Origin of the sequence: Mucilaginibacter sp. (assembly GCF_036568825.1) — a bacterium.
GTDB lineage: Bacteria > Bacteroidota > Bacteroidia > Sphingobacteriales > Sphingobacteriaceae > Mucilaginibacter.
Map to the genome: position 1 here is coordinate 1 of NZ_DATCRU010000088.1, position 100,044 is coordinate 100,044.

At 43.4% G+C, this 100,044-nt stretch carries 59 protein-coding genes, 1 tRNA gene and 2 pseudogenes; 15 read left to right on the forward strand and 47 right to left on the reverse strand.

The window, feature by feature from the left end; genetic code table 11:
- The 20 genes from VIM89_RS19235 to VIM89_RS19330 form a co-directional block, all read right to left on the reverse strand.
- The coding region (locus VIM89_RS19235) for a glycoside hydrolase family 2 TIM barrel-domain containing protein (RefSeq protein ID WP_488157809.1) at positions 1-2,672 on the reverse strand (2,672 nt) is incomplete at its 3' end.
- Positions 2,672-4,861, reverse strand: coding sequence for an alpha-L-rhamnosidase-related protein (locus VIM89_RS19240; protein ID WP_488157810.1), 2,190 nt, complete (start codon positions 4,859-4,861; stop codon positions 2,672-2,674). The genes VIM89_RS19235 and VIM89_RS19240, both read right to left, overlap by 1 nt.
- Before the next feature lie 4 nt (positions 4,862-4,865).
- Entirely contained in the window at positions 4,866-6,467 is a 1,602-nt protein-coding gene (locus VIM89_RS19245) for a sodium:solute symporter family transporter (protein ID WP_488157811.1), read from the reverse strand.
- Entirely contained in the window at positions 6,464-7,549 is a 1,086-nt protein-coding gene (locus tag VIM89_RS19250) for a Gfo/Idh/MocA family protein (protein WP_488157812.1), read from the reverse strand. Before VIM89_RS19250 ends, VIM89_RS19245 begins: the two co-directional genes overlap by 4 nt.
- Positions 7,550-7,562: 13 nt before the next feature.
- Positions 7,563-8,282: an L-rhamnose mutarotase gene (locus VIM89_RS19255; RefSeq protein ID WP_488157813.1), complete on the reverse strand. Its 720-nt coding sequence runs from the start codon at positions 8,280-8,282 to the stop codon at positions 7,563-7,565.
- A 4-nt stretch (positions 8,283-8,286) separates the two neighbouring features.
- Entirely contained in the window at positions 8,287-10,221 is a 1,935-nt protein-coding gene (locus VIM89_RS19260) for a right-handed parallel beta-helix repeat-containing protein (RefSeq protein ID WP_488157814.1), read from the reverse strand.
- Positions 10,222-10,227: 6 nt separating this feature from the next.
- Positions 10,228-11,115 (reverse strand): sugar phosphate isomerase/epimerase family protein, encoded by an 888-nt coding sequence (locus VIM89_RS19265; RefSeq protein ID WP_488157815.1) that lies wholly within the window; start codon positions 11,113-11,115, stop codon positions 10,228-10,230.
- A 2-nt stretch (positions 11,116-11,117) separates the two neighbouring features.
- The gene (locus VIM89_RS19270) at positions 11,118-12,539 is read right to left on the reverse strand and encodes a DUF4974 domain-containing protein (protein WP_488157816.1); all 1,422 of its coding nucleotides are present in this window, start codon (positions 12,537-12,539) and stop codon (positions 11,118-11,120) included.
- Entirely contained in the window at positions 12,526-13,665 is a 1,140-nt protein-coding gene (locus VIM89_RS19275; RefSeq protein WP_488157817.1) for a sialidase family protein, read from the reverse strand. Before VIM89_RS19275 ends, VIM89_RS19270 begins: the two co-directional genes overlap by 14 nt.
- An 11-nt stretch (positions 13,666-13,676) precedes the next feature.
- Positions 13,677-16,436, reverse strand: a complete 2,760-nt coding sequence (locus tag VIM89_RS19280) for a glycoside hydrolase family 78 protein (protein WP_488157818.1) — start codon at positions 16,434-16,436, stop codon at positions 13,677-13,679.
- A 3-nt stretch (positions 16,437-16,439) separates the two neighbouring features.
- Complete coding sequence (locus VIM89_RS19285) at positions 16,440-19,244, reverse strand: glycoside hydrolase family 2 protein (protein WP_488157819.1); 2,805 nt, start codon at positions 19,242-19,244, stop codon at positions 16,440-16,442.
- Positions 19,241-20,707: a sialate O-acetylesterase gene (locus VIM89_RS19290; RefSeq protein ID WP_488157820.1), complete on the reverse strand. Its 1,467-nt coding sequence runs from the start codon at positions 20,705-20,707 to the stop codon at positions 19,241-19,243. Before VIM89_RS19290 ends, VIM89_RS19285 begins: the two co-directional genes overlap by 4 nt.
- Positions 20,708-20,710: 3 nt before the next feature.
- Positions 20,711-22,576: a sialidase family protein gene (locus VIM89_RS19295; RefSeq protein ID WP_488157821.1), complete on the reverse strand. Its 1,866-nt coding sequence runs from the start codon at positions 22,574-22,576 to the stop codon at positions 20,711-20,713.
- A complete protein-coding gene (locus VIM89_RS19300; protein WP_488157822.1) occupies positions 22,551-23,495 on the reverse strand; it encodes a glycoside hydrolase family 43 protein in 945 nt (314 codons plus the stop codon). Before VIM89_RS19300 ends, VIM89_RS19295 begins: the two co-directional genes overlap by 26 nt.
- Before the next feature lie 18 nt (positions 23,496-23,513).
- Entirely contained in the window at positions 23,514-24,905 is a 1,392-nt protein-coding gene (locus VIM89_RS19305; protein ID WP_488157823.1) for a glycoside hydrolase family 140 protein, read from the reverse strand.
- A 2-nt stretch (positions 24,906-24,907) separates the two neighbouring features.
- Positions 24,908-28,012, reverse strand: coding sequence for a DUF6298 domain-containing protein (locus tag VIM89_RS19310; protein ID WP_488157824.1), 3,105 nt, complete (start codon positions 28,010-28,012; stop codon positions 24,908-24,910).
- Positions 28,013-28,085: 73 nt separating this feature from the next.
- Positions 28,086-29,738: a polysaccharide lyase gene (locus VIM89_RS19315; protein WP_488157825.1), complete on the reverse strand. Its 1,653-nt coding sequence runs from the start codon at positions 29,736-29,738 to the stop codon at positions 28,086-28,088.
- A gap of 453 nt (positions 29,739-30,191) precedes the next feature.
- On the reverse strand, positions 30,192-32,015 hold the full coding sequence (locus VIM89_RS19320; RefSeq protein WP_488157826.1) for a RagB/SusD family nutrient uptake outer membrane protein: 1,824 nt from the start codon (positions 32,013-32,015) through the stop codon (positions 30,192-30,194).
- Positions 32,016-32,023: 8 nt separating this feature from the next.
- On the reverse strand, positions 32,024-35,176 hold the full coding sequence (locus VIM89_RS19325) for a SusC/RagA family TonB-linked outer membrane protein (RefSeq protein WP_488157827.1): 3,153 nt from the start codon (positions 35,174-35,176) through the stop codon (positions 32,024-32,026).
- Between the two features lie 82 nt (positions 35,177-35,258).
- On the reverse strand, positions 35,259-35,930 hold the full coding sequence (locus tag VIM89_RS19330) for a DUF3826 domain-containing protein (RefSeq protein WP_488157828.1): 672 nt from the start codon (positions 35,928-35,930) through the stop codon (positions 35,259-35,261).
- Positions 35,931-36,344: 414 nt separating this feature from the next.
- Here VIM89_RS19330 and VIM89_RS19335 point away from each other — a divergent pair, with 414 nt between their 5' ends.
- Complete coding sequence (locus VIM89_RS19335) at positions 36,345-37,250, forward strand: AraC family transcriptional regulator (RefSeq protein ID WP_488157829.1); 906 nt, start codon at positions 36,345-36,347, stop codon at positions 37,248-37,250.
- Here the strand turns inward: VIM89_RS19335 and VIM89_RS19340 are convergent.
- The 10 genes from VIM89_RS19340 to VIM89_RS19385 all read right to left on the reverse strand — a co-directional run bounded on the left by VIM89_RS19340 (position 37,247) and on the right by VIM89_RS19385 (position 58,288).
- Positions 37,247-38,179, reverse strand: coding sequence for a dihydrodipicolinate synthase family protein (locus tag VIM89_RS19340; protein WP_488157830.1), 933 nt, complete (start codon positions 38,177-38,179; stop codon positions 37,247-37,249). The two genes, VIM89_RS19335 and VIM89_RS19340, sit on opposite strands and share 4 nt — an antisense overlap.
- 15 nt (positions 38,180-38,194) lie before the next feature.
- The gene (locus VIM89_RS19345) at positions 38,195-39,784 is read right to left on the reverse strand and encodes a sodium:solute symporter family protein (RefSeq protein ID WP_488157831.1); all 1,590 of its coding nucleotides are present in this window, start codon (positions 39,782-39,784) and stop codon (positions 38,195-38,197) included.
- Positions 39,785-39,952: 168 nt separating this feature from the next.
- Positions 39,953-42,364 (reverse strand): glycoside hydrolase family 2 TIM barrel-domain containing protein, encoded by a 2,412-nt coding sequence (locus VIM89_RS19350; RefSeq protein ID WP_488157832.1) that lies wholly within the window; start codon positions 42,362-42,364, stop codon positions 39,953-39,955.
- A gap of 17 nt (positions 42,365-42,381) precedes the next feature.
- Complete coding sequence (locus VIM89_RS19355) at positions 42,382-43,506, reverse strand: glycosylase (protein ID WP_488157833.1); 1,125 nt, start codon at positions 43,504-43,506, stop codon at positions 42,382-42,384.
- 9 nt (positions 43,507-43,515) lie between these two features.
- Complete coding sequence (locus VIM89_RS19360) at positions 43,516-46,284, reverse strand: family 78 glycoside hydrolase catalytic domain (RefSeq protein ID WP_488157834.1); 2,769 nt, start codon at positions 46,282-46,284, stop codon at positions 43,516-43,518.
- A 23-nt stretch (positions 46,285-46,307) separates the two neighbouring features.
- Positions 46,308-49,898, reverse strand: coding sequence for a malectin domain-containing carbohydrate-binding protein (locus VIM89_RS19365; protein WP_488157835.1), 3,591 nt, complete (start codon positions 49,896-49,898; stop codon positions 46,308-46,310).
- Between the two features lie 2 nt (positions 49,899-49,900).
- On the reverse strand, positions 49,901-52,735 hold the full coding sequence (locus tag VIM89_RS19370; RefSeq protein ID WP_488157836.1) for a glycoside hydrolase family 95 protein: 2,835 nt from the start codon (positions 52,733-52,735) through the stop codon (positions 49,901-49,903).
- Between the two features lie 6 nt (positions 52,736-52,741).
- A complete protein-coding gene (locus VIM89_RS19375; RefSeq protein ID WP_488157837.1) occupies positions 52,742-55,498 on the reverse strand; it encodes an alpha-d-galacturonidase in 2,757 nt (918 codons plus the stop codon).
- A gap of 205 nt (positions 55,499-55,703) precedes the next feature.
- Complete coding sequence (locus VIM89_RS19380) at positions 55,704-57,203, reverse strand: MGH1-like glycoside hydrolase domain-containing protein (RefSeq protein ID WP_488157838.1); 1,500 nt, start codon at positions 57,201-57,203, stop codon at positions 55,704-55,706.
- Between the two features lie 68 nt (positions 57,204-57,271).
- A complete protein-coding gene (locus VIM89_RS19385; RefSeq protein ID WP_488157839.1) occupies positions 57,272-58,288 on the reverse strand; it encodes a zinc-binding alcohol dehydrogenase family protein in 1,017 nt (338 codons plus the stop codon).
- A 242-nt stretch (positions 58,289-58,530) separates the two neighbouring features.
- On the opposite strand from VIM89_RS19385, the gene VIM89_RS19390 reads away from it, so the two are divergent.
- A complete protein-coding gene (locus tag VIM89_RS19390) occupies positions 58,531-60,183 on the forward strand; it encodes a pectate lyase family protein (RefSeq protein WP_488157840.1) in 1,653 nt (550 codons plus the stop codon).
- Positions 60,184-60,277: 94 nt separating this feature from the next.
- Here the strand turns inward: VIM89_RS19390 and fbp (VIM89_RS19395) are convergent, their stop codons facing one another.
- Positions 60,278-61,327 (reverse strand): class 1 fructose-bisphosphatase, encoded by a 1,050-nt coding sequence (gene fbp / locus VIM89_RS19395; protein WP_488157841.1) that lies wholly within the window; start codon positions 61,325-61,327, stop codon positions 60,278-60,280.
- A 471-nt stretch (positions 61,328-61,798) separates the two neighbouring features.
- On the opposite strand from fbp (VIM89_RS19395), the gene VIM89_RS19400 reads away from it, so the two are divergent.
- Genes VIM89_RS19400 through VIM89_RS19420 form a run of 5 tightly spaced genes read left to right on the forward strand, consistent with a single transcriptional unit; the run spans position 61,799 to position 67,685 of the window.
- Positions 61,799-62,959, forward strand: coding sequence for an iron-containing alcohol dehydrogenase (locus VIM89_RS19400; RefSeq protein ID WP_488157842.1), 1,161 nt, complete (start codon positions 61,799-61,801; stop codon positions 62,957-62,959).
- A 5-nt stretch (positions 62,960-62,964) separates the two neighbouring features.
- Positions 62,965-63,903, forward strand: a complete 939-nt coding sequence (locus tag VIM89_RS19405) for a dihydrodipicolinate synthase family protein (protein WP_488157843.1) — start codon at positions 62,965-62,967, stop codon at positions 63,901-63,903.
- Positions 63,896-64,939 (forward strand): 4-hydroxythreonine-4-phosphate dehydrogenase PdxA, encoded by a 1,044-nt coding sequence (gene pdxA, locus VIM89_RS19410; RefSeq protein ID WP_488157844.1) that lies wholly within the window; start codon positions 63,896-63,898, stop codon positions 64,937-64,939. The genes VIM89_RS19405 and pdxA overlap by 8 nt, the downstream gene beginning before the upstream one ends.
- Positions 64,939-66,093, forward strand: coding sequence for a four-carbon acid sugar kinase family protein (locus VIM89_RS19415; protein WP_488157845.1), 1,155 nt, complete (start codon positions 64,939-64,941; stop codon positions 66,091-66,093). The genes pdxA and VIM89_RS19415 overlap by 1 nt, the downstream gene beginning before the upstream one ends.
- 23 nt (positions 66,094-66,116) lie before the next feature.
- Positions 66,117-67,685: a sodium:solute symporter family protein gene (locus VIM89_RS19420; RefSeq protein WP_488157846.1), complete on the forward strand. Its 1,569-nt coding sequence runs from the start codon at positions 66,117-66,119 to the stop codon at positions 67,683-67,685.
- A gap of 18 nt (positions 67,686-67,703) precedes the next feature.
- On the opposite strand, the gene VIM89_RS19425 is transcribed toward VIM89_RS19420, so the two are convergent.
- Positions 67,704-68,399 (reverse strand): DUF3826 domain-containing protein, encoded by a 696-nt coding sequence (locus VIM89_RS19425; RefSeq protein ID WP_488157847.1) that lies wholly within the window; start codon positions 68,397-68,399, stop codon positions 67,704-67,706.
- Positions 68,400-68,575: 176 nt separating this feature from the next.
- Between VIM89_RS19425 and VIM89_RS19430 the strand changes: the two genes are divergently transcribed.
- Positions 68,576-70,033: a sialate O-acetylesterase gene (locus VIM89_RS19430; protein WP_488157848.1), complete on the forward strand. Its 1,458-nt coding sequence runs from the start codon at positions 68,576-68,578 to the stop codon at positions 70,031-70,033.
- Positions 70,034-70,164: 131 nt separating this feature from the next.
- Here the strand turns inward: VIM89_RS19430 and VIM89_RS19435 are convergent.
- Positions 70,165-70,238, reverse strand: a tRNA-His gene (locus tag VIM89_RS19435).
- 107 nt (positions 70,239-70,345) lie between these two features.
- On the opposite strand from VIM89_RS19435, the gene VIM89_RS19440 reads away from it, so the two are divergent.
- Positions 70,346-72,436 (forward strand): heavy metal translocating P-type ATPase, encoded by a 2,091-nt coding sequence (locus VIM89_RS19440; protein ID WP_488157849.1) that lies wholly within the window; start codon positions 70,346-70,348, stop codon positions 72,434-72,436.
- Positions 72,437-72,543: 107 nt separating this feature from the next.
- A complete protein-coding gene (rnhA, locus tag VIM89_RS19445) occupies positions 72,544-73,014 on the forward strand; it encodes a ribonuclease HI (RefSeq protein WP_488157850.1) in 471 nt (156 codons plus the stop codon).
- 70 nt (positions 73,015-73,084) lie between these two features.
- On the opposite strand, the gene fbp (VIM89_RS19450) is transcribed toward rnhA, so the two are convergent.
- From fbp (VIM89_RS19450) to VIM89_RS19500, 11 genes and pseudogenes are all read right to left on the reverse strand, one after another.
- On the reverse strand, positions 73,085-74,134 hold the full coding sequence (gene fbp, locus VIM89_RS19450; RefSeq protein WP_488157851.1) for a class 1 fructose-bisphosphatase: 1,050 nt from the start codon (positions 74,132-74,134) through the stop codon (positions 73,085-73,087).
- Positions 74,135-74,157: 23 nt separating this feature from the next.
- Entirely contained in the window at positions 74,158-74,649 is a 492-nt protein-coding gene (locus VIM89_RS19455; RefSeq protein ID WP_488157852.1) for a metallophosphoesterase family protein, read from the reverse strand.
- 291 nt (positions 74,650-74,940) lie between these two features.
- Complete coding sequence (locus VIM89_RS19460; protein WP_488157853.1) at positions 74,941-75,600, reverse strand: tRNA1(Val) (adenine(37)-N6)-methyltransferase; 660 nt, start codon at positions 75,598-75,600, stop codon at positions 74,941-74,943.
- A 91-nt stretch (positions 75,601-75,691) separates the two neighbouring features.
- A complete protein-coding gene (locus tag VIM89_RS19465; protein ID WP_488157854.1) occupies positions 75,692-77,137 on the reverse strand; it encodes an alpha-L-fucosidase in 1,446 nt (481 codons plus the stop codon).
- 61 nt (positions 77,138-77,198) lie between these two features.
- Positions 77,199-77,588, reverse strand: coding sequence for an SMU1112c/YaeR family gloxylase I-like metalloprotein (gloA2, locus tag VIM89_RS19470; RefSeq protein ID WP_488157855.1), 390 nt, complete (start codon positions 77,586-77,588; stop codon positions 77,199-77,201).
- A complete protein-coding gene (gene purL, locus VIM89_RS19475; protein ID WP_488157856.1) occupies positions 77,589-79,811 on the reverse strand; it encodes a phosphoribosylformylglycinamidine synthase subunit PurL in 2,223 nt (740 codons plus the stop codon). It lies immediately after the preceding gene.
- Between the two features lie 135 nt (positions 79,812-79,946).
- Positions 79,947-80,441: an energy transducer TonB gene (locus VIM89_RS19480; protein ID WP_488157867.1), complete on the reverse strand. Its 495-nt coding sequence runs from the start codon at positions 80,439-80,441 to the stop codon at positions 79,947-79,949.
- Between the two features lie 162 nt (positions 80,442-80,603).
- Positions 80,604-80,765, reverse strand: a pseudogene (locus tag VIM89_RS19485) (energy transducer TonB); the annotation flags it as partial.
- A gap of 173 nt (positions 80,766-80,938) precedes the next feature.
- Positions 80,939-81,514 (reverse strand): DUF4468 domain-containing protein, encoded by a 576-nt coding sequence (locus VIM89_RS19490; RefSeq protein WP_488157857.1) that lies wholly within the window; start codon positions 81,512-81,514, stop codon positions 80,939-80,941.
- A gap of 67 nt (positions 81,515-81,581) precedes the next feature.
- Positions 81,582-82,649: a porin gene (locus VIM89_RS19495; protein WP_488157858.1), complete on the reverse strand. Its 1,068-nt coding sequence runs from the start codon at positions 82,647-82,649 to the stop codon at positions 81,582-81,584.
- A 221-nt stretch (positions 82,650-82,870) separates the two neighbouring features.
- Positions 82,871-84,499 carry an ammonium transporter gene (locus VIM89_RS19500; RefSeq protein ID WP_488157859.1) on the reverse strand — a complete coding sequence of 543 codons (1,629 nt, stop codon included), beginning with the start codon at positions 84,497-84,499 and terminating at the stop codon, positions 82,871-82,873.
- Positions 84,500-85,053: 554 nt separating this feature from the next.
- Here VIM89_RS19500 and VIM89_RS19505 point away from each other — a divergent pair.
- The 3 genes from VIM89_RS19505 to VIM89_RS19515 all read left to right on the forward strand — a co-directional run bounded on the left by VIM89_RS19505 (position 85,054) and on the right by VIM89_RS19515 (position 90,500).
- The gene (locus tag VIM89_RS19505; protein ID WP_488157860.1) at positions 85,054-87,228 is read left to right on the forward strand and encodes a glutamine synthetase III family protein; all 2,175 of its coding nucleotides are present in this window, start codon (positions 85,054-85,056) and stop codon (positions 87,226-87,228) included.
- Positions 87,229-87,324: 96 nt separating this feature from the next.
- Positions 87,325-89,178, forward strand: coding sequence for a chloride channel protein (locus VIM89_RS19510; RefSeq protein ID WP_488157861.1), 1,854 nt, complete (start codon positions 87,325-87,327; stop codon positions 89,176-89,178).
- Positions 89,179-89,321: 143 nt separating this feature from the next.
- Complete coding sequence (locus tag VIM89_RS19515; RefSeq protein ID WP_488157862.1) at positions 89,322-90,500, forward strand: AIR synthase related protein; 1,179 nt, start codon at positions 89,322-89,324, stop codon at positions 90,498-90,500.
- Positions 90,501-90,569: 69 nt separating this feature from the next.
- Here VIM89_RS19515 and VIM89_RS19520 read toward each other — a convergent pair whose 3' ends face one another.
- From VIM89_RS19520 to VIM89_RS19530, 3 genes are all read right to left on the reverse strand, one after another.
- Positions 90,570-91,700 carry a hypothetical protein gene (locus tag VIM89_RS19520; protein WP_488157863.1) on the reverse strand — a complete coding sequence of 377 codons (1,131 nt, stop codon included), beginning with the start codon at positions 91,698-91,700 and terminating at the stop codon, positions 90,570-90,572.
- A gap of 22 nt (positions 91,701-91,722) precedes the next feature.
- A complete protein-coding gene (locus VIM89_RS19525; RefSeq protein WP_488157864.1) occupies positions 91,723-94,410 on the reverse strand; it encodes a TonB-dependent receptor in 2,688 nt (895 codons plus the stop codon).
- 234 nt (positions 94,411-94,644) lie between these two features.
- Entirely contained in the window at positions 94,645-97,971 is a 3,327-nt protein-coding gene (locus VIM89_RS19530) for a TonB-dependent receptor (RefSeq protein ID WP_488157865.1), read from the reverse strand.
- A 344-nt stretch (positions 97,972-98,315) separates the two neighbouring features.
- Here VIM89_RS19530 and lpdA point away from each other — a divergent pair, with 344 nt between their 5' ends.
- Both lpdA and VIM89_RS19540 read left to right on the forward strand, forming a co-directional pair.
- Positions 98,316-99,704 (forward strand): dihydrolipoyl dehydrogenase, encoded by a 1,389-nt coding sequence (lpdA, locus tag VIM89_RS19535; RefSeq protein ID WP_488157866.1) that lies wholly within the window; start codon positions 98,316-98,318, stop codon positions 99,702-99,704.
- A gap of 94 nt (positions 99,705-99,798) precedes the next feature.
- Positions 99,799-100,044 (forward strand): annotated as a pseudogene (locus VIM89_RS19540) (MBL fold metallo-hydrolase); the annotation flags it as partial.

The window sequence follows — 100,044 nt, forward strand, 5'->3', positions numbered from 1 at the left end:
CTTGTTACTTTGACCAGGGCTTTGTTCAATGCTTTCGCGGTGATGGTTTTGAATTTCACCGTATCCTTATACCAGGGCTTAAGCACTTTATTTGCCTTCCAACCACGACGATCGTTGTCTGTTAGTGGCCGGGTAAAATGCGGCAGCAGCGGTGCAAATATTTGTTGCTGATTGTTGATGATATAGGAATTTAAAGCGCCATTGATTTTGCTTATGGCGATTTTAAAGTTTTTCCCACTCATGACGTATGCGATCGGAATTTCAGTCAGGGTAACCGATGCAGAATTTTTAGCTTCATTTTTAACACCCGGAATATGACCGAATGAAAACTGATCGCTTGCTATCTCATACCCTTTGGCTGCCCAGGGTTCATTTTCAGGAAGACAAAAATGAATATTGGCCAGGTATTCATGCCCGACTTTCATTACCGGCAAATAAGGCGCCAACGAAAACAATGTATCCCTGAAAGCCGGCACATTAATAGATGGCAGTGTTTTTTCTGAGATGATCTTTCCGTCTTCCAGTATTTCAAGTTTTACTGTATAATAACCAAGTGATCTAACTGAATTCCAATTTTTTATACTAATTATTTTTTTCACAGTATCGACCAACGTACAAACAGCTGGCTGAAAAACATGCTTGCATTCATATATCTCAGGCTTAGGCCTCCCATCAGCGCTCACCAGTCCTTTAATAGTAAAATCATCATAATACTTTTCTCCGAAATCACCGCCATAGGCATAGAATGGAACGCCTTTGGCATCTTTCTTCAGCAGGCCCTGATCCTTAAATTCCCAAATACAGCCGCCTATCACCCGTTTGGTATTACGCCATATATCCCAAAACTCCTTGAGGTTGCCGGTTGAATTTCCCATCGAATGCGAATACTCACAAAAAAATATCGGACGATGATCACCATTCTGCTGGGTGGCAAGCAACCCGGCTGTATACAAACCGGGATACATACGGCTTACGATATCCACATAAGGCTCATCGATCGGATTTTGTAACCGGTGCGAGTGATCGTTCTTTTTGGGATAGCGCGGATCATCAGGCGGAATATAGCCCTCTCCCTGCGGCGAGTCCTGTGCCGGTTCGTAATGCACCGGCCGGGTTATATCAAATTCGTGCGTCCAGCCTGCCATTGCTGCATGGTTGGGCCCATGACCTGCTTCATTACCCAGGCTCCAGATGATAATACTCGGATGATTTTTGTCGCGCATCACCATCCTCGTCATCCTGTCCATATAATCGCCGGTCCACGCCGGGTCATTACTCAATTTTGAACCGAGGCCGTGTGTTTCCAGGTTGGCCTCGTCAATTACCATAATGCCATATTGGTCGCACAGATCATACAGATAAGGATCCATCGGGTAATGACTGGTGCGTATACAGTTGAAATTAAACCGCTTAATAGTTTGTATATCCTTTAAAATATCTTCTCTTGATAATGCCTTGCCCTTTATTGGATCATGATCAGGCCGGTTTACACCATACAGGTAAGTTATTTTCCCATTGATCAATAACTTACTATTGGTTTTGGAAAATTCGATACTTCTAAAGCCAACTTTACAGTTTTTTACCTCAAGTGTATGCCCGGCAGAATCTATTAATGAAAGTGCGAGCGTATACAAATTAGGTTCTTCAGTGCTCCACTTAGCAGGGTTTTTAACCCTTGCCTCCATCAATCCAAATTTAACATTGCCGAGTCGCGGGTAAACTTCATTCAAGATGCTTTCCACATCTTTTTCCAGCGGCTTTTCAAAAACAGGCTTACCATTTTTGTCGAACAATTGCGCTTCCAGTTTACAACCATTTGCCCGCCTGCCGGTTAAGTTTTCCAGCCTCGGCCTCAACTCAAATGTGGCGTCTTTATAATCTTTGTCCAGTTTGGTTTGATAAAAGAAATCGGCAATATGCAGCGGAGGTTCAGCCAGCAGCATTACCTCGCGATGGATACCGCTCAAACGCCATTGGTCCTGGTCTTCCAGGAAATAACCGGATGTCCAGCGGACTACCTGCACCGATAACACATTTTCTCCGGGTTGCAGATATGGTGTTATATTGAATTCAGAGGGCAAAAAACTGTCTTCTCCATACCCCAAAAACTTGCCATTAAGCCAAACCTTAAACCCCGAACTGACGCCGCCAAAATGCAGCACAATGTTCATATTCTTCCAGTTTTGAGGAATGGTGAATGTGCACTGATAGTTACCTACGCTGTTATCGGTAACGGGCATATGCGGCGGGTCGACCGGTCTAAAGGGATAAACCGCGCTTTTATAGATGGGCTTGCCATATCCCTGCATTTCCATATTGGATGGAACAGTGATCTTCTTCCAACCCTGCACCCGGTTCAGGTAAAATCTTTTGGGTGTGTCCGCCGGAGTCGGGGAATAAAGAAAATCCCATGAGCCATTTAACGACATCATACGGCCGGATTTTTCGCGGTCGCCGGTCAAAGCATCCTGCAGATTGCTGAACGAATATGCAGTTGCATGCGCAGGAAGCCGGTTAATGCCATCTATAGCAGGATCTTCCCATGGATCGAACTTATAAACCGATGGCAAATGAGGCAGCGGAGCAGGCGTTTCATCAACCAACTGTGCATGAACCAGCAATGGACATACAACAGACAATCCCAATAGCAAATAATAACTTAAACCCTTCATCAGATGGCGTTGTAATTAATGATGTAATCCTTTCCTTTTTCCAATTGCAGCTCGTAAACGCCATCTCCTTTGCTGGTGATTTGTCCTAACTTACACTCAGGAACAGTTTTGCTTTTGAACCGCAATACACCTTGCCCCTCATCGCTGCTCACCTTTATCTGCTTTGTACTGCAATAAACATTGATCTTACCATGGGGGGTGGGCACAGCACCCTGCATCCATCGTAGTGAACCAAGGTTGGGCTCAACGATATAGTCATGATATCCCGGCGATAGCGGTTTCACGCCTAAATAGTATTTGCCCAAAAGATAGATCGGACTGGCACCCCATGCGTGGCACAGGCTTTTGCCATAAGGGCGACCGTACATGGAGTAGTTGTCAGCTCCCTTTTTGGTGGGATTATACTCCTCCCAAAAGGTGGTTGCCCCCAGTTTGAGCATGCCGCCCCAGTAATCCTTTATCTCTTTCAATACATAATCCTGCTCGCCCATAGCGCACAATGCTTCCAGTTCATAAAAGCGCATGTAGGGCGTATTGATATCCGGCACGTTGTTATTGAGCAATACATATTTTTTTGCGTCCTGCTTTTGAGCCTGATTGAAATAATTAAAAAATAAGGCGAACATGTTGGCATAGCGCGTCACATTATCCGTTGGTTTTCCATCAATGCGGCTGTGTACCAGAGCATGCTTCTGGTCATTCCAGTAATATTTAAATATCTTTTCTTTTATATCGGCAGCAAGACCGGCATACTTAGTAGCTCCGGCATTGTCGCCTGCGATCTTCGCGCACTCGGCAACTGTTTCTAGACTGCGGCAAAATAAAACCTGCTCGAAACTTACTTCACCCTGCTTACTTAAACCATCGGCCCAGTCAATAAAAACCCAATCACCGGGCAGACCTTGTACAAGTCCGTCATTATCGCGCCTTGCCAGGCAGAAATCCATCATGGTTTTCATCCCCTGGTAATTTTGTTCGACAAATGCTTTATCGCCTGTGTACAGGTAATAGTCATTGATGCCCAAAAACCAATAAAATGTATAATCGAGTATCGTATTGATGTGACTTGTGATCGGATCTTTCCCCCTTAACGCCTGCAATGTGTGGGTTACCTCGGGCGAATCAAAGAATAAGTAATAGTTCATGAGGTAGCTTTGATAAGCATCGCCCGACCAAACCCAGCGGTCGCGCTTTATACCGTCAATAAAGAATTCGCGGGTGTTCAGGTGCAATGTGTAAGCAGCTACATCCCATATCTTATTAATCTCCGGATCGGAACAAGTAAAACTACCCAATTGCTTAACCGGCGAATACTCATACAGCATGGAAACATCATTTATGCCGATGTTATCGCTATAATAAACAGTCACATAGCGAAATGCCCTTGAACCTTTAAAAGTATAATCGCCACTGTTCTGATCTATAATAACTTTATCTGCAAGTTCACACCTGCCTGTATCCGCTGCTTCATAGGGCGACTCTCCATAATAGACATGAACTGAGCCTTTGACTTTTATGCCATTCAATTTCAAATAGCCAAAGGTTTCCTTACCAAAATCAACAAATAGAGAGTGTGGTTTCCGCTCTATTTTAACTGCTTTTTCGGGTTGAACAGGCAAATGATAGGTTGATGGAAGCATAGTCGGATCGGTAAAATTCCAGCTATCCGCGTGCATATATTTAGTGGCCGACACATCGGACGTTTTACCCGTAGCGTCGATCCATTCTTTGTCTTCAAAAGTCACCAGCCATGAGGTATCAGAAACCAGGTGAGCGCTTTTCAGGTAGATTGCCGGTACTCCAGTCTGATTGTAAACTTTAAGATTGATTCGATGTTTTCCTGCGGGGATATGAATGATCTTAGGATAACCACTAACCGTTTTTCCATCAAGGCTAACATTGTATTGCCCTTCAACATACAAGCGGGCATCCTCTGCATTAGGAAGTACGAAATCTTTATGAAACTCCATTAACGGATAAGGACTATACAATTTCCAGAAAGGCGGCAGAAATGTTCCGCGTTCGGTACGCCTTGTCTGCATTTTATTGCTTAGCCAAACTGAATAGTCTCCCGGGTACCAAATCCAGGAGGCTTGTTGTGCTTTGACGTTCTCGCAAAACAGCATCAGGTACAGAAATCCTGTAATTAATACAATCCTCTTAAGCTCAACGACATTATTTTTTTTCATAAGATCAGTGTCCGTTAAATATGATATAAAGGCAGATCATGACTATAACAAGCGCCGCCCATGTGATTTTTACCCGCCTGGTTGTTGGCGACACATTGGCTTTAACCATTTTGTCGCGCAGGTAGATGATCGGGTTGCGGTCAGCGAGGGAAATGATGACGGCTGCTAACAGCAGGAAAATAAAAATGTAAAACGACAGCATCAGGTAATGCGGCCAGAAATGATATTTATCAGGCGTGAATACCCACAGATACAAAACGCCGACTCCAAGTGAGAAAGCCGATCCGGCAGATAAAACCAGGTTGACTGCAGTCCGGGTAGTTCTTGGCCAAAATACAGTTAACAGAAAAACTACTGCTAGCGGTGGCGCAATAAAGCCTAAAACCGATTGAAATATATCGAACAAATTGAGTCCTTTAATATTGTCAATTGCCAATGCCACAATGATGGCGAAAACACAACCAGCAACCACCGATATCCGTCCAACCTTTATAATTTGCTGATTGGATGCATTAGGGTTGATCTTCTTCGAGTACACATCCATTGTGAACACGGTACTCAGTGAGTTGAGGGATGAACCAATTGTGCCAACAAGAACCGCAATCAGTACTACAATCACCAACCCGTTTAATCCCGGCGGGAAGAGATGGGTAACCATGGTCATGTATGCCTCGGCGGGATCTTTAAGTCCCGGAAACAGGATAAAACACAATATCCCTGTAAGGATGAATAACGGCAATGATAATATCTTCAGCCATCCTATAAAGTTTACGCCTAATTGGCCTTGCTCCAGATTCTTTGCGCCCAGTACTGATTGCACCATGGCCTGGTCAGTACAAAAGAAAGCGACTGCTGAAACAGGATAACCCAGCAGTATGGCATACCATGGGTATTTTTTATCGCTTGCCGGATGGATCAGGTTCCAGAAATTATGCGGCACTTTATTGTATACCGCGGATAATCCGCCGGCTTTTACCACTCCTATGATGGTGAGCATGAGCGAGACCGCTATCAGCAATATCATCTGGAAAAAATTCACTTTGGCGATAGCTTTCAATCCGCCTGCAAAAGTGAACAGCCCGGCAAATGACACAAGGGCAATAACCGACTGCCACATCGGGATTCCCAATATCTGCCTTACCAGGAAACCACCTGCAAACAGCCCTAACGACAACCAGGAAATAAGTATTTTAATAAGCGCATACCATGCCAGTATATTCCGGGTCGATTCGCCATAGCGGTTGCCCATAAATTCAGGTGTGGTGCTCACTTTAGCTGCGAGATATTTCGGAGCGAAAACAACCGCCAGCAGTAACAGGAAAACAAAAGCATACCAATCGAAATTGACAGCGACGATGCCGGTGGTATAACCAATACTGGCAAATGCCAGCAGCATTGACGGCCCTACATTGGTTCCCCACATATTAAACCCGATGCTCGCCCAACCCAGGGATTTATTTGCCAGGAATAGCGTTTCGTCCTTCTTTTCTTTTTTGGAAAAACTGGCCCTGTACCCGATAATAATGAGTATTACGACATAGATGAAAACGATGGCATAATCAAGCGCTGTTAGATTCGCCCCGAGGTGTCCCATTGCCAATATCATACGCTTAACAATCCGGTTGATAGTCTATACTCTTTCATAACATCAGCTATTTTTACCGGTGCGCCGCTTTGCAATGACCTGTCCATGGCTTGTAGCAGCACAATGGTGCCAATACCTTCTTTTATATCGGGATAAGCAGTTTCACCGCTTGCGAGGCAGTCGGCAAAATATTCGAGATAGTTTTGGTATTCGCCTGCGTGGTGACTTTGCCCCTCAAACCTGTAGTAATATTTTAATGCTTTGTCGCCCCAATAAATGATCTTTTCTTCTCCTGTTTTATCGGTCACGGCATAACGCAACTCGTGATAATCAGCCTGTGATGCGCCTTCGGTGCATCTTAATATCACACTCATACCGCTGTCGCGTTGGGTTGGCTGGGTATAACCGGTATAAGCGCCGCTTACGCGTGCAATCCGGCCATCGGTCGCCTTAAAAATGAAATGCATAGTATCAGCATTTTTAAGCCCGGCTTTCTTCCCATTGCTGCTGATCATGCCATAACCCATCACCTCTTCAATCTCTGGTAAATACCATCGTATAAAATCAACCGGGTGACTTAACCCGCCATACAGCCATTTGAAAGCATCTTCCAGCGCCCATGGCTTTTCCAGGAACCACCGGTGATCGGCATGATAATGGCTTTCAACGGTGATCAGATCACCAATTAGTCCCTGTTCAAAATCTTTCCGCTGTCTTTTTGCCGGCTCGAAAAAACGGGAACTTTGGCCGATAAATACTTTTTTGCCTGTTTTTTCAGCTAAGTCGAGTAACTCCTGAGCTTTTGATAAGTCATCAATAAAAGGCTTGGTGCATACCACGTGCTTCTGATGCAAAAGCGCCTGTTTCACATGTTCGGCGTGCAGATGATCGGGCGTATAAATGGCAATCACATCAATTTCAGGGTCGTCAAGCATTTCCTGGTAATTGGTGGTGTAGCTGTGAAAATTGAATTCTTCTCCCCGTTGTTTACACAATTCGACATTTCTGTCGCACACCATTTTTAATTCATATTTTGGACTATGCAGTGCAGCTGACATGGTGCTGCGACCTTCTCCTAATCCTAGTACTCCTAATTTTAGCATAATCTGTTTGGCATTATAAATTATTCACCGGCTTCAAAAACACCCATGCCTCTCCCGGCCTGGTGCCCGGTATGCCCACCTGGTATTTTTTCATCAGGGCGTTCCACTGCACCATTTGAGGGTTATTTTCTGTCGTCTTTGGATTTAATTTGTCGAGGCTCTCCCCTTTTGGAATACTGATGACCAGCATCAGTTGCCGCCCGTTCCTAAACCCAAGCAATTGCTGGAAATTGGCATGGCAAAAGCCTTTGGCCACTTGAGGCCATTTCTTAAACTGGGTTGCATGATATTGCAGGTATTCCTGCTGCATTCGGGGATTGTCGACCAGGTTGGCAGTTAGCAGGATATTATCCCACTCTTTAGCAACACTGGCTTTGCCACAATACCGTCTGCGATTAAAATCATAATAAGGGTGCTGATAAATTTTTAAAGCGTATTTGGGGTATAACTTTGCAAGCCGCCCTTCCAACCTGACCGGATCATTCATAAAGGCGTAGATAACCAGGTGATTTTTCCATTGATACAGAGCAGATGAAGGAATATGTGACGCCTTTAATACCGGTATCAATAAGCGTGCATCAGGTTGTGAACCTATCGGCCCTGTAATTTCTATTATTGATGGCGTGCGATCTTGTGCCCGGATATCCGAGGGGTTGAAAAAAGAAATAACAAATACACAAAGCAAAATGTGCAATACTTGTCTCAATTGATATGTTTTGATAATCGTCTGCATGCTTCTAAGGGGCTAAGTGGTTGATCGCCTCGTTGCCGGAGTTGACGATTATACCGTTCAGCAAATGTTTATAGGGTTGCTGTAAACCAGCGGATTGCTTTATGCTTTCTGCCACCTGCGGACCGTTATTCTCCCAAACATTACCAGGACCATTGGCATTTTTAAGGAATTTTTCTGCCGGGCACCAATTGTCTTTTACTGTAAAAAAAGATGAGCCTTCGTCCGTGTAGATATAAAACCAATGCTTCGGGTCGTGAGCATATGATACTTTGTAGATATTGTCAACATAATTGCTATCGATGACCGAGCGCGGCTGAGCCGACAAGGTATAAATGCCCGACACATCATACATGTGTTTTGCATAATGATGTACCTTATTGGCGCGAATGATATTATCACTCATTGCATTGGCTGCCTTTGTCCATCCCCAGCCAACGCTTATACCCGTATAGGAAACATCGCACACCTCATTATGCTCTATGTTGATCCCTTTCACATAGCCCGCACCTATACCTACACATCCCCAGTCTTCATTGGTGACATCGTCAACAAGGTTATCGATAATGTGCTCGTTAGTGCAAACCTCACGGAAATCGGAAGGATTATACGGTAGATGGGCCTCAAAACTCTCGTCGGAAAAAACACCGATTAGTATCCCCGTACCACCAATGTCTTTAAACAAATTACCTTTTATTTCATCATCATGGGTACTCCGCATAAAATCAAGTGCGGTTGAAGCCAGGTGAGTAAAGGTGCAGTCAGAAAAATTGATGTGGTTAGCATAGCTGACCTCTACAGCTGCCGGTGGACGGCCTACCCAGGCCTGGTTTTCGAGACCGCTTTTTTCGGGTGTGCCTTTAATCTTCAACTTGTAAGCGTCGAGCAAGAACATCCCTGCCTGTAATGGTACATGCCCTTTAAGCGATGGGCGGAGCCATGTCGTATTTTCAAACTTTATTCCTTTAAAATAAATGTAGCTCACCGGCCTGTCGGCGGAGCTCTTTACTTCCATTAATTTTTCCAGCGATGGCGCAATAACGTTAGCATTGTACATATCCTCACCTTTGCGGGGCAGATAATAAACTTTTCCGGCTTTAACATCTTCGTACCACTCACCCGGCTTATCTAGGAATGCCAGCGAATTAACAAGGTAAAATGCCGAATTGCCATTCATTTTATGATCCTTATCGATCACAGGCGCAGGCCAGGGGTGGTCAAACTCAATGCGGCTCTCAGGCTGATAAAAAGTAAGCCCGGCTTTATTCCCATTAATCCTTATCGATTTTATCCGAAGATTGGCTATGGCCCACATCTGGTGGATAACCATTTCCATTTGATCGGGATTTTTTGGCAAACCGCCTACAGGAATGGGTATCCATATTTCCTGCTTTTGCTTATCCACTGATAAAATGCGGCTCATGTCATCATCGCGATCAACATCCCTTGCCCGAATAGCTTTTTGTCCGTTTACCCAAAGCTGCCTGAAGAGCAAAGTGCTTCCGTCTATCTGCGGCGCCGACGCTTCCCAGACTTTGCCTTGTGCACCGGATGGCAAACCAGGAATATGATCTAAAACCTTACGCCAGTTATGAATGTAAATCCCACCGCTGATTACCGGGCTTGCTCCAGGGGCATTCTCTATCACTGTTGGCGATGTCGGCGTACCCGAATCTTCCGGACGGACAAACAGGGGTTCATCGAGTATATATTCGCCGTCTTTGACCAGGATATAAACTCCTCTTTCAATAGAAGTATCCTTAAGCCTGCGCAGTTCCCGCGCCTGGCGCAGCGCGGCTGCAATTGTAAGCTTAGGAGCTTCTTTTGTACCCGGATTTGCATCATCACCATTTGTTGCCACCCATATTTGAGCAGCATTGACTTGCAGACCGAAACCGGCCAGCAAACAAATACAAATCGATACGATACAAAAAGGCTTCAAACCAGGTTATTGAAAAATTGATTTAACGTAGGTGGTATTAGCTGTAAAGTTCTTTTTGACATTGTGCGGGTCATTAGCATCGCGCGAGCGTTCGATCACCAGCCATCCGCTCCAGCCCATTTTGTCCAGCGTGTGTTTTATTTTTTTAAGGTCGATCTTGGTATCGTTCTGCAACCATACGCCGTCCTCATCTGTACAATGGATCTGCACGATCTCGTTTTTGCCCAATATCTCCAGCTCTTTGCTGATATCTCTGCCATTCTTTACGGCATTGGCAAAGTTGAAATAGCTTTTGACAGCCGGTGAACCAATGTCTTTCAATAATTTCAATTCCTCTTTCGCATCAAGCGAGGTTTCGAGTCCTATAACAACACCCGCTTCTTCGGCTATCTTACCCACGGCTTTTAATCGCTCTAAAATAGCAGGTCTTAATTCGGGATTTTTAACAAGATCGCCCTGAACACCAAGCGGCAAAAAAACCACCTTAAGGTTCATCTGTTTTGCAGTATTGATGCAATCCTGTACCGCTTTAACAGCTGTGGGCCTTTGTGCAAAAGACTGGGCAAAAAAACCGGTCATGCCCAACGAGCAGATATCCAGGTTCATTTCCTTGCCTGTTGCCAGGAATTGGTTCCGTACCGAATCTATAGCCAGTTTATTATCAAATGTCTCGCGGTTACCTAATCCTCCCATATCCACCTCTACTCCATCGGCACCTAAATCTTTGGCCAGCTTAAAGGCGCCCAGTTTTTGGCGTTTCAGTATCATCAGGTCGACCACCGCAACTTTGTAACGGTGTCCTTTTGATTGAGCGGTAACTTTTTCCGGCGATAATCCGACTGTTATGATTATGCCTGCAAGGGCAGTTAAGAAATTAAGAGATAGTTTTTTCATAGTTATTTTTCAATTGGTTTTTTCTCGCGCGGGGTTGACGCAAAGACTTTTAATAAATTATTGTACCCCATGATGGCATCCTTGGGCAAGTATTGACCGTGATCACCGAAAACATACATCATAGGCTCTTTTTCAATTGTCACTTCCGATTCATCGATCTTCCCGCTCTTATCTTCGATCTTGCTCATATCCAGGTGGAAGTTTTTTGCTACAAACGCATAAAGCGCTTTGCGTTTTGAGAGGCCGTAGTCGTGACCCTCATTGGGAAGATGTACATTTTCAACCAGGTTGGTTTTACCATAATAGCCGTATATTTTTTCCAAGTATGGGAAGTCATGTTCGGGCATGTGTGCCGTCCAGTCTTTGCCATCCGAGATCAGCAATTGGGGATGAGGGGCAGCCATGGCAGCTAGCTCCACATTGTCGGTCCCTCCGGCGCAAAAGAAAATAGGCATGCCGCTTTCGCATGGACAGCCGCCAAAAAAGTAAGACGATACCGATACAACAGGTGCACTCAGTTTAATGCGGGAATCCAGCGCGGCCATTAACACAGTATGACTTCCGCCACCCGATCCCCCGCTAATGCCAACGCGTGCAGGATCGGTTTCTTTGAGGCTCAGCACATAATCCAAAATGCGGATTCCACCCAATGTTTGCACCACCTGTGCAATGCTGGTGCGATGATCCTCCGACTTAAATTGCAACAGCGATTCGCCCCAGGCAAAAAGGTCATAGCTATAAGCTATACAGCCCATGCGCGCAAGTGTGGCGCATCGAATCTGGCAATCGGCCCGGTAGCGTTGCTGTGCCCAATGTCCGTCGGGACTCAGCATAACGGGTATCTTCCCTTTTATATGTAAAGGCTTATAGAGCGATCCGTTGATGTACAACCCGGGCAAAATTTCAATAGCGATGTTTTGAACCGAGTATCCGTAGTAGATCCTTTCAGGTGTTATAATAGGTTTACTATTCGGTTTTGCTGGCAACGGGTATAAATCCAACGCTTTGTATAAGGCGGTGCGAAGCGAATCTTTTCTCTTTTCCCAGCTTGGTACATCGTGATAAAGCTTAGCTATACTATCCAGCCTGGCCCATCCGTCCTGCTCCGACCAAACATTGTATTCATATTCCTTGAGTTTGTAAGTGTTGGGGCCGGTTTTGTTTACCTTCATGTCCAGCGGGGTAAGCACATTTTCAAGCGTCTCATCCACTGTGTTCCTGAAACGCCAGTCGGCATAAGTCACCGTCTTACCTTTCACCTGGTCATCGGTAAATTTGATCTTTACATGAAACCTTATTTCAATCTCCTCAAGGGTTTCTTTCAATGTTTTCCTGAACTGATGATCCGTATCCTGCTGGGCCCAAATGAGCATGGGCAACAATAACATCAGTCCCGCCAGGATGTATGCCTTATAGTTTCTCATTGTCTTCGTTATTAGCCACCGGTGCTGTGTAACCGTGCACAATAGGCCATTGACCATCTTTTATTTCCTTTAACTCCAGCTTCTTAGGGTCGATCACCACGTGTTTTATCCGCTTTCTGCGCCAGGTATAAACAATGTGCACCAAGCCATCAGAAGTTTGTATTACCGACGGATAAGAGTATTGGCTAATAGGTGAATCCTCGAGAATAGCAGCTGCATACCATGTTTTTCCATCTTTTGAAATCGCTACATTCAATGGTGTGCGTGCCCCTTTTATCTTGCCGTCCGGAGGCAATACATGGTTATAAACCAGCAATTGACGACCGTCTTTCAAAGTCACGCCATCAATGCCCGAATTGTTATTAGGCAGAGTCGTCTTTTCCAGCGGCGACCATGTTTTTCCATTATCCGATGACCAGGTTTGCAGTATCGCCCGGTTCTGGCTGCGGCATAAGGCCTCCAGTTTTCCGTCTTTATAGGACAATATGGTAGGCTGCAAGGCTTTAAAAGTTTTGCTGTCGTCAATAGAATTCGTCTTTTGCCAGGTTTTTCCTTTATCGGCAGATAATTCAAAATGTACTTTTGCCCCGCCATCTTCTGTTCCGGATGGAGATAAAATATCGCCGTTAGATAATGTAATTGGCTTGTTTTTAACCGGGCCAAGAATTTCATCGGGCAAGGCTTGTTGTGCCGACCAGGTGACACCCTCATCCTTTGATGATCTCACATACCCCTTCCATTTAGCCGGACTAGGACCGATTTTGTAAAACAACAGCAGATCGCCATTAGGCACCTGGTAAAGTACGGGGTTCCAGCAAGCATAGCGCAGCGAATCATTTTGAATGCCATTGGCTACATTGATGCCTTCGGTCCATTTGCCATTAACATAGCGGCTTACCCAAATACATACATCGGGATTACGTTCTTTAGTCCCTCCAAACCAAGCGGCTACAAGTCCGTGTTTGGTTTCTGCAATGGTAGCGGCATGGCATTCGGGGTAAGGCGCCTTTTCAAAAATGAACTCATCTGTTATGATACCATGTTGCCACAGTTTCAATTGTGCCCGGCCGCTCAGCGCAAATCCAAGGATCAAAATCGTGGCAATACAAAAACTCTTCTTATACATACTTATATCGTTTAATATTTTATCCTGAAATCATAATCACCTGAGCCGATCACTACTTTCGTTTTGTCTTTATCCAGCCCGGCATATTTGATCCCTTTTTCAGTGCCTAGTGCCATATCTCCTTCATGGACATTTTTCAGCGTTTTTGTCGGCAAATAAACTGTCGCCGTTGTATTTGGCGGAACGGTCACCAGCCACTCAAATTGACCTTGTCCTTTTTTCCAGCTACTTTTAATTAGTCCATAAGACGTTTGATAGGAGGCTTTCACGCTGTCTAAACCATTTATAATTGCTGGTTTCATAATGATAGTTTTAAACCCCGGGTCACCGGCTTTGATTCCGGCAAGGTCCTGGTAAAACCATGCGATCAAATCGCCCAAAAGCATCACGTGATTGCGGGAATTCATTTGAGGATTGGCCGTATCGCCATTCCAAAGCTCCCAGATCGTGGTAGCACCCTGTTTTACCATATAACCCCAGCTTGGGTAATCGCTGTTACCTGCTATGCGAAAAGCAATATCCGGGCGGCCATAGTCCGTCAAGCCCCGCATCAGCCATTGTGTTCCGATAACGCCGGTACTGATATGGCCATTTTCAGCCACAAGGATTTTGTTCACAATATTGCTGAACACCTGCTTCTCAGACATCGGCGGCACCATCTTAAAATATAAAGGCAGCAGGTTGGCGGTGACTGTATTGTTATCGTATTGGCCGGTGATTTTATTCAGAAACTTTTGGTTGAAAGCATATTTTGTCGCTTTTGCTAAGTCCGAAAAATTCTGTTGATCGGCGGTCTTATTTAATATTCCTGCAAATCGCTGCATTAAATACAGCATGCGATAGTAATATGCTGTCGCGATGAGCGTGCCATCGGTAATCCGGGAAGGGTCTTTAGCATGGATCAATTCCGGTGACTCAGGTGGTACGCACCAGTCGCCGTACTTATCTTTGGTCATTAAGCCGCTCTTCAGGTATTTCTGGCGCATGTAGCTCAGCCATTTCTTCATCGAAGCGTAGTGTTTTTCAATAGGCGCTTTATCTCCGAATTGTTCATAGAGCATATTGGCTACCAGGATGTAAGTACCCGGCCAGGTCATGTTATCGCTATAATAATGCCAATATGCAGGCGCTACATCGGGGATTGAGCCATCAGGCAATTGAGCCTCCTGGATATCATCGAGCCATTTGGCGTACAGGTTTTCGTTATTAAAAGCGAAGCTCTCTCCCAGCGAGCCAGTTGCACGATCTCCCAGCCAGGGCATACGTTCATTACGCTGGGGGCAGTCAATCGGCATGCCTTTGTAATTGCTTAAGATACCCCACCAGGCGTTTTGATATATCCGATTGATCAGCGTGTCCGAAGTTTCAAATTGCCCGGTTGTCGCCATATCATCTGATACCACCTGGCCAACAAAATCATTTATGTTTGGTGTACCCGGATAGCCTGTTATTTCTACATACCTGAACCCATGAAATACAAATACAGGATGCCAGACTTCTTCTCCTTCACCTTTTAAAGTGTAACTATCTGTGGCCTTTGCATCGCGCAGATTAGCAACATACAATTCCTGGTTCTTTTGCAAAGTTTCGGCATAGCGAAGTGTGACCTTATCTCCGCGGTTACCCTTAACCCGCATCTGAACCCAGCCGGCCATATTCTGGCCCATATCCATTATCGAAAGGCCTGGCTTAAGCGGAACGATGCTTATTGGGCTAATGGTTTTGACAATTCTGATCGGCTCCATCATACTGGCCTCTAGCCTGCCGCCAGGTGCAGCTACCAGTTGAGGGTTTGTCCATTTACTGTCGTCATAACCGACTGCATTCCACCCGGTAAGTTCCTTAGTGGCGTCATATTCTTCCCCATCGTACTCGTTATTGGTTCTGATGGGGCCGTTGGCTGTGAATTTCCAGCTACCATCGCTCGTGATAACTTTCTTTGTCCCGTCGTTGTAGGTAATCTCCAGTTGCAGCAACATCTTCGGGAAACCGAATTCCTTTATTTTCTGTGGCTTATACTTGGGACGCATTGTAAAGAAGCGACCGTTGCCTAATACGGAGCCTATCACATTGTCTCCCTGACTGATGTTATTGGTAACATCATAAGTATTGTATTTTACCGCCTGGGTATAGTCTGTCGGCGTTTCAGCAAGCACTTCATCACCAATTGCTTTGCCGTTAATATAAAGTTCATAATGCCCCAGGCCGACGACATAGACGACAGCTTTTTTTATCGGCTTATCGCTTTTAAACTCCTTACGGAAATACCGTGCCGACAATCTTGAAAATTTGGAAACACTGTCCCACGGAAAACCACCATCATAGCCGATCCATTTTGCCTTCCAATCTGAAGAGTTTAGCAATCCCACACTCCAAAATGCAGACTGGCTCCATTGGCTTTGCCCTTTATTAGTCCAAACACAAACCTTCCAGAAACAGGCAGTACGACCAACAAGTGGTTTACCAGCATAGGCAACCATTATCGACTGGCCCGAAGTAATCTTATGAGAATCCCAAAGGTCGCCCTCGCCCCTGTTGAGTTTTTCGGGGGATGAAGCTACAATTACCCTGTAAGCGGTTTGGACGATGTTGCGACCGCTACCAACAATTTGCCAGCTTAAATGTGGATGCAAAGCGTCTATTCCCTGCGGATTCTCCAGCATTTCGCAACGCAGATGTTGCAGGCCTATTTGGGTGGACGCAAAACCTCTATAGCCGCAAGTAAGAATGCATGCTAAAATCGCGGCGATATGGAATGCACACTTTTTCATCAATTATTTGCCCGAAAAGTCGAAATACAAGTTGAGCGCCAGTGCGTCTTGTATGTTCTTATCATAGTTGAAATACTGGTTCTTTGCACCGCTTGCCCCCAATTTCTCAGGCTTTTGCGATTTGGTACCAATTGGTGCTATACCGTGCATAAATGATATATCGCCTGTAGGAAAGGTTGGTGCAACGTTGTAAGTTTTCTTAGGATATGTTGGCGTAAACAAGCGCATAAACACATCCTGGCTGTTGCAAACGATTGTGATGGGTTGTTCTTTGGTTTGCAGTTTCATCCAATACAAATTGGAGTAAAAGCCTTTAAACTCGGGATAGTTCAACTTAGTGCTGTCTTCGCCTGTGATGGTATTGTTGTAGGCTTTGTCCCAAACATTTAATGTCACGCCTTTTAAGCGGTTTTTCCAAACACGATAAGGACCGTCGCCCATATAAGTTACTCCTTTAACTTCTTTTTCGGGATAAGAAAAACTAACACCCAGCAGATCGGCCTCCTCGCCTACCGGCCAGTATCTAACCTCCAGTTGCACCCATCCGGAAGGGTAAATCGTCCATTTTAATTCCTGCTCGGTGGTCTTCTTGCCAAACTCAGCCGCTACGACTAATTTCTCGCCTTCATAATGATTGGTCAGCTTTTGAAAGCCTGACTGATTCTGCCCCTCAGCCAGTACTGGTCCATTGCTAAGCGGAATAGTACCTTTGGCATTCTTTACCTTTTGCAGGATACCTGAGTTACGGTTAAACTCCAATTCAATATCCTTTACTGTCACTTTGTAAAGCGAATCCGTTTCTTTAATAGCCGGTTTACTGTCACCATCAAGCGCAACAATGCGTTTGGTTATCGCCTCGTGGCTGCTTATCGGCCAACTCCAGGTATATAGTTCATGTTTATGCGGATCAAATGCAGTAACATACAGCACATCGTAGGTTTTCCAGCTAGCGGGTAAGTTTAATTGCAGGTAACCATATTGACCAGGTTGCACATCCGGTGAAGCAATTGTGCCTGTAACTGATGTTGATGATGACTTTTGATAAGGGTTATTCAGCTTTGCAAGACGATAACTGAAAGTACATTGCTTCAGGTTGGTAAAAGCAAAACGGTTTTCGAGGCGTAATTTTCCGTTAAATGCCTGTGTTATTTCCTTTGGTTCCAGGTGAACAGGGCACCAGATTTCCTTAATGGTATAATAACTACCCTCCTTCTCGTGATAAGGGCCAACGATACCGTCAGGGCCATGGTCGCCGTCCGAATCAAGCAAACCATTTTTGTCTGTGCGCACTACCGCTTCATCGGCAAAAACCCAGATAAAACCGCCTGCCGATATTGGTGTATGCCACATTTGTTCCCAAAAATCATCCAGTCCGGCACCGGCGCCACCATCATACAGCCCATGCAAAAACTCAGTCGGAAATGCTACATCGTGGCCATGTATATCCGTATTGGTTCCGTAATCGTAATTGATATAATGCTGGGTATTGGTACCGCGGAAAATGGCCCAGGGATGGATAAGTGGTCGTTTTTGAATATCCAGTTCATCAAACCAATGGTCGAGGTCGAAATTAAATCCGCCTTCGTTTCCATTATCCCATATGACTATCGAAGGATGATTGACGTCCTTCGCAATCATTTCTTTAACCAGTTTGGAACCTACTTGTGTGTCGTAAATGTGGTGCCAGCCGGTCAATTCATCCAGCACAAATAAGCCCAGTGAGTCGCAGGCATCCAGGAAATGATCATCAGGCGGATAATGCGACATTCGTACTGCATTCATGTTCATATCCTTGATCATTTTCGCATCCGCAGTACTTAGATTTTTATTGAGCGCCCTGCCTGTTGTCGGCCAGAATGAATGATGATTTACTCCCCTGAATTTGATCTTTACATTATTTACGTAGATGCCGTCGTGCTCCCGCAGCTCAATAGTGCGGAAACCAAAGCGTTGCTTCACAGTATGCACGGTTTTTCCGCCAACACTCAATGTAAATACAACATTATAAAGGTTCGGAAACTCCGGCGACCATAGTTTTGGACCATTAAAACGTGTTTTGATCAATACAGACGAGTCGCCGGGTCTAACTTGGGCTGTGAACGGTTCACCGACTTTTTTACCGTCGATGCTATAAAATTGTCCTTTTATTGCAGCTGTATTTTTTATTCGGGACAGGTTTAGCTTCGCCTTGAAGCTGCCATCCGCCTTCGCATCGACTGCGATATGATTGATATGGCTTTGGGGAAATGCTTCCAAAAAAACTGGTCTGAAAATTCCGCCGAATACCCAGAAATCGCCTTTGCGCTCAGCATCGTTGACAGTTGAATTTGCTGAGTATTTCGATACGGTTACTTCAAGCAGGTTGGGCTTGTCAAAGTTCAATAACCTGGTTATATCGTATTTGAATCGATAGAATGATCCCTGGTGAATTGGCCCCGTCTGTGTGCCATTGATCATTACTTTGGTGTCCGTCATGGAGCCATCAAAGACGATATTGATATCTTTTCCCTTCCACGATGCGGGTATGCTGAACTGGTATTTGTAAAGCCCCTGTTCACGGCCTTTTAAGCTATCCTTGTCCAGGCCATAGTTGTATTTTCCAAAGCCCTGTAATTCCCAGTTCGATGGCACCGGTATGGTGGTCCATTTACCCGAGTTCTGACCTGCTGTGCAAAAAAATTGCCAATTGACAGTATGATCGCTGCCCGTACCGGAAAGGTATTGTATCTGTGTTTGCTGGGCGCATACAGTTATGGCAGGAATCAATAGCAAAGCACTTAACCAGATTTTAAGCCGGGTATTTTTCATTTCAGATCAGTATTTGTATAGGAAAATTTCAAAGGATTGTCAGTGCGGAAAGGCACAGCAGGTAAGCCGCCTTTATTATAAAAATTGGGTTGCGCCGCTTCATTCCATGCAAAGCGAACTGTAGTTGGCGATGCCACTTCAGGTGAAGAAACGATAACCTTGTCACCTTTGATAACAGCATCAGCATTGTAAAATTTACCGTCAGATCCTGCAATAGTGAAATTGTTTAGCGATTTGCCATCATGACTTACCAGCCCGCCGTCCGCAGAATCGAAGGATAAAATGATCTTATTGCGTTTTATCTTCATTGCCTTATATTCAGGACCCGAAAAAACGATATTATGTTCGCCATAAGTTTTAGCAAGAGCCAATAATTCAAGCCGTTGGCCCACTACCCATTTAAAAGGAGGATGAATATTGTTGAGATCATCATTCAGATCAGTTGTGACGATCATACCGGTATGCGGTATTTTAAGGGCGATGGTTTGTGCCTCCCTGAATTCCGGTTCCCGCTCTTCGGTATAAGGCATAATGCCTTTGGCTTTTGAATAATAGTACGGCGCTATCTGAACATAGTAAAAAGGCATTTTATCATTACGCCATAGTTGACGCCAGCAATTTATAAGCGCCTCCATTTTATAGGTATAGGAGATTGATTCTCCCAGGAAGCAGTTCGATTCGCCCTGGTACCATAGGAAACCACGAATGGCAAAAGGCGCCAGCGGCTCGATCATTTTATGATAGAACTTGCCCGGGTCACCATCAATTTTTATATTATTGGCTTTGAAATAGTTTATCGAATTAAAGGCTTCCAAAGACGCCCAGGGTTCTATACGGCTACCGCTTACTGCGGATGAAATAATGCCGACCGGTACCTTTAAATCATGGCTCAGGTTTTTGCCGAAAAAGTACCCGGCAGCCGAAAAATCACGAAGTGCAGTACCTTCAGCTATATTCCATCCTGAATGGGTGGAATCGGGTTTCCCTAAATTCTTTTGCGTGGCCAGGAATATCCTTATTTCAGGGTTATGTGCCCTTCCCAGTTCATCAACAGGCGAATTAACTGTGCTTGTATCCGGTTTAGCCACCTTGCTGTTCTTGCGCATCTCATACTGCATGTTTGATTGCCCGGAACAAAGCCACACCTCACCTACCAATATATTATCCAGCTTAATCGTATTGGTTCCTGATATGGTTAATGTCTGTGGATGAGCAGAAGCCGGCATAGGGTCCAGCACTATTTTCCATTGCCCTGACTGGTCAGTCAGCACAGTTTTAGTTTGATTCGCAAAGGTGACAACAACCTTCTCCCCGATCGCCGCGGTTCCCCAAACAGGTACAGGTACATCGCGTTGCAATACCATATTATTGCCTAATATTTTGGGTAAAATAACTTCTGCTTTACTATTTAAACTATAAAGCAATAACATAACCAACAAATAGAATATACCGCTTGCGTTCATTGGTTAGTAATTGCTTGTTTTGAATGACTTAATAAAGAATACGGCCGGCTTTGCTGGATTACCCGTATGATCTACATCATAACTCTGATCGGTTGGTGTATCCGCATTGGGGAACCGCCTGACACCACCTGTGCGAAAGACTATCCGCCTTACACTCGATACCGGCGCAAAAAACAAATTGGGCGATAAATCTTTCCCATTTACATTGACAGTATAGAAACGGGTATCGGTATTCAGTTTGAGTATGATATGATAAGGTGCGTTAGCATCATAATGCTTTAACAGATCTTTATTACGATAGCCAGCTTTGGCAAAGAAAGTGCCCGTTGAATCAAGTGTTAGCCTGATCGCTGCGTGGCCTTTTGCGTCCTGGAATTCTATGTCAAGCATGCCGGTGTTATTTTGACCGGGCACTATTGTAAAATCTGCTACCAGCTTTTTTGATTCAGGGACTACCCGTTCGGCATAGGCATAATCAAACCTGTCACGGTCATTCAGTGCAAGTGCCTTAGTGCCGTCTGGCATTTTTTCAATGCCTACCTTTGCCCATTCCGGACTATATATATTCCACTTGTCCAGCTCTTTACCCTTAGGCATATCGTTAAAAACTTCATCTGCCTGTTCCGAAACATGATTGGTGACAGGTACAGGGATCGATGTCGCCCAAATATCTTCTTTGTTCATGCTATAGGTAACCCATAGCTTGCCATCGGGTGGTGTTCCGTTACCTTCAATGATCCCGCGTGTATATTGCGGACCATATGATTTATAAGCTCCACCATACCGCATGGTTGATATCTGGCCATTCACCAATAACAAGTTGGTATAATCTAATCCATCCTGGCTAACAGAAACAGCCAGCGGCCAGCGGAATTCAGACGGGTTATAAACTGTTGCATACTTCCCATCGGATGTGCGTTGCCCCCAAATCTTAGCATTGCTGGTTACAAAATGTGGCGCGCGTGTGGCGTTTGCGGGCCAGGTTTTACCATTGTCATTACTAATAGCTGTTAATGCATATTTCCATAATCCGACTACGCGTCCATCCGGCAAATGATAAAAATTGAAAGCCTTATAATCCTTGTGCAATGGTATCAGCGGATCTTTGCGATCTGTTTCTTCCACCCATTGCATCATCATCAATGGGTTAGCCATCAATTCGTCACAGGCTTCTACAAATCCCTTATCCTTACTGGTTTTATAAAAAGGATATGAGGTGTTCTGTTCATTCCATTTTGGGTTGTAATGGATAAAATATATCGGGCCATATTTGCCATCAGGGTATACTTCGCGCACTACACGTCCTATGCCCTTACCATCATTCGGATCATCATGGCCATCCAGGCAAATACCATAAAAACCAAGTACAAGCAGTCGTTTAGATTTGGTTACATAGAAACCCATGCGCTGGTGCATTACCGAATACAGGTTCTTAGCTACGCCGGGGTGCCCTTCTTTGGTCGTGCCGTCCGGAATTTTATACTGCGGAAAAACAACTGCTGGTTTTGACCATACCTGGCCATCTTTTGAGGTGATCAGCAATGTCTGTCCCGGTGGCACGCTCTCTCCTACTTTATCACTCAGGTATTCTACATAAAAAGTATTGTTCCAATAACACAGCATAGGCTGGTGGTTATAGGTAAAGCCAAAGCCATCAGCCAGTTCAGGATGCTGGCGGTTTGCCCTGAATATCTGCATACTATGTACACCTACGGCCGGGGTTAGCTCACCATCATGGTAATCTACATTAGCCAGTGTCTTACCCGTATAATGCACAGTATCCTGCGCCTGCACCACGTAAGCTGATAATGTAAAAAGCAGTATATAAACCAACTTCTTCATGTTATTCCATATCTTTTTTAGATCCATTGTCCTTCAAAAGCAGGTTCAATTGCTTCCTGGTTACTTTAAAAATAGTACCATGTTTGTGGCCTTTCGGCACGCTGATACTGTCGGATATATCTGTAAAGGTCTTAAAATCAGTGGTGCGCATAGCGCCATATCTTTTCAAACGATAGGAATCGTAGTAGATCAGCCAATCTTTGCCTGTTTTGGTCATCGTAGGTCCTTCGCTGTACATTTCTGTAAACCGTTTTGAGAAATTGGTATAAGGCCCCAACGGATTATTACTGAAAGCAACCAATATATTGCGATTAGGCCTGGTATTGTCTTTCATCACCAGCACATAATCATTTTTGGCCCGCTTTACAATTTCGGCATCGATCACGCTGAAACCAGGATCAAGAAACAACTTCGTCGGTGCAAAACTCTTGAAATCCTTTGTAGTGGTGTAATATAGGCGATGGTTGTTATTCTCATCTTCCTCACCTTTGGCAAAACGGTGCGGCACAGTTGATGCGAAAACAATTATAAACCTATCGGCTTCATCATCATAAAACAATTCAGGTGCCCAGGCATTAATGGCTGTCGGTTCAGATCCCATTACATCGATATGCTTCTCCGGCGACCAATGGATCAAGTCCGATGAACTGGCATAACCTATCCCTTTATCATTTTTCCAGCCTGTTGTCCATACTAAATGATAAATGCCATCCGGGCCTTGCGCTATCGATGGGTCGCGCATAATCTTTGCGTCACCAACTTCAGGCTTCAAAAAAATGTGGTTCAGATCAGTCCAGTGATAGGCGTCATAGCTGTATAGCAAGCGCAATCCACCGTCTGCCGGCTCATGAAAAGAAGTAAACAAATATACGCTTTTCCGGGCATTGCAGGCGAACAAAAGCAGGCCCGCAAAACCTAAAAACACGTATTTAAAATATCTTCTCATTTTTACCAATAGTCTGTTTTATATCGCATCGAGTACCAGCACCCAGTCATTGCCATTCTTCTTTTGACCGGGTGGATCGAACTTCATCAGTTTTGATTTCTTAAATGTCCCGATGGCTGTTACCCGTCCATTACGCGGATTAAACCAAGAGGCTTTTATTTGATTTCCTTCAAGCTTCCCGGGATCAATCTGTATTGTCCTGCCATTGTAGGTATAGATAAATGCATAGTTCTTACCCCTTGTAGCGATCAGCCTGTCATATTTTTCACCTTGACCGGCAGCAATAAGCGATTGATCGGGCACGCGGTCAAAATAGGGCCTTGATAACATCAGCTTTTTCAAATATTGCATTTGCCGGGCGCCCGGATCATTGATCGATTGAAACCAATAACCATTTGAGCCATAAGCCCCATGCTTATCATCTGATTGATGCATTTGCATTACATCGTTGTTCCCATAAGTATAGCCACAAGCGCCTGCAAATACCGACCAGTAACCATACCGACGTACATCGGCATCTGTCCACCTTGGCAGTGTGGTATCATGTAATCCATGCGGTATTTTTTCGTAGGACGGCTCGGCATCGAGCGTAGGTTTTATAGGAGTTTTAGCATAATCAGCCTGTACATAGCGCCAGTTATCTTCGCCATAATGCAAATCGTTTTTTGAAGTATCCTGGCTATAAGTGCGGTGTCCCGACTGGAAACAATTAAAGCTCAGCCACGATTGATCATGAAACCATTTTGATGATTGGGTGCGACCGCGCGGGTGATACGTAATCAAGTGCTCCGGATCGAGTGTATGTAAGGTATTACCTATGGTGTTCCATACCCTTGTAGAATCAGAACCGGCAATATCACCGCCATTCATCCATATGATGTTCGATTTATTCCTATACCGTTTTGCCAAGAATTCGGCATAGATTTTCGCATTTTCTGCACTGATATGAGATCCTTTTACAACAGAACCCCATACAGGAACAAGGGCGACATAGATTCCTTTTTCAGCAGCTTTATCGATTACCCAATCAATATTATCCCAGTAGTCATATTCGCCATTTTTGTCAAAATCACTGCCTGCAGTAACTTTGGGTATGGTGATATTTCTATTTGTTAAAGCTGAATCCCCATAAGCATTTACATCCCCGGTCCCATGCAGCACCATTACTTGTATAACGTTAAAACCCTGCTCACTGCGTATATTAAGGTATTTTTGGACCTGGTCTCTTTTCATTTTGGTAAAAAGCAGCCAGCCCGTATCGCCTAACCAGAAGAAAGGTTTTCCGTCGGCCGTGAAATACCTGTTATTTGCTGATATCTGCAAAACAGGCAAAGCCTTAGCCTCATCGCTTTTATAATTTGAGAAAAGCAAGCAGGTAACTATACATACAGGTATTAACCATTTAAGCATAATTATATCCGGGTTAACCACAGAATAGATGTTCCGCTCTGCGGGCTTTTGATTTCGATATTATTTCCACCTTTTATCGTACCCTCATCAGGTAAAACCTTACCATTCTGCGGGTCGATCCACTGTACTTTATAATTTGCGTTAGCGGCCAAATTAAGGTGGATTGCATTGCTTGAATTGTTATAAACAACAAAACCTTTCGTGTCATTGCCTAATGCCCACTGACCTTCCGGTGTGCCAGGTAATTCAACAGGATGCATAGTTGCAGCCGATGTAAGAAACGCTTTGTCGGTTGTCGCAGGCAGTACAGGTAATGAACCTCCGGCAATAAATACTGCCCATCCAAAATGCTCGGAGCCATCTGCTGAGTAAAGCACTCCTTTGTCGGGGTATTTCTGGCGATACTCATGCACCGCGCGATAAACCTGCTCAAATGATGAAGCTTTGGGTTTAAAAATGCGCTCTTCCTGGCGTGGGGCAAGGCTTTGGCCGCCAAGCGGCGCGTAGACTTTTCCATTTGCCTGGTAGTACCAGTACCTGATATCGATCACATTGATAACCGAGGCTTTGGAAGGATCGGCAAGAATAGCATCCTGTACATCTTTGGTTGCACTCAGTCCGATTATCTCTTTCTTTTTATGTGTTGCCTCCCATTGTTTAACGGTCTCAACCCAAAACTGCATGAAATGCAGCGGACCTGTAAACTCGGCGCTTGTTAGTTGTATTACGCCAGTGTTATTGGCGAAATTGTCGAGACATTTATTGATATATGCTATATGAAGCTTACGCCTTTGCGGATTGGTCACGTCATAGAATTGTTCAGCCATAAACTGGCGTTTATCTCCGGCATAGTTCACCGGCTCAGGGAAACCTGTGCCGTTGATGTTATTGGCAGTACGCCATGGAAAATCTACGTAATGTGCACCTGCTTCAATAATGTTATGCTGAAAATAATTTTGATGTACTAATACAAGCCCTTTTTCATCTGCCAGATCGGCAAATTGTTTTAAGCGGCTCCAATACCACGGATTGTACTTAGTCAGATCATATTTGCTTAAGCCATCATAAGCTAAACCTTGTCCGCTGCGCGCAAAAGGCAATTCATAAAACGGTGGCCAAACGTCACCATCCATTCGGCGTATACGTTCGTGGTCATCACGCCTGCGGTCATACCATAATCCGTAGTTATGCTCCAATGCAATAATGTTGTCCTTCTTCATCCAGTCGGCCACCTCGTTCAGGTCGTCTGTTAAACCTGTTCCGGTACGTCCCGGTACCCAACGGGTAATGTCTGGTTTCGCGGTTTTTTCCAGGTACTCCGGTTTCACGGTACCGTTCCACCACGGAGCCTCAAAATGACGGCCCTCAAGCAAAGTACTTCCACGCACCAAAACACCGTTCAGCACTTTCATTGCCGGGGCTTTCTCTGGCTGCGCCGGTTGTTTATAGCCAATCTGATCAATCGTTTTTGCGTTAGGTGCACCGGTGCTGATCGGGTTTCTTTTTGGCGCCTGATCTATCCAATCACCTATCGTCGTGGCGGGTCTCTTTGCTGCGGCCATCAATGCCGCTGCCTCTGCAACTGTTGGACTGCTTGACGGCTCTGTCTCAATTTTTAATATCGCTGCTTGTTTGTCAACATTTTTATTTAAGCGATCAGTTAATTGGGTGTAATAAAAACTTCGGGGACTAATGTTTTCATTTGATTCTGCCCAATAACCATCGCCGCCAAATTGAGCCCAAGACCCAAACGACCAGTTTTCGGCCATCGGCGGTTTATAGCAATCGATATGGGCCGCAGTACAGTTCCATAATAAACTATTTGCTGCGCCCCATCCTGCACCCTGTCCGTCCTGCTCGCGGTTTTTCAGGCTTAACGGTTGTCCGTCAATTCTCACTACATCAAACAATACACCTGAAGCCCAGCTGTCCATTGCTCCACTAGAGTTGTGTGAACCTATCGACATACATTGTACAAATGCATTAGGACCCGGTGCACAAAATCCGGTAGAAAAATCATGAAAACCTTCTTCAGAATACAGGCGCTGGAAAAGCGTTTGGCCGCCCATAGTCCAAAACGTATAACGACGCTGACCGCCTATTTCCGAAATTGGCGCCAGCGACTTACAATCTTCAACTGTAATACGGTTACCTGTTGCCAGCACAAATACTGCTGAGCCCGCAAAATGCTCAAATACTACCTGGCGAACCCAGGAGTCTGATACATTCGCCATCGTGATGGCCATCCACCGATGTGCTTCATCTTTCGGATTTTTCACATCATAAGCCGAATGCAGCCTGAGGTTTTCAACTCCCGTTTGTTCTATGCGGCCCGGCCATTCATATTTGGCTATTTTGCCGCCTCCATATGCACTGTCAAGTGCTGTAGTAAGCGGGGCATCTATGGTTACTTCGTTGCCATTTACTGACTTTATGGTTCTATCCCAAAAAATGTCACGTTCACCGGGTTTCCAGCCTAATGCGCTCAAACCACCGCCAAATGTTTTGGTGCCTAATAGGTTGATCCACTGCTCGGTGCTTGGCCTTTGAATGATGATCTTATCACCGGCCTTTAAATTCTCTGCCGAAGCAACATGAAAGGTAAATGCATTAACCGGCACATAGGCGTCGGTTATCTTAATTTCTTTTGATTCTTTCCGGTCGTTTTTTCCGGCTACGTCTATAAATGTACTTCTATCCTGCCCCGCTGCCACCAATATGGTACCGTTGGCTCCCATACCACTGCCGCGTAATATAACGCCTGAAGCATTAATATGAAGACTGCCCCTGACAACATAAGTGCCTTTATTCAATAATACTGCGCCACGAATACCGTCTTTATCAGCAGGAAGAGATGCCACGTAATCCAATGCAGACTGAATGCGTAAGGTGGCATCGCCAGCTTTCAGAGGAACAATAACCCGCACAGGTGCATCAGGAATGGTTTTTTCCGATGCCATGTAGCCGCAATAAGAAAAATCAGGTACCCGGTCGCCATTGTTTTCGGCATGGTAAACCAATTTGCCGTCTTTCTCAGCAGCAACAGGAGCCGGAGGTTCTGACTTCTTTTTGGTTTTTTGGCAAATTGCGGGAGTATGAACAAGCATACCCCCAACAATTAACGCGACAATTAAACCAACTCTTTTAATATTATTAAATCTGATCACAGTTCGACTCTGATTAATTCAACTCGCCATTTGTCATGCGGTGCTCGCCTTTTAAAGCAACCGTATTCAGGTATACTTCAATGTTGGTATATCCTTTGCCATCTTTAGCAAGCTTGCTTGCATCGTCAGCATTATGGGGATTTAAACCGTGAGCAACTTCCCATGAATCCGGCATACCATCGTTATCACTGTCTTTATATGGCGTCCCTTTATATTCAGGATATCCGCCTACCTGCCATGGCGCTGTAATGATACCTAACTTGTAGGAGTCTTTAGGTAATTTACGCACTTTGAACTGAAAATCGGTGTCGGTTTTTACTTCTTTATAGGCAATTTTACCGGTACGTACCTGTTCCACAATGCGTTTATCAACTGCGTCGCGAACCGGTAAGGTGGCACCCACGTTGGCCGTTACAAAATTAAAGGCTTGTTGTGCTGTCATGATGGTGACAGGAGCCATCGGGAATGGCGTAGCAGAATACATGTAAGGTTTGTATTGACCGGCATCAGGCAACTCTTCAACCTGTATACCACCAGCCCAATTATCAGCTGTAATTTTTGGATAACCTTCCATAATGTTACCAACTGCATATACGCGACCGAATACTTTTTCTTTGAGCTTGCTGCGGCCCGATTCAGGTTTTACGATACGGTGCCCAACAGGCTCGTCTTTTGGCGTTACCGGTCCTGGTTTGAAATAGTTGTTGATGATGTTATAGTTAGTGGTATAATCTCCTCCATCCATTGAGCGGTGATGCCAATTGAATACTATGTTATTGACAAAATTGTAAACCCCGTTCCATCCCACTGAAGGGTTACGCCCGGTATTATCTGCCCAGAGGTTGCGTATAAGTGTGCTGTTCTCGCCACCGGTTGTACTTCCGAAAGCATGGTTCCAGTAGTCTAATGACTCGGCATACATACAGTTTTGAATGGTGATATTAACTGTTCCCAGTTTTTCTTCTTTTGAACCGTCTCCCGGATCAAACATGTGGCGATACATCGAGAAGTTTTCGTCCAATCCCCAGCTGGTTGAAGTGTGGTCTACTATGATGTTACCAACAGGGTTGCCACCCAATGCATCGTCGCGACGGCCTACGTTGGTCTCTCCTCTTCTGAACCGCATATAGCGGATGATCACATCGTGCGTATTAACCCAAAATGATTCACCTGCAACGCAAATTCCATCACCGGGAGCGGTCTGACCTTCAATAGTTATGTAAGGTGCACGTACGATGATAGGTGTTTTCAAATGTATAATACCTGCCACGTTGAACACGATAATGCGGGCTCCGCCTTTTTCGCATGCATCGCGTAAAGTTCCGGGACCGCTATCGGCTAAACTGGTTACAACATAAACCTTTCCGCCACGGCCGCCAAAAGTATATTTACCGCCGCCCTCAGCACCAGGGAACGCCGGTATTTTTGCCTGCGGCAAATCTGTCGGGCGCGATGCCCATGGCACATATACTTTTCCTTTGCGCATATCGGCCTGAACAATCGGCCAGGCCACCTGCCATGCAGAATCAGAATGGCTATAAGCTGCCTTCATTATAGAATCGGATTCGGCTTTAACTTTTTCGGGAACATGTGGATATTGTGCAAAAGCCTGCTTTACAGAGAAAACAGAAATACATAACATCAGAAGATAGATTGTCTTTTTCATTTTGCTTCATTTTTCATTCGTAATAAACCGCCTGTCGGAGACCATTTTCATTGTGTAAAAACTGTTTTTATACACTTAGCGCGTCTATTACAACGTTTCAGAACTTTAGGTTATAAATATTTGGTTGTGCAATTATAAAATCAAATATGCGCGGCAAACGATCATGTTTCATATAATATGTTCGCATGTTTTTATAGGATTTTATCTTAGCTCTATTCAAGAGGCTTTGCAGGAGGAAATGTCACAGCTATATTACAAAAAAGCTCAAAATAGCCTTTAATCGAGGCCTAAACGTTACGTTACTAGTGAATAATTCTCAATTTTAATCAACCTTTTCGGGTTAATATCATACAAAATTTACAATACCCGATTGAGATGTTAATGCCCAATAAAAATCCTGGTAACAAAAAAGGGAAACCGAAGCTTCCCTTTTACGAGTTAAATTATCAGATATTATTTTAAAGGGTCGAAAGGACCACCCCAGGTATTATTCTGTTGAAGGTTTGAATTATTCTGTAAGGCAGCCGTCGGTATACCAAAGAAATAGTCTCCGGACTGTATAGCCAGGTTATAAGAATCCATCGTTTTAACATTTACAGTGAAATTCTTGCTATACACGCTATCTAATGAAGTGACCGCGTCAGCATCCCGTGTTGCTATAAGGTAATCTGAACTGGTTCCTGTATTATTCAGAGCAATGGTAACGCCTGTACGTTTTATTCCGTTTAGCGTGCTTTCAAGAAGCTTCCTTCTTCTTAGGTCCCAATAGCGCTTGCCTTCAAAAGCCAGTTCTATCTTTCTCTCATTCATGATTGCTGTGATCATTTGGTCGTGGTTCATTCCAGCCTGTAAACCATATAATCCATCTGAACCGGCTTCAATACCTGCCCTCTTTCTGATAGCTATGAGGTTAGTATAAGCTTCCTGGGCAGTTCCGAGATTTCCGATCTCAGCGGCGCATTCGGCCTGATTGAGGAGGACTTCAGCATAACGTATTTCTATCCAGTCAGTTGAAATGTAAGGTGTGTTATCCAAAGAGACGTTCGGATCGATGGCCTTGCGCAGATAAAAACCTGTTCCGGTTGGTGATGACGGCTCGGTAGATTTATTTTTTGTGCCTCCAGCGTTTGTGCTATAAAAATAGGTCCACAAACGATAGCTGGTATTACCCAGCAGCGGCCAGTTACAACCATTATAAGCAATAGTCTTATTAAAACGAGGATCGCGGTTATCGAAAAAGAACTGATCTGAGTACGTGTACTTGGTCGAAGTGCCCGGAGCGAGACCATCAAGCATAGGATAAGATTTCACAATATCCCATGTTGGCTGATTCGAGCCACCTTTTGTTCCCAAATAGGCAGGCCGTGTTGCATTATCGTAAGTATTGGGGTCCGAACCCTGGTCGTCAGTTTGGTTATTGTATTCCGTTACCATTACTGCTTCCGTATTGGCTATGCCTTTTACAAACCATAAGCCATCATATGAAGGATAAAGCCCATAACCTGCTCCGCTAAGTATCTGAACAGCTTTGGTGTTTGCTGCATAAGCCGCCTGCCAGCGTGTCTGATCATTAGTCGGGTTAAATTGCGGGCTTGCATAAGTTAACAAAACCCTTCCCAGGAATGCAGCAGCAGCTCCGGATGTAATGCGTCCGTAATCAGAGCCAGTCCAGGTAGATGGTAAGAATTTTATGCATGAATCCAGGTCGCTTTCTATTTGTTTAAAGCATTCGGTGGTAGTATTTCTTGGTAACAAGTCTCCTGTTTTTGCTGCAGCGCCTATTGCGGGCAGCGGTGTAGTTACCATAGGTACACCTCCATACAAACGCACAAGATCAAAATAACGGAATGCCCGCCAGAATAAAGCCTGGGCGATATACCTGTTTTTTGTTGACTGCGGCAAGGTGCTGGCAGTCAAGCCTGCTATAGTTTGGTTGATCGTTCTTATTTTTCCGTAGTTATTGCTGGTACTTACCGAAGTACCGATATCGCCGACAGTTTCTATCGTTACATTTCCCTTCACAAAAGCATTGTCCGAATAAAACTCATCGCACATGCCTCCGCCACTGCCTATAGCTCCGGCTGTGCTGCCAAACCATGATGGCTGATTGGCTGTGTACAAATAATTTATATTTCTTATTGCGAGGGTCGAATCGTTAAACACCTCGGATGGAGTTGTATATTGAAGGTCTTCTTTTAAAAGGACCTTCTTACAGCTTGTAGCAATAACTCCTATTGCTACAACCATTAATGACAGATTAAATATTTTTTTCATCATTTTGAGATTTAGAAGCCAAAGTTTAAACCGAATGAAATGGTACGCAGGTTTGGATAGCTGGCGTACGGTGACGATGGATCACGATAATGATCCGGATATGGATTAAACAGCGTCAGCAAGTTAGTTCCAACCACATATGCCCTAATGCTTGCTATGCCTAATGCTTGCGAATATTTTGCAGGCAGAGTATAGCTTAAGTTAGCACTGGTAATGTTCCACTGAAAGGAGTTTACAAACCAAAAATCGGAAGTAACCTGATAATCAGCTGTATAATACGGAGCAGGATAAGCTGCACCGGTATTGGTTGGCGTCCAGTGATCAGCCCAATAAACAGGCCTGTTTTCGGTAGCCGTGGCTGCTGAATTACCATCCAGGCTGGCTATGCCTCCCCACGACATACTTGTTATAACATTAAGACTTAGTGATTTATAGGAACCACCAAAATTAAATCCAAGTTGATAGTGATTCGAGGCTTTGTGACCTAAAAACTGTAAGTCCTTCGAGTCAATTACGCCATCGCCGTTAACGTCCTGGAAATTAATCATACCAGGCTTAACCGGAAGACCCATGATAGTGACATTATTAGGTCCGCCTGCTGCAGCTTCCCTTGCTGCAATGATCGCATCCGCATCAGCCTGCGTTCTGATAATGCCCTGCGATTTATAGCCAAGCACACCCTGATCGCCTGATCTGCCTGTCAGGTCCTGGAAAGTTCCAACCAGACCGGATGCTACATCATATTTGATGTATTTATTATCGCTCCATGAAAAGAATGGGCTAATGTTATAGGAGAAGTCTTTCCCAATTCTGTCTTTCCATGATAAGGAAACTTCATAGCCAAAGGTGTTGATTATACCGTAATTTTCTGTAGATGGTGCAGCTCCAACCACAACAGGAACTGATGAAGTCAAACTGGCCAGCATGTCATAATGGTGATCCCAGAAATAATCAGCGGTAAGCGATAATCGGTTTCTCAGGAATTCCATATCGATACCATAGTCAGTCTTTGTAACGTGATCCCAGGTATAATAAGGGTTAGGAATACTGATATTTGGCAAAAGGCCGATGCTTCTGTCAGCATTGTTGCCGCCAAATACAGCGCCGCCGTTATTACCTGTACCAATTTTATAGTTAGCCGCATACTGGAAAGCTTGTGTATTGTAGCCTCCCAGTGAACCAATTGAAGCACGTAGTTTAAAGAAGTCTATAAAATGGATATTGTTCTTAAAGAAATTCTCGTGCGAAACAACCCAGCCCAAAGATGCGGACGGGAAATATCCCCACTGATTATTAGGCGGGAAGTAAGTATTCGCATCAGCCCTGAAAGCAACTTCGGCCAGGTATTTATCTGCATAGCTGTAGTTTAAGCGGGCAGCATAAGCTTCTTTTCCGCCCTCGCTGATCATTGTAGCCTGGTTTGACGATTGCGTACCTGTAGTAAAGTTCTGATTGTCTTTACCATTCAGTATTACACCATCGGCCTCAGCCGCAACGCCTTCATTGTAATTTTCTATTTGCTCATACAGCGCCACAAAATTGATCTCGTGCTTGCCGAATGTGCGGTCGTAGTTTAAGGTAACATCCCACTGATAGTTGTCGGCATAGCCCGGAGTCAACCTTACTCGGTCGCCGTTCTTGATTGTAGGTGTTCCTACTATGGTTCCGCCCGGAATATGATCATTGTCTCCTAAACCTGAATATTGATAGTAGATAAAGCTGGTACCATATTGTTTATTGAAACTATTGTTGATATTTCTGTTATAAGTTGATCCTATAGACAGCCCCCTGACACCCGGAATCTGGTAGGTAAGAGCTGCCGTAGCATTCATGATGTAGTTGTTAGAACTGGTATAGTTGTCTGAATTCTGTACGGCAAAAAAGTTGATGTTGTCTTTAGCTGTTTTTGCACTCAGGTATACAGGGTGACCGTCAACAAAATACGACTGCCAGGGTGGTGCCTGAGTTAATGATAAGAAGTCGTTATCAAGGCTTTCTGTTGTACCAGATAATTTATACCAGTAGCTTTTACTTTTTGAGACATCTTCGCTTAATGAAAGACTCAATTTCAAACCTTTGGCAATTTTAGCATCCATACTGCCTCTGAAACCGAGGTGATTTGTATTAACACCTGAAAAGTTTGAATTTTGATTTACATAGGTCGCTCCGGCAAAATAGGTAACCTTTTCAGTACCGCCGCTAACGTTTATTGCTTCGCGCTCTATTGTGGCTGTTTTAAATGCCTGGTTAACGAAATTGTTATTGTGCGTGCTAAAATATGCTAGTTCGTCTGGTGTATAGTAATTCAAGTCCTTTTTGGTAAGATCGCCGCCTATATATCCATCAGGAGTTATGCTGAAATTATTGGCCCCCTGTTCATAATCATTTAACCAGGTAGCTAATTGCACACCAGACATCATTGTAGGCAATTTAACCGCATCGGCAAGACCTAAAGAACTGCTAAAACTCACTTTAGGCGCGCCATTTTTACCTCTTTTTGTGGTAACGATGATAACGCCATTAGCGCCTTCGATACCATAAATGGCAGCCTCCGCATCTTTCAGTATTGAAATGCTTGCAATTTCGCTTTGATCAAGCAGGTTGAAATCTGAAAGCGTTCTTTTTACTCCGTCAATAATATACAATGGATCTGTACTGGCACCATTTTTTGCCAAGTAAATAGGGTTTCGAATGGTGATGGCTGCATTTTGACCTGGTCTGGCTGTTCCGCCGGCTACTGATACTGCAGCGTTTGTGCCTTTCAATGCAGCCGCAAGGTTAGTAGTTGGTATATCCTGTATCTCTTTTAGGTCTACCGTTGCAACGGCGCCCGTCAAATGCGCTTTTTTCTGCGTACCGTAACCTACAACGATCACTTCACTAAGACTATTTGCTGTAGGTATCAGGTGAAAGTCTGCATTCTTTTCTCCCACCCTTAGCGTTTTTTCCTGGTATACATAACCAAGAAATTTTACACCCACTACCACATTTTGCAGATTGGTTACCTTAATGGAATACCTGCCAAGTGAGTCGGTCATAGTGCCGTTCGTGCTCCCCTTCACCTGGACAGTTGCCCCCGGAATCGTTTGATTCTTGTCGTCGGTGACCGTTCCGCTTATCGTCCTGTTTTGAGCATGAACTATACTGCTGAGTAGCAGTAACATTGAAAATAAGAGGCAAATTTTTCTCATGTAATTAATATTAATATAGGTTGTAAATTGGCATGTTTATTTTGAGAGATCCGGTTTATCCCTTCTGTTGTTTGTTTTCCTTTATGCGCTTTTGCCATTCCTCACCGGCTTTCTTCATATCATATCCCTGTGCAGATAAATAGTTGTTTATTTTACCCTTGTATTTACCAAACCATTCATGCTTCTTTCCAGCCGATCCGGCATCGATCGCATGTTCGCGGGCTTCGGTAAGCAGATCCATTATTTTCTGCTTTTGTACATCGGTTAAAGCTGGTAGTTCATCAAGGTAAGCAGCATAAGTTAAGGGTAATATTTTATAAGTCATGGCATCTTTAACCTCGACAACCTGTGCCGGGGTAAGTTCCTTTGACAGCTTGCTCAAATACACTAAGTGTAATTGGTTCAACTCTTTATCCGTGCTGCTATCAAGTTTGGCTACATCGCTTTTAACTATTGCTTTATCCGCTGCAGTGTTTCCTTTCACTTCCTTGACCTTTGCATCATGCGTGTCATGAATATTACTAAGATTACGATATTGATCAATTATAATATTACATACACGTTTATATTTGGCCGAGTCGGTAATTCCAAGCACGTCCACTATTTTCTCGGACCGTTTGGTAATTACCTGCACGTAATCTGATTTTTCGACGCTTTTACTATCCTGGGCATTAACAAGTGTCAGGCTTAGCAGGAATACAACACTTGTCAGAAGACATCTTTTCATAATTTTTGCAGATAGAACTTTCATAATAATATTTTAAATAATACCTGCAATTTTTGCTTATTATTTTGATAAATAATCAGGCAAAAACCACCGGTTTAAAATTTTGCCGACGAGCTTTAACAACGTCTGCAATAAAATTTATAATTATTAGTTTGGTTTATATTGTTAGATATAACAGCAACACTTTGTGAAGTGTGCATAAACAAATATCAGGTATAGGTTCCTTGCATTATTACCCGTATTTATCAACTTACTGTACGATCTTATCATAACATTATATATTGATTATAAGATTTTGTTTATATTGCATTCTGTAAGCAAAAACAGGTAAATCTTACTGATTTACAGATACCAATTATTGATTTGCTATTGTATAATACTACCAGGGATAAACTTTAAATGATTTAGTAAAAGATGAAGCCGCATTTTCTCAAGGTTCCGGTAAAACCGCAAACTTCGTTTAGTATTCGTCATGATATCTTACCAACATTCAGAGGTATCTGGCACTATCATCCCGAACTGGAGCTGCACTATGTTATAAAGGGCGAGGGCGTACGTTTTATCGGGGATAACATCAGCAACTTCTCTGCAGGAGAGATTTTACTGCTGGGCGAGAAGCTGCCGCATTGCTGGCGATGTAAAGAGGAATATTTCCAACCGGATTCGGGTTTAAACGTTGAAGTAATCGTCATCCATTTTTTACCCGACTGCCTTGGGAAATACCTGCTGAGCCTGCCGGAGGCTTACATGCTCACAAAGCTTTTTGAAACGGCTAAAAATGGCATTATTGTTCAAGGCAAAGCCAAAGAAGAATTAAAGCAGCTGATGTACCGTGCGGTTCATGCCAATAACCTGGACAGGATCATCGTTTTACTCTCCATATTAAAAGTATTGGCCGAAAACGAAGACTATGAACCTATCACCTTATCCCACAACGAGTTCCATCAATCTACAGAGTCTGATACGGTAAGGCTCAACAAAGTTTGCTCCTATACCCTAGCAAACTATAAAAAGGCAATCACCCTGGAAGAAATAGCATCGATCAGCAATTTAAGCGTTACTTCTTTCTGCAGGTATTTTAAGCTGATGACAAAAAAAACCTATTCTGATTTTTTAACCGAGATCAGGATAAGTCATGCCTGCCGCTTTTTAATTGAGGATAAATTACCTGCCGAAGTGATTTGTTTTGAATGCGGGTTCAACAATATCTCCAATTTCTACAGGCATTTCAAAAAGGTGACCGGTATGACGCCGCTTGAATATAAAAGAAGATACTTGAAAGGGCAAACAGTTAATATGGACTTCAAAGTCTCTGCTTAACAGACTTTTAATTCGATCCGGTTGGCAAGGCTGTTGTAATTATTATACAGATCATCAATAGCCCTGCGAATAGATGGCGTAAACACACCCACATTTCTCCGGGTAAAAATAGAAATGTCCATACCGCGTTTAGATAACATATATTTAGCTATAATTGGATATACGTGATGCATCACATCCATATGATCAGTAAAAAATTGCTGCACCATAGTCACCTCTGATTTAAGCGCTTCATCCGCAAAGTTATTGCAAAGCCATACCACGAGCTCCGGAAAAAAATTCCCCTGGATACAAGAAAGACCGGCAACTCCGGCTTTCAATGATTCAACAGCATGCCCCATATAAGCGTCGTATAAACCAAACCGCGGATTGATTTTACCTGCAGCTACCTTTTGCTTAACCTGGTCGATATCCAGGCAAGTATCTTTCTGGTAAACAATTCGTCCCGTGGCTACGAAGTCTGAAAGCTGAGGGGGTGTTAATAATCGTTTGTAGGGCTCAGGGCATTCATAGAAACCGAGAGGAATATCGTCTGTAAGACTTAACAGCTCATAAACACGCTGATTAAAAACCTCATCCTGTTCCTCTTTTTCAGCAAGCAAACCGGTTATCACAATCACAGCATTGGCTCCTGTATCATGCACCTGTTTTATAAATTCAGCCTGTTTGCTAAGCGGACCGCCAAAGGTGCCAGTTGCAACAACCGGCACTACACCTTCGGCTACATCAATCACATGTTTTATACTTTTTAATCTTTCATCAGGCTCCAGTTCATACATCTCGCTCGAAAGGCAATTAGCAAACAATCCCGCTGCACCAGCTTCCAAATAGAATTCCGTTAGCTTGGTTAATGCGTCATAATCAATCGCTCCATTGTTCTTAAACGGTGTCAGCATTACCGGGATAAAGCCTTTCTGAGATGTTATCATTGTATTTATAAGTAATTAAGATTTTTCAGTTAGTAAGTCCTTTTTATAGCCCCGCGTTGCTTTGAACCGGGTAAGTAGTATGCCGGTTAAAAAAATAGATAATGTACCCACAACAATAGTCATGTTTACATCTAACCCATTTCGCAAATACTGGTATTGATCTGGTATAAGAGATGGCAGCGTCATCCACAAAACCACAGCAACACCAATAAAAGTAGCTGCCATAGCTGCTGCGTTGCCTGTTTGCTTGCTTATAATTCCCAGCAAAAACAACCCGAGCATTCCCGAAGCAAATATGCCCGACAGCATCCACCATATATCCAGCACACTTTTGATACCAATCATGGCTACCCCGGCTAACATCCCGCCCAGGCCAAAAACTACTGTCGCCAGGTGAAGTATCCTGAGCTTTTGCGTTTCATTTATCGATGGCTTGAAATATCTTTTATAAATGTCCAGCGAGAACACGGTAGCCGAGGCGTTCATCCCGGAGCTAATGGTACTCATAGCCGCTGACAATACTGCTGAGACTATTAGTCCGATCAATCCAACCGGAATTTTAGTAACCATGAAGTAAGGCATTATTTTATCGCCATAGTCGCCGGGTTTTAATGCACCTGCAATTTGCGCTACGGTAGCTGATGAAGCGCCTGCCCCTGCCCTTTCGACTGCTACCTGGTGCTTAATAGCGTCTATCAGTCCAGGATGGGCCTGGTAATAGGCAAACAGCGAAGATCCTATAATGCAAAATATTAATGACGCCGGTAAATACATAGCCACGCATATCCAGACAGACCTTTTTGCTTGTGCAGGTGAAGCCGCAGTATGATAACGCTGCACATAATTCTGATCGACACCAAAATTGTTTAGATTGATAAAGAAGCCATATAATAGTATCACCCAAAACGTTGGTTGCGTGAAATCAGGATGGAAGCTTCCGAGGCTGAATTTTTGATGATCGGTGCCGATCTGCATGATTTGTTTTACACCGCCGGGCATATTTACTACCACCAGGTACAGAATCAGTAAAGCGCCAAATGTTTTTATGACTGCCTGAGCAACTTCGGTCCAGATAACGGCTTCGATACCACCCAATACGGTATAGACAATGATGCAGGCGCCGGTAACCATCATAATGGTTTTCATATCAAAACCGGTGAGCGCCTGCAGGGTGAGCGCGATACCAAAAAAAATGGATCCCATGCGGGCAAGCTGCGTCAGCAAAAAGCAAATCACTGCATAAGTTCGTGCCCACGGCCCAAAACGATTTTCGAAATGTGTGTAAGCCGAAATTTCACCGCTATTGCGATAAAATGGTATAAAATACTTAACCGCTACCCAAGCCGCCAAAGGCATCGACAAACTAAAAACAAATACATTCCAGTTTGACCCAAATGTTTTCCCCGGTACCCCGAGAAAAGTATTACTGCTTAGAAAAGTGGCATAAATTGACATACCCACCGCCCAACCCGGAATCCTCCCTGAAGCACGTGTAAACCGGTCGGCACTCTTATTTTTACGGGAAAAATAAAAGCCCGCCAGTAGCATGGCCGCAAGGTAACATAGTATTATTACCAGGTCAATAATTTGCAACTGATTGCTCATTATCCAATTTCTTCAGCGAATAATATTATAAATATGGGTTTATATGGACTGTGCCAAATACAAATCTATTTGCATTGCACCTTCTATTAATCTGAAATCTTGCCTTTGTATTATGAGATATTAGCTTATGCTTAAAAATCGTTCTATCAAATATCGTTACTAAAACTGTTACATGATTGTCTTCAGTTCCAGGTTTGCAGGTTCCAATCCGGGAGATTTTGCAGTAACAGAAATCGCCCCCGTCTTGCTACCTGATTGAATAATTGCCAAACACAAACCATGGAACGCTTTGCGATGATTGGCCTTAAAAGGCTCTATACTGATCTGCGAACCATTATCAACTCCGGCAATTCGAGCAGACCCCGTTACACTAAAACTAACCTGGTTATCAGCATCGGGAACGATAAAGCCGTTCTTATCCACAATTTTCACGGTTATAAACGACAGGTCTTTTCTATCTGCTTTTATCGAGTTCCTATCAGCTGATAAGATAATTTTTGCCGCAGGTCCGGCGGTATGCTCTTCTTCTGTAAGGACCACTTTTCCTGCTTTGCGTGAGACAATCTTTAGTACTCCCGGCTCAAATTTCACTTGCCATGATACATGCAGATCATCGCCTTGCTTAGTTCTTATGCCCAACGATTTGCCGTTCAAAAACAATTCAACTTCGTCGGCCTGGCTGTAATATGTCCAAACATCAACCATTTGTCCCGGTTTCCAGTTCCAATGCGGCAGCAGATGCAGAACAGGTTTATTGGTCCATTCGCTTTGATACATGTAATAAACATCTTTCGGGAATCCAGCAAGGTCGATTATACCAAAATATGAGCTCCTTGCCGGCCAGGGATAAGGTGTCGGCTCACCTAAATAATCGAACCCTGTCCAGACAAATAAGCCCGACAGGAAATCGTACTTTTTGATGATCTTCCAGGTTTCTTCATGTGTCGAACCCCAATATGCCGCAACATTATCATAGGCAGTAACAGCAAAATCGGCATTGCCATCTTTAAATGGAATTTTTGAGCTTTTGGGCCAATAGCGTGTGGAATCGGTCGGCTGGTCATAAAAACCCCTTGTTTCCAGCGCAGACATGGTTTCCGTAGCGACAAATTTTTGTCCGGGATAATTTTTCAGAAAATCCGGATACAAATCCTGGTGATAATTTAAACCGACAACATCCAGTGCTCCGGACTTGTAGATGAAATTTTTATGCGGATCCGGTTCGCTTAAGGCTGAAGTAACGGGTCGGGTGTTATCAATAGCTTTCACAATGCCCACCAACTCCCGGGCAATGCTTGTCCCGGTACTGTCAAACTGCTCTCTGATCTCGTTCCCAATGCTCCACATAAAAACGCAGGGATGGTTACGGTCGCGCAGTACCTGGTCGGTGAGATCGCGTTTATACCATCCGGTCCAGTCTTCATGATAATCATGGGCATTTTTTTTCTTACGCCACATATCAAAGGCCTCATCCATTACCAGGAAACCCATTTGATCGCAAAGGTCCAGGAATTCCGGTGCTGGCGGATTGTGGGCCGTGCGAATAGCATTGCATCCCATATCCTTCAGCAATTTCAACTGCCGGGCAATAGCGCTACTATTAACGGCTGATCCCAGTGCGCCTAAATTTTCATGCATGCAAACGCCCTTTATTTTCATTTGGACACCATTCAGTGAAAAACCGTTTTTTGAATCGAAGCTAAATGAGCGGAGACCGGTATTCACGGTATAGTTATCCAACACCTTGCCCTTGTGCAGCAACTGAAGTGCTATTTTGTACAGGTAAGGATGCGATGGCGACCAAAGAGCCGGGGATTTAATAACAAGGTTTTGTTCGGCAAAAGTTATCGCTGTATCCACAGCATTTTTTACTGGTGATAAACATGAAGCAACTTCCTTCCCTTCTTCATCCAAAATAATCGTTTCCAGCTTAAGATCTCTTACACCTTGTACTATGCTTGCGCTTATATGAACCGTTGCCGCGCTGGTTGTTATTTGTGGCGTAACAACAAAGGTTCCCCACCGGCAAAAATGAGTTTTGTTTACGGTTCTAAACCACACATTACGGTTGATACCCGATCCTGTATACCACCTCGAGTTGGGTTGACCTGAATTATCAACCTTAACAGCAATCACATTATTCTGAGCGCCGAATTTTAGATAAGGTGTAAGATTGTGGCTGAAAGAAATATAACCATTGGACCTTTTGCCCAGGTAATGACCATTTATCCAAACCTCGCTGTTACGATAGACCCCATCAAAATCAATAAAGACATTCTTATTTTTTGATGAATTTGGTACGATAAACGTTTTTCGATACCATCCAATACCTGCCGGCAGACCACCTTCTGCCTGTTTAGTTGGGTTCTTTTCATCAAAGCTTCCTTCAATGCTCCAGTCATGCGGCAAGTTAAGCCTGCGCCATTTACTGTCGTCAAATTTAGCATTTTTGGCCTGTTCGTTGTCACCTAACATAAACCGCCAGTTATCATCGAAGGAAATAACTTTGCGCGGCTTTTGGGCCGAAGCTATTGTGCAACCAAAAACTATAGTCAGTATAAAAATGCTTAGTGCTCTCATCCTCGTTTATCGCTGGCTTATTTTTTAACTTTCACAGGAGGAGCAACAAAATTGAGCGAGCTTTTTCCCATATCCTTCGATGTGGCAACAGCTATGCCCCGTTGCTGTGCTTTATTCACCGCGCAATAAAAGTGGTACACAACTCCTTTGTATTTGATCACGCAAGATTTATGCGCGAATTCATTATCATATGGCTCTGATGACTGGATCAGTTTTTCGCCGGTCCAATCAGTCCAGTGCACCAGGTCGTACGAGCAGGCGAAACGGTTAAATACGCCACCGGGGGCGGTTTTCCAAAATGCTCCGAAGTAGAACATCACATAAACATTACCGATCTTTTGAATATCGGGATCGCCTGTTATACCCGGACCATGATTGAGTACAGGGTCTTTTCCGTATCGCTTCCAGTGCAGCATATCGTCAGAAACCGCCAACCCGATCCGTTCAGCACCGCGCTTTTTATTGACGCTATCGCCATTGGCATTGTAATACATCAGGAACGGGTGACCTATGAGTTTCGATTTATCCCAAATAATGGTTTCCTTGTATTGCACATGGTTATCCCACCAGCTCACATCCGGATCATCAGGCGTCAGCACAGGATGGTCGAGCCTCAGCCATTCATGAGGAACAGATGGGTCTTCATCAGTATAACTGATTCCAATTCCCATTCGTCCTTTCTCATAACCTCGCTCATGCCCGCCGAAATACGACATCCAGTATTTCCCGTCATACTTCTGCAGTTTGTAGCTGCCGCCCCATTTCATATCTTCCAGCGCGGCATAGCCTGCTTTTTGATTACAATCCCAGTTGGTTGTATCCGAAAATGACATAATGCGCCCCTGTGTTTTCCAATGCAGCAGATCGACGCTTTTTGCAAGCCAGGTTTCATACCCGCGGCCATTAAAAATAATATAGGTCATGAACCAATCATCGCCCTTGCGAAATACTGTCGGGCAATCAGCTTTTTTGGAATTATCATCCGGCGCTATCACCAAACCATATTTATAAGGAGTTTTTACTTGTTCATAAATAGATTGCATTACTTGATCAGGCACTTTATCCGGCCTGGATTGCGCATAACCTGAGCTTATATCCAACAAGCCAAACAACATTGTAATAAAAATATATTTTAACTTCATTTTAAGTTTCTATCGTTTAATCACTACAAAATGGTAAGTACCTGAGCCCGCTTTGACTAATGCCCGGCCATTTTTATAGGCTATAAATTTTATGTCCTTATTGGTATTAAGCAGCTTTCGGCCTTCGCGGATATTATCACCCTTCCTCGCAGGCAAATAGATTGCTGCACTCGTATTTGCCGGGATCTGAACCGTTAACTCAAACTTTGAATCTGATTTTTTCCAATCGGTAGAAATGACGCCATAAGGAGAGTGATAACTGGTCTTCGCATAAGTGATGTCGCCGACAGGCTCGGGCTTTATCACTATTTTATTTGATGCAATGGCTCCGGCGGCAGCATCTATACCACCTAACCCGCTGTAAAACCATTCCATCAAATGGCCAAGCATCAGGTGATCATTCGAGACGGCCGATCGTGCCTGCCAGGATTCAGTTAATGCGGTTGCGCCTTTGGCCAATTGATAACCGTAACCAGGCACATCCGACCGGCTGTTCATATCGAATACAACATCTGATCGGCCTGCGTTTTCAAGCACTTGTAATAGATATCGATAGCCGATGTCACCTGCTGTAAGACTGTTGCCTCTGTCCCGAATATCCTTTATAATATTCGCGATAACTGCTTTTTTATATTGCGGCTCAACCAGTTGCATGTACACCGCCATAGCGTTCGCTGTTTGACTGCCGCTTCCATATTGTTTTGTTTCGATATTAAAAAACGTTTTGTTAAAGGCTTTGCGAACTTGCTTTGCCAGACTTTCATAAGCAGCAGCGTCGTCATTTTTGCCCAGTAACTTGGCTATATGAGCTGCTATCCGGAGATCGTAATAGTAGATCGCAGTTGCAGTTATTCCTTTTGGCGTGTTTTGAGAAAGGCCGGGTGCCTTGGGTCCAATATCGTACCAATCTCCCAAACCTTCATTAAGTATATGACGATCTGCTTTCGACCCGAGATAGGCCAAATAGCGCTTTATCATATTGTAGCTTCCCGCAAGTTCCTGTTTATCACCATACCATTGGTAAACATACCAGGGCATGATCACGGCGCTGCTCCCCCATTCCGGCGAATCCCTGAATGGTTCGCCAAATTTTACGTATTCAGGCGCTATTTCAGGAATAAGGCCTTCCGTGGTTTGCGCAAGTTTCATATCGTTGATGCTCTTGCGGCACAAGTTGGCGATATCATAATTGTAGCGGATCGAATTACCCATCAGGTGAACCTCTTCCAGCCAACCCAGTTTCTCCCGGTGTGGACAATCGGTAAACAAGCTCATCATATTGCTTTGTATGGCCCAGTCGATCAGGTTAAAGGTTTTATTGAACAGTTGATTGGAACAGCTAAATGTTCCGACGCGTTCCGCAGCATTGCGGATATGAAGGCCAATAATCTCCAGCAGCCCAGGTAATTTCTGTGGATTGTCCTCTGTTTCAGGCACAGCGCCTTCCACCTGCAGGTATCTGAAACCATAATAGGTAAACTGCGGATGCCAGGTTTCAACACCGTTGCCCTTTAAAACATAGTCAAAATACATAGGTCCGCCCGAACCTTTTTGGCTAACGGTACTATCCTCATTCAGCAATTCAGCGGGGATGATTCTCACGGTGTCGCCCTTCTTTCCTTGTACTTTAATGAATGGGATCCCTGATGCATTCTGACCCAGATCATAAACAAATTTGTCCGGCCCAAGTCTGATGCGTTTTATAGGTGAAAAGTGTTCGAATATTTTTATTGGCTCAGCCATTTGAGCATTCAATTCAGCGGGACCGCCAACGACTACTGCATTTCGCCATTTCGCATCATTAAAAGTTGGAGTATCCCATCCGGTTTGTTCAAGGTTGGCATTATAATCTTCACCTCCGTAAATACTGCTGAAAGTAATAGGTCCGGCAGCAGTTTTCCAGGTTTCGTCGCTTACAGCACTTTCAGAAGTTCCGTCCTGGTATTCAAGTACCAGTCGGCATATCATTTTAGGATAACCATATCCGCCAGTCAGCTTCCGGTATCGTTTGTCTCTCGGAATAAAATAAAGGCCATTGCCCAGCATCACCCCAAGTGTATTATCACCTTGCTGAAGCTTGTCCGTCAGATCAAACGGCACATATAAGGCTTGTTTATCATACTGCGTCCATCCCGGGTTAAGAAAATCATCACTGACTTTTGTTCCATTTAAGCTCAAATCAAAATGGCCAAGTCCCGAAATATAAATGGTTGCACTTCTTATAGGTTTGTTTATCGTGAAGGTCTTACGCAGCAGCGGCAGTGTGTCATTAGTATAACCCCGTTTTTTTGGCCCGCGACCATGAATAAAGGGCACAATGCGATCACTGTCAGGCATCCGATTATAAGCGATCCATTTTGCATCTTTCCAGTCAAGCGGGTTTAATAAGCCCATTTGCCATTTCGCTATTTCACTCCAATCTGAAACATGACCATGATTATCCCAAACTTTTACCTTCCAATAATAGACTTTTGATGATTGCAGAGGACGTCCTTTATAAGATACCTGGATAGAGGCGGAAGATATCACTTTTTTAGAATCCCATACATTGCCCGTCCCGTTATTTAGCGCTTCAGGACTATCAGCAACCAGTATACGGTAAGCTGTCTGTATTACATTCCGTTCGCCAGACCGCATCTCCCAACTCAGTCTTAGTTGTACCGACTCAATGCCGATCGGATTCGTTTTATACTCACAGCGGAGGTTGCTCAGCTTCAGATTTTGGGCCAGTACCTGTATCGGGAGTATCAAAAGAATCAAATAAAACAGCTTTGTCATTGATCGTTAATTATTATCTGATATCATTGCATTTCGAGCCCGGATATTGCCAGGCCATCAGCATCAACCGCCGTAAGTATTACCTTGTAATTTCCGGCATTAATACTGGTACCTGTCGTTGTTGTTACCGTTCCGGTTTTATTCTTCTTAACCGGTTTAAAGTTCAGTTCCTCCGTTTTCATTACAGTTCCATCAGCAGTCTGCAATTGCATTTTTACCGAAATGGTTTTCTCTTCAGCATTATAATATTTGAACCGTAATGTGTATTTATCAGCGACGCCAGGTGAGATGATAAAGCTGATCTCAGCTCCCGGTTTTACAAAGCGGATAACCTTTTTACTTCCTATTGTATCACGAATAGCTCCGGCATTTGTCGTTGCATTATCCACCGGATAGTTTACGCTTTTCTTTAAATCAACCGCGGGCGCAAGTGTTGTAACAGGCAACACTGCGACAGTATATTTTTGATTATTGCGGCAAGCTCCAAGGGTAACGGTTGAACCGCCAGTAAACCTTTTTTTAAAGATCGCGAAGCCGGTGCCCCCGCTCTCATCAGTCTGTAGTGATAGACCTGTAGGTTGATATTCTTTTAGCCAATCAGGCCGATCTTCGACCTTTGCATTAATGGCTATGTAAACATCACTCGTCTCTCTTACCGCAAAAGTTGGTGGCGAAGAATGCTGATTGATATGCTCCGGCGTTTTTATCCAACCGGCCCCATACAGAACAGGCGGCAATTGGCTGAAACTTATATTAGCGTCGGTGTATGCAGAATCGCCGATGTCCATCCATGATTGCAGCGACCATTGCTTCACAGCTGTGCTATTAATCCTAAAATTTTTGATCACCTCACCTGAAGAAGCCGCTGATTTAGCATGTTGATTAAGTGTACTTATTGCAACTGCTGAAATAATGGCCTCTCCGGCCAAAGTGTGAGGAAACGAAATCTGCAACTGCCCGCCGGAAACATGGACATTTATAACTTTTTTCAACGCACGATCATAACCTGCTTCTTTCCATATATCCAGGTTTTTAATCTCTGTCTTACCATTAACTGCTACATCAAACACCCGCCAGCCGGTACAGTCCATCCCTCCACCTGCACCATACCAGGGCTCAGTGAAATAAAGCTCTACACGATAATCACCATCAGGCACCGGAAATTCATATTTGAGTTTGTTCATTCCAAATCTGAAGGTTTGGAACAGCTTACTGTCGTCCGTCGATTGTATGGGATCGAAAGTCCGTTGCTGGTTGCCAAAAAAAGCGGGCATGCCGGGGTAATCATCAGTCCATGAAAGTGATCCCCAGGTTGCTTTACTGTTTTTATGCGCATCGGCCATCCATAAATTTCCACGCTTGTCGAGATAATCCGGCCCACCACAATTAACCCTATACAGGTATTTATAACCAGGAGCCGGTTTCAATATCTGAGAATCGCCGGTGAAAAGCTGATTTATATGGGGCGCTGCAGGCAGATGATTTAGCACGATATAATCATGTGCGACGGCTTTACCATGCAGATAACCTACTGCATACAAAACATTATACTTGATATTCACCCCATCCCATTGAAAATGGGTACCAATTCCGGTTCTTTTCTTTTTACCTAATGAAATCCGGTTTACATCATTGAATAACTCAACTTCATCGCAATTTGAGTAGACGGTAATACTGTCTTTAATACCCGGTTTAAGCCAACGGTTTGGCCAGGTATGTGATACGATATAAACCATAGGCTCTTTATCGGCAGGCGCATAGTTCGATCTGAACATGTAGAAAGCATCTACCGGCTGGCCCCAAATGGTAAACAGTCCCTTATAGTTTACAGGTCCGACACGGTCCAATTCTCGAAAGCCTTCGCCCCCTTGTACCCTGCCGGGGTTTTCATGCGAGTAAAGAAGCCAATGAAATTGCCCGGCAACTTTATCTTTTACAGATTCAGCCAGGCGCACTTTTGTTTCCATCAACTGAGCCATGCGATCCTCGCTCAAGGTGCCGTTTTGTATAAAAGATCCTTCAGAGTGAAGATCGAGGCTGCGCCATGCACCGTACTCGCCTACCAGTATCTGCTTTTGCAGTTCATCGGCATAATTCATCGGATTACCACCATAGGTGCCCGACCAGTTTTGCGGCACGTCCCAATCCGTTCCGCTGCCGCCATTGCAGGTTGTTATTTTTCGCTGCGAAGAAGCCGTTGGATCCATCTCGCGGATGATAGCCGAACATTCACGGGCAAAGTCAGGAGGCAAGCGGCTTTCGTTTTGCAGGCCCCATAAAATTACGGCGGGGTTATTCCGGCGTTCTTTTATCCAATCACGCAGTAAGGCCTTAAAATTGTCCCTAAATTCGGGTGAATCGTACCAAATATGCGCCGAATATTGCGGCCACCACAATATCCCAAGCTTTTCCCAGTATTTCTGATACTCCAGGTTATGCGGTTGATGGGCATCGCGAAAAGCGTTAAAGCCGGCAGCTTTCACTTGCATTACCCTGGCCCTTATTTCCTGCGGGCTAAATGCCTGGCTGTTACCCATCAGGTGCTCATATTCGGCAATACCATTGATGAAAAACGATTTCCCGTTTACATAAAAACGATTATCACCATTATTTCTTCCTATAGGCCAGCTTATCCAACGTATACCGTAGGGCGTAGATGTCTGACCTGCCACCTTCCCATCAATAATAACCTGTGATACAATAGTATACAAATAAGGATGATCTGGCGACCACAGGTGAACCTGATTAGCTTTAATTACCTGTTTAATTACAGACGTTTCACCCGCCTTAAGTTTTGATGCCGACTTTGTTTCGCTGATTGTTTGTCCTTTGGCATCAATGAGTTTATTCAAAACAATTGTATTCCGTGAACTTGCAGCATAATTCTTTATCGTAGTTTCGAGGTTAAGCGTGGCCGATTTTTCCGTAACAGTCGTGTCGTTCCATACATGCAGGCCAAAAGGTTCTATCCTTACATCATTAGTTACAATAAGGTGTACCGGTCTGAAAATGCCCATGGGCTGTGATCCTTCAGAGAAACCAGGATCATCCGAGTCAGCGCCGCATACCCATGGCAAATCTTTAATAAACGCCGGGTGATCTGCACGAACGCAAAGCAAGTTAATGCCATTAGATTTTATGGCTTGGGTAACATCTATTGTAAAGGTAGTACGCCCACCTGCATGGTGACCAACAAGGATACCATTTAGCCATACAGTAGCATACGATCCAACTCCTTCGAACCACAAAAAATATCGTTTACCTGAGGGTTGGTTAGTTAACATAAATGTTTTCCGGTACCAGGCGTAACCATGAAGGTTGCCATGTTTCAGCCGCCGGTAACCTCCGTAATTATCCCAGTTATGAGGCACATCAACCCTTTCCCAATTTCGATCACGAAATCCTTGTTTCTCGAAACCATCGTGTGCATTAATACTGGCAGTATCTGCGATGGTTCGCCAATTGGCATTGAGTAATATTTCATTACGGATGCTTTGCTGGGCAATAGCTGACTGGTCAATAAAAAAGACCATAAGCGCGACAAAAAGCATCCATCCATTCCGGTAGAAAAGCTGATACGGATATTTCTGATTGATGCGATACGACTTCTTCACTATTAGATCTTTTTTAGCATATCGTCAAACTGATAGCTCTCACCTTTTTTGGTATTTACAGTTACGGTCTTATCGTGATACCTCAACTTACAAACACCTCCTGCTTTTGACAGCACTTTTACTTGTTTCAATTCTCCTTTGTCCCAGCTGTAATCCAGTTCAAAACCGCCGCGGGCGCAAATGCCTTTAACCTCGCCCTGGGGCAAGGCAGATGGCAATGCTGGCAGTAGCTCAATGGCATCTCCCTGGCTTTGCAGGAGCATCTCGGCAAGGCCGGCAGCGCCGCCGAAGTTTCCATCGATCTGGAACGGCGGATGGGCATCAAATAAATTGTGATAGATACCGCCTTTTTCTTTTCCGGAACTTACGTCGGCAGGTGAAAGCAGCATATCGAATAACTTCATAGCATGATCGCCATCTTTCAGGCGCGCCCAAAGGTTAACCTTCCATGCTATGCTCCAACCGGTGCCCTCATCCCCCCTATAAATCAGCGATTGTCTTGCGGCTTTCATTAGATCAGGTGTATTCCAGGTAATATCGGTACCCGGATAAACACCCCACATGTGCGAAACATGCCGATGAGTATCCGCCGTATCGTCCTTATCCTGCATCCACTCCTGCAACTGTCCGTAACGGCCTATTTTATCGGGTGCTATCCGGCTGTATTGATCCTGAAGTGTATCCCTGAATTTTGAGTCGATACCTAAAATCTTCGAAGCTGCTATGCAGTTTTTATAGAGATCTCGAATAATCTGGTGATCCATTGTTGGACCGGCAACCAGTCCGCCATGCTCGGGCGAATTTGATGGTGTACTGATCAGATAGCCTGTTTCAGGATCTTTTACCAGGAAATGGACAAAGAACTCTGCCGCTCCCCGCATTTCCGGGTAAGCACTTTTTCGAAGAAAATTCTGATCTTTTGTAAACAAGTAATGCTCCCAAAGCTGATGACAGAGCCAGGCTCCACCACTAACCCAAATACCATGCGTGGAGGAATTAACGGCGGCCGTTCCGCGCCACAGATCAGTATTATGATGTAAAACCCAACCCGGAGCATTATAATAAGTTTTGGCGGTTATACTTCCGGTTTGAGATAACTCATGGATCATATCAAAAAGCGGTTCACTGCATGCCGGCAGGTTCAATTCTTCCGATGGCCAGTAATTCATCTCCAGGTTGATATTGGTAGTAAACTTGCTGCCCCATGGCGGTTCCGGGAGGTTGTTCCACAAGCCCTGTAAGTTTGCGGGCTCCTTACTTCCGGGGCGGGATGATGAAATAAGCAGATATCTGCCATATTGCACATACAGTGCTATTAGCGAAGGGTCTGCAGCGTTGCCGAATTTTAATATACGCCCGTCAGTTGGCAGAGTATCGTTTGCCGTCGATCCTAAGTTGATAGAAAACCGGTTAAAATAATGCTGGTAATCTTTGATATGACTTGCCCTTATCTGCTGATAACTTTTTTTAGCCAGCTTGCTCTTTACAAGTTGGCAAATGGCCTCAGGATTACCGGAAACATCTTTATAGCTTTTAAAGTTTGTTGCGGCCATCAAATAAAGCGTTGCCTCGTTAGCACCGGTAATTTTTATTTCTTTGGATGAAACATCAACTTTTCCGCCATTAGTTTTTACATATAAATAGCTGACCCCATGCAGCACGCCATCGTGTACCTTCAAATAAAGTGCTAGTGTGTGATCGTCAATTTTCTTTGTGGAAAAGTATTTATGCAGTGTATTCAACAATGCATTACAAGTGATTTTGTTCGATTGATCTGCTGTCAAATGTATAGCAATCACCTTATCAGGCGCATCAGCAATGTATTCACGGGTATAATTTACGCCACCTGCATTATAGTAAACATGTGCTGTGGCATTGCTGATGTCAAGATCGCGCTTGTAGGATGATACTTTTTGTTGATGAAATTGTAAATACAAATCGCCAAAAGGCTGGTAATCGGCATTATATCGTGGATACGCAGGCGGATTACCATCCTGCATCCAATATTTCCATTCGGGATTCAATACAATGGTCTTTGAAGGCTCCGCTTCCGGATATACTTCCTGTTTTTCTTTGATGGTGGTTAATCCGCCTTTATCATAAAAGTTGAGCACCTGAATAGCAATGGTGTTCACACCGGCATGCAACACACCTTCGGGAATCACATATTTCCGGCTTTTGGTATAATTTGCAGAGCCGATGAGCTTACCGTTTACATAGGTAAAATCCATATCGCGCACGCGGCCGATATTCAGTACCATTTTCTTACCGGCCATATCGGGCGACAGGTAAAAACTATTTCGTAGCCAAACAGCACCGTCCAGCCCTTCAAAGCCAGGAATTGTTTCCCACCCGTTTGCCAGCGGTTGCTTGATAGTTTTCCATTTCGCATCATCAAAACCGGCGGCGGCAGGCTTTACATTACTTCGGATTTTTCTTACCCAGGCAGCGGAGTCAGCGGCATAGGTTGCTTCGTGGCTTTTCAAACCCATAAAATGGATCTGCGATATGGATTCGGCTTCAGCCTGTTTACCTTCAGCAAGCAATTTACGTATGACCGGAAGATACTGATATGCTCCTTTACGATCATATGCTCGGGGGCCACCCGTCCATAAAGTTTGCTCATTAAACTGTATGTGATCGCGATCAGGATCGCCATAGATCATTGCACCCAAAGTGCCGTTACCGATCGGCAGCGCATCCGTCCATTTTACCGCTGGTTGTTTATACCAGAGTTTCAATCCGTTTGATTGTGCATGAACCGATAACATCGTTGCCGATGCTATCAACATTACCAGGAGCTGTCTAATCCAAAGTGATCTTTTCTGTTTTGTCATCCTTTATCAGTTAAACAACCATCTCATATCCCTGATATTTCCTTCGTTGCTCAAACCCGCATCATAAACAGGCACATTGGCATCTCCATTCACCAAACCTAATATCAGGCAAACACCCCTACCTAAAATAAGCTTATTTGTGCCGGCACCGAATGTATAAGTGTGCACATTTACAGGCGGCATCCCTGCAATTTGGATAGCGTTTGCAATCTTGATATCCGCCTGCCCATAATCGTTCGCGCTTGCATCGGTTTCTAATTGAGGCTCTTTTAGATATTGTTTTTCTTTACTTTCAAAAAAGCCAACCAGCACCTTCACGGGTTTTGCATTAGTGAAGCTAATGGTTGTACCATTGGCCAACTGTTCGCTTTTGGTCAATTTGACGCCCTGTAAACCAGCAAGTTCCGGAGCTATATTTTTAATAACCGCCGTAGTATCTTTAAATACAGTATTGCCTGGTGATAACTTGTAAGTGTTATCCGATGAGCTTAAAGTCACCACTGCATCAGTCAAATGAATCGCTTTTTTCTTCCCGGCATTTGGCTGTGGCGACTTCAGTGAATCTAAATTCTTCTTAAAATTATCTAACTCCTGCTGATAAAAAGGCAGTAATTCGGCCCAGGTTTTGTTTTTGCCGCCTTTGCCACTGAGGGGTATCTTACGGGCGCCTGTTTGCATGCTATTGGCATACAGGTAGGTTGATTTGGTCAGGTTCACCAATTGCTTGTAATGATCGAGGCTAATTTGCATTTCGGGCAGCGCCTTTTCCAGATCGCCGATATCGTTGGAATATTTATAACGAAGTACAGAAAGAGCGGCTTTTGCCTTATGCGCATAAGATTCGGCCAGAGCATCATAGCAATAAATATCATTTTTGAGACGATCAAATTCTGCTTTGTTAGACTTAATATTTCCTGAAGCCTGCTCAATTGCCTCTACAGCCTTATGCCCCTCCTCCATTATATCATCTATAACCTTTACCGGCGTCTCCCCTTTGTGAGGTTCATGCTTCCATTCTTTCAAAGCATATTCACTCAGCATTTCACCTTCAGGGCCTTCAGAATTATATAGCAAAGAAAATAAGCCGTATTTCTCCGGATCAACCAGCTCACTCATCGTCATCCCCAAAGTCATCGTTTGCCGGTTACCGTCGGTTATCCCAAACCGCCTCAAAATCTTTGGCGCTATTTCGCCCGATTGTTCATAAGCCTCTAAAATTTCCTTTCCATGTACCTCGTCGCAACCAAATCTTTCAGCCAGTAAACGCGACCAATATTTTACTTCTTCGGTCCTATCCCGGCGACAGTTCCAAGCGTAGCGTGACCATTCTTTATACCAAATCCAATCCCTTTCCATTTCCAGTAATCGAGGCGAATTATTATCTGCTGTGTATGGCCAATCCCAGTACGATGCCTGGGGATAAATATGCAGGCCTTTTGATCCATATATATCGTGCATAGCCTGCACACATTTTTGTATAAAATCATCCGCCCCATATCTGAACGGCTCCAGGTTGGCCAGGATGTGCACATTTTCTATTTGTACCGTCCCTATCCGGCTGAGGGTTTTATGCAGTTCGGCCCATGGCCCATGAGGCTCATAAGTAGTTAGCGCTTCCCCGTTGTATTTGGCCATTGTATAAAGGTTTTTATATAATGGCAAGGCATATTTCATATCTTCCGGTGCGTCGGTATCATGCGCCCGAAGTACAATCGGTGGCTCGTCTGTACGGCTCAACTCCTTCAAACCATCTTTAACACCCGGGATAATTGTTTTTGTAAACCAATCAATATCATCCTGTCCTACGCCTTCCATGGCCTCACCAAGTGTAATCAGCAGTCCCACATTGGGATATTTTTTTACGAATTCAGCAATCGATTTACGAGTATAATCAGCAATGACCGGGACGATATGCCGGTTACGATCCTGTGTCTTCAGGTGATTATGCTCAGCGAAGGGCTTTGATACGATGATATTATAGAAGCCCTGGATGACCCAAATACCACGACGATCCGCTTCACGCGTGAGAAAATCGTACATTTCTTCGTTCTTTTTAAAGGTGGCGTCATCCACCTCGAGGGCGTAGGGATAATCCTTTACTTTGACCAGCGAGGCAAAAGGGTGACCATTCCACAGGTACAGCGAATTCATCCGGTTTTCTGCCAGCGAATCCAGGTAACGGAGCCACAATGCCTTGTCATAAAACCACGGAAAGTTTTCAGGGGTATAGGGATATTCATAAGTGCCCCTGCCTGGAAGAAGCACTGGCTTTTGTAGTCCAACGCATGCACCACGCAATGTCATTTCCGGCTGATCAGTTATGGCGATCTTTTGAGGCAAGGCATGACCAGCCTTTAATTCATCAGCCAATTCCAGGCACCCGTAAAGTGCGCCCGAATTATCTGCACCTGTGATTAAAATATTGTGATTAGTAGTTGAATTGATAGCAAATCCCTCTTTACCTGGTACTTTTGATAACCTGATATGCCACACAGACATAGCCCGACTGATGAGCGGATCCTTTATTAATCCGACAACTATATTATTGCCAGGTTCCTTTATTTTATCCTGCTTTAAGATCCTTATTGTATAGCCATTGGCCTTTAATTGACCGGATAATTTTTGAGCGCCATACTGAACACGAACATTGGCTGAACTTGAAATAATTAGGTTAATATTTTTGCCAGACGCGGCAGTTGCGGCATTACAAACCAAACAAAACAAGGAAAGGGCACAAAACGCAAAGATGAATCTGATTTGCATGCGGTTAACCAGGATAAAAATTTATAAAAGATGTGCTCAATGTATCATCCCTCAACAATCGCCTAATTGGTATTTTACAGCACTTAGGTTCAAAACGATTGTTTGATAATACTTTAGCCAAATCTATTTATAACAGGTTAACCGATCCTGTTCATTTTTTTCCTACTATTATACGATATTATCATTCTCAACTTTGTTACAAAAGCTATGAGTGCATGGGCATCGAGACAAATTTGAGGTTACGGCCATGGTAAATTTGTTTGCCGTCCTGGTAAATAAAGAACCCGCTTCCGCGATGATATTTTGTCCCGGTTTTGTCCCAAATGATGGTGATAGTATGTTCATGATAAATTACTTTATCTAAACAAAACCAGTTCCATTGATTTTCTGGGATAAGCGGGTTAACTTCCAATACATCGTCAGGTCGTGGCTTTAATCCCACCAAATCGTTTATAACCAGATCGCAAAAACCCGAATGATTATAGTACTTGCTCCGTGGGTTATCCTCTTTTAACCATTCGCCGTTCTTTTCGTCCTGGTATTCACCGATATAAGGCACGCCCCGCTTGATATGCGATAGGGCATATTTGTGAAGCTCATCGTAAAAAGCCTTGCTTGACATGCCATCACGGTTTTTATAGTTAGTGAGCAAGTTTGCAAGGCCCTTCAATGTTTGAGTAGTAGCATAAGGCCAAACTGCGCCATCCCACTCACACCCATGCCCTGTTCCATGTGTACGGAAAAGCGGGTTTCGTCTTTCGGCAGTGGTAATGCCCCAGGGCGCGTTAAAACCTTTAGCATCCGTTAACTGCTCCCATTGGGCGGCGTATTCGGCTTTATCATCCGGCAGATTAAAATACCAGGGAATAAACCCAAGTTCTTCGCGCACATCAGCCAGTTTGCCATTTGGCTTCCTAACCTCGAAAAATTTCGCACTGTCATTCCAAAGACTGTCCTGAACAAGCTTCTTCAGCAGTATCGCCTTTTGCTTGTACTTAGTTTCAAGTGTATCATCGTCAAGTGTTGCTGCCATTTTGGCCAGCGCATCAGCGTTACCGTACATATAGCTGTTTATGGTGGGCCGCATATTTTGCACCTTCCTGCCCCCACTGATGGACTCTTCCATGGCATCCCGAACATCATACTGCCAGAACATTTTATTTTTTAACTGCCGCTCATGCTCCCAGTCGCCGTAATCTTTGTCCAATGCCGGCAGGGCATGTTTGATGAACGATTTATCAGGATCAACGAGGTAGAAATTATATACTGCGTTGTCTATCCAACTGCTGAAAGCATGGAAATGCGGCTTGGCTTGTTTCGGGTCGTCGAACAGCCAGAAGTTGATATAATCGCGAACATATTCAGGATTGTGCAACCATCGTCCTTCATAAATTTGATGCCCAACCGCGCTGCTCACTGTATTGTATTTGCCGGCCCATTTTACATTGGTGATAAATTCGGTAAACACATAGCCGTCCGGTGTTTGCACCAAATGTTTACGAAAGGTCCACCAACGGTAATAGTATATCTTTTCAATGGCCGAATCCGGGCATTCAAATAATGGCACATTTGCCGACAGCCAGGTAAAGGCCCTGGCATTCGGCACATAATTCTTAATCGTTTCAGTGTCAAGCGAATTGAAATTATTTACGTAGCTCTTGAGTTTATCTGTAGTAAGAAAAGGCTTTTTTTGTGCGTAACACAAGCTGCTTATTGTTAAAGCGATTATTAAAATTAAAATCTTCCTGCGACCCATCATTATTTATAAAATCATTAATCCACCTCAACCATTGCCTTGATAACGCCATTTGCAGGATCGAGCCATTGGCTAAACTCATCCTTAAGCTGATCGAATCCAGTACGATGCGTGATGTAGTTTTCAGCCTGTACTTTGCCGGTCTTCATGCAATCGATCACAAATTCAAAATCATCACGGGTAGCATTACGGCTGCTCATCAGGGTCGATTCACGTTTGTGGAATTCAGGATGACTAAAACTAAAAGCCTCCTTCTGCAGGCCGATCAGCACATATCGCCCGCCGTGTGCCAGGTAGTTGATGCCGCTATTTATAGCGTTCAAATTACCGGTCGCATCAATTACGACGCTTGCCATATCACCACCTGTGATTGATCTGATTGCTTCAACCGGATTTTCATTAGCCGGATTTACAGTATATGGAATATCCAAAGTCTCCCGGCAAAATTGCAGGCGTGTTTCACTTATATCCAGTGCTATTACTTTACCACCTGCTATTCGTGCAAATTCCATAGTCCCCAGACCAATTGGACCGGCACCCATTATCAAAACATATTCGCCCGGTTTTACTCCTGCCCTGCGAACACCGTGCAAGCCGATAGCTAAGGGCTCGATGAGGGCCAGATCATCATAACTCAATCCTTCCCCATGTACCAATGAATAAGATGGTACACGCAGGTATTCAACCATACCCCCATCAACGTGTACGCCACAAACTTTAATGTTTGCACAACAGTTGGGCTTGCCGCTGCGACAAGCGATGCACTCGCCACAATTAAAATACGGGATAAAAGTTACCCGCTCGCCAACCTCAAACCCAGGAGCATTATCGAATGAAACCAGCTCGCCTGATAATTCATGTCCCAATATGCGGGGATAAGTGAAGTAAGGCTGAGTGCCTTTAAATGCGTGCAAATCCGTTCCGCAAATTCCAATGCGTTTAATTTTAATAATCGCGGTATCTTTTAGCAATTCAGGCTTGTCGCTGAATTGATATTCAAAGCTACCGGGCGTGGTACATACCAGTGTGTTCATGAACAATATTTTTTGATCTGGCGTAAATCAGTTATGGTAAATTTATAGGTAATTATCTTTATATAACAAGCGAATGATCTATATAAGCTAAAATCGTATATCAGGTAGCAAAAATCATATAAAGAACCGTTTTAAGCACAGTGCATATTTGGAAATTGTTAACCTGCTTCTAATGCCAGCAATTTGCCAACGCACATACTGGCTTTTATATAACGCCTTTTATACTAATTTATAAACCTGAAATGAAAAAATATCTAAGCGTTCTCGCTCTCAGTATAGCAATTGCTGCGGGCACATCTGAAACTGCTCATGCGCAATACCCGCGTGTACCTCCGGCCATGCAGGCAAAAACAGATTCGGCGATGGCTGTTGAACAACATCGTTCTGATATGGCCTGGGAAAAAGCACAAATAGCTATAAAGAAAGATGAAAAAAATGGTAAGCCCTATATCCCATGGGCATCCAAACCTTCTGACTTACCACAGGCAAAGATTCCGGCATTTCCGGGTGCTGAAGGCGGAGGCATGTACTCTTTCGGTGGTCGCGGAGGAAGAGTGATCGAGGTAACCAGCCTTGCCGACAGCGGTCCCGGAACATTGCGTGATGCCTGCGAACAAGGCGGCGCGCGTATTGTGGTTTTTAACGTTGCCGGCATCATTCATCTGACAAAGCCTATTGATATCCGGGCACCCTATATTACCATTGAAGGGCAAAGTGCGCCGGGCGACGGTATCTGCGTAGCAGGAGAATCCGTTTGGGTGGATACTCATGACGTTGTGGTAAGATTTATGCGGTTCCGCAGAGGTGCGACTGACGTTACACGGAGAGATGATGCTTTTGGCGGCAATCCGATTGGCAACATCATGATCGATCACGTTTCAGGAAGCTGGGGATTGGATGAAGTGATGTCTATGTACCGCCATGTTTATAACCGTGGTACCAAGCCCGAAAAATTGCCAACTGTAAATATCACCATGCAAAACTGCATGTTTGCGGAGGGCTTGGATACTTACAACCACGCTTTTGGCAGCACCATCGGTGGCTTAAACAGCACCTTTATGCGCAACCTGTGGGCAAATAATATCAGCCGCAATCCTTCGGTAGGTATGTTCGGTGATTTTGGTTTTGCCAATAACGTGGTATTTAACTGGTGGGATCGCAGCGCAGATGGCGGCGACAATAACTCGCTATTCAATTTCATCAATAACTATTTCAAACCGGGGCCGATCACTTCTATTAACAAGCCTGTTGGTCACCGCATATTGAAGCCTGAATCGGGCAGATCACCGGAAAGCAAAGGCCTTTTCGGAAGGGTTTATGCCAATGGCAACATTATGGAAGGCAATGAAGCAGTCACCAAAAACAATTGGGATGGCGGCATCCAGATCGGCGACATGCCTGACGCTGGTAGATATACCGATAGCATACGCTCAGATAAGCCGTTCCCAATGTCACATGTTACTATAATTCCAACCAAAGAGGCCTATGATTATGTTTTGGATAATGTAGGAGCCTTCCTTCCAAAAAGAGATGCTGTGGATACCCGTGTTATTAAAGAAGTGCGCACCGGAGTAATTTCCTATGTAGAGGGTACCGACAACAGCAACGGCAAACAATGGGTTAAACACCGCTTGCCAGATGACTCATACAAAAAAGGAATTATTACTGATGTGGCACAAGTTGGCGGTTACCCTGAATATAAAGGAACACCTTACAAAGATTCAGACCATGACGGTATGCCTGACGAATACGAAACAAAACATGGTTTAAATCCGCATGATGCGTCTGATGCTTCCTTGGCGCCGAAAAATGGTGGCGGATATACCAATATCGAGATTTATCTGAACAGCCTGGTGCCGTTGAAAACTGTTGTCCCTTTGAATTATAAGAATTAACAAAACCCCAAACCCTATCAAATTAAGCCCCGAGGTCATGAAACCCTGGGGCTTTTCAATTAAAACTAAATAAAACTAAAGTATGGAAGATTTTTTATTGTATGCTGACAACGCCTTCAAAAGTTCTTTTCAAAACCTGGGGTGAGAAAGAAGCCATAAACTCTTCGGCCACCCTCACCATATTCTCGGAGCCAATAAAGATGGGCGAACGTTGATGAAGCTCTTTTACGTCCAGCTCCAGTATACGGCTGTATCCGTTTGATGCTAAGCCACCTGCCTGTTCAATAATAAAAGCCATAGGATTGCACTCGTATACCAGGCGTAGCTTGCCTTTTATAGAACTTGCAGTGCACGGATAAATAAATATACCGCCTTTGATCAGGTTGCGGTGCAGATCGGCAACCATCGACCCGGTATAGCGGGATGTATAAGGACGATTGGTACTTTTATCTTCCACCTGGCAATATTTGATGTATTTTTTTACCCCGTCGGGGAAGTGTGTATAATTTCCTTCATTAATAGAATAGATGGTACCGTTCTGCGGAATGGTCAAATCTGGATGAGACAGGCAGAACTCGCCTATCGATGGGTCTAAGGTGAATCCGTTTACCCCTTTGCCCGTAGTGTAAACCAGCATGGTGGACGAGCCATAGATAATATAACCGGCCGCAACCTGTTCTGTTCCTTTTTGCAGGATATCTTCCATAGTTGCTTTGCCATCTTCTGATTTACGGCGGTAAATAGAAAACACCGTACCTACTGCAACATTAACGTCGATATTAGACGATCCATCCAATGGATCAATGGCGACTATGTACTTCGCATCTTTTGAAACTTCGGAATCAATATAAATATACTCGTCATTTTCTTCAGACACCACGATGCAGCATTCGCCACCGTTTTTCAAGGCTGCTATAAATTGTTCGTTGGCATAAATGTCCAGCTTCTTCTGACATTCGCCCTGCACGTTGGTCGAGCCTGCTTCTCCCAGAATGTCGGCTAAGCCAGCTTTATTGATCTCGCGGTTAACAATTTTGGCGGCGATGGCCAGGTCGCGCAGCAACCTTGATAGCTCTCCTTTTGCGTATGGAAAATCACTTTGTCTTTCAATTATAAATTGTCCTAAAGTCTTTACAGCCGACATACATTTGTTCTGTTAATGTAGCTTCTAATCCTTCCATTGGTTAAAATCCTGATCGCTCGCTACGGTTATACTATAATATCTTAACTTGAAACAAAAGTATCGGCAGCTTGCTGTAAGACCAAGCTTTCTGGCTTTAAAATTTACTTAATCGTTGTCGTTAATATTTTGTAAGCCTGTATTATATGCCCAAATAACGCACAGGAATAATCCTTTTAGCATTATTTGAATTTCTATAGTGTCGGGCATACTATTATTCTAAAAATAACATACCATTTAGTATCATTCACCAGCAATGATAACATCCTACAATGACTTGCTTATATCATACAAGATCGATGTCGGAACACCCGATACATTTGTTATCGAAAAAATATCTGAATTTTTTATGTAGGGCCATACCCAAGTAATCCTTTGGGGCCTTAAATACCAATTATATTCAGAATTGTGTTGTACGCCTCAATTGGAATAATTATGACAAATGACTTTTCACGCCCTCTATCCATGCATTTTCCCGGCAAGCTGGTATTTGGCAATGGCTGCCTTGCGGGCTTACCTGAAGAGATTGTTAACACGGGTTGCAAAAAAGCATTTATCATAACTATAGAGCCACTGCTTACCAGTTTGCAAACATTTTTCGGTCAGTTAACCGCTTCCGGTATTGGTTATTCAATAAACACCAGCATTACGCAGGAGCCTTGCTACAACGATCTCGAAAAGCTATTGACAGAAGCGGAGACCGCGGATGCAGATATTATTATAGGCATTGGCGGAGGAAGCGTGCTGGATGTGGCCAAATTGGTCGCTGCACTGGCAGGTAATCGTCAGCCATTGACTTCCATAGTGGGAATTGGTTTGCTCAAAGGCCGGTCGAAAAAGTTGGTTTGCATATCTGCCACATCAGGAACCGGCAGTGAAGTGTCGCCAAACGCGATATTAATTGACAATGAGGATAATCAGAAAAAAGGATTTATCAGTCCTTACCTGGTACCGGATATCGTTTATGTTGATCCGCTGCTCACTATCAGCGTCCCTGCTGCTATTACAGCGGCAACCGGCCTGGATGCCCTGACACATTGCCTGGAGGCCTACACCAATAAATTTGCCCAGCCATTTATCGATATGTATGCTTTTGAGGGTATGCGGCTTATTGCTGACAACCTGGTTGAGGCTGTGCAAAATGGCAATAATGCAGAGGCACGCAGTAAAGTAGCCCTGGGCAGCTTGTTGGGAGGCTTTTGCCTCGGGCCGGTTAATACAGCAGGTGTTCATGCATTATCCTATCCGCTAGGCAGTATGTTCCACCTGGCTCATGGTTTATCAAATGCGTTGTTGCTGCCTTATGTGATGGAATTCAACATGGAAGCAGCACCGGCAAGATACGCCGATGTAGCCGTTGCGCTTGGCTGTAAAAGAGAAAGCAATGATATAGACACCGCAAAAAAAGGCATCGGAAAAATAAAGCAATTGATTGAAGCATGCGGCATACCTGCACGATTAGGCGATCTTTCAATCCCTATTGAAGCTTTGCCCTGGATGGCAAAAGATGCCTTGAAAATTCAACGCCTGCTCAAAAATAATCCAAGAGAAATTAACGAAGAGGACGCGATATACATCTACAACGAAGCATACTAAACCTAATGAACAATAAAAAAAAATATAGCGGCGTCATTGTCCCGGCCGTAACGCCGCTTACCCAAAACCTAAAACTGGACCATAAGGCGCTCGCGAAAATGTTCAACTATTTTCATGAACATCACGCAATGCCATTTATCAATGGTACTACCGGCGAATCGTCTTCTCTTTCATTCGACCTAAAAAAAGAATACCTGGTTGCAGCCGGCAAATTAAAATCACCGGGCGACTTGCTGTATGCAGGTATATCGGATAATTGTTTTGAAGAGTCGGTAACGCTGGCAAAAATAGCATTTGACAATGGTGCCGATGCGGTTGTGGCCATGCTGCCCTCCTACTATATACTTTCTGAAAGTCAGATGTTAAAGTATTTCGAACAGCTTGTCGAAGCAATAACGGGCCCGATGATCATTTACAACATTCCGCTAACCACAAGGATGTCTATTCCGCTTGATATTATAGATAAATTAAGCAGGCACGAAAACATTATTGGCACCAAGGATTCAGAGCGGAGTGATGAAAGGCTAAAAGAATCGCTCAGTTTATGGTCGGCCCGTGAGGACTTTTGTCACTTTTTAGGTTGGGCGCCAAAATCGGCAGAGGCGTTGATCAACGGAAGTGATGGCCTGGTGCCAAGTACGGGCAATTTTTGTCCGGGTATATATAATGAAATGTTTAACGCTGTAAAAGCATCCGACCACGAGCGTGCTCTTAAGCTTCAAAAAACTTCGGACGCATTTGGCGATATTTACCAAAGGGGCAAATCCCTGGGCGAATCGCTTTGGGCCCTTAAAGTGCTCATGAATGATGCTGATCTCTGCGCCGAATATGTAGCTCCGCCATTGTACCCGATGGCCGATGGAGAAAAAGAAAAACTTCTAAAAAATTATCACCATACGCTCGAAAAAAACAACTTACCCATAAATGTCAATACAAATGTCTGATAATCCGGTTATAGGAATTACCATGGGCGACCCCGCAAGCATAGGCCCCGAAATTGCGGTTAAAGCGTTGTTGAACCCCGAAGTTTACGAGGTTTGCAATCCCATACTGGTGGGTGATGCCGGAGTATTTAACGATATCATAAAACGGCTCAAGCTCGATGCGACAGTAAACATTATAAAAACCGTATCTGAAGCAAATTTTGAATTCGGCAAGATTGACGTGCTCGATCTTCGTAATGTAAAGCTGAATAAGCTGGCGTTTGGCCAGATTTCAGCTATGGCCGGCGAAGCATCTTTTGCAGCGGTGAAAAAAGTGATAGACCTGGCGATGACCGGCGAGGTTGATGCCACCGTTACCGGACCAATTAATAAGAAATCGATCAACGAGGCCGGGCATCATTTTGCCGGGCATACCGAAATTTACGCTCATTACACCAACACACCGAAATATGCCATGCTGCTGGTGGAGGACAACCTGAAAGTGATCCACGTTTCTACTCACGTGTCGTTGCGCAAAGCCTGCGACCTGGTGAAAAAAGAACGAATACTGGAAGTGATAGAGCTCTTACATAATGGTCTGAATAGCCTGGGAGAAACGAACCTTAAAATAGGTGTTGCCGGGTTGAATCCTCATGCCGGCGATAGCGGTTTGTTCGGCACTGAGGATGACCAGGAAATATTGCCTGCGGTTGAAGAAGCAAAACGGCTTGGCTATAATGTAGAAGGCCCTGTTCCGCCCGACACCTTATTCGCCAAAGCGGCCACAAGTGCTTACGGTGGCGTTGTGGCCATGTATCACGACCAGGGGCACATTCCTTTCAAGCTTGCGGGTTTTAAATGGGATCCCGAAAAGAAGCAAATGGAAAGTGTTAAAGGCGTGAATATCACCCTCGGTCTGCCTATTATACGTACATCGGTTGATCACGGAACGGCATTCGAAATTGCGGGTAAAGGCATTGCCAGTCCTGACGCTATGCTGCTTGCAATTGAGTCGGCAGTGCAGTTAAGCCGGTACAGGAAACAAATAATTGTGTGATGATAGCGGTAATAGCTGACGATCTGACTGGCGCTGCCGAAATTGGCGGACTTGGATTGCGCTATGACCTGAATATTGAGATCATTTGCGATAATGACCTTAAATCTGACGCCGATTTATTGATCATATCCACTGATACGCGTTCCATGCCTGAGAAAGAGGCCCTCGTGGCAACGCAACTATTAACGGCAAAACTTGCTGAAATTAAGCCGGGCCTGGTGTTCAAAAAAGTTGATTCGGTGCTTCGCGGCCATGTGCTAGGGGAACTGGCTATTCACCTGAAACAGCTACACCTTAAAAAAGCCTTGCTTATACCGGCCAATCCGGCTTTGGGGCGGATCATAAAAAATGGCCGGTATTTTATTAACGAACAACCGATCCATCTGACCAGCTTCGCCTGCGATCCCGAATTTTCTATTACCAGTCCGGACATACATGACATGCTGAAGGCTGATCAAGACGTTGTTCACATCCAAAAAAATGATGACGAATTACCGGAAAGTGGAATTGTTGTGGGCGAATGCGAAACAGAAGAAGAAATAACCAAATGGATAAAACGAGCCGATAGCGAAACGCTTCTTGCAGGCGGTGCCAGTCTTTTTAAATCATTACTTGAATCATTTAATTTACGCCGACAATCAGCACAAATTAGCGGGCCCGAATTAACATACCCGGCATTATTTGTTTGCGGAAGCACGTTCAGCAAAAGCCAGGCAGCTATCGCCAAAATAAAAGACGACGGCGGACCGGTAAGCTATATGTCTTCTGAAATTCTAACTTCACTGCAACCATCGGAAAAAGCTTTTGACTCCTGGGCGAACGAAATCGTAACTTTATTGAATGAAAACGGGAAGGCGGTCATCGCTATTCATCATTCTATTTCGGCAAATGATACAATAACTGCTACAAGCCTTCGTAATAAAAAAGCGATGGTTGTAAAAAAAGTACTCGAGAAGATTGCGGTTAAAGAATTACTGATAGAAGGCGGTTCCACGGCCGCGGCTATTATAAGACGTTTGAATCTGGGCCGGCTCGTTCCCCTAAATCAGCTTGCCCCGGGCGTGATAAAATTAAAGGCGAATGGCAAGGAAAATTTATTTTTGACCCTTAAACCGGGTAGCTATGATTGGCCGACCGGTACCTGGAATTTCTGAACCGGAAAAATAATTTTGATAACATGAGCAATCACCTGCAGGTTCTGGACTATATTATTATTGCGATCTTTTTATTCTTTTCAATCTATTTCGGTTTTAGGTACTCCAAAAAGCAAAATTCGACCCAAAGCTATTTCGCAGCCAACGGCAGAATACCTTCCTGGGCAATTGGTTTTTCTATACTTTCTACGCTCATCAGCAGCATTACTTTTTTGGCTTATCCGGGCGAGGGCTATTCATCCAACTGGATACTGCTGGTGCAGGGCCTCATGGTCCCTATCGTTCTGCTGGCAATGATATGGTTTATCGTTCCGCTGTATCGCAAAGTAATAGGATTAAGCACCTATGAATATTTCGAAAAGCGGTTCGGCTCATTTGTGCGGTACTATAGTTCTTTGGGGTTTGTTTTTGCCCATTTTTCAAAAATGGGAACTGTATTTTTCCTGTTAGCACTGGCCTTATCGAACATGACCGGTGTGAATACTATAGCTATTATTTCAGTCATCGGCGTAGTGATCATTATCCTGGCATTGTTCGGTGGTATTGAGGCGGTAATCTGGTTGGATGTAATACAGGGTTTTATGCTGTTTGCCTGTGGTATAGCTTGTTTGGCTATCATTCTTTACTCGGTGCATGGCGGCCCGGCAACCGTGTGGAACGTAGCCCGCAGTACGGGGCATACAGGTTTCGGACCGTATGATATTAACTTCAAAAAGCTCACCTTCATCGTAATGGCCATCAACGGGATATTTTATGGTATACAGAAATATGGTACAGATCAAACCATCGTGCAGCGATACCTTACGGCCAAATCTGATAAATCGGCTATCAAGGCTTCCCTTATGGGCGTATTTTTGCTTGTACCTGTGTGGGCGCTCTTTATGTTCATCGGCACAGCGCTTTTTGTATATCACACGCAGAACCCTTTGCCTGCAGGCATAAAGCCTGATGCTGTGTTCCCGCATTTTATTATAAACAACATTCCTACCGGCGTTGTGGGGTTGATCATCGCTTCGCTTATTTCAGCAGCGGTATGTAGTCTTGGTGCTGACCTGAACTGCCTGGCCGCTGTGGGTGTGGAGGACTATTATAAACGAATATTCCCCAATCGATCTGACAAACAATACCTGAAAGCAGGAAAATGGATCGTTGTTTTGGCCGGAATAGCGTCCTTACTCATCGCGGGCCTATACCTGAAAGCTGGTGATGAAGGTGTACTGGGTATCGTATTTACCCTCTACGCTATATTCTCAGGTGGTATCGCAGGTATATTTTTGCTTGGTCTTTTCAGCGAAAGAGCCAACAAGCAGGGCGTCACGATTGGCATCATCGCCTGTGTATTATTCACTGCTTATGCTGTTCTTACTTCGACAAAAATGGGCAGTGGCAAAGAGAAGTTTATTTTATTAGACCTTGGCGAATACAACTTCAGTCACAACAAACTGATGCTGGGTGTCTACAGCCATTTTATAGTGATTGGCATGGGATACGTGGCCAGTTTATTTTTCCCGAAACCTGTACTTGATCAGAAGTTATTATTTAAAGGATGGCTTAAAGTAAAGCGTGAAGAGAATGTAGCCAGTGCCGCATAGCACCGGCTATTGGTCTCATTAGTTCTCTTTCTTATTGGCTGCTTTCTGCGCCAGCACCTTATCCACGTAACTTTTATATAGCTGTTTCCAGTTGCGGCCGTGAGTGTTCAGATAATCCTCGTTCTTTGTTTTATATATCTTAAAAATGATCGACATTTCCTTCACATCCTTATAATCAACGGCTTGCTCGCGTGCCAATTTAAGGTTAGTTAAAATCTCAGCCTCCTCTGCCGAAGTCAGGTCAGGTATGATCGATTTATAGCCGTTCATGGTAAAGGCTACTTTTCCAATAGTGTATTTATCCAATATTTCTGCAACCTGGTCTTCTGTCAGATCCTTGCGGAGACCTTTCATCAGATCATCATGTACCGTTTGAGGTATGGTTGAGTCGACGATCAATTGTCTTTCCAGCTTGCTGAAAGCCTTCCCTGTTATCGGGTTTATTCCCCCGGGTGTTAATGTGTAGGCATGGCTATTGTGCCAATCGTGCACTGCGTTCATATGGGTTTCTATTACTGAAGTTACGCGCGCTGCTTTTGCTGTATCGGTAAGACTGAGCGACGCTACAAACTGAGCAGCCTTTTCATGGGTGTCGGAATTTGTCGCCTTCTCAGCTTTTGCTTCAGGTTTAACCTTCCCGGCTTTTTGGGCATATGAATTGAGTGAAAGCGACATCAACAGAATGCCGGGGAGAGCGATATAGGATTTTTTCATTTTATTTTAAGCTAATTGGTTTTTCGCTTGTCGCAGTTTGCAACATTCTGAGAAGTAAAGTTACCGGCTATTACCACACCCCATTTTAATAGTTTATCCAATGATTATATGATGTTATCCAATTGGGCCGACTCCTGCCATCATTCAATAAAAGATGCTATACATTTGAAATTGACATGAAATTACAGCATAGCTTTCTATCATTTTCCATAGTAATATTAAGTATCATTCTTTGTCCATTTTATGCAGATGCACAAGTAAAACTTGCTGGTCTGTTTACCGATGGCATGGTATTGCAGCAAAAGACAACGGTACCAATATGGGGCTGGGATAAGCCGGGAACAAAAATCAGGCTGACGACGTCCTGGAGTAAAAAAATATATGAAGGCGTATGTGACCCGACTGGTAAATTTGTGCTAAAAATAGCTACGCCTGTAGCTGGCGGGCCCTACAATTTAACCATTACTGATGGCAAACCATTAATGCTCCATAACGTATTGATGGGCGAAGTATGGATGTGCATGGGGCAGTCTAATATGGAGATCCCGATGAAAGGGTTCAAGAGCCAGCCTGTAATCGGATCTAACGAAGCTATAGTCGACTCAAAAAATGATCAGATAAGATTATTTACTGTTCCTCACGGTTCTACTACCACAATGCAGCGTGATATTAAGTCAAGCCAATGGCAGGAGGCATCGCCGGAATCAGTATCGAAGTTTAGCGCAGTAGGCTATTTTTATGGTCGAGAGCTTTATAAGATGCTGCATGTACCGATTGGACTCATCAATTGCAGTTACAGCGGATCATCCGTACAGGCATGGATGGACACAGCTACCTTAAAGGCGTTTCCTGAAATAAAGATCCCGGCAGCTACCGATTCCATTAAAGAGGTTAGCCGCACTCCTACTACGCTATATAAGGCCATGCTGCACGGCGTCATCGGCTATGGCATCAAAGGTGCGATATGGTACCAGGGCGAATCGAACTATTCGGAGCCTGTGCAGTACGACTCTTTGTTTGTGACTTTTGTAAAAGTATTACGATCGAAATGGAACATCGGCGACTTTCCATTCTACTACGCTCAAATTACTCCTTACGACTATGCTCAGTTGCCTCCCTATCACCATGGCGGGAAATATAATTCCGCATTTTTAAGAGACGTGCAGCGCCTGGACGAAGCTAAAATACCGAACAGCGGGATGGCGGTAACAATGGACATCGGCGAACAATCAACTATCCACCCGCCACGCAAAGAACCCGTGGGGTTAAGGCTTGCTTATCTTTCATTGGCCAAGACCTATGGCATGCAGGGATTCGGATACCAGAGCCCTGAATATGATTCTATGAAGATCAATAACGGCGAGGCAATAATAAAATTCAAGAACGCTTATAACGGACTAACTTCATTCCTAAAAGAGATGACCACCTTTGAAATTGCCGGGGCCGATAAGCATTTTTATCCTGCAAAGGCAACAATCAAAGGAAGTACAGTTGTTGTAAGCAGTCCTGTGGTAAAGGATCCGGTCGCCGTACGATATGCTTTTAAAGATTTTGTGGTTGGTGATCTTTATGGCACTGACGGCTTACCGGTTTCATCATTCAGGACGGATGATTGGGATTATGGGGTACAGTAAGGTAACGTCGCTTAAACATTTGATAAATTGAGTAGCTTTTTCATGTCCAATTGAACCCAACCTGTTTTTAAAAAAATCCCCTGATAACATAAAAAGCCCATTTACAAATGTAAATGGGCTTTTGTCTACCGGGTAAGCAATGGGGCTCGAACCCACGACCCCCAGAACCACAATCTGGTGCTCTAACCAACTGAGCTATGCCTACCGTTTTGGGGAGTGCAAATGTAAAAAATTACTCTCTAAAGTCAAGGAATTTTTTAATATTACAATCACTTTACCGTTTTTAACATATCTGGTGCCGACTTTTGTTTTATGGCAGAGCAGTTAGTTGAGTTGAATGTTACAGGGATGCATTGCAATAATTGTGCAATGTCTGTCCATAAATTGTTAGAGAAAAAAGGCTTTCATAATATATTGGTTGACTTTGCATCCGAAGAAGTAAAATTCTCTGTAGATGGTGAAGAAAAGATCAAAGATGCTATCAAAAGCATCGAGGGACTTGGTTACAAAGTTGTGGAAGATGCCAACCAGCGTCAGGAAAAGTTCTATGAAAAGGTCGAGAACAAACTTATCTTCTGTACGATTTTCACAATACCCCTCCTTTCAGCGATGATCATTCCCTGGCATTTTTTACATATGCCAGTTGTGCAATTAATCTTATGTCTGCCTGTATTTATTATCGGCTGCCTGCATTTTGGCAGAAGTGCCTGGAGTTCGGTTAAAGGAGGTGTGCCTAATATGGATGTTCTGATATTTATAGGATCGACATCCGCATTTATTTACAGTCTCATTGGCACGATACAAAACCTGGGAATGCGCTACCAATTTTATGAAACCTGCGCTACCATTATCACCCTTGTTCTGCTTGGCAATCTTTTTGAAAAACGATCAGTTACCCAAACCACTTCGGCTGTAAAGGACCTTGTTAAAATTCAGCAGGTGAATGCCAATCGCATGGTGAATGGCGAAATTGAAGTGATCAATGCACGTGAAGTGCGTCCGGGAGATACGTTGATCGTTAATACAGGTGATAAAATTCCTGTTGATGGCGAAGTATTATCCGGAAATGCCTCGGTAAATGAATCTATGCTTACAGGCGAGAGCATTCCTATTGAGAAAGTCAAATATGATACTTTAATAGGCGGTACCATTGTTGAGCACGGCAATGTAACCATGATCGCCACAAAAGTTGGCAGCAATACCGTTCTTTCACAGATCATCGAACTGATGAAGAAAGCTCAGGCTGCCAAACCTCCTGTACAAAAGCTGGGTGACCAGGTCGCCGCTATATTCGTTCCGGCTGTGGTGCTGATCGCATTGATCACCTTTACGCTTACCTATTATGTTGGTCACGCAGGTATGCAGCATGCCATTATGAATGCTATAGCTGTGCTGGTGATCTCGTGCCCCTGCGCTATGGGGTTAGCCACTCCTACTGCTGTAATGGTAGGACTAGGCCGTGCAGCAAAGAATGGTATCCTGATTAAAGGCGGTGATACAGTTGAAGCTGTAACCAAAACCAAATATATTGTATTTGATAAAACAGGTACACTTACCACCGGTCAATTCCATATCAATAATATAAAGGCTGAAAAAAGTGCAGATATAGAAGCTATTCGCGGTATCATCACTGCTATCGAAGAGCGCTCTAACCACCCCATTGCGCGTTCATTGGTTCATGAATTAAAAACTCTGTCTCAAAAGAAAGTAATCCTGAAATCTGTCAGCGAGGAAAAAGGGTTAGGGATGCGTGCTGAAGATGTGGCAGGCAATCATTACTTCCTTGGTCTGGGTAAAAATAGTACGGATGACGATTTTAATGTCTCCCTTTATAAAAATCAGGCTTTATTGGCGCAGATCGAAATTGACGATGACATTAAACCCGAAGCTGCAGGGCTCATCAGCGATCTTCGGAAGATGGGCATTACTCCAGTTTTGTTGAGCGGCGATAAGAAAAACCGTTGCATCAAGGTAGCCAAGTCCATCGGTATTAATGAAGTTCATTCTGAAAAACTTCCTGCCGAAAAGCTAACAGTGATCGACATTTATAAAAAGAAGGGTGAAACGATTATGGTTGGCGATGGCATTAATGATGCCCCTGCCCTCACCAAGGCTGATGTAGGCGTATCGATGAATGATTCAAGCCATATAGCTATACAATCTGCAAAAGTGATCCTATTAAACACAGACCTATATTCCCTGGTAAAGTTTCTGCAGATCAGCAGGCACACCTTGATTACCATCAAACAAAACTTGTTTTGGGCATTTGCTTACAACATTGTCGCTATTCCTGTTGCCGCATTGGGTTTTTTAAATCCGATGATTGGCGCATTTACTATGGCTTTCTCGGATGTGGTAGTAATCGGCAATTCGATGAGATTAAAGGTGAAGAAGATTTCTTAGTTCATGGTTAATGGCTCATAGTTCATAGGCCTGAATAATTTCATACTTTTGAACCATTGGGCGGTTAATTACTATGATCTATTAACCATGATCCATGAACTAGAATCATGATCGAAATTTTTACCGATGGTGCATCAAGCGGAAATCCCGGTCCGGGCGGCTACGGGGTTATTCTACGCTCCGGCAATCATTATAAAGAACTTTCAGCTGGATACCGCAAAACGACCAACAACCGGATGGAATTGCTGGCAGTTATCCGGGGCCTTGAAGCACTGAAGAATCTGAACCAAACCATCACCATCTATTCCGACTCCAAATATGTGATCGATTCTATTGAAAAAAAATGGGTACATGGTTGGGTAAAAAAAGGATTTGCGGGAAAGAAGAATAAAGATCTATGGCTGCGTTACCTCGAATTAAGCAAACTGCACCTCATCAAATTCATTTGGGTACGCGGTCATGCCGGTCACCCAGAAAATGAACGCTGCGACCAACTGGCCGTAGCAGCAAGCAAACAAAAAGATTTGCTAATAGACACCGTTTTTGAAGCGGAAACAGGGAAGGTGGATTTGTTATAAGGTTGTAAAGTTGAAATGTTAGTATTGTGTTTACATAACTTTTCAACCTTCCAACTTTACAACTTTTCAACTACTGAATCGACACCACACCTTCAAACGTTTTCTTTGTCCCCTGCGGCGAAAAGAAAGACATTAGCTCCTCTGCCTTGTGCACCATATTTTCTGAGCCGATAAAGATTGCCGAGCGTTGGTGCAATTCAGTTACCTCAAGCTCTAGAATACGCTGGTATCCGTTGCTTGCTTTGCCGCCTGCCTGCTCAATAAGAAATGACATCGGATTGCATTCGTAAACCAATCTTAACTTACCCTTAGGTGCATGAGCTGTTACAGGATAGATAAAGATGCCGCCTTTGATCAGGTTACGATGAATATCAGCCACCATGGAGCCGATATAACGCGAAGTATATGGACGCCTTGTCTTTTCATCCTCTACCTGGCAATACTTGATGTATTTTTTAACTCCATCAGGGAAATGAGCATAATACCCTTCGTTTATCGAATAAATGACACCATCCTTTGGTATTTTCATGTCCGGGTGCGAAAGACAAAACTCACCTATTGACGGATCAAGTGTAAAACCATTCACACCTTTACCTGTGGTGTACACCAGCATGGTAGATGAGCCATAAATTACATAACCCGCAGCTACCTGCTCAGTGCCTTTTTGTAAAACATCCTCCATCGTTGCTTTGCCTGATGTCGACTTACGGCGATAAATGGAGAAAATTGTACCAATTCCTACGTTGACATCTATATTGGATGAACCATCCAGCGGATCAATAGCGACGATATACTTGGCATCTCTTGAAACCGGCGAGTCAAGATAAATAATATCATCATTTTCTTCCGACGCTACTATACAACATTCGCCGCCATGCTTTAACGCAGAAATGAATTGCTCATTGGCATATACATCCAATTTCTTCTGCCCTTCTCCCTGGATGTTGGTTGTACCATTCTCACCAAGTATATCAGCCAGGCCAGCTTTATTTACCTCCCGGTTTACAATTTTAGCCGCTATTCCGATATCTCTTAACAGCCTTGACAATTCACCCTTAGCGTACGGAAAGTCGGCCTGCTTCTCAATAATAAACTGGCCCAGCGTTTTGGTTATTTTCATATACTTAGTGTATTTAATACATATTATTTTTGCAATTCTATGGCTTCTAAGGTATGAATTTTTTCCTCAGAAATGCAAAATCTAAGCATTGTACGTACTTTATGCCAACCTTGTTTCCCTGCAGCCCCTGGGTTTAAGTGTAAACAGTTGATTTTTTTATCGTAAATAACCTTGAGTATATGAGAGTGCCCGCAGATAAATAACCGAGGGGGCTTAGTGTAAATTTCCTGTCGTATTGACGGGTTATATTTTCCGGGGTAGCCACCGATGTGGGTCATCCATACATCCACGTTTTCACACTTGAAACGAAGATGCTCAGGATAGGTCAAACGGACATCTTTTCCGTCAATATTTCCATAAACACCACGTAAGGGTTTAAAGGCCGCCAACTTATCGGCCAGCTCTATTGTACCAAAATCGCCGGCATGCCATATCTCGTCACAATTCTCAAAATGTTTAAAAACAGCGTCGTCAAGATAGCCGTGGGTGTCGGAAAGGAGGCCTATTCTGGTCATCTAGAAATTATAGTAAGTTATCACAAAACCATATGCAATAATCGCTAAACAAGAAACAATAACATTTGCGATATATCTACTTTTAACATTGAAAAAAGCGAAAGGGCAACAATAGCAAGATATATAATGGATAAAATGATATACGGTTTTTCCCAGCCATTGACTCTTTCTATAGAGACGCCAAATACCTTCAAAGAAGCGTAGCCTCTATAGAGAGTTGTTGCCTCATTCAACAACCTGACGAGTATAAAAAACAGGATTGTTGTTAAAATAATCGATACAATTTTCATATCAGAATGCGATAAAATAAGGTTTCAGCAAGTTAATATATTCTTCAGAATAATTACCGACTGACTTATAGATCACAAATTGATCTTCCTTAACAATGCTCTGGTCAAATCCAAAGTACATTATCAGACGGTGAGGCTCCGAATTTTCGAAAGAGCTTATTTTGATAGCCCGTTGAAGATGTAAGGTGGTTTTAGCAGTCAACTGTTTTATCAGCACCGCTGTGTCAATTGGCGATATCAAACAAAGTGAGCCTTTGTTATTAATGTGGCTTGAGGCCGCGCTAACCAAACTCTCAAAAAAGCTCTTATCAGCATGCTTGGCCAATTGCTTATTTTCTTGCGGCGATTTTAATGAATTGATATAAAATGGCGGATTAGAAACTATCAGATCATATTTCTTATCACGATACTGCTCAAAAAATTCTGCAAAACCTAAGGGGTATAAACTCAAGCGGTCCGCAAATAAAGAAATTTGAAAATTCTGTCCTGCAGTCTCAGCAGCTGATTGATCGATCTCCACTGCATCGATCTTCGCTGTCATAAACCGTTGAGCCAGCATTAAAGCAATAACACCAGTACCTGTACCAACGTCGAGTATAGTCTGAGGATAATCTGCTTCAGCCAAAGCCCCCAACAAAACGCCATCTGTATTGATCTTCATAGCACAACCACTTTGATCAACATTAAACTGCTTAAACTGAAATACTTTAGATTGCCGCATTATCTCTCCACCTACCCCCAATAACTAATAACTAATGAACAAACGTAACTGCGTAACTAACCGCATACTCAGAAGGATAATTTTTTGACGGCTCTATGGTCAATTCGCTATCATTCTGCTTCCAAAACACCTTTTGGTCACTTCCCAGCATTTTTATATTGGCTATTTTACCGTTTCCTGATTTTAGTGATAAAGATTTAATATCCAAACCACCATTAGGCAACCCCAAAGCAGTTACATATAAAACGTCACCTTTAGTTGTAAACCTGACATCCCTCCAGGTAAACGGCACTTTTTGATCTGCAAATGAGCCGCTTGCTGATTTGGTTGGACCTTCTCCGTATATCTTCCATGGCCGTGTAGCATATATTGCTTCACCATTTACATCCAGCCATTTGCCGGTGCCCAGTAAAACCTGTGTTTCCTGATCGGTGATGGTACCGTCAGATTTTGGACCGATATTTAATAATAAGTTCCCATTTTTGCTGACAATATCGATTAAATTGGTTACTACATATCTTGCATCTTTAAAAGTATTAGTCGTAGTATATCCCCACGATTGGTTACCTATAGCATCATCCGTTTGCCATGCCTGCGGCCTTATTTCGCCTAGTTTCCCACGTTCCAAATCAAGTACAGCAACACCATCCGGATATGAGCTGTTTTTATAGTTGATTACCACTTCTTTGTTCCAATCCTGGGCTTTATTATAATAAAATGCAGCGAATGATTTGCGGTAAGGCGCCAGCGCAGGTTGCTCAATCCACCAATCGAACCAAACCAATTGCGGCTGATAATTATTAACCAGTTCCATATCACGCATCAGCCAGTCGTTCATATATTCAGGCGACATGGTTTCATCCTCAGCATGCGCCGGACCATAATATGCATCATATTTGGGATCAAGCACATCTGAGTCGAACTTCTTTCCGCCATTAAAAAACCACCAATGTTCAATACGGTGTGACGATAAGCCGAATATCAATCCTTGTTTCTTTACTTCAGCAGCCAGCTCTCCAACAACATCACGATGTGGGCCCATATCAAAAGCGTTCCATTTAGAGAGCGAGGTCTTGTACATCGCAAAGCCATCATGATGCTCAGCAACAGGTACCACGTATTTGGCGCCTGCTTTTTTAAACAACTCTACCCATGCCTTTGGATCAAACTTTTCGGCCTTAAACATTGGGATAAAATCCTTGTACCCGAACTTACTTTGCGGGCCATAAGTGGCTATATGATGTTTATACTCATTTGTACCAGCCAAATACATCTGTCGTGGATACCATTCCGACCCGAAAGCCGGAACAGAATAAACTCCCCAGTGTATAAATATGCCAAATTTAGCATCACGAAACCACTCAGCAGTTTTGTATTTAGAAAGGGATTCCCATGTAGCCTGGTATCCGTCTTGTGCATGAACATGCGATACTATTAAAAAAGCAAAAATTAACAGGGCAGCATTTATTCTTCTCATAGTGGCGGGTTTAAGATTCAGCTATGAAGATAATGAAATTCAGGATATTTCAGAGACAGGCTTACTTCTCGTAAAACTCAATAGGCAATCCATCCGGATCGGCAAAAAAGGTAAAACGTTTGCCGGTAAATTCATCCACCCGGATAGGCTCTATAGCGATGCCATGTGATTTGATATGCGAAGCGGCTTCTTCCACATTATCCACCTCAAATGCAAGATGACGCAACCCAGCAGCTTCTGGCCGGGATGGCCTTAGCGGTGGATCGGGAAATGAGAAAAGCTCGATCTGGTATTGTCCTGCAATTTCCAGATCAAGTTTATATGAATTTCTTGCTTCGCGAAAAACTTCCTGTTTGATCGTTAATCCAAGTACCTCAGTATAAAATCGCTTCGACCTCTGATAGTCGGAACAAATAATGGCGATATGGTGTACCCGGTTAAGTTTCAGCATTTATTCGCCCAGGATGCTATGCAATACGTTGTCGTAAACCAGTTTGGTATCGGTAACATGGCCAAATGATTCTTCATCAACCGTCATGTATCCATTAGTTACGGTACCCAGCAGACTAAAATCAACTTCACTTGTTGCCATCAACTCAATAAAACGTTCCTGATCTTCAGGAGAAACGCTTACCACTATCCTACCCTGAGCCTCGCCAAATAGGAAGGCATCCTTACGGATATCACTGTCAGACGCAATTTCAAAACCTAAACCATTTGGCATAGCCGACTCGGTCAGGGCAATAAATAAACCGCCATCAGATACGTCGTGAACCGATTGAACCACCTCATGTTTGATCAGTTGCTTGATCACCTGGTGCGTTGCATATTCTTTTTCCAGGTCGAAATACGGAGCCGGAGACTTTGATATCTTATGATAAGATGCTAAATATTGTGATGATGCAATATCATTAACCGATTCACCGATCAAATAGATCAGGTCGTCCGGTTGTTTGAAGTCAGCAGTCATTATTGTGTTGATGTCATCCAACACACCCAACATACCGATAGTCGGTGTTGGGAATACCGGACCTTCATCTGAAGACTGGTTGTAGAAGCTTACGTTGCCACCGGTAACCGGGGTTTCAAATTTCGTACAAGCTTCACCCATGCCTTTGATTGCACCAACAAACTGCCAGTACACTTCAGGATTGTATGGGTTACCAAAGTTCAAACAATTGGTGATCGCCACCGGCTCACCACCAGCACAGGTAATATTGCGCGCAGCTTCTGCAACGGCAATAGCACAACCTTTTTGAGGATCAGCATATACATAGCGTGAGTTACAATCTACAGTTAAAGCAATCGCTTTATTTGTACCACGCACGCTTACCACAGCAGCATCGCATGGTCGATTAGTAGTCATGGTTGATGCGCCTACCATTGAATCGTATTGCTTGGTTACCCAACGTTTTGATGCGATATTCGGATGAGCGATCAGATGCTCGGCAACCTCTACAAGGTCGACAGGCTCCTTCACGTTCTCTATTTTAAATTTCTGATTTTCCTGATAATAAGCAGGCTCGCGGTAGTCGCGTTTGTAAACTGGTGCGCCTCCCCCTAAAACTAAGTCTTCAGCAGGCACATCGGCAACCAATTCGCCGTGCATATAATACAGCAGGCGTTTCGTATCGGTCACCTCGCCTATGATGGCGCAATTCAAATCCCACTTATCAAAAATCGCTTCTACTTCTTTTTCTCTTCCCTTATGAACGACGATCAGCATACGTTCCTGTGATTCGGAAAGCAGGATTTCCCAGGACTTCATATTTTCCTGTCGTGTAGGTACTTTATCCAGGTCGATGCGCATGCCATGCTCGCCTTTTGCCGACATTTCAGAGTTAGAGCAGATGATACCTGCCGCACCCATGTCCTGCATACCCACAACCGCACCAGTTTTGATCACTTCAAGTGTAGCTTCCAGTAACAGTTTTTCCTGGAAAGGATCACCAACCTGTACTGCTGGTAAGTCATTTACCGAATCCTCAGTAATATCTTTTGATGCGAACGCAGCACCGTGAATACCATCTTTACCGGTAGCCGAACCCACAATATAAACCGGGTTACCTACACCATAAGAAGTCGCAGAAACCGTTTCGCCAGCTTTAACAATACCAGCCGACATGGCATTAACCAATGGGTTTACGTTATAGCAATCGTCAAAAAACAATTCGCCGCCTACAGTTGGGATACCGAAAGCATTACCATAATCACCAATACCTTTTACAACACCCTTGATCAGCCATTTGGTACGATCCTGGTTCAGGTCGCCAAAGCGCAGTGAGTTAAGTTGTGCTATCGGTCTTGCACCCATAGTAAATATATCGCGGTTAATACCGCCAACACCTGTAGCCGCTCCCTGGTAAGGCTCTAAGGCAGATGGGTGATTATGTGATTCAATTTTGAATGCGCAGCCTATGCCATCACCCAGGTCTACCAATCCCGCATTTTCTTCGCCGGCCTTCGCCAGCATACGCGGACCATCTTTCGGCAGGGTTTTTAACCAGGTGATTGAGTTTTTATAAGAGCAGTGCTCGCTCCACATTACCGAGAAAATAGAGAGCTCGGTAAAGTTTGGCACACGGCCCAATATTTCTTGTATTCGTTCAAATTCTTCGGGTAGTAAACCTAAATCTTTGGCTGTTTCGACGGTGGTTAATTCCAGGTGCTCCAAGGTAATTTCGTTTTTTTGAAAAGATGCGCAAAAGTACGAAAAAGAAGCTTAAAGGTGAAAGCTTAAAGCAGAAAGGTAAGAGGAAAATGCACATAAAAACCTTTCGCCTTTTACCTTTCAGCTTTCACCTCTATCCTATTCCTGGTCAGGCAGTACGAAATTGATAGGAATATTATACATAACCCGAACTTTATGCCCGTTTTGAATACCGGGTTTCCATGCTGGTGCAATCCTGAGTACCCGTAGAGCCTCTTCATCCAGTCCCGAGCCTACACCGCGTTCTACCTTAATGTTTGATAAATGGCCATCGGTCTCAACAATAAAGCTTAAAAACACTTTACCTTGAACATTATTTTCAGCTGCCTGTGGCGGATAGTGCATATTTTTTTGCAGGAATTTTGCCCAGGCTTCTGCTCCACCGTAAGGTTCAGGCTCGACCTCTACTGTCTTATACACCTCCTCCTTATTATGTTCGGTTATCGCACTCATATCAGGCCCTGTGCCTTGCTCTGGAATATCAATATTTACACCTTCATCATTGCCGCTCTTCGTTGAAGGACCTATTGCCTTACCATTAAGCTCGACTAATGTTGGTGGATTCGTAGCTGCCTCATCAACCTCAGGTCTCATTGTGACATATTGTATTGTCGCTTGATGTGATGGCGGCCTTGTTGTCGCTGGCCTGGGAGGTATAACTGTTTTAGGAGGGTCAGTTCTAACAGGTGGAATGACAAAGATATCCCGTATTTCATGTGCAACTGGCTGTGGTTTAGGTTTTAATATTATGTAACTGGTGCACAAAACAGCCACACTAAAAAAGGCGATCAACATAGACTTTACTAAGTTATTAGCATAATGCTTACGTAGATCATAAGCGCCATAATCCTTGTTTTTGTCGTCGAATACAAGCTCGAGCCACTCGGGATTGTACAAATCTAATTTTGCGATATTCATGTTTTAGGAATTTAATTTTACTTTATAACGTTTAAAACAAATAAAATATTGTATAAATAAGATTTTATTTTGTTTTAATTGGCAAAAACATTTTCAACAAAATATAATTTCATAAAAAAGAAAACCCGGCTATAGGCCGGGTCATTGTTTAGATTGACAATACCATTTAGCTATTACCACTTATCCGTCACCACCTTTTTTACTGGCTTATTTACTTTAGGCTGAGGCTTCCCTTCCGCCATATATTTTTTCAATTTATCGCCCAACTGTTTGCAAAAACCACCAGTCTGCTCAAAATAGCCCTCCACATCCTTTTTCTGTAGTTTATCCGAAGCTTTTTCAAGAGGAATAGCAACACCGTTTACAGGTGTAAACATTCCATACCGATTCTTTTCATACGGAGTAAATACAAAATCTGTTACCCAATATCGATACTTGCCATCTTTACATTCAACATTTAAGGCATAAGCCATTTCGCCATTTTCATGCTTGACAAGTGATGTATAAGTGAGAAATTTATCTTTTACCGAAGCACCTGCATTAGTTATTTGCAAGGATTTCTCTTTCGGATAAAATTCCTTCATAAACAAAACCATATTCTTCTGCAGGCTGTCCGCTTTGATGTTTGGCATATCAATCACCTGGTAATAGATGTATTTATTGTTCTCATCCATCGACAATAAACTTTTCTGAGCGTTTGCCACACATGACAGCAACAAAGCTGCAATTAACACGAGTGTTCTTTTCATAACATAAAGATAAAGCCGCTCCTATTAAGGTAAGCGGCTTTAATGAAATTTAATATAGATCAGTTAATTAGAAAGCATACACCGCGGCAATCAGGAACTGACTGGCTGACTTGGTCGGAGCACCGTTACCATCTGTAAACACCTGGTTTTTAGCATTATCGAACCTTACTTCAGGAATCAAAGTTATTGCACCGGCTTTAATATTAGCCGTTGCTGTAATTGCAGTAACATTGGCGCTTGGAGTGGTACTTGTTGATTTATTTTCAAAATACTCACCTCTTAAGCCCAAAGTAACTATTTTAGATACTGCCACCTGTGGATACAGTGCAACACCATCATAACCACCGCCTCCATGAGCAGGAGTAAACGTTGCACCATTCAAGCCTAATTTAAATGCATCAGTAATCTGGTATGCAGTGGTTAAATCGAAAATAGTACCAGAAGTTGGGCCCGAAGCTACGTTCAGGTAAGCAGTCCAGCCTTTTACCGGGGCCACAAACAATTGAGCGCCGAAGGTTGATACATCATGCTGAGAGGTGTAAACGTTCCAGTTATCATTGAAGATACCGGCCATCAGGCTCACTTTATCAGAGAAAGCATAAGTGGCTTTAAAACCTGCATTCTGGAAAGGACCGTTGGTGAACAGGTAAGAGGTCGAATAGTTGAAGTTTCCTGTTGGAGATATTACTTCATAACCAATAAAGGTTGCCATATAACCGGCAGTGAAATTCAATTTGTCAGTTACATCGTAAGACACATACAGGTTTTGGATATGGAAAGAGTTCGTAGAATTGGCAGAAGTACCGTCACCATTTGGGATAGACTGATACTGTCCACGTGGACCAAATGACAACTCACCTACGAAAGCAGCTTTACCCACTTTTTTCTTTAATCCTAGGTCGATCATACCGATAGATACTGAGTTTTGATCCGATGCAAAACTTGTTGGGATATTTGAATGGCCTGAGAAATCGTATTTATAATAGGTATCCACTGAACCTGAGAAAATCAACGGTGGGTCTTTGGGATCGGCAGTAGTGCCCACTTTTCCAGTATCTACAGCGGCTGTGGTTGTGGCTTTAACGGACGTGACGGCAATAACAAATAGTGATAGGAGTAAAAGTATTCTTTTCATGATAATGTTGTTTGATTGATTTGATTGAGTATTAGTTTGATTTGATTGACTTTTAGGCATAAAATCTCCCGTAAGCATAAACTCAATGTTTTGCAGTCATTAAGAGCCGGAAAGATTTTAAGATTTAGAAATACCGTGCGGTTGGTATGTGAGGGTTATAAAAGCTGCGACCTTTTACCAACCGCACGGGATATATGAAGAATTACGACGCTTATTATTTATTAAGCCTCTGCTGTTAATTTAACGCCCTGGTCAAATAAGCCGCTCAGACTTACTTCGTCATCCTGGGCAGGATATACCTCGGTACCATGATCGAATACATCCAGACCGCCCAAGCCTGTTTCGCCATGTTCTTCAACACGGAGTTTCCATGGATTAGGTAATTTATTAAGGACAAACATCATCACAAATGTTACTGCGAACACTGCTGCTGCAATGGTAAATGTACCAATGGCCTGAGCTGTGAATACACTCCAGCCGCCACCATAGAATAAACCGGTTACAGGAGCTGAGTTATCCGGACCGGTTGGACCGGTTGCACCAAACTGTCCCGAAGCGAAGAGACCTAACGATAAAGTCCCCCAGATACCACAGAAACCGTGTACGGCAACTGCACCAACCGGATCGTCGATACGCAGCCATTCGATAAAGTACATTGCACCAAATACCACCAAACCGGCAACAGCGCCTAACAAGGTAGCACCCAGCGGGCTAACCCAGTAACAAGGACAGGTAATAGCTACCAGCCCCCCAAGACAGCCGTTCAGCGTAAAGCCCAGATCGAATTTGCCTTTTGTGTTACCCCACCATAAACCAGCCAACATAGCGATCATACCGCCTGCACAGGCTGCAAGCGTGGTGTTGGTAGCAACGCGGCCAATACCTTGCACGTCCATAGCTGAAAGCGTACTGCCAGGGTTAAATCCGTACCAGCCGAACCACAGGATAAATGTACCTACAGCGGCAACTAACATATTATGTCCCGGTGGCATGCCGCCTTTTTCTTTATCATCTCGTTTAAATATACGTCCGATGCGAGGTCCTAAAACGATGGCTCCGGCTAATGATGCAATACCACCTATAGTATGTACTACTGTTGAACCTGCGAAATCGCGGAAACCCTGACCTAATGACTCAAAGAAGTTACCTTTAGTACCCATTACAGCTAACCAGCCGTCAGGTCCCCAGGCCCAGTGGCCAATGATTGGGTAAATGAACCCGGTGATACCGATACTGTAAAGGATATCGCCACGGAAGCTGGTACGACCGATCATCGCACCAGAAACAATAGTTGAGCAGGTATCAGCAAAAGCGTACTGGAATATCCAGTGTGCAATTACCGGGATACCGGTGCTACCGTAAGTATCAGGTGTATTTTGAAGGAAAAACCATGAACCGCTGATCTTTCCTGCAGGGTCTCCATGCCAACCGATGAAGCCGTTGCCCCATCCAAACATAAAGGCATAACCCACAGCATAAAACAAGATACCGCAAAGACAGGTATCAAATACGCACTCCATCAATACATTCACTGTTTCGCGCTTGCGGGCAAAGCCTGCCTCAAGCATCACGAAACCAGCCTGCATCCCGAAAACCAAAAACGCAGCAACCAATGTCCACACTGTATTCATCGTATTCATCATCGATGTTTCCAGGTCTGTTGGTTTAGCTGGTGCGGTAGCAGCATGCGCAGCGGTAGGTAATAGTCCCGGGATAGTCATCATGGCTACCAGCACTAAACCCAGTCCGATCATTTTTCCGGAAAAAATGGTCGCTCCGAGCGCCCACCTTTCACGCGTCAGTTGTCGGAGAAGACTGAACAAGTTCACTTTTGGAGATTTTACTTTCATTGTTTGTTTAATTTAGTTTGATTGATATGAACGAATTTTATAATATTCTGAATCTTTACGCCTTTGTCTTAAATTATTTACCTAAACATTTAATAGAATCATATATTTCTTAAATTTTTAATATGATTTTATTAATTTTTCATGAAATTATGTATGTTTTTCAAAAAAAACAAATTTTTGATTGCCATTTTTTAATAAAAACATGAAGAATTATGAAAATCATAAAAAATATAGATAAAAATACCATCATTTTACATTTTTTTCAATCAAAAAAGATCAAAATAAAATCACTTGCCAGAATTAAGATGTAAAAATTACACCTTTTCAAATTTTACCAGCCAACTTTTGGGTATTTTTCAAAAAATTGCCAAAAAACGCCCATCAAATGCGCAGTTTTTGGAAAAATAGACTAATTTTTAGCTAACACGACGTCTACAAGCTAAAAAAGTATTGATTTAGGTCTCGATTTTTTAAATAATCAGATATTTTGACCAAATATTCTGCGTATTCTCACAGATAATTTTACTTTTGAGATAACCTTTAAATCAATAAAGATGTCAAACATTCGATTTCAGGCTTTGCAGGCAGTACTAAACAGAACAACGCCTGACGTGAAGCTACCGTCAAACAAAATCTCAGACTATTTCAGTTCCAGCGTATTTGATAAGCTGAAAATGAAAGAATACCTTTCAAAAGAAGCTTACCAGGTTATTATCAATTCAATTGAAAAAGGAGAACCTATCCCCCGCGATATGGCTGAGCAGGTTGCATCGGTAATGAAATCATGGGCGATGAGCAAAGGCGCTACGCACTATACACACTGGTTTCAACCCCTTACCGGTTCAACAGCAGAAAAACACGATGCCTTTTTTGAACCGACCGGCGACGGCGGAGCTATCGAAGTTTTCTCGGGCGATGCATTAGCCCAACAGGAACCTGATGCATCCAGTTTCCCAAGCGGTGGTATACGCAATACTTTTGAGGCAAGAGGTTATACGGCATGGGATCCATCATCTCCGGCATTTATTATGGGTCGTACTTTATGTATACCTACCGTGTTCGTTTCCTATACCGGTGAGGCCTTAGATTATAAGGTACCATTATTAAAGGCATTGAGCGCATTGGACAAAGCAGCTGTTGATGTATGTCACTACTTTGATAAGAGTATCGAAAAGGTAAATGCTTCATTAGGTATAGAGCAGGAATATTTCCTGGTTGACATTGCCTTATTTAATGCAAGACCTGACCTTTATCTAACAGGTCGCACATTATTCGGCCACATGTCGGCAAAAAACCAGCAGTTGGAAGATCATTATTTTGGTTCGATACCTGAACGGGTATATGCCTTCATGCAGGATATGGAAACTGAGGCCCTGCAATTAGGTATTCCACTAAAAACCCGCCATAATGAGGTAGCTCCATCTCAGTTTGAGTGCGCACCTATATATGAAGAGATTAACCTCGCCATAGATCATAATCAATTGCTGATGGATATTATGGACCGTGTAGCAAAACGTCATAACTTTAAGGTATTGCTGCACGAGAAACCTTATGCTGGTATCAACGGATCAGGCAAGCACAATAACTGGTCAATGATCACCAACACAGGTCGAAACCTGCTATCGCCAGGCAAAACTCCGAAAAACAACCTGATGTTCCTTACCTTTTTCGTAAATACCATCAGGGCGGTTTATGAACATGCTGATTTATTGAGGGCATCTATTGCATCAGTAGATAATGATCACCGCCTGGGTGCAAATGAAGCTCCGCCTGCTATTATATCTATATTCCTTGGCAGCCAACTAAGTGATGTACTTGATGAGATTGAAACATCAAGGATCAGCAAGAAAATTAAAGATGATGCCTTACTATGGCAGGGCATTCCGAAGATACCGGTAATATTAAAGGACAATACCGATCGAAACCGCACCTCTCCTTTCGCCTTTACCGGCAACAAGTTTGAGCTGCGTGCTGTGGGTTCATCAGCAAATTGCTCGGGACCAATGACCATTCTGAATATGATCATGGCAGATCAGCTGAGAAAATTCAAGTATGATGTAGATAAGCTGATCAAAAAAGGTGAAAAGAAGGACGTTGCTTTGTTAATGGTTATCAAAAAATATATCAAAGAATCAAAAGTTATACGTTTTGAAGGCAACGGCTACAGCGATGAATGGGAAAAAGAAGCGGCAACGAGAGGATTATCCAATTTTAAGACCACTCCAAAGGCTTTGGATGCCATCCTTTCCGAAAAATCGACCATCTTATTTGAGGATACCGCTGTATTCAGCAAGAGAGAGGCCCATGCCCGCCATGAGATATTATTGGATAGCTATTACAAAAAATTGCAGATCGAAGCCCGTGTTATAGGTGAGATCGTAACTAACGTAATAATTCCTGCTGCAATATCCTACCAAAGTAAGCTGGTTCAAAACGTAAGAGGATTGAAGGATATCGGTTTAAAAGAAACAAGCTACTCAGCTCAGTTGGATATTATTAACAGGATATCCGAGCACGTAAACTTCATCAAATCAAACGTCGAGGCTATGGTGACCGAGCGTAAAAAAGCAAATGTGATCGAAGATGTTCGTGAAAAAGCAATAGCTTATGATGAAAACGTAAAAGCTTTCTTCGATCCAATCCGCTATCATGTAGATAAGCTGGAGCAACTGATCGATGATGAACTTTGGCCTTTGCCTAAATTCAGAGAGCTGCTGTTCGTTAAATAATGATCACGAATTGAGCTGATTATATCGAATGACACGAATTAATAAAAAATAATTCGTGTCATTCCTTTTTAAATTAGCGACTTTTGTGCGATTAAAATGTCGTTAAAAAAGTATAAAAGTTTAAAGAAATACCTCGAATTTGTCGAGCTGGTACAAAAGTCCCGCAAATACAGCTTAAGAAAAGTCAGAAGCTACGAAATAATCATTCATTGGCTTAACACCAAATTATCTCATAATCAATTCCTCATTTTTTCGGGTATACTGGTTGGATGTTCTGCCGGATTGGCGGGCGTTGTATTAAAGTCTCTTGTCCATTATATACATTATATTATTACCAGCAAGGTCCATTTCAGCGAACAGATCATTTTTTATGGGCTTTTCCCTTTCCTGGGCATTGTGCTGACGACCCTTATTGTCATCTACTTTTTCAAAGGCCAGGATCGCAAAGGTATACCTGCTATTCTTTTTGAGATTGCCCGGAATTCAAGTTTTGTGTCTTCTGTAAAGATGTATTCCCAGGTTATTCAGAGCGCGGTTACCGTCGGTTTAGGCGGATCAGTTGGCTTGGAAAGCCCTATTGCAGTAACAGGCTCAGCCATTGGTTCAAACTTCGCACAAACTTATCAGTTAAGTTATAAAGACCGCACCCTCCTGCTGGCTTCGGGTGCAGCTGCAGGTATCGCAGCTGCCTTTAATGCACCGATAGCCGGGATCATGTTTGCTTTCGAACTTCTGCTTACTGGCGTAGTTTTCACCGATTTCATTCCGCTTGTAGTTGCTGCGGTATGCGGAAGTTTGCTATCACGCATCATCCTTAAGGAAGAAGTTCTTTTCAATTTCAGAGCAAGGCACGATTTTAATTATCACAATACACCTTATTATATCATACTGGGTATTGTGTGTGGCTTGTATGCCCGATATTTTATTGTGATCGCTCAGAAAGTGGAGCACTTTTTTCACAACCTCAAACTATCTAAAATTCAAAAGGCCATTATTGGCGGTGTTATCCTTTCCATATTATGCCTGCTTCTACCACCTCTTTTTGGCGAGGGCTATGAAAGTATTAAGTCATTTACCAATGGCGATATTAATCACATCGTTGAACACAGCTTTTTTGGATATATCGGCTATAAAGAATGGGTAGTAGTAAGTTTCCTCGGACTAGTTTGCCTGCTTAAAGCTGTAGCCACACCGGTAACATTATACAGCGGAGGCAACGGAGGTAATTTTGCACCCTCACTATTTGCCGGAGGAACGCTGGGGTGTCTTTTTGCCTTTATCTGTTCATGGATGGGCATCCAGAATGTACCGACTCTTAACCTGATCATCGTGGGAATGGCCGGGGTAATGAGCGGGGTTTTATACGCGCCGTTAACAGCAATTTTCCTGATTGCCGAATCGAGTTCGGGATATGATCTTTTTCTTCCATTGATGATCGTCTGCGTCATATCATTCCTTATTGGCAAATGGTTCTCTCCGATCTCTCCTGACCTGAAAAAACTGGCAGCTGAAGGTAAAATATTCACACGCGAACATGATAAAAATCTGCTTTTACAGATAAATATTGAAGATTTGATCGAAAAAAATGCTCTTACGCTGAATGTACAATCAACTTTCCAGGATCTACTTGAAGTAGTAAAACATGGCAAACGAAATATTATTGCAGTGCTTAATGAAGGCGAACTGGCGGGTGTGGTTTATTTGGATGATCTGCGGCCTATTCTGTTCAACCCTGATTTCCAGGAAACGGATATACACACATTTATGAAAATACCAGTGCAGGTAATCAGCAATCACGAGGACATGGTTTCTGTAATTAATAAGTTTGATGAAACATCCACCTGGGTATTGCCTGTTGTAGATGACCAGAACCAATTTTTAGGATTTATCTCCAAGTCAGCGGCTCTGAACAAATACCGCCAGTTGTTAAAAGAGTATTCGGATTTATAGTTGGTTGTATTGGTTGGAGAGGTTGTATTAGTTGTATTAGTTGTATTGGTTGGAGAGGTTGAGATGGCGATGATCGACTATGGACTATCGACCACTCACTATTCACCCATTCACCACTCACCAACTATTCACTATATTTGCCCATGATTTCTTCGCAACGGTATGATCAAAGGGGCGTCTCTGCCTCAAAAGACGATGTTCATAATGCTATAAAGAATATAGACAAAGGGATTTTCCCGAAAGCTTTCTGCAAGATCATTCCTGATATATTAAATGGCGACCCGGATTACTGCAATATTATGCATGCCGATGGTGCCGGAACAAAATCATCACTGGCTTATAGTTACTGGAAAGAAACCGGCGACCTGTCCGTTTGGCGCGGCATAGCACAGGATGCCATTATCATGAACCTGGATGATCTGCTGTGTGTTGGCGCTATCGATAATATCCTGCTTTCATCAACCATAGGCCGTAATAAAAACCTGATACCCGGCGAAGTAATCGCCGCTATCATCAACGGCACCGAAGAAATTTTAGCTGAATTGCGCAATGCAGGCATAGGCATCTATTCCACCGGCGGCGAAACTGCCGATGTAGGTGACCTGGTTCGGACCATTATCGTCGATTCGACCGTCACCTGTCGCATGAAACGCGAAGATGTGATTTCTAATGACCGTATCAAACCCGGCGATGTGATTGTTGGCCTGGCTTCATACGGTAAAGCTACTTACGAAAAAGAATACAACGGTGGTATGGGCTCCAATGGTCTAACCTCTGCACGCCACGATGTGTTTAATAAAAGCATTGCAGAAAAATTCCCTGAGAGTTATGACCACGCTGTACCGTACGACCTTGTATTTTCAGGCAGTAAAAACCTGACTGATCAAATCGATATAGGAAACGGCGAAAGTGTAACAGCCGGCAAACTGGTACTTTCACCTACCCGTACCTATGCGCCTATCATCAAAAAAATATTGGATACTTATCGCACTCAGATTCATGGCATGGTGCATTGCAGCGGCGGCGCGCAAACCAAGGTGCTGCATTTTATAGATAACCTGCATGTGATAAAAGATAACCTGTTCCCAGTTCCACCACTGTTTAAACTGATACACGAAGAATCAGGGACCAGCTGGCAGGAAATGTATAAAGTATTCAATATGGGGCACAGGATGGAATTATATGTTCCTCAGGAAATTGCTCCCTATCTTATTCAGATATCTAAAAGTTTTGGCGTAGATGCGGAGATCATTGGCCACGTTGAAGCGTCAGATAAGAAGCAGGTAACCGTGAGATCGGAATTCGGCGAGTTTGTTTATTGATTTTCTAATTTCTTAAAAAACAAAGAGGCCTCTAAATGAGGCCTCTTTGTTTATAGGTAGTTTAATTATTTATTGTGCAACCCATTTAGTTCCATCCCATTGGAATACAAGGATAGTATCGACATCTGCGCCGCCAGAGTACAATTTATAATGAACATCATAATTCGTATTGGTTTGCGGAGTGGTGATATCCTTATTTAAGCACAGAATAAAAGCCGCCTGCAGATCAGACTTTGCCCAACTCGTTTCAAAGTCGCCATATGAGCCTAGGTTACTCCTTAACGCTGCGGTACCAATGTTTGAATTGGCAATCAACGTAATATCAGCAGCAGTAAGGGTATAATTAATTACCGGCAGTGGCGGAACGTAAGTCCATGTACCTGACTTTTTAACAAAGCTTATTGGAGCAGCAAGTGAAGTTTTTGGTGCTACATAATTATTACCATCATATTGCAATGGCATAACCCTTTGATAAGCTTTACCATCAGAACCGTAATAATCGAAGCTGATATATTCAATGTCACCGGCTTTAACAGTATCCTGAACAGTAAGGTCTGTCTTTAACAACGCGCTTAACATTGAAGGCAATTGCGCATCATTAGACGAAGTGAACTGATTATATTTACCTAATCCAACTGCTGCATATTCTGCAGGAGTTATAGTATAGATCTGTTTCCATGCATTATTCAGATACAAAAATGAATACGGAGGTGTTAAAGTAGCCGGATAAGGTGTAAAAGTCAGTAACGCTAACTGGTTGGCAACCGGAGTAGGATATTTATAAGGCAACCATTTTAATACCTGTGCTATAGAAAAGTCAGTATAAGTATTGCCCGGTAACAGGAGGTAATCAGCAGGTGTTAGTGTATACGCAACATCAGCATATAAGCTATCAGCAGCAGGTTTAAAGTAAAGCGCCGACTGAGTATAGGTTACAGCCGCTGTTGATGCATCACCCGCCAGTGGATATTTCGCTGCCAGGATGGTAGGTATGCTGGTGCTTGCGTCGTTTACATTGTCAAACGACAATGATTTCGACGCATAATTTGTTGACGGAAGCAGCGCATAATCTGCAGGAGCTAACGTAACAGTCAGGGTCGAGGGCGTCACCGGCGCGGTAAACGTAGGGACGATAGGTTGTTTTTGGCAGGCCGCAAAGGTTACAGCAACCATCGCCAATAAATAAAATGCCTTTTTCATATTATAATTTTAATAATAATCTTTAAAATTTAATTTTCAGGGTGGTCATATAAAACCTTGGAGCGCCATAGTTAACACCAATGGTCGGCGGTTGGCTGAATGATCTTCCACCGATACGCTGTTCCGGCGATAATCCTGCTGTTGGATTGGTTTCATATGCATCGCTAATGTATTTAGTGTTAAGTACATTGTACACATTACCAATAAATTCAGCATCAAAACCAGCCATTTTAAATCTGAAAAGAACATTCAAATCTAATGTGCCAAAATCAGGAATATCGTATGGCTGGAATCCCTGGCTAAAGCCATTTGCTGCAGTTATTCTTGATGGATTAAATGAGGCATAGTAATGGCTGTAGTATAAATACTGCGCGCCCAAAGTTACATGTGATAATACTTTAACATCTATACTACCTGCAGCTGTGGTTTGCGCACTGGTACCACTTGTTGATGGATCACCTACTTTCAATCCTTTCAATAATAATGAAGGTATAGTTGTCGCAGTTCCTCCGGTTTCTGAAGTAACTTGTGCGGCCCCTGTGTTACTTGTATAGTAATAATCGCCAATTGAAACCATACCACTTAACACCACACCTTGCACAGGACGATATTTAGCATCAGCTTCTATACCTTCGTGCATTTCGTTCAAGCCGGTTACGTTGGTATAAATAGGGGTCGGATTATCTCCCTGAGTATAATTAGTAAATATTTGTGACCTGTCTCTATAGCTTGTTCTGTAAGCATTAACATTGGCAGTAAACTGAGAGCTGGTAAAGCTATAACCTAATTCATAATCAAATAATTTTTCGGGAATTGCACCTGTATTGATTGTATTATTCTTATTAAGGAAAAGGTTTCCTACCAGCGGTGCTCTTTGTATATAACCTATGTTGGCATAAATGTTATTGTGCGCATCTAAGTTATAGTTAACTCCGCCTTTTGCCTGGTAGCCTAAAAAGCTAATCCATTTGCTGTCCTGGTTGCCGGGGGTATAGTTAAAATAGTCGATCCTGCGGTTGCTGGTATTGCTGCCGGATAAAGTCAAGAATGCTGTAAGATCATTCTTATTATATTCAGCCTGGGCATAAGCACCTTCAGAAACTACATCATACGTGTAATCGTTATTAAACTTTTGTCCATAAGCGGCCTGGTTATTCTTATTGTTGATATTACCGGTAGCAACGCCTGTAGAACCATTAATGGTATAAGTATCTTGTATATAACTTGAACCCAACAGATTATCGGCTTTATCAAAGTGTTCACCTGTGTAATCCCTCAGGTCAACACCCGCCAGGAAAGTTATATCTTTAACTTTTTTCTTAACGGTACTTATAACACCATATTGCTGGTGGTTATTAACCACATCCTGCATAAAAGCTGTTGCTGCACCGTTACCACTTGCAGTGTTAGCTGCAATGTTTTTAGCTGTAATAGCATTGAAATCTATCGGCGAATAAGTTCCGCCTGTTCTTGGCACTTCTCCTGATTGGCCCGGAAGAAGGGTTCCAAATGATCCTGCCAGATAATCAGCTGCACCTGTTCCCCAAGTACCATACGCTACGGTTGACCATGAAGTAGTTTCATTGATCTTCCAGTTGTAATTGATAGAAGCTAACGGCTTGTTATAATAGTTTTGCTCAGCACTAAATTGCTGACCGTTAAGATATCCCCAGTCCGAGTTGTACCTGGTGCCTTGCGGGGCATTCTGGAAGGTAGAAACATAGTTATATGAGTACAACTGGCCATGCCTTTGTGAAGCACCCATATAGTTAAAAGACAAGGTTTGATTTGTTCCGATAACCTTTGATATGTTTGCGAAATAATTATAACCTGTATAATATAAACCCTCAGCAGTTGGCGAATTACCTGTAGCTCTTGAAAGCAGGAATGAAGAAGCCCAGCCATTAGCACCCAAACCGGTTGAATAAGATACCAATGTTTTTTGAGCACCATAGCTGCCGATAGATTGAGATACGACACCGCCTTCTTTCAGATCTGTACTGCGGGTGCTGATATCAATAGTACCACCCATAGAAGGTACCGCAATAGTTGAGGCACCTAAACCGCGCTGAACCTGCATTGAAGTAGTAACGTCCTCTAAACCAGCCCAGTCATTCCAGTAAATTTTACCTGCTTCAACATCATTTACAGGTATACCGTTTATCAAAAGAGCGACGTTATTGCTAGAGAAACCACGGATATTGATCCTTGAATCTCCATAGCCGCCACCGCCACGTGTTACTGTAACGCCGGGTGTCATTTTCATTAATTCAGGGAATTCAGCGCCTGAGCCGTGTTCATCAATATAAACCTGGCCTACTGACGAAGCTGCAATTGGTGTTTGCCTGTTAATTTTCAATGACGGGTTGGCTGTTACAACAACCTCTTTCATTGCGGCCGAAGTTGGGCTTACCAGGATTGTCCCAAGTTTGGCATCTGTAACCTCAACTTCCTGTGATACATAGCCTATAAAAGAAATTACCAGTGTTGTGCCATTTAAGGATGGAACCTTTATTTTAAAAGAACCGTCAAGGGCCGCTGATGTTGCCGTTGTTGTTCCTTTTATCGATACAGTGGCGCCAATTAACGGCTCCTTTGTTTGTGCATCGAGCAACTTGCCCGAAACTAATCTTCCGCTACCTTCTTGTGCGTAGGAAACGCCCAAAGAAATGAATAGCGCCATTACTAATAGAAGTAAATGCTTCCTCATACGTTGTCTGTTTTGTTAATTACTGAGTTATTTCCGGGGAGCAAAATTAACTCCGACTATATTAAGCTAGTGTTAACAATACCAAGAGATTTTACATTGTAATAAAAATTTTGCAATCCATTTGAAACACTTTGTTGAATAATACTCAACAACCTGATAAACAACATTTCAGAGAAAACAAAACCCCCCGGCCAATTGACCGGGGGTTAATTAAGTATCAGGGTTTAATCAATATTAGTTAAATATATAACGTAAACCTAACTGTGCCTGCCAACGTGACAACTGGCTGATACCATCAATAAATGAGGTGGTTACAGGAGTTGCTGTAGCAGCATTCAAGTAAGGGAATGAGTAAGTCGGTCTACCGTTCACTAAACCTTTGTAGTTAAGGATGGTAGTACTGCCGCTATTAAATCCATTGAATGACGTTTGATAGTTACCCCAGTCCTTGTTCAACAGGTTACCCAGGTTGATGATATCCAGGCTTATTTCTATGGTGTTTTTAGTTTTACCAACGTTTACATAAAAGTCCTGGATAACTTTCATGTCTACTCTCTTGAAGTATGGTAATATCACACCATTTCTCTGAGCATACTGGCCTCTGTGACTGCTCAAATATTTATCCTGATTAATAAATGAATTTAACTGTTGCCATTGCTGATCTGCAGTACGGGTATCAACAGGTCCTTTTGTAGGATCTGTGTTATTTGGTACTAGCACGATATCACTTTGGTTTTTTGGAATATACATCAAGTCATTTGTCGCGCCGTCATTATTAGGGTCGCCGCCTGTGATGTAAGATACTGCTCCATTGTTAGCCATTTCAAATACCAGGCCCACTGAAGTTGCAGCGTGGTCAAGATAGCTCTTTTTGTAAAATACCGAAGCGATGATACGGTTTGGCATCACGTATGAGCTGTTTGATAAGTTATCGGCATTAGGATTACCAGCAACATAACGTGTGCTCCAGATAGTTGCAGCGGTAGAACCACCGTCATTCACATCTTTTGATCCGCTGTGAGTGTAAGCTACGTTAGCATATAAACCATTTGAAAAGCTTTTTTGCAACTGAGCGGTAACAAAATAGGAGTAACCTTTGCTGGTGTTAGTCATATAATACAAGCCGGTAATTGACGGATTGGCTGCTGTAGCAGCGGCTGCAGCCGGTGTTGTATTTTTGGAATTGTAGTGAATCTGGCCTTCCGGACCGGCATCAACCGTATATCCGTTTGAGATAACCAGGTTTTGATGATAAATAGCATTGATATCTTTGGTGTATGACCCTTCGATTGTACCGATAATACCGCCTGGTAGTTTTTGGTCAACCGCCAAATTTGTTCTCCATATCTCAGGATATTTCAGTTTTGGATTAGCTACGTCTAGTTCATAAGAGGTATTAGCCGCTGCCGATGCTGGACGATTGGCGTTTACATTCGGATTGAAGATCAATTGAGCGTTTTGCGCTGCGGTATTTGTAGCCACACCGTTTGTAATTGTCCCTGAACTAAATAGTAATCCGTTGTTTGATGCCTGGTTTGATATCCATACAAAAGGAACAGTACCTGCGAATATACCGGAACCACCGCGTACCTGTGTGCTTTGATCTCCATTAACATCCCAATTGAAACCTACACGAGGAGAGATCAGTACTTTATTAGATGGTAATTTAGATGGATCTACATGTATACCGTTTGCATAACCTCCCTGGAATGTAAGTGCAGCAGCGTTAGCATTTTTGGCTAATGAGGTAGGGAATGCGTCATAATCTGCACGAATACCATAAGTTAAGCGGAAATTATCGGTAACATGAAATTTGTCCTGTGCATACAAGCTGAAAATAGATGCTTTGATAGATGCATAAGGGAATTCGCCGCCTGTCAATGCAGAGTTACGATAAGTATAAGAAGCTGCAGGGGCGCCGCTTAGGAAGTCAGCAGCTGAGTTATAAGTGTACAAACCATTGTAATCCGGTGCAAAACCATTTTTGTAGCTCTGAATCTGGTCGTTTGTACCAAATGTAAACTCGTGCTTTCCTAAATACCAGGTAACATCGTCAGAAAACTGTCCGATATTAGTATTCAATAAGTTACCTGCGGTATAAAGTTCATAACCAAAACTAGTGGTCAAAGCCGATATTTTACCTGTAGTCGCGTCGAACTGACCATTACCTATATCCACCATCGGGATAGTTGAGCTGCCCAATGAGGCACGGAAATCGCGCAATGCTGAATAACCAACAGTTAATTTATTTGAAACTGCGTTGCTTATACGCGAGTCCAACTCGATAATGCCGATATTAAAGTTATTGTTAATGCGGTAACCTGCGCCATAAAATGGCAAAGTAGTCACACTGGCGGCACGTGTAGGTGTATTGATATTCACCGTACCCGAGTTGCTTGGCGGTTGATCTGCATAAGACTTCAAATAGAAATATTTAGCGCTCAATACGTTGTTTTTATCAATATTCCAGTCAAGCTTTGCAGTTACTTTATTACTGAAAGTCTTGAAATCATATCCCTGGTATGCTCCTGGATTGTAATGATATTTAGTGATTAAGGTGTCCCTAATCTGGTTCAATGTAGCAGCATCAGCCTGTGATACTTTTCCGCTGGCACCAGAACCGGTTGCAACGTATGAAGAATAAGGTTGGCTGATACGTTCTTCCTCACCCGACAGGAAGAAGAATAATTTATTTTTGATGATCGGGCCACCGAAGCTTACACCTGTCTGACGATAGCTGAACGGCGTTTTTGCAATAACGTTATCACCTGCTTTGTAACCGGTAAGGCCAGTGCTGCGGATGTAGTCATAAACAGTACCTTTAAATGTGTTAGTACCTGATTTTACAACAGTGTTTACACCAGCGCCGGTAAAGTTACCCTGGCGAACGTCATAAGGGGCAATATCCACCTGGATCTGGTCTATCGCATCCAGCGAGATTGGCTGTGAATTGGTTTGACCACCTAATGTACCTGACAAACCGAATGAATTATTAAATAAAGCACCATCTACTGTGATGTTATTATAACCACTGCTGCGGCCACCAAAGTTCAAACCGTTTGCCGAAGGCGTTAGTTTAGTGAAATCCGACAACGACCTGTTTATGGTTGGCAGATTTTCAATTTGTGCACGGTTTACGGTTTCACGGGCGCCGGTACGTGAAGAGTTGATCACTTTGCCCTGGGTGCCTGTAACGACAACTTCTTTCAGGTTGGTGTTGTTTTCTTCAATTTTGGCATCAATACGTTGATCCTGGCCAATGGAAAGGGTTATGCCTTCCTGTACAAAATCTTTGTAGCCAATAAATGTGATTTTAACTGTGTACGGACCACCTACCCTTAAGTTTGGTAAGTTATAACGGCCGTCGGCACGGGTGACGGTAGCATATACCGTTCCGGTAGGGATGTGTGTAACTGTTACAGTTGCGCCTGGTATTGCTCCTTTACTATCGGACACGATACCGTTAACTGATGCAGTCGTCACACCTTGTGCATTTGCGTTCCTTATCCCAAGGAAACTGATGCCGGTTAACAATAAGATTAAAAGTAAAAACTTCCTCATACTTGTTTTCTAAAGTTTAAATAAATGTGAATGAACTGATGTGGCGGCAAAGATATGTAACGGACCCGTTACATATGTTAAATTATTATTAATATTTTAAAACAACAATTAACACGTACTATTATTAGCAAATATTAAGATTATACTAGATATTTATGCTTTGTTAATTACATATTATTTTAATATCAATCATTGAGCTATAGCGGTTTATAGACAGCCCATTTCTTGTACTTAAGCTATTTCATAGTCTTTCTGTAAAAAAACAAGCCGCGCAGGCTGGTCTTTTTTCTATTCCCGCCTTTTTATTTAGCTTTGGCATCGAATTCAAAAAAAGGTTAAAAAACATGGACTACGATTTAATTGTAATAGGGTCTGGCCCGGGAGGTTATGTAGCTGCTATACGTGCTTCACAGCTTGGCCTTAAAACCGCTATAGTTGAGAAGGAATCATTAGGTGGCATTTGCCTTAACTGGGGTTGTATTCCTACAAAGGCTTTATTAAAAAGTGCACAGGTATTTGAGTACTTAAATCATGCTGCTGATTACGGTGTGAAGGTTGCAGGTGGTGAGGTTGATTTTGAATCCGTAATAAAAAGAAGTCGTGGTGTTGCTGACGGAATGAGCAAAGGTGTTCAGTTCCTGATGAAGAAGAACAAGATCGAAGTAATAATGGGTACCGGCAAGCTGAAAGCCAAAAACACCGTTGAGGTAAAAGCTGCTGACGGTGCCACCAAATCATATACTGCAAAAAGTATCATTTTAGCTACAGGCGGCCGTTCACGCGAGTTACCCAATATCAAACAGGATGGTGTAAAAGTGATCGGCTACCGCCAGGCAATGAACCTGCCAAGGCAACCAAAATCAATGATCGTAGTTGGTTCAGGTGCTATCGGTATCGAGTTTGCCTATTTCTATAACACCCTTGGCACAAAAGTAACTGTAGTTGAGTTCCTCGATAACATCGTTCCTTTAGAGGATGAAGAAGTTTCAAAAGGCTTGAACCGTATCCTAAAAAAACAAGGTATCGAGATCATGACCGGCTCAAATGTTGAATCGGTTGACAGCAGCGGCGATATTTGCAAAGTGAATGTTAAAACCCCTACCGGAAATGTTTCCCTGGAGGCTGAGATCGTACTATCAGCGGTTGGTATCAGCACGAATATTGAAGGCATTGGCCTGGAAGAATTAGGTGTTAAAACCGACAGAGGCAAAGTTTTAGTTGACGATTTCTACAAAACAAATGTGGAAGGGGTTTATGCTATCGGCGATATTGTTAAAGGACAGGCATTGGCACACGTTGCTTCTGCTGAAGGTATTATCTGCGTTGAGAAAATAGCTGGCCACAATCCTGAACCATTAAACTATAACAATATACCTGGTTGTACTTATTGCAGCCCTGAGATCGCTTCGGTTGGTTATACTGAAAAGGCAGCTAAAGAAGCAGGTTACGAGATCAAAGTGGGTAAATTTCCATTCTCGGCATCGGGTAAAGCGTCTGCAGCAGGTGCTAAAGACGGCTTTGTAAAAGTGATCTTTGATGCAAAATATGGCGAGTTCCTTGGTGCGCATATGCTGGGCCACAACGTAACTGAAATGATTGCCGAAGTGGTTACCGCACGCAAGCTGGAAACTACCGGTCATGAGATCATTAAATCGGTTCACCCGCACCCAACCATGAGCGAGGCAGTGATGGAAGCTGCTGCAGAAGCTTATGGCGAGTGTATCCATTTATAAGAGTACTGAGTCCGAAGTCTTAAGTCAGAAGTCTTCTTTTGGAGACATTTGACTTAAGACTTTCGACTCAAGACTCAGACTAATCTTCCCTCCTATGAAACTCCACACCATCGATACCGGTTTTTTTAAATTAGACGGCGGTGCTATGTTTGGTGTAGTTCCTAAATCGATCTGGAACAAAACCAACCCCGCCGACGAGAACAATTTGTGTACATGGGCGCTCCGTTGTCTGCTTGTTGAAGATGGAAATCGACTCATCCTGATCGATACGGGTATTGGCGATAAGCAGGATGCCAAATTCTTCAGTTATTATTATCTGCATGGAGACGCGAGCCTGCAT

What these genes read in the sequence shown, in the direction of transcription:
- VIM89_RS19265 (WP_488157815.1), bottom strand. Translation starts at nt 11,115, where the DNA reads ATGAAAAAACTATCTCTTAATTTCTTAACTGCCCTTGCAGGCATAATC.
- VIM89_RS19415 (WP_488157845.1), top strand. Translation starts at nt 64,939, where the DNA reads ATGATAGCGGTAATAGCTGACGATCTGACTGGCGCTGCCGAAATTGGC.
- VIM89_RS19520 (WP_488157863.1), bottom strand. Translation starts at nt 91,700, where the DNA reads ATGAAAAAGGCATTTTATTTATTGGCGATGGTTGCTGTAACCTTTGCG.
- VIM89_RS19370 (WP_488157836.1), bottom strand. Translation starts at nt 52,735, where the DNA reads ATGACAAAACAGAAAAGATCACTTTGGATTAGACAGCTCCTGGTAATG.
- VIM89_RS19335 (WP_488157829.1), top strand. Translation starts at nt 36,345, where the DNA reads ATGAAGCCGCATTTTCTCAAGGTTCCGGTAAAACCGCAAACTTCGTTT.
- VIM89_RS19350 (WP_488157832.1), bottom strand. Translation starts at nt 42,364, where the DNA reads ATGAGAGCACTAAGCATTTTTATACTGACTATAGTTTTTGGTTGCACA.
- VIM89_RS19465 (WP_488157854.1), bottom strand. Translation starts at nt 77,137, where the DNA reads ATGAGAAGAATAAATGCTGCCCTGTTAATTTTTGCTTTTTTAATAGTA.
- VIM89_RS19515 (WP_488157862.1), top strand. Translation starts at nt 89,322, where the DNA reads ATGATTTCTTCGCAACGGTATGATCAAAGGGGCGTCTCTGCCTCAAAA.
- VIM89_RS19390 (WP_488157840.1), top strand. Translation starts at nt 58,531, where the DNA reads ATGAAAAAATATCTAAGCGTTCTCGCTCTCAGTATAGCAATTGCTGCG.
- VIM89_RS19525 (WP_488157864.1), bottom strand. Translation starts at nt 94,410, where the DNA reads ATGAGGAAGCATTTACTTCTATTAGTAATGGCGCTATTCATTTCTTTG.
- VIM89_RS19330 (WP_488157828.1), bottom strand. Translation starts at nt 35,930, where the DNA reads ATGAAAAGATGTCTTCTGACAAGTGTTGTATTCCTGCTAAGCCTGACA.
- gloA2 (WP_488157855.1), bottom strand. Translation starts at nt 77,588, where the DNA reads ATGCTGAAACTTAACCGGGTACACCATATCGCCATTATTTGTTCCGAC.
- VIM89_RS19355 (WP_488157833.1), bottom strand. Translation starts at nt 43,506, where the DNA reads ATGAAGTTAAAATATATTTTTATTACAATGTTGTTTGGCTTGTTGGAT.
- VIM89_RS19405 (WP_488157843.1), top strand. Translation starts at nt 62,965, where the DNA reads ATGAACAATAAAAAAAAATATAGCGGCGTCATTGTCCCGGCCGTAACG.
- VIM89_RS19295 (WP_488157821.1), bottom strand. Translation starts at nt 22,576, where the DNA reads ATGGATCTAAAAAAGATATGGAATAACATGAAGAAGTTGGTTTATATA.
- pdxA (WP_488157844.1), top strand. Translation starts at nt 63,896, where the DNA reads ATGTCTGATAATCCGGTTATAGGAATTACCATGGGCGACCCCGCAAGC.
- VIM89_RS19425 (WP_488157847.1), bottom strand. Translation starts at nt 68,399, where the DNA reads ATGAAAAAATCCTATATCGCTCTCCCCGGCATTCTGTTGATGTCGCTT.
- VIM89_RS19345 (WP_488157831.1), bottom strand. Translation starts at nt 39,784, where the DNA reads ATGAGCAATCAGTTGCAAATTATTGACCTGGTAATAATACTATGTTAC.
- rnhA (WP_488157850.1), top strand. Translation starts at nt 72,544, where the DNA reads ATGATCGAAATTTTTACCGATGGTGCATCAAGCGGAAATCCCGGTCCG.
- VIM89_RS19505 (WP_488157860.1), top strand. Translation starts at nt 85,054, where the DNA reads ATGTCAAACATTCGATTTCAGGCTTTGCAGGCAGTACTAAACAGAACA.
- VIM89_RS19250 (WP_488157812.1), bottom strand. Translation starts at nt 7,549, where the DNA reads ATGCTAAAATTAGGAGTACTAGGATTAGGAGAAGGTCGCAGCACCATG.
- VIM89_RS19255 (WP_488157813.1), bottom strand. Translation starts at nt 8,282, where the DNA reads ATGCAGACGATTATCAAAACATATCAATTGAGACAAGTATTGCACATT.
- VIM89_RS19270 (WP_488157816.1), bottom strand. Translation starts at nt 12,539, where the DNA reads ATGAGAAACTATAAGGCATACATCCTGGCGGGACTGATGTTATTGTTG.
- VIM89_RS19430 (WP_488157848.1), top strand. Translation starts at nt 68,576, where the DNA reads ATGAAATTACAGCATAGCTTTCTATCATTTTCCATAGTAATATTAAGT.
- VIM89_RS19420 (WP_488157846.1), top strand. Translation starts at nt 66,117, where the DNA reads ATGAGCAATCACCTGCAGGTTCTGGACTATATTATTATTGCGATCTTT.
- VIM89_RS19530 (WP_488157865.1), bottom strand. Translation starts at nt 97,971, where the DNA reads ATGAGGAAGTTTTTACTTTTAATCTTATTGTTAACCGGCATCAGTTTC.
- VIM89_RS19245 (WP_488157811.1), bottom strand. Translation starts at nt 6,467, where the DNA reads ATGATATTGGCAATGGGACACCTCGGGGCGAATCTAACAGCGCTTGAT.
- VIM89_RS19325 (WP_488157827.1), bottom strand. Translation starts at nt 35,176, where the DNA reads ATGTTACTGCTACTCAGCAGTATAGTTCATGCTCAAAACAGGACGATA.
- VIM89_RS19375 (WP_488157837.1), bottom strand. Translation starts at nt 55,498, where the DNA reads ATGCAAATCAGATTCATCTTTGCGTTTTGTGCCCTTTCCTTGTTTTGT.
- VIM89_RS19495 (WP_488157858.1), bottom strand. Translation starts at nt 82,649, where the DNA reads ATGAAAAGAATACTTTTACTCCTATCACTATTTGTTATTGCCGTCACG.
- VIM89_RS19300 (WP_488157822.1), bottom strand. Translation starts at nt 23,495, where the DNA reads ATGAGAAGATATTTTAAATACGTGTTTTTAGGTTTTGCGGGCCTGCTT.
- VIM89_RS19280 (WP_488157818.1), bottom strand. Translation starts at nt 16,436, where the DNA reads ATGAAAAAGTGTGCATTCCATATCGCCGCGATTTTAGCATGCATTCTT.
- VIM89_RS19310 (WP_488157824.1), bottom strand. Translation starts at nt 28,012, where the DNA reads ATGCTTGTTCATACTCCCGCAATTTGCCAAAAAACCAAAAAGAAGTCA.
- VIM89_RS19290 (WP_488157820.1), bottom strand. Translation starts at nt 20,707, where the DNA reads ATGAACGCAAGCGGTATATTCTATTTGTTGGTTATGTTATTGCTTTAT.
- VIM89_RS19305 (WP_488157823.1), bottom strand. Translation starts at nt 24,905, where the DNA reads ATGCTTAAATGGTTAATACCTGTATGTATAGTTACCTGCTTGCTTTTC.
- lpdA (WP_488157866.1), top strand. Translation starts at nt 98,316, where the DNA reads ATGGACTACGATTTAATTGTAATAGGGTCTGGCCCGGGAGGTTATGTA.
- VIM89_RS19400 (WP_488157842.1), top strand. Translation starts at nt 61,799, where the DNA reads ATGACAAATGACTTTTCACGCCCTCTATCCATGCATTTTCCCGGCAAG.
- VIM89_RS19455 (WP_488157852.1), bottom strand. Translation starts at nt 74,649, where the DNA reads ATGACCAGAATAGGCCTCCTTTCCGACACCCACGGCTATCTTGACGAC.
- fbp (WP_488157841.1), bottom strand. Translation starts at nt 61,327, where the DNA reads ATGTCGGCTGTAAAGACTTTAGGACAATTTATAATTGAAAGACAAAGT.
- VIM89_RS19360 (WP_488157834.1), bottom strand. Translation starts at nt 46,284, where the DNA reads ATGACAAAGCTGTTTTATTTGATTCTTTTGATACTCCCGATACAGGTA.
- VIM89_RS19480 (WP_488157867.1), bottom strand. Translation starts at nt 80,441, where the DNA reads ATGAGACCTGAGGTTGATGAGGCAGCTACGAATCCACCAACATTAGTC.
- VIM89_RS19500 (WP_488157859.1), bottom strand. Translation starts at nt 84,499, where the DNA reads ATGAAAGTAAAATCTCCAAAAGTGAACTTGTTCAGTCTTCTCCGACAA.
- VIM89_RS19240 (WP_488157810.1), bottom strand. Translation starts at nt 4,861, where the DNA reads ATGAAAAAAAATAATGTCGTTGAGCTTAAGAGGATTGTATTAATTACA.
- VIM89_RS19285 (WP_488157819.1), bottom strand. Translation starts at nt 19,244, where the DNA reads ATGAAAAATACCCGGCTTAAAATCTGGTTAAGTGCTTTGCTATTGATT.
- VIM89_RS19320 (WP_488157826.1), bottom strand. Translation starts at nt 32,015, where the DNA reads ATGATGAAAAAAATATTTAATCTGTCATTAATGGTTGTAGCAATAGGA.
- VIM89_RS19315 (WP_488157825.1), bottom strand. Translation starts at nt 29,738, where the DNA reads ATGAAAAAGACAATCTATCTTCTGATGTTATGTATTTCTGTTTTCTCT.
- fbp (WP_488157851.1), bottom strand. Translation starts at nt 74,134, where the DNA reads ATGAAAATAACCAAAACGCTGGGCCAGTTTATTATTGAGAAGCAGGCC.
- VIM89_RS19460 (WP_488157853.1), bottom strand. Translation starts at nt 75,600, where the DNA reads ATGAAGATCAATACAGATGGCGTTTTGTTGGGGGCTTTGGCTGAAGCA.
- VIM89_RS19385 (WP_488157839.1), bottom strand. Translation starts at nt 58,288, where the DNA reads ATGAACACACTGGTATGTACCACGCCCGGTAGCTTTGAATATCAATTC.
- VIM89_RS19490 (WP_488157857.1), bottom strand. Translation starts at nt 81,514, where the DNA reads ATGAAAAGAACACTCGTGTTAATTGCAGCTTTGTTGCTGTCATGTGTG.
- VIM89_RS19440 (WP_488157849.1), top strand. Translation starts at nt 70,346, where the DNA reads ATGGCAGAGCAGTTAGTTGAGTTGAATGTTACAGGGATGCATTGCAAT.
- VIM89_RS19510 (WP_488157861.1), top strand. Translation starts at nt 87,325, where the DNA reads ATGTCGTTAAAAAAGTATAAAAGTTTAAAGAAATACCTCGAATTTGTC.
- VIM89_RS19340 (WP_488157830.1), bottom strand. Translation starts at nt 38,179, where the DNA reads ATGATAACATCTCAGAAAGGCTTTATCCCGGTAATGCTGACACCGTTT.
- VIM89_RS19275 (WP_488157817.1), bottom strand. Translation starts at nt 13,665, where the DNA reads ATGTATAAGAAGAGTTTTTGTATTGCCACGATTTTGATCCTTGGATTT.